Raw genomic sequence first — 115,343 nt, forward strand, 5'->3', positions numbered from 1 at the left:
GCGTACGGCTGGTCCGGTTGTATCGGCCAACCTTGCCGCTACCGTAGGTGGCGCTGAACTGCAGCGCAGCGAATAGCGAGGTCGAGTTGCCGGTGATCGCGCCGCCCTGAAACTCGCCGTGCGCCCCGATCGAACCGATGTTCCGGGCGTTCTGATAGATCGCAATGCCGCCTTCGTTTTCATCCCACATCGACGATGTGTAGATCACTCCTTCGGGTGCGACCCACATCGAGCGGGCCACGTTGCCCACTCGAGTAGTGCCCGTGCCATGGGTGTTGGCAACCCATCCGGTCGAGTATTGAGCATCACAGACCGACACAGCTGCTGCGCCAAGCATTGCTGCGACGAACGCGGTACAGAGTCTTTTGAGGAGCATGGGGTATGTATCGAGCGATCGCACGCCGTCCATCACAGGCGCGCATTGTGCGGTGTTGCCAACACTGGCAACCTTGTAGTCCGGACCCTGACGATTCGAAAGAGTGCCTCGCGCGGCGGGCGACGTGACACGTCGAATTGGTGTGGGATATCGTCCGGGTTAACGGCGGTGCGCGGCACGAGTTGAGCGAATTTTCAGCTGGATCGTCAGCATGGCTCCGACCACGCTGACGACTCGCATGAACTGTGCGGGCAACAAGCGGTTTAGCAAGACGGTTGTCAAAAGTCCGTGCTGTCCGGGTATTACGCCGAAGGCAGAGCAGCCTCCGCAGGTAATCCTAACTTCACGGACCGCGGACTGTCCGGCTGGCGAATTTTTAATGTGATCTGTGTGCAGGGCCGTCGGCAGATACGGACATGCTTTCAACGGCCATCGGCAGGCCAGACGAGCGCGCAGCCGATTCTTCCTCGCGCGACCCGGTTTCGTGAAGCTGGCAAAAATACAGGCGTACTTCAAACTGTGTCTGTAACTCCGCGCGGCGGTGAACGTCGCGCGGCGCCATCAAACATTCTCCGTCAGTTACCACCGCCATAGAGCGCGTTCAACCGATCCAATGTGCCGTCCTTTTGGGCACGCCATAATTCCTGATAGACCTCAGAGCGGGTCTTTCCGACGTGTGCACCGCTCTCACTGCCACCCGCGAAAACGCCGCCCACTGCGTCCGAAGTCATCGCCGCGTTGCTGTTGGTTGCCGCGCTGGACGTATCCGCGTTTTCATCCGAATAGGCGAGCGTGGCGCCAAACGTCAGGACGGCAACTGGAATGAGGGTAAGGATCTTCATCGTATTCTCCAGAGAGTACGTAGATATGCTTCGGCGCAGCCCAAAATGCGCGCGGCAGGCGCCGGGCTCGGTGCCGGGGCAAGAAAGAACGTCAGACGGTCCTGAGCGAACGGCACGCAAATGGATTACTGAATCGGGACGTTATTTATTCCCGTGCCGTCGTCCTGTTTGTGAGGTCATGGCCACCCGAGCAAGCGACCGCTGACGGTCAACTTATGTTTCAAACTGCTTACTATTTCGATTTGCTGTCGATGGTACGTTCCTCGGCACTAATGGAAACGAATGGCGCCCACGCACAGGGAATTATTAATGGGACCTGCACGCTTTACGAATCACATGCAGAAAAGTATTCAGAATCCTTCGCTTGCATTACCGGCCCTCGTTTTCACGCACGCATGAAAGGTCTGACTATCAGAGTCAAGCCTGCGGCACGTGGCGGCGATACGGCAGCGTAGAGTTAGTGGACAGGCTGTTGGCTTACCAAAGGAGCGCGAGTGAATCCCGGAATCACGGATTTTTAGAAGCCGGGTTATTCCCGGCTCGTCATCAGATGCTCTGAGATTGCGTGCGTCCGGATGGCGGCCAGGATAACGGGGGGAGGAAGCGCGATTGCCTCGCGTGCGCCGCAGGAAAAGTGAAGCCGGGCGAGTGACGCGCACCGGTTATCTGGGTGTCCGGGTCTCGCCGGTCTCGTCCGCCTCCCCGGCACGTGACCCCGACACATTTGTGGTCGTTAAAGTTGCCCGGACTCGCGAGGCGGCAGATAGTGCGATATCCGGCTGACCACAGGTGCCGTACGGGTACCCTGGCCCAGCATGGTGGGGATTTCATCGAGGCGCAGCAAGGTCAGATTGCCGCCGTACACAACACCCGTGTCCACGTTTATCACATTGTGGCTAATTTTCGGCTCAGCTGAAGGTGTATGTCCCACGATGACAGCCGCGACCCCTTCCACCCAGCCGCACGCGTCACCTCTTCCGGACTTAAGGCGCTTGAACACTCGGGCTGCCACGCGGCGCATCGAACCGAAGCCTTTCTCTTGTCGCAGATTCCAACGTGACCGATCCCAGATCAACTTGCGCCGGATTTTCCCGTCAATACCTTCCTGCATTAGCGCTTCGACGGTTCTGGACCACGATCGCATAGGGACGTTGGCATGTACGATGCCGACCAGACCAAAGTCTGTCTCGATTTCTATTGCGTAGGGAAGGGCCGCCATATAGGCAACTATGGCGTCTATTGCCTCTTCGTCTCCCGTCATGTCGAGCAACCATCCGCCGCCATTGGCCCGAACGAAGCCCTCGCCAGCGTCACAAAGACGCCAGCGCACGATCGAATCCTCATGATTGCCGCGCACCGACTGGATGTCGTACCGACGCACGACGTCCAGGACCGCTGGCGATTCGAACCCTCTGTCGACCAGGTCTCCGACGGCAAAGACCCTGTCGCGCGAGCGATCGAACTGACTAGCCTCGAGTTCCCTCCGTAGCCGCGTGAAACAACCGTGCAGGTCGCCAACGACAAAATCGCGACCTGACGTATTTTTTTTAAAGCGCCGAACAGGTACGAATGTCTGTTGCATGTTTTGCCGCCGTAATGAGGTCCACGTTGAACCCTCGTGGGAAGTGACCAGGGATCGAAATGTTCAACGCTAGTTGTGAGAACGACAGGTCGGGTGTTGTGTATGACTTCCTGCGCGAGGGAGAGGCCGACTTAAAAGTAGTGTCGGGTGCCAATTGGCCGCGAGCGGTATCTGTTTGTTACCAGATGTGTACTTTGAAGAATTGTGCTTTGAGGGTCGCTGGATTGATCGAAGGTGCTTCTGCGGGCAAGGACGGGCCAGGGAGAGTCGGATTGCCCGCCAACCTTCGTTTCCGCGGCTTTAATATTTACTGTCGGTTACAACGCCTGACAAAAAGAAAGGTGAAACACAGAGCGATGCAGAGAAGGCGCAGGCCTCTGCTTCTACTCGTCAGCCTGCGAGGCTGGAAGAAATGGCTCGCGGCCAGGCACACCGCCACAACTTCGGATAATCAATCGTTGGCTGGGATTCTCGAAGGCGCTGCGGATATCCCCACCGCGAGTTTTTGACCGCCGCAGCCGAGGGGAAACCCATGGGCTGACAGGCACAACGGTTGCGCGCCGATAAGAGCGTACATTTGGCGCATGTAGGGGACACACCTTGCCAGTTCTTGTTGGACTTTTTACCTCCTACCGGGACGCCGAGGAGGCACTTGGCGCGTTGGAAGCGCTCGGCTTAGACCCGGGTAATGGACACCTTTATCAGGGAAGCAGGCACCGCTCGCCGTTTGCCCGGACTTCAGAAACGTTAGACGAGACTTTCCGCGCGGAAGAGCGCGCCGAGTATGCCGCGCATGGTGAATACCTGAGCGTCTGCGGCGCATCAAACCGCTTCGACGCAGGCCCGGGCTACCTCCAGCCAACCGAGACCCTCCCGGCAAGTGCGGACGCATCCATGCGCACGCTCCTGATTGTCGATCTGGGCGAGCTAGGGTGTGCGACAGCGACCGATGTGCTGTACGACTATGGCGCCGTGGCCGTAAAGGACGCGTCAGGGCACTGGCGCTTTTCGCCCTACAGAAACGTTTGCCGCAGCCAGGAGTAGCGCAACGCTGCTCACAAACGACCCGGTCATAACACGCCTTGCAAACCATCCGGTTTGCAGGCGCACCCACGCGATCTTTCGGTTGACTCGGCAGGAAGCATTTGCCTGATTGCGCATTCAGAGAAAAGGCTCCCGTGTGCTACTCGTTAGATACAGCAAATTTATTATGTCTCGGTGAATGTATCGGACATTGCCGTGGTCGATGTCGTGATGCGCTTCATCGCGGGCAATGCGCGACCGCATCGGACTGTCGACCCATCGTTTCGGCCTGATGTGATGGCCACGGTTGTGCGTACTTTTCGCCGGCCGGTTTCTCCATCGCGTGAGTTGTTTCGAGAGTCTCGGGCGTCGTTGCTGGGATCGCCTCAACTCGGCGCAAGTCCGAATTGCCGAGAACGCTCGGACTGGTGACTTAAATCGACTCCTCGTTTTTCTGAGGTACGAGACTTGCTCGACCTCTTGGCATTCAAACAAAATTGGAGGTTGGAATGACCGAGTTCGAGCAACCCACCGCTGCCGCAGCGGTATCCCCACCGGTCGCATCTGACCGGTCCAGTTCCTCTGGCGCATCCCAGCAGGGCAACGACGAAGCGCCCACCCGGACGCTATCAGACCTGAAGGACAAGATTGCCTCTGCACAGGAGGTGGTCAAAACGAAGTACCGCGTCGTCTCTGAATCAACCGACGATTACGTTCATGCAGCGCCATGGAAAGCAGTCACGATGGCACTCATCGGCGGACTCATTATCGGAATGCTTGCACGCCGCTAACGCGGATTCGACCTCACTGGAGAAGGAATATGGACCCGGTTTCTCATGGAATTATTTTCTGGCTGATTATTGGTGGCATTGCCGGCGCTTTGGCGGGTCGCATCGTCGACGGCGGCGGCTTCGGGATTGTGGTCGATATCATCGTGGGAATTGTGGGCGCATTCATCGGGGGTTGGCTGGGTGGGGCACTAGGATTACACCTGGGTAGCGGCATAATCGGGTCACTGATTACAGCTCTTATTGGGGCCGTTATTCTGCTTGCCATCTTGCGCCTTTTCAGCGGGGGTAGAGGGCGCGCCCTCTGACAGTACGAACACGGGTATCAGTTGTTTCCGGCCTATCTGTGGTTTTATGACGATAGGCTTTTGCGGAAGCTTTGGTGCCGTAAAGCGTTCCGGGCGACCTGACCCGCACTCCGATCGACTGAATGTTTTCGCCTGACCTGTCAGTCATCCGGAACTGCCGGGCGGCGAGATTTTGCCTCGTCGATACGTGTGACTCGAGAAGGCGCTGACGCTCTATCAATTTACAGTCTTATCCGAGTACGCGATGCCGGTGAAATCACCCGAACCAATATACAACCGGAGCAAACCTGTATGAGCGACGCGCGTGGCGCTCCTCTTGAGGTTTGTTCAACGCCTGCCCACACGCGTCGTCGTAAGCTCACGCGCTAGCAGACAAGCGCAGGCGTCGAACAAACCCAAACGACAAGCGTCTGTCATCGCCGTTGTCATCTGCAAAGTGACGATGTAGCGGTATTCACACGCCTTCTTGGTACTGCAGGCAACTCGCACAAGCTCGGTGGCAACGGCACAGATTACGACCTGTGCGTGCCGTCATGTCAGCATCGAACGGATCCGAAGTGGCGACGCCCGATGCTGCTCGACGCCGCCAATCTGCAGGTCCAGATACCGATTAGCACGCCCGGCTTGCGAGCCACGCGCTCCCGTCGTCTTCACGACGAGCGACGTGGCTGTCTCCTGGAGGAAGCTATTTCCCGCTTACCAGTTCCTTTGTCCGCTGGGTGATGGCAGACAGGCCTTTTTCCACGATCTCCTGCCAGTCGCTGGAGACCACGACCTGCTTGGATTCGCTAACGCGAGTCTTGACGGTCTGAGCACCATGAAGAGCACCGATATCGCCTGACAGTTGCAGTTCTGACTTCTGATTCGTTGTAATGGACCAGAAGCCGGGCTGGAACCATGCCCAGAAATCGATTAATTGTGCTGTCACCGGAGCGGCGGCGGCAAAGTTGGGGTCACCCTGCTTCACGACAATGTAACCCGCCTCCTGAAAGCCCGTGGCCAATGCGCTTTCAACGAGGCCGGAGGCCGTCTTGCCTTCGGGAAGCACCACATCGCCGAGTGCTTTGCCATAACCGTTTCTTTTCCTGCCGATCGCGCGAGCTTTCGACGCATCGCTAGAATCTTCATCAGGATCCAGTGATGCCATGTCGGCGCTGGGGGGCTTGACCGTAAAAATGCGTTTGTCCTGAACGGAATCAATTCGCACGTACTTGCCCGTCGTGGGGTTCGTGCCTTGAGGCGCGGAAACATCGACAGTTGTCCGGCCGAGCGCGCATCCGGCGAGGATGGACGCGGCGAGGCTATAGATTGCGATTCGACCCAACATCTTATTGTTTTGCTCCTGGTGGATTATTCTGGTTGCCAAGTCCAACGTTTGACGATGCCCAGCCGCAAAATGCACGCGCTGGTAATCCTGCGAGATCGGACGCATCGCTGCCAGCGCCGAGACGCTAGTTCATTTTGGCCCGGTGTCTTTTGTTGGAAATTCGCAGAGTACGCGTTCAGACCACGTCATTTGGAATAACGGCTTGTCATTGGAAATCTGAAGGTCGATATCGGGAAGGGCAGTCAGCACAAGAACCGCGGTCACGGGCCTGGGCAAGGTTGAGGCTCCTCTCCCGTACCGGCACACGTCAACGGGACTGCTGTCCCCTAAGGGTCGGTTTGGACAGCCGGAGCACTAATAAGCTGCCGCTAAAGCGCCGGTAGCGCGACCGGTGGCTGCGGGTCGGCTTCTGCCTTTCGCATACGCGCCTTGAACCTCGAACCATCAGGGCGCGCGAGGGACCGGGCGCGAGCACGAAAAGTCATTCGCCTCCACCAGAAGTCGGCCGGTTGAATCCGCCTTCCGAATGCGGCCGTTTGATCGGCATGCTCGCGGCACACACACGCCGCCCGGAGCCTGAATCTCGTTCTGGCTCAGACGTTGGTCAAATGGTTGCTCGCCGTTGGAGCAATTTGGCGGTCTTCGTTTTTGCAGTGCCGCGGCGCCTTATATCAGCATGCAGCGCAAACCATAACCAACGATCCTGGGAAACATCTGTTGCTAAATCCCGCATTAATCTGAACGGCTTTGGGCCGTTAGCTAGGGAGTGACCTCGCGCACACCGTACCCTATTAGCTTGACGTGCATGCGTCGGCCCACATTCACACCTTCTATCGCCATGATCAGAAATTTAAGCATTCGTGCCCGCCTAGCGCTGGCGATGAGTTTTCTTGGAATGCTGCTAGTCACTGGTGGCATCATCGGTGTCGTTGGCGTGGCAATTGGCAACAACGATGTGAAGGAGCTGTATTCCAGCCGGCTGGCATCTTCAGAGGCTCTCGGTCAGGCAAACGTAGCACTCTCGAGAACCCGTCTGTGGCTGTATCGCGTCGCGCTCGACCCGGCCAGTCCAGATGTGCCCAAGGAAACTCAGACCGCCCGAGATCTGCTCACCGCATCGAAGAGGGCGTGGGATACGTATCGCACGCTGCCGTTTTCCAGCCCCGATGAAGCACACCGTGCGGCCGACGCGAATGCAAAGTTCGACGCATTCGTCGCAAACGGCCTCGAACCGATGTTCAGCGCCATTGCCACTCGTGATGCGGCGAAGATGCTCGAGGTCTGGCTGCATGTACCGCCGTCGTTGTTTATCGATGTGTCCGACGGCATGGATTCACTCGAACAGATTCAAGTCGCGGCTGCGAGGGCGACGTTTGATGCCGCGCAAGCACGCTTCCACCTGTTCGTTGGTATAGCAATCGCCGGTAGTGTCGTAGCGCTTGGTGCGGCGGCGCTCGCATGGTGGTCGCTGCAGCGGGCGATCGGCAGGCCGTTGACCCAGGCACTGTCCCACTTCGGGGCAATTGCCGACGGGGATCTGACCACACTGGTCGAGGTCCACTCGGGGGATGAAATGGGGCAACTGATGACTGGCCTGCAGGCGATGCAAAGCAAACTGGTTCAGACAATCAGAATCGTGCGAGAGGGATCGCGGTCGATCGACACCGCCGCACATGAAATTTCGGCCGGTAATATGAACCTGTCGCAACGTACCGAAGAACAGGCCGCGTCGCTAGAGGAGACCGCCTCGTCCATGGAAGAACTGACTTCGACGGTTCGCCAGAACGCCGACAACGCGAAGCAGGTAAACCAGGTGGTGAGCAGTACGGCAATGCTAACCGAGCAGGGCAATCAGGCGACGCAGGATGTCGTCCAGACGATGCGGGGTCTATCCGACTCTTCCGGCAAGATTGCCGAAATTACAGGCGTAATCGAAGGGATTGCCTTTCAGACCAATATCCTGTCTTTGAATGCGGCCGTGGAAGCGGCACGCGCAGGCGAGCAGGGGCGCGGGTTCGCGGTGGTCGCCAGCGAAGTGCGTTCATTGGCCCAACGCAGCGCCACGGCGTCAAGGGAGATCAAGGCGCTCATTACGGATTCGCTGAGCCGCGTTGAAACCGGTGCGCAGCAGGCGGATCGCGCAACCCGGACCATGGCAGAAATCCTGACTTCTGTGCGAAGAGTCAGCGACCTGATCGGCGAAATTGCCGCCGCGTCTGAAGAACAGTCAAAGGGTATCGAACAGGTCAATCGTGCGGTTGCGCAAATGGATCAGGTGACCCAGCAGAACGCGGCGCTGGTCGAGCAGGCATCAGCGGCGGCGCTATCGCTCAAAGAGCGGGCGGGACAGCTGGAGACTACTGTCTCAGTATTTCGTGTCGGTGCCGTCAAAGATCCCGAAGGTGGTTACGCCCCTAGAGTGAGCAGCTAGAAGTCGCCGGAAGCTGGGGGTCACAAGACAATATGTCGTACCGAATGGCCTTTGTACCGCGTCGTGTCGAAAAAGTCGGGGACGCGTTTTTTACTGCCGCAAAATCGAATATCGGTTAATCAAAATAGGGCTCCAATACCCTCTCGATCCAATTCATAAAAGCCCGGACGCGTTGCGACAGGTTACGCCGATGTGCCACGACGAGCGACGCGGCAAGAGACTCAGGACGTAGGTCCGGCAGAATCTCCACTAGCGCGCCACGTTCGATGTGATGCACAAGCGCCGAATATCCCGCCTGAATCAACCCGATGCCCGCAAGCCCTGCTGCATGATAAGTCTGCACGCTGTTGACCTGCATCGCGCCCGGCAACGTAAGCGTCGCGTATCCATCGCCGTCAGGATATTCCCATCCAGCAAGCTTGCCGCCGAGCGTGCGCGTGTAATGAACCATCTGGTGCCCCTGGTCGCGCAGATCGTCGAGCGTGTGCGGTATGCCGTACCGTGCCAGATAGCTCGGACTCGCCGCATTGATCATGCGCAGCTTGCCAAGCGGTCGGGCAATCAGCGTCTCGTCGACGATCGGACCCAGCCGCACCACGCAATCGAACCCTTCCTGAACGAGATCGACACGCCGATCGGTGCTGGACACTTCCAGTTCCAACTCTGGATGCGCCGCCATCAGTTGAGGGAGTGCGGGAATCACGACGCTTTGTGCCAACTCGGTTGGCATGTCGACGCGCAACTTTCCCCGTAGTGGTGCGCCGTTACTCGCGAACATTGACTGCAATTCTTCTACTTCGGCCAGCAGGTCGCGTGCGCGTGAATAAAAGGCGCGTCCATCTTCGGTGAGTTGCACACTTCGCGTGGTCCGATGCAGGAGGGTGACCCCCACATCCCGCTCAAGCGCACTGACCACCATAGAGACACGTCCTTTCTGGATACCGAGGCTTTCGGCTGCACGCGTGAAGCTCGCCATTTCAGCGACACGTGAAAAAATCAGAAGTGCATCCAGGTTTTGCATTGTTCACCTGAGGAGTAACGGAGCGTTATGTTTGACGTCATTTATAGCTCAATTGCGACTCAGTAGACTAGCTTCTCGTGTCGTCCACAGGACAACCTGAACGAATGGGAGCGACGGCGGCTGGATGATCGATCATCAGGACGCGAGCAGAATCCCCTCCATTTCAGGGTCGGCACGTCGAATTAGGACAGGCTACTGCATACCCACACCTTATACGTGGGCGATTGCCAGCACGCACCCAGCGTTGAATTGAATGCGCTTACCACACCAGAGAGATAAACATGCCAAAAGGTTATCTGATCGCACACGTCAGCATTTCGGATGCAACCGTTTACGCCGCCTATGCAAAAGCCGCAGGCGATGCAATGAAGAATTTCAGCCCGAAGGTCATTGCGTCCTCGGGACAGTATGAAATTCTCGAAGGCGAAGCACACGAGCGGCATGTGATCTTTGAGTTCGATTCGTTCGCCGACGCCAAGCGTTTCTACGAGAGCCCCGAGTACCAGGCGGCCAAAGCGCTCCGCGCCGGAGCAGCGGCCGGGACGTTTGTCATTCTCGAAGGGACTTCATAACTCTGAGCGCGAAGCGCTCGAACACCAGGCCCACCGCTTCGACCAGGCGGCAGGCATTCACACGAATCCCTGCCTCCGCTCTTTTGGGGCGACACAGTGTGCGAAAGCGGGAAATAAAGCTTGCCGACGCATTACATTAAGATGCCTAACTAATTCACTGAATCTAAATCCATTCAAGTTTCTCCCCGACGACCTTGACCCCTACCACCCACACCCCACGACGCCAGAATCGCGGGCATCGCCATCAGCGAATCGATCAAACCATCACACTCCAGCGCCGCCGACCCCGCCGGCCCGGCATAGCCATAGCTTACGATGAACACCGGCAGACCGGCCGCTCGCGCGGCACTCACATCGACCGGCGAATCACCAACCAATACGCTGTGCTCAGGTTCCACGTCTAGCAGCCGGCACGCGTGCCACAACGGTTCGGGATCGGGCTTCATTTTGTCGATAGAATCCCCGGCAACCAGCACATCGAGGTAGCGGGCGAGCCCCGTTGCGAGCAGCAGTGGCGCGGCGAGTTCTTTCGGCTTGTTGGTGACGCAGGCGAGCCGGTATCCAAGCCGTTGCAACTCGCCGAGCCCACTCCCCACATGAGGAAAAACACGGCCGAGGCGTCCATTGGTCTGCGCGTAGTGGCGATGGAACACATTCACCGCATGTTCGGCGTCGACGCGCCGAGCCAAACCGGCTGCTTCCAGCGAGCGTCGAACCAGATTGGGCACGCCCTTGCCGATAAAGCCGCTGACAGTCGCGAACGGCAAAGGCGCCGAACGGAACTCGTCGAGCATCTGGCTGACTGCTTCGACGATGTCCGGCGCGGTGTCGACCATCGTGCCGTCGAGATCGATCAGTACGGCTTTGGGTCGCATGCCTTTCACGAGAAGTTCCTGATGCATGCTCAGGCCGACTCGGTCAGCGCGTGGCGATGCCAATGACGCAAGGTGGCCAGATCGACCCAGCGAGCCTCTTCATTCTGGACCAACGAAGGAATCGGCGCGTGCGGCTCACCCAAGTCGGGCAGCACGGCCAACGCGCCGTCGAAGTCATCCTGCGACGTGTATGCGGTCGGTGTCACGATCGTAGGAACGCCGGCCGCGCGTGCCGCGCGCAGACCATTCGATGAGTCCTCGAAGGCAACGCAGTCCGAACCTTTGAGCCCGAGTTGCCGAAGCACGTTGAGGTAGACCTCGGGCGAGGGCTTCTTCTCGTGGGTCGTGCCGGCATCGCAGATTGCGGCGAAGCGGGTCCGCCACGCGGGTCCGAACGGTGTTTGCAGTAGTGCATCGAGATTTGCGGGGGTCGTGGTCGTGGCGATCGCCACTGGAATAGCGGCAGCATGCGCCTCCGCAATCAGACGCGCAATGCCTGGCCGCAGCGGCAAACCGCCATTGCGCACGCGCGCTGCGTAATGGCGCGTCTTGATCGCATGCACGGCGTCGATCACGTCGCTCACGCGCGTGCCGTCCGCTTCTTCCAGATCGGCGACGTGCCAGTAATGCAGCAGGCGCTCCTTACCGCCCGCCACCTTCAAAAGGCGCGTGTAAAGGGGCTCGTCCCAAAACCAGTCGAGACCCGCTTCGGCGAATGCGGCATTGAAGGCCTGCAGATGAGCGGTCTCGGTATCGGCAAGCGTGCCGTCGACGTCGAAGATCAAGGCTTGCATGGTCCGGTGCTCCTGGTTTCATGCAGCCACGATAGCGGAGCCGGATGCCGATTTGAATTCAGAGATTCTTTGGACTTCGTTAAGGCATCCTTTATGTGAACGTGGCATGCGCCGCGCGGCGGCGCGAACGCAAGACAGCGCAAGGCAGCGCAAGTGCGGTGGTCTTCACTTCTTCGCCCGGGGATCAGTCACGAAGCCGATTTTCGTCAGCCCTCCGGCCTGTGCAGCCGACATCACGTCGGCGACGCGCTCGTAGGGCACTTTGCGGTCGGCCCGTAAATGCAGTTCGGGTTGAGGTTTCGCGCGAGCAGCCTCGGCGATCCTCGCGCGTAAAACATCGTCCGCCACGGCATGGCCGTCCCAGAGAATCGAGCCATCCGCCTGCACGGCGACGTCGAGATGCGCGGGTTTGAGATTGTCCGGCTGGCTGCTCGCTTGCGGAAGATCGATTTTCACCGCGTGCTGCATGGCCGGAATGGTGACGAGAAAGATGATCAGCAGCACCAGCATCACGTCGACAAGCGGCGTCATGTTGATTTCGCTCATCAGGCCGCTTTCGTCGTCGTCGGAGAACGGGGTCATTGCCATTTGAGCGCTCCATCGCGTGTGTCGTCGCTCGTGCCGTCATTCGCTCCGCCCGCCACCAGGGGTGCACCGCGCGGCACGATGCGCATGTCAGGACCGGTACTCGACGGCAGTTGCGAACCGGTTACGAAATACGCGTGCAGTCCATGCGCGAAACGCTTGAGTCTCGTCACGATCGACTTGTTCGCGCGTGTCAGGCCGTTATATCCCAGCACCGCCGGTATCGCCACGAACAGGCCGAAGGCCGTCATGATCAGCGACTCGCCGACCGGTCCGGCGACATGATCGATCGACGTCTGTCCCGTCTCGCCAATCAGGATCAACGCGTGATAAATGCCCCAGACGGTCCCGAACAGCCCCACGAAGGGCGCGGTGCTGCCGATCGACGCCAACACCGCGAGGCCGCTTTGCATGCGTGCAATGGCGTCGTCCATCGTGTCCTGCAGGCGGCGCGTAATCCAGTCGGATACGTCGATGCGGTCGTGCAGATGCGATTGCGTCTGCTGATGGTGGGCAGCGGCTTCCTCGCCGGCGAGAGCGAGCGCGAGAAGCGGATTGTCGCGGGGAGTCGACCCCGATGCGTGCGCGCCGAGGCTGTGCAATCCGTCTTCGAAACGATCGGCTTTCCAGAATTGCGCTTCGGCCTGGCGCGTCACGCGCTTGATCCGCATGACGGTCCATAGCTTGATGAGGATCACCGTCCACGACAGGACGGACATGATCAGCAGCGCGCTCAGAATGCAGCGTGTGATGATATCGCCGTTTTCCCAGACATTCGCGAGGCCATAGTGTTGCATGGTGTTTTCCTTTGACTCGGAGACAGGCTACTCGGCCAATCCGAAGATGAACGATTCCGAATAAGCGGCACGCACCGCTTCGCCGTTTTCCCTGTAGGGTTGGCACGCTCCCGCATGGATCGCAGCGAGCGCCGCGTCGTCGAGCCGGGGATAGCCACTGCTCTTTTGAACTTGAGCGGTTTCGATGTGGCCGCTCAGGCCTACTACGAATCGGACGATCGCAGTGCCGCTTTCACCGCGGCGCTTCGATACCTCGGGATAGTCCGGCTTGGGAATAGCGCAGTCGACGTGCGACACGCTCCTTGGGGTACTCGATGCGGGCACGGTGCGCTCGGCAGCGGTTGCAGAAGCATTCGCCGCCGGTGCTGCGGGGGATGGCGCAGCGGCAATGGGCGCAGCCACCGGTGCAGGCGAGCGCGAGGAATCACCGGATGGCGACGGCACGCTCGGCGCAGGTGCTGCGCTGGTGCGCGGCGGCTTGGGATGAGGCTGCGGCAGGAGTTTGCTCCGTACTGCGGGCTGCGCGGCTTGCGGCGCGGCAACCGCAGTGGCCGCGGCGGGCACGGCAGGCTGAACAGGCGCGACAGGTTCGACAGGTGCAAGGACTTGCGGCTCATCCCTCAACAGCATCGCGACGATGGGCGTCGCTTCGACCGTTCGCTCGACTGTCCTGTCTCGCGTCGCCAACACCCACCCAAGCAAGCCCGCATGAGCGGCGATGACGGCGCCCAGCGCCATGACGATACGACGCCGCGATGCCGTATCGATCGCGGTATATCCAGCCGTCGCCATTGCACGTTCGAGCATTGCGGTCGAGGCCTCGCTTTGGCCACCTCCGCGCTCATTTTCCACCCCTACAGCGCGTTTTAGTACTGCCGCTGGTCTCACCGAGTCAATTCGGGAAAATCTCCCGCCCGATGTGCGTTGTCAAACGATCCTCCGATGAACTACTTTGCTTGAATGGCGCGAGCTTTCGCGGCGTAGCGATTTCACTACGGAGTACAACAATGCTGGAGACAAGCTTTCGTATCACAACACCAGGACGGTCCCTCGCTTTCGCTGTCACCACCCTGGCCACCGCCGTTGCGGCGCTTGCGCTCGCCGCGAGTACGGCCTACGCGGCGGCCCCAATAGCCTACGTGACCAGCGAGAAGGCCGGTGTCGGCGTGATCGATCTGGACCAGATGACGTTGACGAAGACGTTTCCGGTCGGCGCCGACGGCCCGCGCGGCCTGAGTCTGAATGCGGATGGCACACGGCTTCTCGTGGCGAACAAGAATACTGGTGACCTGGCGGTGATCGACACGGCTTCGGGTCAGGTCGTCCAGCGTGTGAAGATCGGCAAGAACCCGGAATTTGTGCGCGTGCACAACGGCTACGCATACGTGACCTACGAGCCCGGCGAAGACGGCGGCCCACCGGCCGCCAAAGGCAAGCCAGGTGCTGACGGCCCGCCCGCCGCCAACGGCAAGCCGGGCGCCGACGACGATGACGCCAACAAGCCGCCCGCTGAAATCGCGATCGTCGATATGAAGACCTGGCGCGTGATTCGTTCGGTCACGAGCGGCCATGAAACCGAGGGCATCGAATTTTCGCGCGACGGCAACACCATGCTTGTGACCAATGAGGGCGACGATACGGTCTCGGTCTATCACGTCCGCACGGGCGCGCCGGTCCGAACCGTGAAGCTCGCGGCAGGCGGCCGGCCGCGCGGCATCCGCCTGTCACCCGACGGCAAGGACTATGTCGTCACGCTCGAATCGCTGAGCAAGTTCGTGGTGATCGACGCGCGCACATTCCAGGTCGTGAAGACCGTCGATACGAAGCTCGGCCCTTACGGCGTAGCGTTCGGACCGGATGGCAAGCGTCTTTTCGTCGCCGCGGCGCGCGACAAGACGGTGCAGGTGTTCGACGGGCACAGCTACGAGCATGTCGCCGACGTGCCGGTGGGCCAGCGCTGCTGGCACTTCAGCTTTACGCCGGACGGCGCGAAACTGCTGGTGGCATGTGGCCGCTCCGATGCGGTCTATGTGCTCGATGCGCAGAATTATCAGCCGATCAAGCAGATCGGCGAACTGCCGTTGGCGTGGGGCATCGTCACGTATCCGCATAGCGACGGCTCGATCGAATCGCATTGAGCGCGTTGCCTGTGAGCCGATCGATGCGTCGGTCGGCTCACGCGCATTACGCGTTACTTCCACGCGTAGTGCAGCCCGACCCAGAAACCGCGCGGCGCGCCCGGCCCGACGAACTGCTCGTTGATCGGGTTGGCGCCGTCGAACGTATGGTTCGGGCCGTTGAAGAAGTTCTCGCCGAGCGCGCCGAAGCTCGCATAGCGTTTGTCCAGCAGGTTCGTGATGCTCGCGAAGACCTGAAGCTGTTTGGTCACCTGGTACGAGGTGTCCAGATCGATCAGCAGGTAGCCCGCGATCTTGCCGTTCACATCCTGGTTGTTCTCGTCACCCTGCGCATAGACGCTGCCGCGCCAGGTCAGGTTCGTGCCGATGTTCCACTTCGCGGTGGCCGCGTAGTCGAGTTGCAGCTTGACGGTGTTCGCCGGGATACTGGGAATATGATCACCCGACTTGACGGTGATGTTGCCGTTCTGATCCGCACTGGAATTGCTCGGACTGCTTTCGGTCCAGCTCGACCGGTAGGTCGCGTCGACGTAGCTGTAGCTGGCCGTAACGGCGAGCGGCCCGAGCTGGCTGTGTCCTGAGAGTTCGAGGCCTTGACGGCGCGTGCGGCCGACATTCTGAAAGAAGCCCTGGTTGCTGGTAGCGCCATTGGTGCTGATGAACTCGATATCGTTGTCGAGTGTCGTGCTGTAGACGGCGGCGCTCCAGGTCGTCGCCTGGCCTATACGCCCACGGGCGCCGATTTCAAAGGTCTTCGAGATCACCGGCTGGAGCGACGGATCCGACACGAAGTCGTTCGGCAGTGAGCAGGGCGCGGAAGGGTCCGCACAGGCCAGTTCGATGGCGGTCGGCGAACGCATGCCTTCGTTATAGGTGGCATAGGCCGTGAATGCGGAAGTCGGATTCCAGTTGATGCCGATCGCCGGATTGAAGCGGGAAAACGTATGGTGGCCGTCGAGCTGAGGCTGCGTGCCGCTCGAGTCGCCGATCGTGGCGTCTGCCCAGTTATAGCGTCCGGCGAGCGTCAGCGTCCATTGCTTCGTAAGCGACAAGGTATCCTGCAGATAGATGCCGTAGTTTCCGTTATGCGTTTTTGCCGCGGTTTCCTGCTCGAAATCGCCGATGCCGATGGTCGCGCGTGAAGCGGTGAACACCGCATTCTGGGAAGACTGGGTGTACCGGGAGTTGGCGATATCCGCGGACATACCCGCGACGAACTGGTTCTCCATCCCGCCGAGCTTGCCGAGCAGCGTGAGTTGCAGGCTCGCGCCATAGCTGTCGGTCGAGACGATCGATCTTTCGTTGGTCGCCTGGGTCGTATCGACGTTGCCGTCGTCGTCCACCGCGCCGAAATTCGGATTGGTGTTGCTGCTGACGTTGTCGTTGCGGAAGTGCCGGTAATAGACGTTGCCGCTCAGCTCGACATGATCGTTGAAGTAATGATCGCCCGACAGCGTCGCGTAGGCGGCGCTGTTCAGATTCTGGTCGGGATAGGTATAGGGCTGCTTTGGATTGCCGAGGAATGAGCGCGGAATGGTCTGCGTGCCGTGCAGATCGTTGTCCGCGCCGCCGCCCGAGAACGACAGCGTCGTATCAGCGTCGGTATAGCGAAGCTTGCCGAATGCCTGCCGCACGCGGCTGGAATTCTGCTCCGCCCAGCCGTTGTCGTTGGTCGCGTTGCCGGTCACGTAGTAATCGAGATTCTGACCGATGGTGCCGCCCTGTTCGATCTGGGCGGACTTGCGGCCCCAGGAGCCCACTTGCACCTCGGCCTCGCCGCCTGGGCTCGTCTTGCCGTTTTTCGTCGTGATCGCGATAGCGCCGCCCAGCGTGTTGAGACCGTAGGTCGGATTCGAACCGGGAATCAGCTGGATCGTATCGATCGCCTGTTGCGGCAGCAGGTCCCAGTTGACCACGTCGCCGAACGGCTCGTTCACGCGCACGCCGTCGACGAACACGGAAAGGCCTTGCGGCGTGCCGAGCAAAGGCGACGCGGTGAAGCCGCGATAATTGACGTTGACCTGATAAGAATTGCCCTGCGCATCGGCGATATCGACACTCGGCAGGTTCTTCGCGAAGTAATCGGTGAGCGTGCTGCGGTGCTGTTGTTCGAGATCCGGTGCGTGAACGGTCTGCACATTGGCGGGCACTTGCGAGAGCGGCGTGCCGATACCGAGAAGCGGCGTGGTGCCGACGATGACGATCGGCGCGAGCTTCACCGTATCAGCCTCCGGATTCGCGCCGGCCGGCGCGGCGGCCGACGCCGCTGAGGGCGTGGCCGCTTCCGTCTGGGCCCACGCCGAAACGGACAAACTCGCGAGGGCGCCGCCGAAGCAGAGCGTGAGGCCGGCCCGCCGGCGCAAACGTGGCAAGTCCGGTAAGCGAGATGCGCGGTGCGCGCTGGATGGCGTGTTCATCGTTCTGTCTCCGGCCGGATCGACGCTATCTTCATGAGCGCCACCGCGTTGCGGCGTGCGTAGCGCTTTCTTTCTGTGTGTGCAAAGCTTCGCATACGCCGGCGCGCGAAACCCGGGAGCTTTTCCCGATATCGCGGGGAAGCGTTCCCAAACGCGCTGCAACATACCGCTGTGTGTAATCGGCCTGAGTAGAATGCAAACGTGACGAATGCAAACGTGATGGCAAGCGACCCCTCGAACCCTTCTTCAGTGCGCTCCGTACCACCGCATTCGGCGGTGTGGCGCGACCTTGCGTGGGTGTTTGCGCTGTCGGTGCTCGCCGCCGTGCTGAGCGCGAGGTTCGATTTCAGCGAGCACGCTTACCGCTGGACGCGGGGCCTCGAGCGCTTCCAGCTCGACGAATTGCCGGGTACGCTGTGCGTGCTCTCTATCGGCCTCGCGTGGTTTGCATGGCGCCGTTACCGCGACGCGCGCCGCGAACTGAGCCGGCGCTGCGCACTGGAAGAGCAGGCTGAGCGCCTGCTCGCCGACAACCGGCGTCTCGCCAATCAGGCGCTGCAAGCAGAGGAACTGGAGCGCCGCCATCTGGCGCGCGAGCTGCACGATGAGCTAGGCCAGTACCTCAACGCAATCTCGCTCGACGCCGCGCGCATCCGCGATTTGTCCAGCACACGCGAGCCGGAGATACATCGCGTCGCGCTCGGCCTCATGCAGAGCGCGACCCACGTCTATCGGCAGATTGGCGGCATGATCCGGCGACTGCGGCCGATCGGCCTGGACGAGTTTGGTTTGCCGAGCGCGCTGGAGCATTGCGTCGACGGCTGGCGTGAGCGTCTGCCGGACGCGTCGTTCTCGCTGACGATCGAAGGGGACTTTGCCGGTCTGAGCGATGCGCTGACCATCACGCTTTACCGGCTCGTGCAGGAAGGGCTGACCAATGTGTCGAAGTTTGCCCGCACTGCACGCGTGGAAGTGTTCATGGTGCGTGCCCCGCGCGAGTCGCACGAAGGGCATGACGCCGGGCTCATCGATGAAATCGTCGTCACCATGGCCGACGACGGCCCCGGCGTCGACCTCGACAAGCCGCGCGGCGGGCTCGGCCTGATCGGCATGCGCGAGCGGGTCGAGGCGCTAGGCGGCGAGTTTCACGTGGCGAGCAAGCCGGAAGGCGGTTTCCTGTTCTGCGCGCGGGTGCCCGCTCACGCAGGGCTTGCCGAACCGGTGAACTGAAGCCCGAGGCGGCTTGCCATCTGGGCGAGCTGCACGCCGTTGTCGGCGCCGAATTTCTGCCGGATCACGGACTGATGATTGGCCACGGTCTTCTGGCTCAACCCCAGCTTCTCGGCAATGCTCGGCAGCGTATAACCTTGCACGAGCAGTCGCAGCACTTCGAACTCACGCGCCGACAACTGTCGTCCTGGCGGACCTTCGCTGAACGCGTTGCGCAGCGCGAGCGCCTGCGAGATATCCGGGCTCAGATAACCGGCGCGCCGGGCGATGGTGCGCACCGCCTCCACCAGCACGTCGGGGGCGCTGGCCTTGGTCACGTAGCCGAGAGCGCCCGCATCGAGCGCGCGGCGCACGAAAATCGCGTCCTCATGCACGCTGAAGATCAGCACGCGAGCGTCCGGCTCGCGCGCGAGCATACGGCGCATCGCTTCGATGCCGCTGGCGCCCGGCAACGACACGTCCATCACCACCACGTCCGGGCGCAGCGCGCAGAAACGCTGATAGGCCTGACTGGCGTCGGCGGCCTCGCCGCACACATGCACGTCGGCATTCTGTTCGAGCAGACGCCGGTAGCCCTCGCGCACCACCGCGTGATCGTCGACGAGCAAGACGGAAATGTCTCCCGCTGTCATGGTCAGCCTCCTGTGCCGCCGTGTTCGCCGGTCTTCCCGCATGCCGCAACGGACGCCAGCTTGCGCGAATTGGCGTCGTTGCGAAACAGGATCGGCTGCTCGCGCGGTTCAACTGCGGCGGCCGCGCGCCGCGCCACGTTCACCACCTTCAAGACCGTGTCATGCGACGGCGACTTGTCGCAGACGGGGTCGGCATTGGCCGCATCGCCGGTGAGTAGATACGCCTGGCAACGACAGCCGCCGAGGTCGCGTTCCTTTTCGTCGCAACTGCGGCACGGCTCTTTCATCCAGGCGAGGCCGCGAAAGCGGTTGAACGCGTCGCTCTCGTACCAGATTTCGCGCAGCGGCGTGTCTTTGACATTCGGCAGCACGAGTCCGGGCAGACTGCGTGCGGCGTGGCAGGGCAGCGCCGCGCCGTCCGGCGCGACGCCGAGAAACACCGCGCCCCAGCCGTTCATGCAGCGCTTCGGGCGTCGTTCGAAATAGTCCGGCACGACGAAGAAAATCTTGCAGCGCTCGCCCTGCGTGCGGCGGTAGCGTTCGACTACCGCTTCGGCTTCGTCGAGCTGTTCCTGAGTCGGCATCAACTGCGCTTCGTTCTGATGCGCCCAGCCGTAGTACTGCGTGTTGGCGAGCTCCAGGTATTCGGCGCCCATCGCGAGCGCCATCTCGATGATCTTGTCGACGTGCGGCAGGTTATAGCGATGCAGCACGCAGTTGAGCACCATCGGAAAGCCGTGCTGTTTGATCGATGCGGCGACGCGCTGTTTCAGATCGAAGGTGCGGGTGCTGCTCAGAAAGTCGTTCAGTTCCTGCGTCGAATCCTGGAACGATAACTGGATGTGGTCGAGGCCGGCCGCTTTCAGGTCGCCGAGCCGCTTATCGGTGAGACCGACGCCGGAGGTGATCAGATTCGTATAAAAGCCGAGCTTGCGCGCCTCGGCGACCAGCACTTCGAGATCATCCCGCACCAGCGGCTCGCCGCCTGAAAACCCCAGTTGCGCGGCGCCGAGCGCGCGTGCCTCGCGCAGCACGCCGATCCATTGTTCGGTGCTCAACTCGCGGCTGTGATCCGTATAGTCGACCGGGTTGTAGCAGAACGCGCAGTGCAGCGGGCAGCGGTAAGTCAGTTCCGCGAGCAGCCAGAGCGGCGGCGCCACACCGTCCGACGTCGCTTGAGGTTGCGCCGCGGCAGCAGGTTGTGAGAGATCGGTCATCGCGCTACTCCAGCCAGCCGCGCAACTGCGCGTCGGCAACGAACGCCCGCACGTCCGGACCCAGCCCGGTCGTGTTGAACGCCTGCTCCAGGTCGGCGATCAGAGCGTTCATATCGCGCGTGCCGTCGCAACGTTTGAGGATTTCCGCCGCGCTCTGATTGAGCTTCACCATCCCTTCCGGGTAGAGCAGAACGTGCGCGTTCTGCGCGGGCTCCCATTGCAGACGAAAGAGCTTGTTGATGGTCGGACGATCGGCGGTTTGCATGGCGCCGCCGGCGCGTGGCAGGTCGTTCATTGCGGAAAGGCCTTTTCGATCGAATCCAGCATGGTCCACAGGATATCGAGCTTGAATTGCAGGATCTCCAGCGCGCGTTCCTGTTGTTCGCGCCGTGTGAAATGATCGAGCGTGACCGCGAGCCCGTGCTCTACGTCGCGTTGCGCGAGCGAGATGCGCGAGCGGAAATACGCGAGGCCTGACGACTCGATCCACGGATAGTGTTCCGGCCAGGTCGCGAGCCGGTCGCGATGAACCTGCGGCGCGAACATTTCCGTGAGCGACGAGCAGACCGATTCCTGCCACGGCGCGCGGCGCGCGAAATTGACATAAGCGTCAACGGCGAAGCGCACGCCGGGCGTCACCTGTTTCAGCGACCACAGGTCGTCGCGCGAGAGGCCGACCGCGTCGCCCAGGCGCGCCCATGTTTCGATGCCGCCTTCCTGATCGCCATAGCCGTCGTGGTCGAGAATGCGCAGCACCCAGCGGCGGCGTGTCTCGCGATCGGGGCAATTCGACAACACGGCCGCATCTTTGAGCGGAATATTGATCTGATAATAGAAGCGGTTTGCGACCCAGCCGCGTATCTGTTCGCGGGAGCAGCCACCGCTATTCATCTTCACATTGAACGGATGATGGATATGGTAAGCGGTGCCTTTCGCCCGCAACTGTGCTTCGAATTCTTCGCGGGTCCAGGCGGGACTGTCGCCCCGTCCGTTCGTCTGCGTGTCGTGCGGCGGCGCCGTGCCCAAAGTGTCTTTCGCGTTCATGCCGTCTCCGTTTTCTGCTTCATGGCTATGCTTTTGAATTGACGCTTCATAACCTGACTTCTGCAGTCATGCTTAACGTCATATTTCGAACGTCATTCCGTCGTACGCTACCTCGATGCCGTGTTCGGTCAGCGTGCGCCGTTCTGGCCCATCCTCGACGAGAATCGGATTGGTGTTGTTGATGTGAATCAGCACCTTGCGGACATTGTGCGCGTCGAGCGAATCCAGTACCTCGATCATGCCGCCCGGCCCGGATTGTTGCAGATGGCCCATATCGGCAGCAGTCTTCTTCGAGAGACCCAGGCGGATCATTTCGTCGCCGGTCCACACCGTACCGTCGACTAGCAGCAGGTCAGCCTCACGCATCGCGGCGAGCACGTGCGCTTCGATCGCGCCGAGTCCGGGCGCGTAGAACACGCGCTTGCCGGTCTGCCGGTTCGTGATGACGAGCCCGATATTGTCGCCGCGCTCGGGTGCGTTGCGATGCGGCGAATAGGGCGGCGCCTTGCTCGACAGCGGCAGCGCGTCGATCTGTACGCCGTTGAGTGCGTCCACGGCGAGCGGCGCGCCGTCGAGTGCGATACGGCGATGTTCGACGCCGCAATAGTGCGAGAGGATCGGCGCGACCGGAAAACCGCTGCACAGGTCCTGCCAAACGGCATCGGTTGCGTAGAGCGGCAGTGGCGTGTCGCGCTCGCGCAGCATCAGCAGGCCGGTGACGTGGTCGATCTGCGCGTCGATGACGAGCACTGCGGCAATGCCGCTATCGCGCACGCGGCGGGCCGGCTGCAATTCCGGATTGGCGGCGATCTGCGCGAGCAGATCGGGCGACGCGTTGACGAGCAGCCAGTCCTCGCCATTCGCACTGACTGCGATCGACGATTGCGTGCGGCGCGTCGCCTTCAGCGTGCCGCGCCGCACGCCGTCGCAATTGTGGCAATTGCAATTCCATTGCGGGAAACCGCCGCCCGCCGACGAGCCGAGTACCTTGATTTTCATGCCGCGCGGCGCAGAACGCGCCCCTCGTGAGCGGTTGGAAGGAACATCGTTGCGAGTGCGTGGGCAACACGTTCGTGCAGCCTCGGGTCGCTTGCCAGATGGCCCGCGCGCACGCATTCGACGTGGGCCGCGGGAACGGCGCGCGCGAGGCGTCGCAGATTGCCCGGCGGGCAGACTGGATCGCGCGAGCCATGCACCGCGGCGAGCGGCACGCCGGCCGCGGCAGCGTGGCGCGCCAGCGCGAGCAGACGGGTTTCGCCGAGCCAGCAGCGATGCATCAGGTAGTGGGCCTGAATGCGGTATTTGCCGACCAGCTTGCGTACGTCTCGACGCGAAGTTCTTGCGGGCGAGTGTGAGCGGCGCGAGTCGGCGCTGGCGAGCACGGCATTTTCATAGCCGCGCCATGCGAGCGCGAGCGCATGCTGGGTCGCTTCCTTTGCATCGCCATCCCGTTGCAAGCGCTCATGGCAGCGGGCCAGCAACGCGGCGGGCCGGTCGCAATGCGCGGCCGTACAGAGCTGCGCCCATGCCCGTGGCGCGTGTTTGCGCGCCGTGACGAAGAGCCCGCGGACCTCGCGCAGCGAAGTGAGAAACAGTCCACGCATCACCACGCCCGTCACCGAGTGCGGATGCCGGCCGGCGTAAGCGAGCGCGAGCGCGGCGCCCCACGAGCCGCCGAGCACGCCCCAACGCTGCACGCCCAGGCGAACGCGGATCGCTTCAATGTCTTCGATCAGCCGATCCGTGCGGTTATGGCGCACGCTGCCGTGCGGCGTCGAGGCGCCGGTGCCGCGCTGATCGATCATCACGACCCTGAAGCGCGTCAGATCGAAAAGCCGCAGCGCGCCTGGCTGGCTGCCGCTGCCTGGACCACCGTGCAATACGACGACCGGCACGCCGTCAGCTGCACCCGCCACCGTGAACGACACACGATGCCCGTCGCGCGTGCGCAGCGTGTCGACCTTCAGCGGTGCAGGTGGCGACGCCTGCCGTGAAGCGCGCCGCGTCATGGCAACATCCTCGCAAGCAGATTGTCGCGATCGATCAACTGATGCTTGAGCGCACCCGCCACATGCAGCACGATCAATACGATCAGCGCATAGCCGATCGCCTGGTGAAGCCCGAAGAAAAGTTCGCGCAAGCTCGCGTCATCCCAGCCCCACTTTGGCAGCGCAATGCCCCAGAAGCGCGTGCCATAACGGTTGAACGACGAACCGAGATAGCCGCACACCGGCATCGCGACCATGGCTACATATAAAAGGCCCTGCGTAGTGCGCGCGGCGGCGCGTTGCCACGGTCGCATCGGCGGCAAGGGCGGCCCTTTGAAGGCCGCACGCGCCATGATGCGCAGAAGCACCAGCAGGAAAACCGTCAGTCCGACCGACTTGTGAAGGTTGAGCAGCGTCGCCTTGAGAGGCAGCCCCTTCGGCAGTCCGACCATATACAGTCCAAGCGCGAGCAGGCCGATAATGCCGACGGCAATCAGCCAGTGCAACGCGATCATCGCGCCGGCATAGCGCGGTGCGGGAGCGTGAGCACCCGAAGATAGGTGGGGAGAATGCGCCATCGTCATGCCTGTCTCCTTCGTTATCCGGTGTTTCTGCCGAACACCGTTTGCCTGGCCGCTTTGCGGGCCGACCGGTTCGGCGGCTAGCTCACGACCAGTATTTCGCCGCGTCCGTCGACTGCGAGATCACCCGTATGGCGCGCCGGCAAGCTCGCCGTGCGCCACTGCGAGAAGGGCGCGATTTCATCGGCGAGACTGCGCACGAGGAGCGCCCAGAACACGTCGAAACCGCGACCGCCGCCGGTAAACGTCGGCGGCAAGCGCGTGGGCCGCTGGGCAAGCACGAGCGTGCCGCGTCTCATACCATACGCATAATGCGCGCCCAGTTGCCCGGCGATACCAATGGTGCCGGCCACGAGCCGCGACGCGGCAAAATCGCCCGCATTGCCGCCGACCAGCACGAGGCCGCGGCGCATGCGATCAGCAAGCCGTGCGCCCGCGTTGCCATGAATCGTCAGCGTGCCGCCTATCATGCCTTCCATGTCGCCGGCGAGTGCGCCGGCGGCAAAATCGCCGCTATGGCCGGTCACGGTGAGGCGGCCGCCGCGCATTTCACATGCGGTGAAATGGCCGGCGTCGCCGTGAATCTGCAACGTGCCGCCCGCCATCTGGAAACCGCTAAAGTCGCCTGTCGAACCGTGAACGACGATATGCCCGTCCGCCATCCGCGCACCGATACGATCAAGCCAGGGTGCCGCGTTCTCGATCACCAGCATGGCGCCAGCGTGAGGCGCTGCGGGTTCGGTGGTGGGCTCATGGCGCGACACGTCGAATATATCGCCCACGATACACCTGTCATTGCCCGCGGGCAGGGCGAGGCACTCGATCTGCGCCACGCTCATCGCCGCGAGCGACGCCGGCTGCAGCGCGGAAGCGTCGACGCGGAAACCTGGGGCCGTTTTCACGCGCAGCGTGGTGTGTTGACTCATGCGCGGCTCCCGTCGAGGCCTGCGGCAAGGCTGTGGAGATGAAAGTGGTAAGGCCCCAGCTTGCCGCCGTAGTTGCCCGCCGAAATCCGCAGCAGGCCCGCCGCCTGCCCGAGTCCGGTGGCCGCGGCGATCCCCGCGCTCATCGCGGCGCCGACATCCGCATCCGTGAGTCCGTCGATCACGATTTCGAGCACGCAGCCGACTTCCGCGCTCAGTTCGCTGCGCGGCGAGAGACCCGTGAGGGTGGGACAGAACGCGTCGTTGGTGGAGGCGCTCGCGCCTTTGTATCTGGAGCCGACCTTCGAACCCGAGCGCACCACGCCGCCCGGGAACGGCATGATCACATTCCGCAGCTTGCGCATGGCGGCGACCGCCGCTTCCGAGGCGGCGAGCGCGGCGTCGATATCGCGCGCGAGCAGGATCAGGTTGCCGCCGCCCACGGCCTTGACGGTCAGCGCGGTGTCTTCGCAGACGAACTCGCCGTCCATGACCGGCACGCGCCAGTAACGCGTGTCGCCGAGCATCTTCGAGATTTGCCAGCCATCGCCGAAAAAACGCAGCCCGCTGCCGAGCGACGCCCGATCGGATAGCGGCGCGCCGCTCGTGTCAGGATCGATGCCGCCATACACGGCGGTGGTCGGACACGTGAGCACGCATTGTCCGACGCGCCGCCCGATCTGTTTGGCCAATTCCTTCGACGACACCGCGAACAGCAGCACCGTCACACCCGGCCGGCCATCGGGCGTTTCCGCGGGCGGCAGCATGCGCTCGACGCCGGCCTCGCAGCCGCAGCCGATCACCGAGGTCGCGAACCCCGTCAGCGAGTTGGCGGCATGCATCGCCCACGCCGGCGTATGGGCGGTGATGACGAGCCGGGTCGCCTTCATCGGAAAAGCTTCCGCGAAGGTGGCGTCGATCGTGGTGCCGTTGATCTGCAGGGTCGCCGGTTCGCTCATTGTGTGCGCTTCACTTTGTGCTCAGCCGTTCGCGAGACATTCGACCGGCAGCAATCTGCCGCCGCGGCAGCAATTGCAGATCTCGTCGTCGCTGATGGCCGCATGCGCGAAGTTGCTCGCGAGATTAGCGTCGCTGTAGGCGCGCAGCGTCTTCTCAATGCCGCGATCGAATTCGGGCGAGACGAAATGGATGCCGCCCGTGGGCGTGGCGACGAGCGTGCCGTCGCGCGCGACCAGTTCGCCGTCCTTGAACACATAAGCGGGCGACGTAAACATCCGCTCGCGGTCCGCGACATCGCGATAGACGGCAATATCCGCCGCGGCGCCCACGCCCAGATGGCCCCGGTCGCGCAGTCCGAGCAGGCGAGCCGGTCCGGCGCGCGTGATGATGGCGATCTCGTACAGCGAGAACTCGCGTTGCAACTGCGGCAACGCGCTCGCCACTTGCGCGTCGGCATTGAGCTTCGCGAGCTGCTCGTCGCGAAACGATTTGTCCATCAGCAGACGGATCAGATGCGGATAGCTCGTAAACGGGCCGCCGTTCGGATGATCGGTCGTCATCGCGACACGCCACGGGTCGTCGACCAGCAAAAAGATTTCAAGCCCGATGATCCACTGCAATGCATTCACATAGCTCTGCTCGCGATAGCGGAACGGCACCACGCCACAGCCCGCGTCGCATTCGATATCGCCGACCACCCATTTGTGCGGCCGCGCGAGCGGCGTGTTGCGGAACTGCATCATGGTGTCACCGGAGGCCGTGACGGTCTGTCCGAAGATGATCTGGCCGACGTCGATCGACACGTTCGGCCGCGCGTTCACCGCTTCCGCGATCTGCCGCGCGCCCGACGAAAATTTTTGCGGACCCTCGGTGCCATAGCTATGAAACTGGATATGCGTGAGATGGATCGGCAGCCCGTCGGCGGCATCCATGGTGGCGATCGTCGAGTCGATATTGCCGGGCACGCCGAGATTGCTCGCGTGCACATGCAGCGGATGCGGCACGCGCAGTTCGGTCAACGCGCGCGACAAAGTGTGCAGCACATCGCGCGGCGTGATGCCGTAGTGCACGTGCGGCTCGTCGACGTTGAGCGAGCGCTGGTTGAATTTGAATGCGGAGATGCCGCCCGGATTGACGACCTTCACGCCGAGCGCCTTGCTCGAGTGAATCGTCCAGCCGATGTAGTCGCGCAGACGCTCGAAGTCATTGCGTGCAGCGAGCATCTGCAGGAACAGTTCGTCGTTGCCGAGCATCACATACGCGCCGTGGTCGATGATCGGCGTATCGCCCATTTCGAGGTGCGTGTGGCGTGCGTTGGACGGCATCATGGCCGGTTCGAACGCGGCCGTGTAGCCCATCTCGGCGTAGCGGTAGCCGGTCGCGAGCGTGCCGGGCGTGCACACGCCGCACGACGGTAGCCGCAGGTAGCGGCCGTTCGCGTCCTGTACCGCTTCGTAGGCGGCGTCCCGCACAGGATCGTCGCGATGATCCTCGGGTAGCAGCAGGCGCGAAAGATTGGTCTTGCCGCCGCCGATATGCGAGTGCATGTCGATACCGCCTGCCATCACGATCATGCCGGTGGCATCGTATTCATGATCGGCCGGCGTGGTGGCGGGCAGGTCGACAACGCGGCCGTCGCGGAACGTCAGATCGCGGCGCTCGCCGTCGACGCCGTTCGCCGGGTCGTAGATCGTGCCGCCTTTGAGCCGGACGAGACTCATGACTGCACCTGTGCGGCGGGCTCGGCGACGAGTCGCGCGGCCAGTTGCGAGACGATCGCCGCCACCGAGGGCAGCGCCGCGCCTCGCGCAGGAGAGAGCGGCATGACGACCGAACCGTCGACACGAAACAGATGGCCGCCGCTATCGATGCCAGGCGTCGCGACCGGAATGAAGACCGTGGCGCCGCCGCGCGCTTTGGCGGCGTCGGCTAACGCGGGATGGCCGAGCACGATCGCCGGCACGCTCTCGTCGAGCGCTTGCGGCCATGCCGGCGGTGCGAAGCTGGCGACCCACAGCAGGGCATCAATTTCGCCCTCGGCGAGCAGTCTGGCCGTGCGATAGCGATACGGATCGTAGTCGAGCGGCGCCGCGCCGGCGATGCGTGCGGGCGTCGAGACACGCGTGCGGAGCGGCAGACCCGAGAGCCAGGTCACGGTCTGGTTGACGGACAATGCGCCGTCGTCGCCGCCCAGCGCGAGACAGCCGGCGCGTACCGTGCGGTTTGCCGCTTTGACGATCCGGTTCAAGGCTTCGATCAGCAATGCGGCGTGCGGGCCGGGCAGTGCGGCAGGCTCGTAGACGAGCACGGTGTAGTGCGCGGCGGCGATGCGCGCCTGCAGCGTGGCCAGTGCTTGTGCCGCACCCGTGCCGTCGTCTTGCAACGTGCCGGCTTCACGGCCTTCGGCTAGCGCGGACCAGAGCGCGAGCGTGTCGAAAGGATCGGCGTGCGGCAGGAGCGCTTCGATGCGCGTATTCGCCAGGCCGCTCGCAGCCGGGTCGGGCGTGCAACCGACGAACACCAGCTCGCGTTGCTGCGGCGTGCCTTCCAGCGTACGCGCGAAAAATCGCGGATAACGCTGCGACGGCTGACAGCCGAAAAACACCAGCAGATCCGCACGCGAACGCACTTCGGAAAGCGTCGTGAAAAACGAGCCGCGATCCTGCAATGACAGCGTGGCCGCGCTCATTGCATCGCCGTGCAGATGGTCGAGGATCGCGCCGCAGCCGGCGGCGAGCGTGTACAGCGCGCGGGTGCCCGCAACGTCCGTGGTCAGCGCACCGAACAACGGGCGGCGTGCCGACGACAGGATCCGCGCCGCGCTCGCCACTGCGGTATCGAGATCCGCGTCGTGTCCGTCGACGCTGTTGCGGCATGCTGCGTCCGCATTGCCGAAACACGCAAGCGCTTGCGCGAGCCGCGGGCATTCGGTATCCGGCACGGCGAGCGTGGCGTCTTCGCGCGACTCGACGACGAGGTCGTCGCACAGCAGTGGGCAGAACGGGCAGGTCCAATCGCGCGTCACCGTCGAGGCGGGCACGTTGGCCGCGGCCGACGGGTTCGGGGACGATGGATCATTGGGCGAGAGGTGCATGGCCGCATTTTTAGCAAGCTCCATGCCGATCTGAATACAAGCCGGTGGCGCGGGTGTGCGACGCGTCGCGCGTGGCTTATGTGGCCATGCGCTTAAAGCAATCGATACGGTCGCGGTTTTCGCTGCACTGCGCAGTCGTGGCGCTGATTCGGCGACGCGCCTGCCGGCTGCGCCGCACAGGTTGTGTGTCAACCTGGAGCAGAGTGTCACGAACTGCCACAACAGCTTGCCGTTCGTTTACATGCACACCCTCTCCGCCGATTGGCATGGAATTTGTATGGCTCGCTTAGGTGGACTCGGTGAGTGGCATGCCGATTCGGCGATCATGCAGCGCGGACGCCACGAGCCACGCAGAAGCGCCAGTGCGGGCTGCTGCCGCCATATCGTCGCGATCACGAATGCCGCCTGCTCCGATCACGGCGGTTTGCGCGGGTGCAGCGGCACGAATGCGTTCGACGGTGGCGAGATCGGGGCCGTCGTAGCTGCCCACCTGATCGAGTGTCATCGCGATCACTCTTCGAGGCCACCATATGGCGGTGCGTTCGAATGCGGTAGCGGTGAGCAGTTGGCCGGCGCGATGGTCGAGCGAAAGGATCGGCGAGAGTCCGGCAGCGTCGGCGGCGCAGAGCGCGTCGAGGTCGTGGAGCGACTCGGTGCCGAAGACAGGTACGAGAGTCGCAAGATCGTGCGCAGGAGGTGCGTTGTCGCGGTGGCTGTTGCGCTTGCCGGTGGCTTCGATGCGTTCGAACAGCGTATGCATCGACGAGTAGTCGGCATAGCCCGCGTCGAGCCAGATGTCAGTGCCGGGCAGGGCGGCACGCAATGCAGCGAGCGTCTCGACATGAGCGCCTTGCTGAAGGATCGCGCCGAGGTCGGCGATATAGAGCGTTCGTGCGCCGCTTGCGGCAAGCAGCGCACGGGCGATGTGAAGCGGCTCGCTGGTGGTGGCGAGCGACGAGCGGATCGGCCGATAGGCCGTGCGTTCGCCGCGCACCGCGCGCACCACGTGTCCGTCGAGCAGATCGAGAACCGGTATCACCTGCATAGGGGCGCGTTCCTTTGACCAAGATCTTTGTCTTCGAGTATCTCACCGGCGGCGGTATCGACCCGGCGCATGCCGGCGCGGCGAGTCTTGCCGACCTGAGCGCGCTGATCGTCGAAGGCCGGGTGATGCGCGACGCGCTCGTGAACGACTTGCGCGAACTCGACGGTGTGCGAGTAAGCTTCGCGAGTTCGCGCTTCGAAACCGTCGACCCGGCGCTCGCTCATTGTAGGGCCGCGCAAGGGGAGTCGATGACGGCTTTCGTCGCACGGGTGGCGCGTGAACACGATTACGCGTGGATCATCGCGCCGGAATGCGATGGGCTGCTGCTGCGTCTGTACGATGCGGTGGGCGCGGCGCGCTGGCTCGGCTGCGCGAAAGAAGCGATCCGCGTGGCGTCGAGCAAGAGCGCGACGGCGGCGTGCCTCGCGGCGCATGGCATCGCCACCACGCCTGCGATCGAACCCGGACAGATCGAACCCGGACAGGCCGAACCGGCACAGGCCGATGAGCGGCGCGGCGAGCGTTGGGTCGTGAAACCCGACGACGGCGCGGGCGGTCTCGATACCTTCGTGTTCGACAATTTCGTCGACGCCTGCGCCGAATACGAAGCCCGCGCGGCCGCCGCACGCAAACCCGTACTGCAGTCATGGGTCGAAGGCGAACCGCTCAGCCTTTCGCTCGTCTGCCGCGCCGAGGGCGTGGAACTCGTGAGCATCAACCGTCAGCAAATCAGCTTGAGCGCAGGCGACGCGGGGCAGCAACCGCGCATCGTCGAATTCGACGGCGTGACGGTCAACCAGATCGATCCGGCCGGCGACCAGGGCCGCATGCTCGACGTGCTCGCGCAACGCGTCGCGAAGGCGATGCCGGGCTTGCGCGGCTTTGTCGGCATCGACGTGGTGTGGCATCCGCAGCGCGGGCCGGTTGTGATCGAGGTCAATCCGCGGCTGACCGTCGCGTATGCCGGCCTTTCCGAGGCGCTGGGCGGCAATCTCGCACGCACGCTGCTCGCCGCGCACGGGGTGCGCATCGAACGATCCGGTCCGGCGGCGCGCAACCATGGCGCGCCGTGTGCCTGCGGAGCCCAGCCATGAGCGCCGCGCATGTCACGGTTAAGCATGCAACCCCCGCGACGGAACAACGCGCGCCCATATTCGGCTGGGATGTCGGCGGCGCGCACGTCAAGGTTTCGCTGACCGATGGCCACGGCGCCGTGCTCGACATCGCGCAATGGGCGTGTCCGCTGTGGCAGGGGCTCGACCATCTCGAGCGAACCATCGACCTCGTCTTCGAACGCTGGCCCGCCGCGCAGACAGCGGCCGCGCAACACGCGGTGACAATGACCGGCGAGATGGTCGACCTGTTCGAGGACCGCGCGCAAGGCGTGCGGGCGATCGCCGCCGCGCTGGCGCAGCGGCTCGGGCCGCGGCTGCGCTTCTACGCCGGCGACGCAGGCTGGCTTACGCCGCAGACCTGCGCGGCCGGCTGGCGCAGCGTCGCCTCGGCGAACTGGCTCGCGACCGCGCGCTGGGTGGCGGCACGCGTATCCGACGCGCTGCTCGTCGACATCGGCAGCACCACCACCGACATCATTCCGCTCGCGGGCGGCTGTGTCGTCGCGCGTGCCGCGACCGATGCCGGGCGGCTCGCCACGGGCGAACTCGTGTACCAGGGCGTGGTGCGGACGCCGTTGTGCGGTATCGCGCAGCGCATCGAATTCGCCGGGGCGGCCGTCAACGTGATGAACGAATGGTTTGCGACCACGGCGGACGTCTACCGGCTCACGGGTGAACTGGCGCCGCAGTACGACCTTTACCCGAGCGCCGACCAGGGACCGAAGACGCAGAGCGCAAGCCGCACACGGCTCGCGCGGATGATCGGCCGGGATGCCCATGAAGCGGACCCGGCCGAATGGCGCAGGTTCGCGCTCCGCTGGCGCGAGTTGCAGATGCGCGAAATCGGCGTGAATCTGGCGCGCGTGACGGCGGCGCACCCTGAACTCGCCGCCGCGCCGCTGGTGGGCGCCGGCTGCGGACGTTTTCTCGCGGCGGCGCTGGCGCGCGAAGAGGCGCGTGGCTACATCGATTTCGGCGCGCTGGCGGCGGTGCCGGCGAGCCGCCTGGACTGGGCCGCGACGTGCGCGCCGAGTGTGGCGGTGGCATTGCTGGCGGCGTTGCACCACAGCGAAGCCATCGACGAAAACCGCAGCGCGGCGCCGCGGGCGGCGTGAGGCGAACGACTTGAGGCGAACGACTCGGCGTGGCGCAGGTTTGCCGCGCGAGGCGGAAAAGCCGCTGCCAGACGCGGCGCAACAGGCAGACGTGTCACGCAGTTGAGCAAACAGCAGGCAAATGCAGTCAATCGGAAGCGAGGACAACGGTCATGTGGGTGGTCAAGATCGGGGGCAGCCTGAGTCACGAGCCGACGCTGCGCCACTGGCTCACCGAGCTCTGTGAAGTGGGGGGCGGGCGCGTCGTCATCGTGCCCGGTGGCGGCGATTTCGCGGACAAGGTGCGGCAATACCAGAGCGAGTGGCGCTTCGACGATCTCGCCGCCCATAACATGTGTCTGCTCGCCATGACGCAATACGCGATTCTCATGCAAGGGGTGTTGCCTGAACTCGTGCTCGCTTCGAGCGAGGCGAAGATCCGCCGAGCGCTGCGCGACGGCCATGTCGCCGTATGGGTGCCGACCGCGCTGATGCGCGACACGCCGGACGCGATGAGCAATTGGGACACCACCTCGGACAGCCTCGCCGCATGGCTCTCGACGATGCTCAACGCCGAGCGGCTGATCGTGGTGAAGTCATGCCCGATCTCCGAGGGCGAGCGGCTCGAGACGCTGGCCGCGAGCGGCGTGGTCGACCGGTGTTTCGTCGACTATGTGAACGAAGCCAACTACGTGGTCGAACTGCTCAACAAGGACAATGTCGCGTTGATGCGCGACCGGCTGCTGAATACGCCGGTGAGCTAGCGTTTCGCCGCGTTGCGTGTCGCCGTCCGTGCGGCGACATGCGACGAAATGCGACGACTTGCAACGACATGCAACGACATGCGCAAGCGGCAAGCGCGCCTTAGAAATGGGCCACGCCCGCGGCGCTCGCATCCGCTGCGGCAACGGCGCCGCTCACCTCGCCCGCAGGACGATGCAGCGCGGCGGCCCATTGCGCGACGCGTTGCGGATCGAGCCGCGAGCGCCGTCCATCGACACAGAGCGCCGTGCGAAAACCCGCCACATCCGGCGCGAGCGCACGAATCTGGTCGTACTGCGCCCAGCCGAGCGAACCGGCAATGCCGCTCATGGCGCCGCGCTCGCGTGTGATCCGCAGCCACTGCGCGAGCGTGTCGCTATCCACGTGGTCGAACAGCGTGCTGCCGTCTTTGCCGGACGTGTCGAACATCACGCCCACGAAGCCGAGCGTGGCCGCGTAAGCGACCAGCTCGCCGTCCATGCCGCCGTCGCACAGCAGCACGGGCACGACCGCCGCCGGCAGGCTGGCCAGTTGATCGAGGCAGCGCCGCGCGCCCGGTCCGGGCGTCACGCCCACTTTCACATAATCGACGCCCGCGCCGCTGACTTCGATGACGCGTGTGGCGATCTCGTCCAGTGCGGCCGACGGCACGTCGCCAATCGTCGCGCTGATCGGCTTGACCGGGTAATGGGCGCGCAGCCGGCGCGCGATCCGCGTGATGTCGCTAATCGACACACCGCCGAGCGCACCCGCGTTCGGCTCCTTCAGGTCGATCAGGTCGGCGCCGGCCTGGGCGGCGTCGAACGCCTCGTCGTCCGAGCGGACGCTCGCGAGCAATGCGGTCATCGAGATTCTCCGAAACACGGGAAAGGCTAGTGGGATACCAGTTCGGCGGCCGAACCGCCGGAAGCTGCGAGATTGTCGCGGTGCCGCGCGATCGCGGCCGTGAGCCAGCTCCAGGCGGTGAGTTCGACCTCGCCAGCGGTTTTGTCGATGGCGATCTGCAGGTAGGCCATTTCGCGGTCCACCTTGTCGGCGGGCAGCATGAAAAGCCGGCTGACGAGAATCGCGCCTTCCACCACCGCGGCCTGGGCGCGGTTAAAGCCGCCGAACGGCGCATGGTTTTCGCGGTGCACGCATTTCATGCGCAGCACCGGGCGCTCGTTGTCGTCGCGGAGTTCGTCGAGTTCGAGTTCCGTATGCGCGAGCGACTCGGCGAGCCTGACGCTGGCCACGCGGCTTGCCGCGAGTGTCGGCCAATCGGTGGCGCAATGCGTGACGCAGCCGGCGAAGATGCGCACGTCCGTGGTGAAGTTCAATACCGCGGCGCGCGATGCGACGATATTGTCGAGCGTCACCGAAGGACGAAAAGGGGAGAGGATGACGAAGTCGCCCTCATAACGGGCTCCCATCGGCGCGATATGAGGACGGCCATCGCACGCTGCCGTGGTGACGATCGTTTCGTGGATCATGGCTGGGAACGCGTGTCCTGGCAGCGCCGAAAGGCCGGCCGTCTAGCTAGGGATTAACCCACCAATCCGCAGAAGGGCCGCGTCTCGCGGCCCTTGCGGGCTTAACGCGTAGCGATATACATCGTGATTTCGAAACCAAAACGCATATCGGTGTAGCTCGGAGTCGTCCATTGCATATGTGCTTCCTCCATGTAGTGATACAGCGTTGCGCCGTCGGTCCGGCGTGATGCCGAACTGCATTGGCGTTCATTACCACGCAAGCTCCATGCCGGGTTTTCGACCACGCGGCGTGGACCGCGCACTGACGCGCCGCAATACAGCGTTTGCCGAATTGCACCGGCGCGGCGACCGGGCGGGCGGCACGAAACTGTGACGCCGCGCACTGTTCCGGGAATGCAGCAAAGTGTTCCATGACGGGCAGACGCTTGCTGTCCTCCTGTCACGCCATGCTTGCAGTTCCCATATGAACCATTGTCCACCGTTCCGAGCGCGGGTGTTGAAAATTCGCTTCGCGTTTCCGTGATGGATAACGGATCGGTTAAGTCTGCCAAATAAAATCGTGAATTCTCAATGACTGCGTTCATGCCTACAGTGCACACAAGCGCTTCGTTCTTCTGGCAGCGCGCCTGTTCACACTCGAGGATACGTCATGAACGATTTCAGTCAACCGGTGATCGATTCCATACACAAGCCGCGCGATGCGGCGAACCCTCGCGAACGGTACGCCGCGGGCGTGATGAAGTATCGCGAGATGGGCTACTGGCAGCCGGATTACACGCCGAAAGATACCGACGTGATCGCGCTCTTTCGCATTACGCCGCAACCCGGCGTGGATCCGGAGGAGGCGGCGGCGGCCGTGGCAGGCGAATCGTCCACGGCGACCTGGACCGTGGTGTGGACCGACCGGCTGACCGCATGCGACATGTACCGCGCGAAAGCCTATCGTGTCGATCCGGTGCCGGCCTCGAACGCCGGCGAACCGCAGTACTTCGCGTATATCGCCTATGAGCTCGATCTGTTCGAAGAAGGGTCGGTCGCGAACCTGACCGCGTCGATCATCGGCAATGTGTTCGGCTTCAAACCGCTCAAGGCGCTGCGTCTCGAAGACATGCGCATACCTGTTGCTTATCTGAAGACCTTCCAGGGGCCGCCGACCGGCATCGTCGTCGAACGTGAACGGCTCGACAAGTACGGACGGCCGCTCCTTGGGGCCACCGTCAAGCCGAAACTGGGACTGTCGGGCAAGAACTATGGTCGCGTGGTGTACGAAGGATTGAGTGGCGGGCTGGATTTTCTGAAGGACGACGAGAACATCAATTCGCAGGCGTTCATGCACTGGCGCGACCGTTTTCTGTTTGCGATGGAAGCGGTGAATCACGCGCAAGCGCAGACGGGTGAAGTGAAAGGGCATTACCTGAACGTGACGGCCGGCACGATGGAGGACATGTATGAGCGCGCCGAATTCGCGAAGGAACTGGGTTCATGCATCGTAATGATCGATCTGGTGATCGGCTGGACCGCGATTCAATCGATGGCGCGCTGGGCGCGCAGGAACGACATGATCCTGCACCTGCATCGCGCGGGACACAGCACCTATACGCGCCAGCGCAATCACGGCATTTCGTTTCGCGTGATCGCGAAGTGGCTGCGTATGGCGGGCGTCGATCACGCGCATGCGGGCACGGCGGTCGGCAAGCTCGAAGGCGATCCGCTGTCGGTGCAGGGCTATTACAACGTGTGCCGCGAGGCGCACAACGAGGTCGACCTGTCGCGCGGGATTTTCTTCGACCAGCCGTGGGCCGGCCTGCGCAAAGTGATGCCGGTGGCCTCGGGCGGTATTCATGCGGGACAGATGCATCAACTGCTCGATCTGTTTGGCGACGACGCGATCCTGCAGTTCGGCGGCGGCACGATCGGCCATCCGGCCGGGATTCAGGCGGGCGCGGTGGCCAATCGCGTCGCGCTCGAAGCCATGGTGAAGGCGCGCAACGAGGGCCGCGACATCGTTCACGAAGGGCCGGACATTCTCGAAGCCGCGGCGCGCTGGTGTACGCCGCTCAAGCAGGCGCTCGATACGTGGCGGGACGTGACCTTCAACTACGCGTCCACCGACACGCCGGATTTCGCCGCCACGCCGACCGCCGCTTGAGCGGCGGGCATTTGAAGATTCTCCGCGCAGGTCTGACCGCAATGCCGCCGCACTGCGCGGGAGACTGTCGGCGCCGTTCCGAACGCTGCATTCATCAACGAGGTACGTCATGCGTATTACACAGGGCACGTTTTCCTTCTTGCCGGAATTGACCGACGAGGAGATCAGCTTGCAGATCGACTATGCTCTGCGCCAAGGCTGGGCCTGTTCGGTCGAATTCACCGACGACCCGCATCCGCGCAACACCTATTGGGAAATGTGGGGCCTGCCGATGTTCGATCTGCACGATGCGGCCGGCGTGATGCAGGAAGTGAAGGCGTGCCGCGAGGCGCAGCCGCAGCACTACATCAAGATCAACGCATTCGACTCGGTGCGCGGCTTCGAGACGATGCGGCTGTCGTTCATCGTCAACCGTCCGGACGGGGAGCCAGGGTTCCGCCTGACGCGTCAGGACGGCCCGGGACGGGTGCAGCGTTACGGGTTGTCGGGCTACGCGGGCGACCGGCCGTCGGGTGAGCGATACGGGCCGGCGCGTTAGAGGATGGCCTCGCAATGCGAGGCTCGATGAACCGCCATGAGCAGAAGGAGTGGCCATGACCGAAGCTGCCGCCATCGACGCGAACGCGCCGGACACGAACGCGCCGGTTTCCGCAGAGCGGGACGCTGCCGCTGCCGCGCTGCACGACAGGCGCGCGCCAGCGCCGCAGGTCGATCTCGCCGCGCTCTATCGCGATTCCGGCATCGGCGACGTGCTCGCCGAACTCGACCGCGATCTGGTCGGGCTCGTTCCGGTGAAGACCCGCATTCGCGAGATCGCGGCGCATCTGCTGGTTGAGCGCGCGCGCGATTCGCTCGGTCTCGCGAGTGGCGCGCCCACCTTGCATATGTGCTTCTCGGGCAATCCCGGCACGGGCAAGACCACCGTCGCGCTGCGCATGGCCGAAGTGCTGCACCGGCTCGGCTACATTCGCCGCAATCATCTGGTTTCAGTTACGCGCGACGATCTGGTCGGCCAGTACATCGGCCATACCGCGCCGAAAACGCGCGATGTACTGAAACGCGCGATGGGCGGCGTGCTGTTCATCGACGAAGCGTATTACCTGTACCGCCCGGAAAACGAACGCGATTACGGTCAGGAGGCGATCGAAATCCTGCTTCAGACCATGGAGAACCAGCGCGACGATCTGGTGGTGGTTCTGGCCGGATACGCGGATCGCATGGAAGTATTCTTCGAGAGCAATCCGGGCTTTCGCTCGCGCATTGCGCATCACATCACGTTTCCCGACTACGACGGCGCGGAACTGCTTGACATCGCCGAGCGCATGCTCGCGACGATGCACTACCGTTTCGACGCCGATTCGCGGCGTGCTTTCGCGGACTATCTGGCCCTGCGCACCCGACAGGCGAATTTCGCCAACGCCCGCTCGGTGCGCAATGCACTCGATCGCTCACGGCTGCGCCAGGCCAATCGTCTCTTCGCCACGGCGATGCAAGGCGGCGCGCCGATCGACGCAGCCGCGCTCACCCTGATCGCCGCCGCCGACGTGCGTGCGAGCCGCGTGTTCACTGAACCGCTCGCCGCAAACGCCGGGGCGCCTGCGTCCTCTCATGCAACGCGCGCCGTGCCGGCGCCGCCAGGCTAAACGAAAACAATCCTCAGGAGATCGCTATGCAAGACGGACGTACGACGCTTTCGAAGTTTCTGATCGACACCCTCGACCGCCAGCCCAGTTCGGCGGGGACGGTACGTAACGCCGGCCTCTCGGCGCTCCTGATCGACGTCGCCGCCGCGATCAAGTCGATCTCCGCGATGCTCACCAAAGGCGCGCTCGGCGGCAACTACGGTTCCGCGCAAAGTCTCAACACGCACGGCGAAGAGCAGAAGAAACTCGATGTCGCGACCAACGAAATCTTCGTGCAGCAATGCGAATGGGACGGACTGCTGGCGGCGATGGCGTCCGAGGAAATGGAGAGCGTCTATTCGATTCCGCCTGGCTACCCGCGTGGCGACTATCTGCTCGCCTTCGATCCGCTCGATGGTTCGTCGAATATCGACATCAACGGTGTGGTGGGGTCGATCTTTTCGGTGCTGCGCAATGGCGACGGCAGCGTGGACAGCAGCGTGGACGGCAACGCGGGCGAGCCGCGCGGCACGATCGGCGAATCCGCGTTTTTGCGGCCGGGCCGCGAACAGGTGGCGGCGGGTTACGCCGTCTACGGCCCGTCGACCATGCTCGTGCTCTCGGTCGGCAACGGTACGCACGGCTTCACGCTGGAGCGCGACATCGGCAACTTCGTGCTCACGCATTCGAATATCCGCATTCCCGAAGACACCGTCGAGTTCGCGATCAACGCGTCCAACGAACGGTTCTGGGAACCGCCGGTGCGCCGCTATGTGCAGGAGTGCAAGGACGGGCGCAGCGGATGCCGCGCGAGCGACTTCAACATGCGCTGGATCGCCTCGATGGTCGCCGAGGTGCATCGCATCCTCATGCGCGGCGGCGTGTTCATGTACCCGCGCGACTCGAAGACGGCGGCTATGGAAGGGCGCTTGCGGCTTCTGTATGAAGCCAGCCCGATGAGTTTTCTCGTCGAACAGGCGGGCGGTCTGTCGATCACCGGGCGCGAGCGCATTCTCGACGTGGTGCCGCGCGCGCTGCATGGACGCGTGCCGGTGATTCTCGGCTCGAAGAACGAGGTGGAGCGCATCGGCCGCTATCACGGTGAATACGACCGCGGCGAGGATCAGCCCTTCAGCTCACCGCTTTTCAGCCGGCGCTCGCTGTTCCTGCCGGGTTTCACCGCCTAGCGGTCCGAATACCCAGGCTCGCGAAGCGCGGCCGAGCAGAACACTACTATCCGGAGACAAGCGCATGTCAGTCAAACACCCGATCATCGCGGTGACCGGTTCGAGCGGCGCCGGCACAACGACCGTGATGAAGAGCTTCACCCATATTTTCCGGCGCGAAAAGATCAACGCGCAGATCGTGGAAGGCGATGCTTTTCATCGTTATGACCGCAACGGCATGCGCGAGGCCATGAAAGAGCACGAGCGGGATGGCGCGCCGAATTTCAGCCATTTTGGACCGCAAGCGAATCTCCTCGAAGAACTCGAGTCCCTGTTCGCCAGTTACGGCGAGAACGGCACCGGAAGGTTGCGCCACTACGTGCATGACGAACCCGAAACGCGGCTCTACAAGCAGGATGCCGGAACTTTCACGCCGTGGGAGGACGTGACGCCCGACACGGACCTGATGTTCTATGAAGGGCTGCACGGCGCGGTGGTGACCGACGATATCGACATTGCGCGGCACGCGGATCTGCTGATCGGCGTCGTGCCGATCATCAACCTCGAATGGATCCAGAAACTGCATCGCGATCAGACCATGCGCGGTTACTCGCACGAGGCCGTGGTCGATACGATCCTGCGGCGCATGCCTGACTACGTGAACTACATTTGCCCGCAGTTCTCGCGCACGCATGTGAACTTCCAGCGCGTGCCGACGGTGGATACATCGAATCCGTTTATCGCGCGTGAAATTCCGCAACCGGACGAGAGCTTCGTCGTGATCCGTTTCGCTCGCTCGAAGGGGATCGACTTCCAGTATCTGCTGACCATGCTGCACGACTCGTTCATGTCGCGCCCGAATGTGATCGTCGTGCCGGGCGGCAAGATGGGTCTGGCGATGCAGCTGATTTTCACGCCGATGATTCTGCAACTGGTCGACCGTCGGGCGCGCGCCTGAGGCGCCGCGCAACACGGTCCGTCCATTTCGAGCAAGGAGACATTCGATGAGTGCCGTCGCAGAATCCGTCGCAACACCCGCAACCCGGCTGATGGCCGACGCGCTGCGCATGCTCGCGATCGATGCGGTCGAAGCCGCAAAGTCCGGTCATCCCGGCATGCCACTCGGCATGGCCGAGATTGCCGTCGCGCTGTGGGACCGGCATCTGAAACACAATCCGCGTCATCCGGCGTGGCCCGACCGCGACCGCTTCGTGTTGTCGAACGGGCACGGCTCCATGCTGTTGTATGGGTTGCTGCATCTCACCGGCTACGACCTGCCGATCGAGGAACTCAAGCGGTTCAGGCAATTGCACAGCAAAACGCCCGGGCATCCTGAAGTGGGCGTGACCCCCGGCGTCGAAACGACCACTGGCCCGCTCGGGCAGGGATTGGCGAACGCTGTCGGCATGGCGCTCGCCGAGGCGCTGCTCGCGCGCGAATTCAACCGGCCCGGCCATTCCATCGTCGATCATCGCACGTATGTATTTGCCGGCGACGGCTGCATGATGGAGGGCATTTCGCACGAGGCGGCCTCGCTCGCCGGCACCTTGAAGCTCGACAAGCTCACGGTGCTGTACGACGACAATGGCATCTCGATCGACGGCCACGTCGCGCAGTGGTTCGGCGACGACACCCCGGCGCGTTTCGCGGCGTACGGCTGGCATGTCGTGCGCGAAGTGGACGGACACGACGTGGACGCGGTCGACCAGGCCTTGGCGCGCGCACGCGCAACGGACCGGCCGACGCTGATTTGCTGCCGCACGGTGATCGGCAAGGGGTCGCCGTCAAAAGCGGGTACGCACGATGTACACGGCGCGCCGCTCGGCGCCGACGAAGTCGCGAACATGCGGCGGGTGCTCGGTTGGCCGCATGCGCCGTTCGCAATGCCCGCAGAGGTTCGCGCGCTGTGGGACGCGAGCGAGCGGGGCGCGAGCGCTGAAGGCGACTGGAACACGCGTTTCGCAGCCTATCGCAAGCACTATCCGCATGAAGCGGCCGAGTTCGAGCGCCGCACGCAAGGCACGCTGCCCGCGCAGTGGCGCGATGCGGTCCGCGCGATGGTGCGCGACGCGGACCACGCGGCCGAATCGATTGCAACCCGCAAGGCCTCGCAGCAGGCAATCACCGTGCTGGCTCGCGCATTGCCCGAACTGTTGGGCGGTTCGGCCGACCTGACCGGCTCGAACCTCACCAACTGGAAAACCTCGGTCGACGTGCACGCCGACGACAACGGACTGCGAGGCGGCAACTATCTGCACTACGGCGTGCGCGAATTCGGCATGAGCGCGGTGATGAACGGCATCGCGCTGCATCGCGGGCATATTCCGTTCGGCGGCACCTTCCTCACGTTCTCCGATTATTCGCGCAGCGCGTTACGCATGGCCGCGTTAATGAAGACCCGTTCGATCTTCGTGTTCACGCACGACTCGATCGGCCTCGGCGAAGACGGGCCGACGCATCAGTCGGTAGAGCACGCGGCGAGTTTGCGGCTGATTCCCGGACTCGATGTCTGGCGTCCGTGCGACACCGTCGAAACCGCTCGCGCGTGGGCGAGCGCGGTGGAACGCGACGGCCCGTCGTGCCTGCTGTTGAGCCGCCAGAATCTGCCGTTCGCCGCACGCAGCGGCGAACAGATCGACGCGATCGAGCGCGGCGGCTATGTGTTGCGCGACTGGCCGGCGCAAGCTGGGCAAGCGCGGGTCGTGCTGATCGCCACCGGCTCGGAAGTCTCACTTGCGCTCGATGCTGTCGTGCTGCTCGCCGAAGCGGGCATCGCCGCGCGGGTCGTGTCGATGCCGTCCACCAGCGTGTTCGACCGGCAGCCCGGCGCATGGCGCGACGCGGTCCTGCCGCCGGGTGTGCCGCGCGTCGCGGTCGAAGCGGGCGTGCGGGCGTTCTGGCGGCAATACGTGGGACTCGAAGGCGGCGTGGTGGGTATCGATACCTTCGGCGAATCCGCCCCCGCTGCCGCGCTGTTCGAGCATTTCGATCTGACCGCGCGGGCCGTGGTGGACGAAGCCCGCCGCGTCGCGCAACGCGCGCGATAACGCCGCCATGCGGCACGCCGCGACCCAATACGTTCAGATCCGATTCGACTTCGAGGAGTTTGCGATGCCCTTCATAGCACTGCGACAACTATTGGACCACGCGGCCGAGCACGGCTACGGCGTGCCCGCCTTCAACGTGAATAACATGGAGCAGATCCACGCGATCATGCAGGCCGCCGAAGCGACCGCCAGTCCGGTGATCCTGCAGGCGTCGGCGGGCGCGCGCAAGTACGCGGGCGAACCGTACCTGCGCCATCTCGTGCTGGCCGCGCTGGAGGCGCATCCGGATATCCCGCTCGTGCTGCACCAGGATCACGGCGCGAGCCCGGCGGTGTGTCAGCAGGCAATCCGCTCGGGCTTCACGTCGGTGATGATGGACGGCTCCTTGCTGCCCGACCAGAAGACGCCCGCAGCCTACGAGTACAACGTCGACGTGAGTCGCCGGGTCGTGGAGGCGGCGCATGCGGTGGGCGTTTCCGTCGAAGGCGAACTCGGTTGTCTTGGCTCGCTCGAAACCGGCACGGCGGGTGACGAGGACGGTGTGGGCGCCGAAGGCCAGCTCTCGCGCGACGAGTTGCTCACCGATCCGCGCGAGGCGCAGATTTTCGTGGAGGCGACCGGCGTGGACGCGTTGGCGATTGCGATCGGCACGTCGCATGGCGCATACAAATTCAGCCGCCAGCCGACCGGCGATATTCTCGCGATCGACCGGATCGTCGAAATTCATGAACGGATTCCGAACACGCATCTCGTCATGCACGGTTCCTCGTCGGTGCCGCAGGAGTGGCTCGCGGTGATCCGCGAATACGGCGGCGAGATTCCCACCACATATGGCGTGCCCGTCGAGGAAATCCAGCGCGGCATTGCGCATGGCGTGCGCAAGGTCAATATCGACACCGACATCCGGCTCGCGATGAGCGGTGCGATGCGCAAGTCGATGGCGAATGCGCGCGCCGAATTCGACCCGCGCGCCGCGTTGAAGGCGGCGACGGCAGCGGCGAGCGCGATCTGCGTCGAACGTTTCGAGGCGTTCGGCTGCGCGGGTCAGGCGTCGCGCATCAAGCCCTTGCCGCTCGATGCGATGGCGCGCCGCTACCACTAAACCACTGACCTGTTTCCAAGGAGACGCCCATGCGTGATTTCCTGATCGCCCCATCGCTGCTGTCGGCGGATTTCGCCCGGCTGGCCGACGAGATTCGCGACGTGACCGCGGCCGGCGCGGACTGGATTCATCTGGACGTGATGGACAACCATTACGTGCCGAACCTCACGGTCGGGCCGCTCGTGTGCTCGGCCATTCGCCCGCATACGTCCGTGCCGATCGACGTGCATCTGATGACGATGCCCGTCGATTCGCTCGTGACCAGCTTTGCCGAAGCGGGCGCGAATACCATCAGCTTTCATCCGGAAGCGTCGCTGCACGTACACCGGACCATCGAGCTCATCAAGACGAGTGGCGCGCGCGCGGGACTGGCGCTCAACCCGGCCACGCCGCTCACGGTGCTCGACCACGTGATCGAGCGGCTCGACGTGGTGCTCGTGATGTCGGTGAATCCGGGTTTCGGCGGGCAGGCGTTCATTCCGCAAACGCTGGATAAACTGCGGGCGTTGCGCGAACGGGTCGATGCGACGATGCAGCGGACCGGACGGCGCTTGCTGATCGAGGTGGACGGCGGGGTGAAGGCGGCCAATATCGCGCAGATCGCGGCGGCGGGCGCGGATGTATTCGTGGCGGGTTCCGCGGTGTTCGGCGCCGGCGACTACGCGCGGGCGATCGCCGCGATGCGCGACGAACTGGAGCAGGTAAACGAAGACAGCGAAGGCGCTGGCGCATTGGCGATGGCGCAATGAATGGACGCTCGGGCGCCGGCCTTCAGCGCTTTTTCATCGTCTCGCCCGGCGCGTGCCACGCCGTGAGGTCCTGCTCGGGACGCTCGACCGCGCAGCCCCAGTCGAGCGGCTGGTCCTGATCGAAACGCTTGCCGAGCCGCCATGCGATCTCCGCGCGCGCGAGCTGGACGCCCATATAGAATGCGTGGCCGCCGTCGGCTTCGAGATGCAGGTCAGGGTAGAGCGCGAATGGGTCGCCTGCCTGGCGATGGCCGTCGCGGTTGTAGACATGAATGCCGTCGGCGCTGACCTGGACACGGAAGTTGGGGTCGCGCACGTCGCGGGCAAACTCGTCGATTTCGGCGGCGCTGTACGGAAACGGGCGTTTGGCATGAACGGTCGCGAGATCGCTGTTGATGCCTTTGGGCAGCACCTGCGCCTCGCGGGCGGCGTGCATCACCCGGCGGGCTACGTCGGCTTCGCGCACCGCGCGCCGCGCATGCAGGCTGACTGACGTGGTGAGCACCGCGCTCACGCGAAGCTCCGCGGCCATGCCGAGCAGGACGGCGTTGATGCCGCTGGTGTCGGCCTCGGTCAACTCGGTGACATTGCCGATGCCCATCATGATGGCAATATCCGGGTAACGCTCGCGCAGCCGGACATAACGCGCAATCGACGCGGCAAGGCCGAATGGAATCGGATCGAGAATCGGGTCGGCGAGAAACGCGCGTCCGCGTGCGGCGAGCAGCTCGATCGCGGCGTCGAGCGAGGCCGGATCGCCCGGTTCGCGGGCGACGAGGATCGGCGTGGACGGCACCTCGTCGGCGATCCATAGCGTATCGAGGTTCAGGCTCATCAGATAGTCGGCGCCGGCGCGGCCGCCGCGCAGCAGTTCTTCGCTACGCATCGAATCGACGCTCACACGATACCCCTGGTCTTTCAGCAGGCGCACCGCGTCTTCCAGATGCGGAAACGGCGTTTCGGGCAGGCAACCAATGTCGATCACGTCTGCGCCCTGCGCGGCGTACTCGCGCGCCCGCGCGGCGATGCCGTCCAGGTCGAGCCGAGGCGCATCGACGATCTCGGCAAAAATATCGGTCTCGTAGCGCGTCAGGTCGAAAGGCTGCGCCTCGCGGCCGAAGAATTGCGGCAGATCCTTGACCTCCTCCGGGCCGCGCTCGAACGGCACGCCGTAGTGTTCGGCCAGCGCGGCGAGATCGCCACGGCAGCGACCCGGCACGATCACGCGCTGTGCCGCGAGCGGAAGAGGCACTCGGCGGCGGATCATGTCGGCCGTCATGAGTGCCGCGACCTGCAGGCCGATTTCGCGAATCTCCCAACTGAACGGCGTCGGCGCCATGCTTTCGAGCACGCGGATCAGGCTCTTTTCGGCGAGCCGGCCAGTCAGGAAGACAATGTGGTCCATGTCAGTACGGGTCGGTCCGCGCAAGGCGTATTGATTCCCACTCGGCGAGCCGCGACCGCAAGGCGCGTGGGGGCTGTTTCATGCGAGATTTATGCGAGATCGAGAGTCGACAAGCGTTCAGCGAGCGCCGCTTTCAGTTCATCCAGCGAGCAGACGAGCGTCGTGTATTCGAAGCGCGACAGGCGCTCAACGTTGTCGAGTTCGATCGCCCGCGGACGCAGTTCGACCCATTCGTTCGGGCTTTGCGTGACCACGGTCGGTTCCGTGTCGCATGCAAAGACAATGCCCGGAATGCATTGCTTGCCCGCCTGCGCGTACATATTGGTCGGCAGCGTATCGGAGATGCCGAACGCGCATTTGGCCACCGTATTGCTGGTGGCCGGCGCGATCACGACAGTGTGATACATGCCGTGATAGAGCATGCCGACCGGCACGCCGCTCGCGCTATTGTCGCGAAACACGCGAAAGTGCTTGCGCAAGGTCGGCAGCGGCCAGCCGTAAAGCGGCAGCACTTCTTCCGCGGCTGCGGAAAGGAAGAGGTCGACGCGCGGCAACTCGAGCGCGAGCGCAATCGACTCGTCGAGCAAGTGGCCGGAGCCGGTTACGCACCATGCGAAGCGCGCATCGGGCTTGAAGTCCGCGAGATTGCGAGCGGGCGCCTGGGTCATGCGTTACAGGGCGGCGATTCTTCGGAGGGCGAATCGTCGGGTGACAGTCCGTCGGGCGGCGCGCCGTCGAGCGCCGAGCCGTCGTGCGACAGACGGATGTGCAGCCGGCGCATCTTCCGGTACAGCGTGTTGCGGCTGATGCCGAGCGCCTTGGCGACGTTGCTGACATTCCAGCGATGCTCGTCGAGCAGCGTGAGAACGGTTCCGCGTTCGTTCAACTGGATCGCATTGAGCGCGGAAAGATCCGCTTCGTCGGCGAGATGCGGTTCGGGGTCCACTACCGCCGTGCGGGAAGCCGCCACCAGTACGGTTTCCGGCCCACGTTGCGTGACTTCGGCAGGCAGGTCTTCGCAGCGGATCGGCTGCCCGTCGCACAGCGCGATGGCCATCTGCAACACGTGACGCAACTGGCGGATATTGCCGGGCCACGCATAGGTCAGTAACGCGTGTTCGGCTTCCGGGGTCAACTCGGGTGGCTCATCGTCGGATTCGTTTTCGAGCAGATGATGAATGAGCGCGAGCTTGTCGATCCGTTCCGCGAGCGGCGGCAGATTCAGTTCGACGCCTTTGAGCCGGTAATACAGATCCTCGCGGAATTGCCCGCTATGCACGAGTTCGAGCAGATTGCGGTGACTCGCGCTAATGAGCTGAAAATCGACCTTGATGGTCGTCTCGGCACCGAGCGGCGTGACCTCGTGTTCCTCGATCACGCGCAGAAGCCGCGCCTGCAACGAGAGCGGCATGTCGCCGATTTCGTCGAGAAAGAGCGTGCCGCCGTTGGCCTGCACGATCTTGCCGCGCCGTCCTTCGCGCTGCGCGCCGGTGAACGCGCCGGCACGATAGCCGAACAGTTCGCTTTCGATCAGGTTTTCGGGCAGCGACGCGCAGTTCACCGGCACGAATGGGCCCGCCGCGTGCGGGCTGATGCTGTGCAGCGCCTGCGCGAAAACTTCCTTGCCCGTGCCCGTTTGCCCGCGGATGATCACCGGGATTTTGCGCTGGACCACGCGCGCCGCAAGCTGGATTTGCGAAGCCATGCGCGGGTCGCCGAATTCGAGGTGCGCGATTTCGTCGAGCCGGGCCGGCGCCGGCCGTTTGTCGACGGCGCTGGCGCGCGCGGCCGGCGCTGTCACCGCCACCCTGGTGCCGCGCCCCGCGCTGCTCTGCGGCGTTTGCGCGACGAGAAAGAAGCGGTTGGTCGCGTTCGCGCTATATACGGTGACAGGATGAAACGACCCGCGAATGCTGCGCGCGATCATGTCTTCGAGCGATGCATTGAAGGCTTCCTCGATGCGCCGGCCACGCAATTCGCCGAGTGTGCGGAAACCGAGCTGAAAGAGGGCGCTGCGATTCGCGGCGAGCACCGTGCTGTCGTCCGCGACCGCCAGTTTGCCGCCGTGCAGCGTACCGACGAATTCCGGGCGGCTGTGGAAGTGGATCATGTTCGCGTGCCGGTAACGCGCATCCAGCAGGCGGTTTTCGATCATTTGCCGCGACATGCCCACGAGCACCAGAGAATGCTGCTGGAGCAGCTTCGAGCGGCTCGTCACGTCCAGCACGGCGGCAATCTCGCCGCGGTCGTCGAAAATCGGCGCGGCGGAGCAGGTGAGCGACGTATAGCGCGGATAGAAATGTTCGTGCTGGCACACGGCGATGCAGTCGCGTTCTGCCAGACACGTGCCCATGCCGTTCGTGCCGGCTTCGCGCTCGCTCCACAAGGCGCCGACGCGAAAGCCGTCTGCCGCCACGGCTTCAGCGAAAGGCACCGACGAAACCTGATGGACGATCATCCCACCCGCATCGACCAGCACGACCGCCAGTTCGGGATCGGCCAGTTGCTGATAAAGCGTGGTCATTTCGAGCTTCGAGCACGCGATCAGATCGCCCATGGCATCGCGGCGCGAGCTTAGTTCGTAGTCCGTCAGGACCGGGGGCGTGACAAAACGGGAAGGGTCGAGCTGGAATTCGTTCATGCAGCGCGCCCACGATTGAGCGACGGGTTCGCTCGTCGGTCGCGTTGCCAACTGATGGTTGACGACGTTCAGAACTTCACGGACGTGCAGCGTGCTGTCAGCAAGCAACGACATAGGGCCTGTCTCCGTTGCGTCAGTTCGTGCGCGCCGGTCCGCATTGCGTTGCATGAATTCTGCTTCGCGATGTGCGCCACGAGTGCCGCTTTATCGATACTGTCTTCCCCTTGCGCCGCGGCTTCTGCGGTCCGTATGCGCACCGAGTGATTCGCCGTTATGTCAGGCGTCGGCTTAAAACTGTACGCCGGATGTCGCTCCCGTTCAACAAGAAGTCGCCATAACCCTACATGGCGTGCCCGATTTTTGCTTTTCCCGAAGCCATGCCGAGAAGAGCGTTTCCAGCTCGCCGGCAGCAGGGAGAGTGTTGCAGGTTCGGCGCAGAGTGCTGCGCGTGCTGTCACCTGACCTGCTTTATGTTTACCCGTTTGCGTTTACCCGAATCCCGTCGTCTAACTCGTCTTGCTCAATTTTTTGCCGCACTGCGGCGGAGTACACCATGGACCGTATCGATGCCGTTCGCCTTGCCAGTTTCTCCGCTGCCGGCGCGCCGGGCGCCGCTGTCCCATCCGATTCGCCCGCTACCGGCACGCGGTCCGGGCGGATGGACATCGTTTTTATCGAGGAATTCATCGGTCAGACGATTATCGGTATCGACAGCAGCGAGCAACATATGCTGCAGCCGGTGAGGATGAACCTCGCGATCGGGGTTCCCGCGATCCGTGCATGCACGACGGATCGTATCGAGGACACGATCAACTATGCGGCGGTACGCAATGCGCTGCATGCGCTGCTCGCCGCGCACGGCGTGCGCCTGCTCGAAGCGCTTGCCGAAGCGGTGGCGCGACTGCTGATCAACGACTTCGGCGCTCATTGGGTGCGTGTGGCGCTCGCCAAACCTGCCAAGTTCGATGACGTGGCGGCCGTCGGCGTGCAGATCGAGCGGCAGCGCAGCGATATGGCCCAACCGGCCACGAGTCTCGTGGGGTATGCGTCGCTTGGAGCAGGGTTGATTCCGAACTGAGCGCGACAGAGCGGCGCGGCGCCGTTGCCGGCTCCGCGCGCCAAGGCCCTCACACGCGTCACACGCATCACACGCTCGGCTATTTCGCCGACGCCGTTTTGTCGGAGCCTATTCCGCAACTGTGATAGGCGTCCGTCTGCAACGTGCGGAATTTCTTCGTCTGCGCTTTAGCGTGGTCGACCCGAAATTCCGAGCCGCCTTCGCCGCCCAAGGTTGCGTACTTCGAGAACGTCGACTGAGCGACGAAGTCATCGTAGGACAGCTTGGCGGCCATCTTGTCGATCACGCACGAGCATTTATAGACGTTCACGAAATCGTGCCCGTTGTCGTCCATGCAACTCAACACGTATTCGACGCGGCCCTGCGTCGGGTAGTTGTAGCCCCCCGCCGGGGCAGGCGCCGTGGGCGTGTCGCCGTCCGCCCAGGCGAGCGGTACCGCGAGCGCGATGCAGGCGAAGGCCGCCAGCGCACGACATCGTATGGTCATCTCATGCCTCTATCAAAGAGTTCGCGCTTCAGCCCGGGGCCCGCGTAACGGCGGGCGCCCGTCGCATTCACGCGAACTCGCGCACACTCAGTTCGGGGCAAACGGGTGCGCGACGCTGCCCTTCTTCGCCACGACTTCCGCGGCAGTCGGTTCACCGGCAACCGCGCGCTGGATCGCCTCACGCGTTGCCTTGTAGTTGAACTCCTGAATCTTCTTGTCGTCTTCCGCCTGCCAGTGAATGAAGACGCCGACGCACAGGAACAGATCGTCCGCCTCGTCCTTCGGGATCGTGCCGTCCTCGACGCTGTCTGCGACAGCGAGCGCAACGGCGTGCTGCGCGGGGCCGAACATCTGCACGGCCTGTTTGGCGCCCTTGATGGTCACCTTGTTGAACAGAATCGTGTTCGGCTTGGTGAGGAGGTTTGGTGCGATGACGGCAAGTAGCGATGTAAAGCCATCCTTATTATTGGTGAGCGCATTGCAGAATGCGGTTTCCGCAGCCGAACCCCGCGGTCCGATCAGCAAGTCGATGTGTGCGACCTCGTTGCCGTCGCCGACGAGCGACTCTCCTATCAGCACGCGATTGATCTTGGCCATTCTGTTCCTCCGATGAGTGGAATACGGACTTGCTGACTGACATGCCGCCGGTGGCGATCGTATTGCCCGATCGCCGGGCGGCTGGTTGATGCACGGTGGCACTAACTAACAGGATCCGTGCCAGTGCGCGGTTCGCTCCGCTCGCGTGGCGATGCGCCGGCGTTGCAGGCGCAGGCGAGGCAGCCGGCGACGAACAGCGTCGCCACGGTCAGGTCCGCGCTGGTGCCCGGGTTGATCGCGCTCGCCTTCAGTTCGGCATCCCATGCATCGAGCGGTTGAGCCGCCGCGTCAGGGTGCTTTTGCGCGAGCGCGAGGCGCCATTGCGCGTGCCGCTCGCGTGCCGCAAGCGTGACACTCTGCGCCACGGCGCGACCTTGCTTACGCACAATGTGAGAGTCGGGCCAGTGGCCGAGAAAGGTCAGAAACACATTGAGGGTCGCGACGTGTGGCTGATCGGCGGGCATCTCGCGATATGCGGCGAGCCCGGTTTCGAAGATGTCGCGAAAGCCCTCCGCGTATTGACGGGCGATGCTGTCGCGTCCGGCGGCGAGCGTCATCGCCTCGCGCAGGTTGACGGTCGGCGGCTCGTGGACCGATTGCTCGGGGGCTTCGCCGAGACCGCCGGGGTTGGCGAGCGCAATTGCGCGGTACGTGAGGCGCGCGTCGTCGATATCGAGCCGCGCGAGCACGCGTGTGGTCGCCGTGCGCCAGGCGTTGGCCGACAGCGGGCGCACGGTGTCCTCCAGCGCCGCGGCGAGCGGGGCGACGAGCAGCAGGATGCCGAGGTTCGTGTTGCAGCCGACCGCGTCGCGCGTGCGGGTCAGCGCATCGAGCACGCGCTGGCCGACCGGCGCGCCGCGGTTGAGCAGCGCATCGGCGGCGGCCTGCGCGCTAGTGATGAACTGGGCTGCGCGCATGCCGTGGCCGGCGCTTTGCACGCTGACGTTGCCGGGCTTGGGCGTTTCCACATCGAGCCGGCAGGCCGCGAGGAAAGCGGCGTGAACCTCGTCGACTGCGACGGAACAGGGAGGCTCAGCCATGACGTCCATGCAACGCCACGACGGCGGCCTCGCCGGTTTGCGCGGGCTCACTGACGGCGCGGCGCTGCGCGGGCAGCTTGCGCTGCAGCAGGTCGTCGGCGAGCGCCGCGGCGAGATCGACCGGCGTGACCGACTGCAGGCCGCGCCATGCCGCCACGCCGTTCACTTCCAGCACGAGCGGCCGGGCAGCGTCTTGGGGATCGGGAATCAGGTCGACGCCCGCATAGTCGAGTCCGAGTGCCTCGGTGGCGCGCACCGCGGTTTGCGCGAGCGGCAGATCGAGTTCGGCCGCCTCGCATGTCGCGCCTTGCGCGAAGTTATGAATCCAGCCCTTGCCGCCGACCCGCCGCATCGCCGCCACGGCGCGGCCGCCGATCACCAGCACGCGCCAGTCGAAACCCGGGCGGCCGCCATCGATATAGCGCTGTAGATATGCAACCTGCTGATACGGTTTGAGCGAGGGCAGAGGGGCCAGCGCGCCAGCATGGGGGCCGCCCGCGCCGAGCCGTTTGAGTCCGTGGCCTTGCGAGCCGAACAGCGGCTTGAGCACGACCTGGCGTCCGGCCGCCGCTTCGCGCATCAGCACGCGCTGCGCGAATGCCGCCGATTCGCCGGCCCATGTCGCGGGCGTCGGTACGCCGTTGCGGTGCAGCAGAAAACTCGTCATCGATTTATCGACGCTGCGCTCGATCGCGCGCGCGTCGTTGTAGACCGGCACGCCGGACTCGCGCAGCGCATGCAGGATGCCCAGCCGCAGCGTGACCTGCTCGAAGGTGCCACCGGCAATGCCGCGCACGAAAACCGCGTCCGGCAGCGTGTGACCGAAGCCCGGCAGCACCAGGCCATACGGCTCCCACGTCGTGTCGATCCGGCAATCCGCCAGATCGATGCAGCGTGCTTCCGCGCCGCGCGCGCGGAAGGCTTTTTTAAGGCGTCCGGTATGCCAGCCCGTTTCGTCGGTCATGATCGCGATGCGCAGAGTCGCTCGCGGGGTGACGGAGTCGGCGTGAGGCTCGGGGACGCTCATGGCTTGCCGCCCCATTGGTCGTGCAGCAATGCCGCGTCGACGCGCCCGCCGTGATACGTCGCGCCGCTCTCAAGACTGCTCACCCACACTTCGGCGGGCGCGAACAGCGCGGGATCGATCTGATAGAAGTCGTAATTGAACGACGTGAAGATGTCCGCGAAAGGGCGGCCGTAATCGCGTGAAGTAGATGCGGGCAATTCCTCGGCGAGCTGTCTGGCCACGGCATCGTGCTTCACGGTGAGATGCACGCGGCCGCCGTACAGGATCGCGTCGTTGGTTCGCCCCATTGCCTGAATGCCGTCCGGCGCGGGTGGCGGCAGCGGCGCCGAGCCGCCGCCTTCCACCACCTCGTCCAGCGCGACGCCGAGCACATGCGTTTTGTGCAACGCAACCTCGACGACACGCGCCACCACCTGTACCGTTCCCGCGACAGAGTGTGTCGGCGTGGTAATGAGCGTCAACCGCTCAGGTGCGAGGCCGCAGTCGTGCAGCACCTTGTCGATCACGACCTGCGGCGGCAGGCGATCGACCTCGAGCACCAGCGCGCCGCGCTCGTGCCGGTCGCGGTAGCCGAGTTCGGCGAACAGCGGCTCCTTCACCGCCAGCGCGCGCGCCGGACCCGAACCGAGCGAGAAAAACTTCTTGCCGCCGGTCTGTTCCTTCGTCGCCGACAGGCTCCAGCCGGCGTACTGGCTGCCGAGGCAGGCGAGCACCGGCCACGAGGTGCGCACTTCGATCATGCTGGGCCACAGCGGCTGCGCGTCCAGGCTTTCGCGCACCGTGACGTGGCCGAGGCCGCCCATGCAGATGCGCGCAATCAGCACGCCGGCCGCGACGCTGCCGGGCGCCGTGACGCCCGCGTCGACCAGCACGGTGCCGTGTTCCGTGTGGGTGATGGCCGCGCCGAAGCGCACGGCGTCCTCGACCAGACGGCTGACGAGACGCTCGCTCAGCGCGTTGACGCTTAGCGCGGCAGCACCGGCGAGCGGCGGCTGCGGAGGTTGCGGCGCGTCAGGAGTGGCATTGGATGAAGGCATAGTCGGGTTCATGACAGGTTTCGATTCGTTGCAGAACGAGCGCATGCTGCGCGGCGAGCGCGTACCGCACGGCGTCCACCGAAGTTGCGCGCACGAGCAGCGTGCAGACCGGGTCGCCGGCGTCGATCCGCATGCCGGGCATGGGCACGTCGCGGCAGAGCGGGTCGCGCAGGCAGGCGTCGCTGAAGGACGGGGAGACGGCGAACGGACGCGGCGCGAACAGCACCTGTTGACCCGCGCGCCACGGCGACGCAGTGGGCGCTGGCGGCAGACGGCCGTGGCGGCAGGCTTCGATATGACAGGCGAGCAGGCCGCGCGGCCACGCGTGCGGCGACGCGGTCTCGTAGAGCGTCATCGTCGACGAGGGGCGGGTGTTGATTTCGAGCAGTTCGAACGCGTCGCCGTCGAGCAGAAAGTCGCAGCTATTGATGCCGGTGAGGCCGGTCTGCGCGCTAAGCGCGGCGATGGCCGCGTGCACGCGTGCCACCACGCTCGGCGGCAGATCGATCGGACCGATCGATCCGGTATGAACGAAAGGCAGATGCCCCATTGCGCAGGTGAGTTGCTCCGCGAAGCCAAGCACGCGCGCACTGCCGCGAGCGGCAATGAATAGTGCCGATAGCGAGCGCCCGTCACGTCGGCGCTGGAAATAGGCTTGCGCGGGCACGCGCGCATCGCCGAACGCCGAGGCCGGCTCGATATGGGTGCCGCCGCAACCGTCCGCGCGTTTGACCAGCCATCCTTGCGTGGTAGCGGGCGGCGCGAAGGCGACCGGCGGATGCGGAATATCCAGCGCGTCCAGCAGCGCGAAAAACCGCTGCGGTTCGCGCACCGCGGCGCTCGCTTCCACAGGATTGCCAATGAAGCGGGGCAGGCCGGGTATCGCGCACAAGTGCGCGACGAACGGCTCGAGCCCGCTGCCGTCGATCCAGCCGATGAGGCCCGGCAAACGCGCGGTGCGTTCGAGCGCTGCGGCGAGTTGCTGCCCGTCGATCGCCAATGGCCCGCCGCCAATGTCGAACCACAACTCGGACGCCTCACGGGTATCGCGGTCGCCGAACACATCGAGCGCGGCGACGCGCAGGCCGGCGCGCGCGGCGGACTGCGCGAGCATGCGGGCGGACAGTCCCGCCACGACGACGAACGGCGCGTGCGGGAGCAATGGGCGCGGCTTCATGGCGACTCGGGTCGTGGTAACGCGCGGGTGCGACGCAGCGCGCTCAACCGAGGCCGGCCGCGACGGCGCGGGCCTCGTCGAAGGCTTGCGGGAAACCCAGGTAGACCGGCTTGCCGCCGGTGCGCATGCGGATGAAGAGACGATGCTCCACCTGGTATTTGACATTGCCGATCGCCAGCGCGCCGATGCCAATGGCGCCGCCCGCCGTCGGCACGCCTCCGATCGGTTTGCCGTCGTTCATCACGTTGACGCCCGCGATGCCTTCCGGCGGCACGGCGTTCACATCCGCGGCAATCAGCAGATGCCTGGCATGCGCGAGATCCTCGGTGCCGACCACCTGCACGCCGGCGATGGCCGTGGCGAGCACGATTTCGGCCTCGCCCAACGCGGCGCGCAGTTCTGCCGGGGTTGCCGTGCCCACGCCCTTGGTGACGATGCCAAAGCGCTGATTGATGTCGTCGCTGACATGCATCGCGCGCGCCGGGTCGCTGTGGCTTGCAATCGACACGTCGGCGCCGAGCGAGGCCGCCATGGCCGCGGCCACACGTCCCACCGCGCCGGTGCCGCCAAGAATCAGCACGCGCTTGCCGCCCAGTTCCATGCCGAAGGCCTTGGCGAGATGCCGCTCCACCAACGCGACGAGCGCGGCGGCGGTCGTGTACGAGCCGCTCGGATCGGCGAACACGGAGACTTCGAACGGCGGCACCATGGCTTTGCGCGCGCTGTCGAGCATGTCGGCCGCGAGCATGACGTCACGCCCGCCGATGAAGATGCCGGTGCGCGACACACCCTTCGGACCACGCGAGAAAATCGCGTCCTGAGTGAGGTTCGCGACCATCCCCGCATCGACGCCGCAGTACGGCACGATGATCTGGTAGCCGGCGTCGGCGGCCATGTTCACGTCGAATGGACTCATCTGCGGCGTGGCCGTGAACATGTGCAGGATATAAGGTCTTTCAGCGGGCTTTTCAGTGGTGTCGGACATGGCGGGCGGCTCGTTTCAGTGACATTTCTCATGCAGGGCGCAGGGGAGGGATCGTGGCGGCGCGGGGTTGTCCGCGGCTGGCGGATCGGCGGGCCGGAGCGCGGGACCGAGGCGCATCATGCGGCGTCGATGTGCTGCTGCTGCCGTGCTTCGGCGGAGCGCACCGTCGCGCCGCGATTGCGTCCGGTGACGATCGTGCATTCGATGTGCGGCAGTCCGCGCGTGGCCTCGCGTGCCGTGGCGAGCGCAGCTTCGGCTTCGCGCGCGTCGGCGACGATCGCAAAGCCCGTCGGTCCCCACGAGGTCTGGCCGATGCCCGCGGTCCGCTCGGCGGCCACGGCGCGCAGCGCGCGCTCGACATCGGGGCTCGCGAACACGCCGCCTTGCACGGGCGCGAAGTATTCGCCGATGGTTTGCTGCATCTGCGTCAGACCCTGCGCAAAGGGCACGATGTTGCGCTCCGCGGCGCCCGGCAGAATCTTCATCAGCACGAGGTGGCACAAATGCGCGGCGAGTTGTTGCGGAAACGGCGCGAGCGCGGCGAGGCCGCGGCGCTCTTCAGCACCGTGCAGGCCCTCGCGGGCGTTGTCGCTGACAAGCAGCACGCGCCAGCTATCGGGAAACGGCTGGCGCGCGAGCAGAGGCGGCACGCCCGCATGCAGATCGCCGGACGGTCCGCCGTCCACCAGCAGGCCGCCGGAATCGAAACCGAGTACGCCGATGCCCGAACGGGCGCCGCGTCCGAGCAGACTGGCAAGCTCGGCTGTGGTCGCCACGTGGCCGAGCAGACGAACGAAGGCGCTGCCCACGGCGAGCGAGAGTTGCGTGCCCGATCCCATGCCGCTGTGCGCGCGCGGCGTGCGGACCACCTCGATCGCGACGGGCGTCGGGTCGTAGGCCGCGTGCAGCCGTTCCAGACAGATCGCAATGCGCTCGCGTTCCGCATCGGTCACCACACCGTCGATCCGGTCGCGCTCGGCGAGCCGCGCTTCGACGCGGGTGCCCGCGCCGTCGATGACCAGCCCGAGACTGCCGAACGCGCGTCCGAGCGAGGCGTTCGGATCGAGAAACCCCAGATGCAGCCGCGCGGGCGCGTCGACCGACACGGTGGCTTGAGGCGGAAGGCGGCGAACGTGAAGCTGCATCGCGAGTGTCCTTGTTCGTGCTTGAGTGGCCGCGCATGACTTGCAGTGCATGAGTTGCCGTGCATGAGCGGGCATACCCGAAGAGGCCGCCGCGGCGACCGCGCGTGCCGCGGCGCGGCGGCCCGGCGGGGGACTTCAAGCGAAAGCCGTACCAGGCCCGCAGCACGCGGCGGCGCGCTTCAATCGCTCGGGGTGGTTTTCGGCTTGTCGTACTTGATATAGCGGAAGCGTTGATCGTCCGTCGGCGTGCCTTCGAGGGGGCCGCCTTCAGTGCCCGGCTGCCACTGAATGAACGACTCGATCTTGCTGGCGAGCGCGAAGTCCTTGTCCGTGATGCCTTTTGCGGAATGCGTCTTGAGCTTCACGGTGACGAATGCGTAGGAGACCGTGAGATCAGGGTGATGCCAGGCCGCTTCCGCGAGATGGCCCACCGCGTTCACGACCATCAAAGTCCCTTTCCAGCCTTCGGTGCGGTATTTGCGCCGCAGCCAGCCGTCTTCCAGATACCAGTGCTGTAGCGGGCCGACGAGGCGTTGCTGGATCTCCTCGTCGGAGTAGACCTGTTCTGCGTTTGCCATGACCGTTGCTCCACACGTGTTGGAACCACCCTTAACCACATGATGCGCTGCAAATGACGAGCCAGTGAACGGGTCGCGCCCTGGGTGCGCGCGTTTTGTTGCTGCCTGCTTCGCGACGGACACGCTTCGTACCGGCGCGTGACACAGTATGTCCCACCCGGGGCGGCGCAGCCGTTGCGGCCACGCTGCCGATGCGCGGCACGCTTCGCCGCGCGGCGCGCCCGGACGAGCTTCTGGCGGCGAAGGATGCGCACGGTGGTTCGATTCCGGCATGGAATATGCGTTGGCCGTCATGCGCCATAAAGCCCGGCAACGATCGGGAAGCGGCGCTGATCGTTACCCGCATTCGAGGAGGCGCGCCCGATGCGACGAGGTAGCGTGGGTCATTCGTGAGTTGAACAGCAAGACCATTCTGGAGGAGACATGAACTTACGCACCACGGTTCTTGGGCTCGCGATCCTCGCGTCGGCAGCCTTGAGTTCTTTCGTTGCACAGGCCGACTCGCAGCTCGACGGGCTCATGAAGAATCCGTCCAACTGGGCGGCGCAGGCGGGTGATTATGCCAACCGTCGCTATAGCCCACTCAAGCAGATCAACGAAAACAACGTCGGGAAACTACAGGTCGCCTGGACCATGTCGACCGGCGTGCTGCGCGGCCACGAAGGCTCGCCGCTCGTGATCGGCGACACCATGTATATCCACTCGCCGTTCCCTAACAAGGTCATTGCCATCAACCTGAAGGATCAAACGTTCATCTGGCAGTACCTGCCGAAGCAGGACGAGTCGGTGGTCTCCGTGATGTGCTGCGATACCGTCAACCGCGGGCTCGCCTATGGCGACGGCAAGATCTTCCTGCAGCAGGCGGATACCAAACTCGTCGCGTTGAACGCGAAAACCGGCGATGTGGTCTGGACCGCGCAAAACGGCAATCCCAAGGCAGGTGAAACCAACACCAACGCGCCGCACGTGTTCGGCGACAAGGTGCTGACCGGCATCTCCGGCGGCGAGTTCGGCGTGCGCGGGCGTCTCATTGCGTATGACATCAAGACCGGCAAGCCGGCCTGGACGGCCTACAGTACGGGTCCGGACAAGGACATGCTGATCGATCCCGACAAGACGACGACCTATGCCGACGGCAAGATGGTGCCGGTGGGCGCGGACTCGTCGCTGAAGTCGTGGAAGGGGGATCAGTGGAAACTGGGCGGCGGCACCACTTGGGGCTGGTACGCGTGGGATCCGAAACTCAACCTTGTCTACTACGGCACTGGCAATCCGGGTACATGGAACCCGACGCAACGTCCGGGCGACAACAAATGGTCGATGTCGATCTTCGCGCGTGATCTGAACACCGGTCAGGCCAAGTGGGTCTACCAGATGACGCCGCACGACGAGTGGGACTATGACGGCGTGAATGAAATGATCCTGTCGGACCTGTCGATCGACGGCAAGAAGGTTCCGGCTATCGTTCACTTCGATCGTAACGGTTTCGGCTACACGTTGAATCGCGAAACCGGACAACTGCTGGTTGCGCAGAAGTTCGATCCGGCGGTGAACTGGGCTGATCACGTCGATATGAAGAGCGGCAAGCCGATTCGCAACGCGGCCTATTCGACGCAGGCAGCCGGCTCGGATCACAACGTGAAGGGCATCTGTCCGGCGGCGCTCGGCTCGAAGGACCAGCAGCCGGCAGCGTTCGACCCGGGCTCGAGCTTGTTCCTCGTGCCGACCAACCACGTCTGCATGGACTATGAGCCGTTCGATGTCGACTACGTGTCGGGCCAGCCGTATGTGGGCGCCACGCTGTCGATGTATCCGGGCCCGAACGACAACAACTCGATGGGTAACTTCATTGCCTGGGATGCTTCGAAGGGCAAGATCGTCTGGTCCAAGCCGGAGCGGTTCTCGGTATGGTCGGGCGTGCTCGCGACCGCGGGCGGCGTGGCCTTCTACGGCACGCTGGAAGGCTACATCAAGGCCGTGCGCATCAAGGACGGCAAGGAACTGTGGCGCTTCAAGACACCGTCGGGAATCATCGGCAACGTGTTTACCTACGAGTATCAGGGCAAGCAGTTCATCGGCGTCTATTCGGGTATTGGCGGCTGGGCCGGTATCGGCATGGCGGCGGGCCTCGAGAAGTCGAATGAAGGCCTCGGCGCGGTGGGCGGTTATCGCGAGCTTGCGAAGTACACGGCACTCGGCGGCACGCTGTTTGTGTTCGCCATTCCCGGCGGCAACAGCTGAACGGCCGGGTCAGGTTGAAACGCGCGGCCGGTTTGCCCTGTGAAGAGTCGGGCAGCCGGCAGCGCCTTCGATCACACGAGTCGTCTACGAGTTATCCGGGCCGCGCCTTTTCGTCTACGCGTCGATGAAACGCGCGAGGCGCGGCCCCACTTTGAAGGAGACATGTGCATATGAACGGCCGATCAATCTTGTTGCGGGCGGCTCTGCCCGCCTTTTTCATCGTACTGCCCGCTGCGTTCGCCCAGACCAATCCCGCGATTGCCCAGGTGGCGTACAAGGTGGTCGATGGCAGCAAGGTCGACAGCAATACGCTGCAAGGATGGAAGACCTGGCGCGCGCTGGCTTGCGAACGCTGTCACGGCGCGCAACAGCAGGGCATGGTCGGACCGTCGCTGGTCGAAGCGTTCAAGACGCTGGACAAAACGGAGTTTCACCGCACCGTATTCGGCGGCCGGGTCGACAAGGGCATGCCCGACTTCAGTTCGAGCCAGATGATGCAGAAGAACTGGGAGAACCTTTACGCCTATCTGAAAGGGCGCTCCGACGGCCAGATCAAGCCCGGCGATCTGCAGGCCATCGACGCGAAATAGCGCCCGCGTCTCTACTTCAGGAGGTTATCGATGCGTCATGGCAAACGAATGCCCACGCACGTCGCGCTCGTCGCCGCCGCGCTGTGCTACGCGGTGATTGCAGGCGGCGCGGTGCGTGCCGAAGGCGAGGCAATGCCGAATAACGATGGCGCCGACGGCGTGCTGCGAGTCTGTGCGGACCCGAACAACATGCCTTTGTCCAACAACAAAGGCGAAGGTTACGAGAACCGGATTGCAAGCCAGATGGCGAGCGATTTCGGCTACAAGCTCGAGTACACCTATTTTCCGCAGCGCATGGGCTTCGTGCGTCACACGTTGCGCGAGAAGGTGCCTGAGACGGAGCGCTACAAGTGCGACCTGATCATCGGCGTGCCGAAAGGCTACGACATGACCTCCACGACGCAGCCCTACCTGCGTTCCACGTATGCGATGGTGTTTACCAAGCGGCCTGAACTCGCCGGCATCAACACGCCTGATGATCTGCTCAAGCTGCCGCCGGATCAGTTGCACAAACTGCGCTTCGGCATTTTTTCGCAGACGCCCGCGGTCGACTGGCTGCTCAGTCATGACCTGATTGATCAGGCGGTTTCGTATCAGGTGCAAAGCGGCGATCCGCAAGAATATCCCGGCCAGATGATCGAAAAGGATCTGCAGGCGGGCAATGTCGATGTGGTGTTCCTGTGGGGGCCGATTGCGGGTTACTTCGCCAAGCGTTCCGGCGATACGGTCAAGCTCGTGCCATTCCCCGCCACGCCGGGGATCCGCTTCGACTATACGATCTCGATGGGCGTGCGCTACGGCGAGAAAGCGTGGAAGGACAAGGTCGATCAATGGATCGGCGCGAACCACGACAAGATCGACAGCATCCTCACGAGCTATGAAGTACCGCTTCTGAAGCCCGTCGATACGCCGGCCGGCAAGCCCGCGGACGGGTCGCCATGAAGGGTGCGCGAATGCGGTTGCGCCGCGCGTGGCGGCATGTACTTACTGTGGGTGTCGCGTGCGTGGCGTGTGGGATGCATGCCGCGGCGTTTGCCGCGAACGCCGATGAAATCTCGGCCGCCGAGCGGCTCATCTTCACGACGGATCATTTGCAGGGCGTGCAGCAGCAAACCGAGCTCGACTACACGTTCCTCAGCTCGAATCAACCGGCGCACAGCACGGACGTCGTCAAGGTGCTGGTGCTCAGCGCGGACAATGCCAAAGGCGATGCCCAGGTGTCCGATCACAGCGGAGCCGTGCCCTTGCCGAATGCCGGGTTGCAGTGCAATCCGGTGATCATCTATTTCCTCGAACGCGATATCACGGAGATGCAGAACCTGACCGGCGGGCAACGGCGCTACTTCCAGCAGCGTCTGCGGCTCGCGCTCGCCGCTGGGCCGAAGATCGAGACGGTGACCAGTCAGATCGGCGGCAAGACGGTCAAGGCTCGGCAGATCGTCGTGCAGCCGTATCTGGGAGACCCCAATGCTGAACGCTTCGCGCAATACACCGGCAAGCGCTATACGTTCCTGATCGCGGATTCGCTGCCCGGCCGGGTCGCGCTGATCCGCACCGACGTGCCCGGCGCGAACAACGATTTTGCACATCCGGTGCAGACCGAGACGCTCAGCTTCCAGGCGGCGTTGCAAAAACTGCCGTCGCCGCCGCACGCGCCGCATGCGCCGGTGAAGCCTTCCGACGCGCCTCGTGCGAGCCGTTAGCGAGGCCGCGCCAAGGTGAATTTCATCCGCTCGCTGACCTTGCGTCAGTTGCAGATCTTTGTGGTGGCGAGCCGGTACACGAGCTTCGCACGGGCCGCGGAGGAACTGCATCTGACTCAGCCGGCGGTGTCGATGCAGATTCATCAGCTCGAAGAGGCGGTGGGTCTGCGGCTGTTCGAACGCATTGCGCGCAAGCTCACGTTGACCGAAGCGGGTGAAATGCTCAGCCACCACGCGAGCCGCATTCTAGGCGAGATCAAGGATGCCGAAGACGCGATGACCTCGCTGAAGCAGGCCGATAGCGGCTCGATCGCGGTGGGTATAGTCAGTTCCGCGACGTACTTCGCGCCGAAGCTGCTCGCCATGTATTCGCACCTGTATCCCAAGGTCGATGTGCACTTTTCCGTCGGCAATCGCGACGCGCTGCTACGCCTCTTGCAGGACAATGCGATCGACCTCGCCATCATGGGGCGGCCACCGCCGGAACTCGACACCACGACCGAGCCGCTCGCGTGGCATCCGCAAGTGGTGATCGCGCCGCTCGACCATCCGTTATGCGGCGCGCGGCGCTTTGATCTGCAGGAACTGCGCGGCGATACGTTCCTGCTGCGCGAGCCCGGTTCGGGTACGCGCATGGCGGCCGAAGAAATGTTCAGGCAGCATCTCTTCACGCCCGCGAAGGTCGTCACGCTCGGCAGCAACGAAACGATCAAACAGGCGGTCATGGCCGGCATGGGGGTGAGTCTGATTTCCCTGCATACGCTGCTGCTGGAACTGCGTACCAAGGAAATTGCGTTGCTCGACGTGAACGGCACGCCGATCGAACGGACGTGGCAAGTCGTGCATTTGCGGGCCAAACAACTGTCGCCGACCTGCACGGTGTTCCGGCAGTTCCTGCTGGAGCAGGCCGCCGTTTATCTGGAGCGCGAGTATGCGCCATACACCACGTTGCCCGCGAAATCAGGAGTGGTGAGATGAGCATGACAGGACGTGGGGCGTTTGTGCGATACGTGCAGTACGTGCGATACGTGCGGACCCTCGGCGTGATCTGCGTGGCGCTCGCGTGCCCGCAGGCGTTCGGCGCGCCGACCTCGATCGCGGTCATGGATTGCGTGCTGATCGACGATAACGCGGCCTATAACGATGCCGCGACCAACCGCATCCAGCAAGCGCGCATCGAAATGGTCAGCGAGTCGCTGCGCGAGCAGTTGCGCGACACCCAGCGCTATCGTGTCGCCGACAATGCGCCCGCCACTGGTCTGATCGCCGAACTCGGCGCGTCGCAAGATCTGAACGCGTGCGCTGACTGTGCCCGGCAAGTGGGACGCAAACTCGGCGTCGAACAGGTCGGCCGGTGCTGGGTCCAGAAAGTCAGCAACCTGATTCTGAATATCAACCTGCATATCGAAGATGTCGCGAGCGGCGCAACCGTCTTCCAGCGTTCGGTCGATATCCGCGGCAATACCGACGTATCCTGGCGCCGCGGCGCAGCGGCGCTGGCCGGACTGCTTGCCGGCAGTGCGGCGGCGGGTTCGGCAGCGAGCAGCATTTCACCGTGAGAGGGTCCGGGATTCTTCAGCGGCGGCACACTGTGTACTCGAATACGTGACACGTTGACATCGTTCCTCGCGCGGGCGCGCCTGCTGCGCCCGGCAGCGTACTGGCACAGAGTATGCGGCGACGTCCGCGCATAGCCATGAGAAGCACATTCATTTGGTGGGTTCGTGACGAGCTCGCGCCTGAATTGTCTGCTATAGGGGATTGCATCGATGGGTGCTGGCGAATTGCTTCAGGACTGGCGCGTGCATGCGCTGCAGATCGAAGATGAAGTCTCGCGCGTCGTGATCGGCCAGCCGCAGATCATCCGTCTCATCACCGTCGCCCTGTTTGCCCGCGGTCATGTGCTCCTCGAAGGCGGAGTCGGTGTCGGCAAGACAACCGTATTGCGCGCGTTTGCGCGGGTGGTGGGCGGGGAGTTCGAACGCGTGGAAGGCACCATCGATCTGATGCCGGGCGATCTCGTCTATCACACGTACGTCGACGCCGAGGGCAGGCCGCGCATCGACCCCGGTCCGCTGCTTCGACACGGCGAGGGGCTGACCACGTTCTTTTTCAACGAGATCAATCGCGCGCGCCCGCAGGTTCAGTCGCTTCTGTTGCGCGCGATGGCGGAGCGTTCGGTGTGGGCGTTCGATCGCGAATTCCGCTTTCCGCATATGACGGTCTTCGCCGACCGCAACAAGGTCGAGAAGGAAGAGACCTTCGAGCTTGCATCGGCCGCGCGCGATCGCTTCCTGTTCGAGTTGGGCATGCCCACGCCGACCGAGCCCGACGTGCGGCGGGCGCTGGTATTCGATCCGACGTTCCATGACGTCGACATGCTGCTTGCGCGACTGCCGCCCGCGATCGTTCCTTGGGAACAGTTGAACCAGGTCGGCGCGGTCATTCAGGAGAGTGTGCAGTCGAGCGAGACGATCGAGCGCTACGTTCTGGATATCTGGCAGGCAACGGAAACGCCACAGCGTTTCGGCATTGCGCTCGACGGCGTCGATATGGATCGCCTCATTCTGGCGGGCGCGAGCCCTCGCGGCATGAGCGCGCTGCTGCGCGCCGCGCGCGTGGTGGCGTGGCTGGCCGGCCGTACGCATCTGGTGCCGGAGGATATTCATGCGGTGCTGATGCCGGCGCTCGGGCATCGCGTGTTCTTCACGCCGATCTACGAACTGCGCCGCCAGGAGCTCGCCGAAGCGCTGACGGCGCAAATTATGAACAGGCTGGCCGTACCCTGAGCCATGAACGCGACCCCCGAATTTCACTACCGTTTGCCGATGCGCGCAGGCGGTTCTCGTCCCGGCTCGCATCCGGGATCGAGCTTCGGCGCCGGCCAGGAATTCGCGATGCACGGCCGCCTTTTCGACTACCCGGATCCGCGCCGCCTGGATTTGCGCGCCAGCGTGCGCGCCGCACGCTCCGAATGGCTGGTGCGGGTTCACCTGCAGCGCGCTGCGGTGCCGGTGCAGGTGATCGTCGATGTTTCCGCTTCCATGCACTTCGGCACGCGCCAGACGAAATTGCAGGTTGCCGCCGACTTTGTCGAGGCGTTGGGATATAGCGCGTTTCGCGTCGGCGATCAGCTGGGCATGCTCGCCTTCGATAACGCCGCGCGTGACGATCTATTCATGCCGGCGCGATACGGGCGGGGCGTCGGCAACCTGCTCGCGACGATGTTGCGTGACAGCACGAGCGACACAGCCGGAAGCGGCGGCATTGCCGGGCTGCAACGCGCCGCTTCGACGCTGGCCGGGCGGCGCGCGCTGATCTTCCTTGTTTCGGATTTTCACTGGCCGCTCGCGGAATTGCCCGCCGTACTCGACCTGCTGGTTCATGCCTGTGTGGTGCCGATGGTGGTCTGGGATACCGCTGAGATCGCACCACCGCACGGCGCTCCGCTGCTTGCGGTCCGTGACGCCGAGTCCGCCCGGCAGCGCACGCTATGGCTGCGTGGCAGCGTGCGCGCGCGTTGGCGCGAGGCTGTCGCGCGGCGGCGTGCTGAACTCGCGACGATGTTCGGCAAGCGTGGCATGCAGCCGTTTTACATCGAGAGTGCTTTTGATCCAGAGGCGATGTCGCGCTATTTTCTGGAGACGATCGCATGAGACTCGATGGGCGCTGCGCTGGCAGATCATATAGTTCGCTGCGCGGGACATCTGTCGCGAAGAGGTTTGTCTCTTCGCTAGCGTGGTTGTTGGTGGTGGTGTTGGCACCGATGCCGTTAATGAGCGTCGCCGCAGGGCCGGCCGTTGTGTCTCAGCCAACGGTTCAACAGCCGCGCGCATTCGGCCACCTGCTCGGCGATATCCTCACGCAACGCATTCTGCTGTCCGCCGGCGATCACGATGCGGGTTCGATGGCGCCGCCTTCCGTCGGCCGCACTGACGAGTGGCTGGAACGGCGGCCCGCCCGGTTCGAAACCGATGCCGACGGTCGTCGCTGGATGGTAATCGACTACCAGATCGTCAACGTCGCGCCCACGCTCACCAGGATTGCTCTGCCGGCGTTGACATTGACCTCGGCGTCCGGCGCGACGCTGCAGGTCGCGGAGTGGCCGCTCAGCATCGGCCCGATGACACAGGTCGATGCCTTCGATGCCGGTGACCTGCAATTGATGCGGCCTGACCGGCAGGCTCCTGCGCTACCGACCGCGCCGCTGCGGCGGCAGGCGAGTTTCGCGCTTGGCCTGCTGCTGCTGACGCTGCTGTCGTGGGCAGGCTGGTGGCGGTGGCGCAACTGGCACGAGTCGGCGCGGTTGCCGTTTGCGCGCGCGTGGCGGCAGATGCGGCGACTGGACCCGCCGAACGCGGACACGTCTGCCGATGCATGGCTCTGCCTGCACCGCGCACTGAATGAAACAGCGGGCCATGTCGTTCACGCGGGTTCTTTGCCCAGCCTGTTCGCGCGAGCGCCGTATTTGCAGCCTCTACGCACGCAACTCGAACAGTTCTATCAGCAATCGACCGAGCGCTTCTTCACGCCTGCACCGGCGCTCGCCCCTTATCCGCTACGAGGGCTGTGCCGCGCACTGTATCGCGCAGAGCAGCGCCATCAGCGATGAACACCGCATTCGATTTCGCCTATCCGTGGCTGCTTGTTCTCGTGCCGTTAGCCGCGCTGCCGTTGTTGCCACGACGCGGCGACACGCTGGCCTTCTCCTGGGTCGCATGGCTTCCGGAGGATCGCGTCGGGCAATGGCTCGGCTTCGTCGTGCGGGGCAGTGCCGTGCTGGCGATAGCGGCGATTGTGGTTGGCCTCGCCGGTCCGGGACGCTCGCAACGGCAAGTGCTGCGTACCGGCAGCGGAGCCCAGATCCTGATCCTGATGGACCGCAGTGCGAGCATGGACGAAACGATGAATAGCAAAGGGGTGGAGTCGCCGGCGGGTGAATCGAAAAACAAGGTGGCGCGCGCTTCGTTGACGAACTTCGTGGCTCAACGGCCCAACGACCGGCTTGCGTTCATGATGTTCGGCACGAGTTCGGTGCTGGCGATGCCGTTTACCTACGACTCCCGTGTGATCGAAGTCGCGATTGCGGGCACGGCGGTGGGTCGCGGCATGCCGGACACGCAACTCGACCATGGGTTGCTGGCGGCGATCGGCGAGTTCAATGGCTGGGCATCGTCGGGGCGCCGGGCGATCGTGCTCGTCTCGGACGGTGGTGCGAGACTCGACGCGGAAGTACGGCGTCTCATTCAGGATGGACTGACGCGCAACAAGATCGCGCTTTACTTTATCTACTTGCGCAGCGGCACCTACAGTCCCGATCTGAACGCTGCGGTTCCCGCGAGTGAGTCTTCGGCCGAAGCCGAGTTGCATCGTTTCTTCCTCTCGCTGAAGACACCGTATCGCCTCTTTCAGGCCGGCGATGCGCGAGCGATGAAGGACGCCATGGCCGAGATCAACCGCCAGCAAAACGCGCGGACTTCGTTTGTCGAGCATTTGCCACGGCAGGATCTCAGCCCGTATTGTTTCGCGCTCGCGCTGGCCGGTTGTGCGCTGTTGCTGGCTTTGCGGCTGCTTCAGGTGCGGGCCTGGTCATGAAGCGCGCGTCGATTCATCTCATCTTCGCGGCCGTCGCGCTATGTTGCGCCGGTGTCGCGGCGTATGACGGGGTTCGCCTGCGGCACGCGCAGCACGTCAATCAGGCGGTCGCGGCAGTCGCGGCTGAAACAGCCAAAGCAGCCGGCAAAGCGGCCGCGACAGGCGCTCTGCGCGACGAACAGGGCCAACGCGAGGACGGCCAGGTTCGACTCGCGCGCGCCATCGCGTTGTCGAACGTGGGTGCCTACGACAGGGCAGGCCCGCTCTTCGAGGACCTGATCCGTGAGGGGCAATCTGGCGAGGTAGGGCGCGCGGCGCTGTTCGATCTTGGCAACATGTACCTGCGTGAGAGCATGGGCGACAGCCGCTCCGGCACGGTCCGGTCGGCCGCCATGATCGAGGAGGCCAAGGCGCGCTACCGGACTTTGCTGCGTGCCGCGCCGGACGATTGGGATGCGCGCTATAACCTCGAACGGGCGCTGTGGCTCGCGCCTGAAACGCACTCCACGGCGGAATCGCCGGAGGTCAAGTCGCAGCACAACGTCAAGGTGAGCGATCCGCAGAGCAAGGATCTGCCATGAGATTCGGCGCGCCGCAGCGTGGGCTTTCCGGCCGGCGGCACTGGACGACGCCCGTGGCGCTCGTGTTGTTGATCGCAGCGGTCGCCATGCCTCGCGTGGTACTGCCGCGCAATACGTTCAGCTACATCGTCACCTTCGACATTACGCAGAGCATGGATGTCGAGGACATCGCACTGAATGGCGCACCGGTGAGCCGCCTGGCGTTCGCGCGGGCTGCGGCGCGCGACGCGCTGGGGCGATTGCCATGCGGGTCGAAGCTTGGGTGGAGTGTGTTCACCGGTCAGCGGACGTTGCTGTTGCTGCCGCCCGTCGAAGTCTGCAGCAACTACGATGCGTTACTGTCCTCGCTCGACAGGATCGACTGGCGAATGCGCTGGACCAACTGGAGCCGCATTGCCGAGGGCGGCGTCTATTCCGCGGTTCGCGTGGCGCAGGATATCGGTCATGGCGCGGCCGTCGTGTTCGCTACCGATGGACAGGAGGCGCCGCCAATCCTGCCTTCGGATGCGCCGGCGCGGGACATCAACCCCGCTCAGGTCAAGGGCTGGCTGATCGGCGTTGGTGGCGATCAGGCCGCGCCCATTCCGCGTACCGATTCCGACGGCCGGCGTGACGGCTACTGGCAGGCAGAGGACGTGATTCAGGTACCCACGCGGCCGGGATCCGAAACGCGGGCGGAAAGCCACGAGGAGCTGTCCGAATTGCACGGGCATTACCTTGCCGCCGTGGCCGAACAGATCGGCTTCGGATATCGCCGCCTGTCGAGCACTGCGTCCTTGAGCGAGGCCCTGCTCGATGCGCGATTCGCTCACCGCGAACCGGTGCCGACGGATTTGCGCTGGTGTCCCGCGCTGCTGGCGCTGCTGTTGCTCGCCTGGCGATTCGCACCGGAGTTTCACTCGGCCACGCGTCGCGTGAGCGCCGGACGTGCGAACTCGTCATACGGGTAAATCCGCTCTGCTCAATACCTGTCGAGGGTCTGGAAAATTTGGAGCGTATCGCCTACGCTTAAGCGAGCCGGCCTTTTGGGGCGAGGGCATGACCTTCGCCCGTCTGTGCGCAGCCGACCCATTCTGACAAAGCAATCAACGGTTCTAAATCGTACGCTTTTGTTGTTTGAGAGGGTTGTGCCATCCTGCTTTTCTACGCCATTGCTGGCGTGGATGAATGCCGCACTCCAGCGCTGAAATTCTTGAACAATAAAAAGCCAAGGAGACGCTCATGCCATTCGTTCGCATTCCAGATGCTATTGGTCTTTCCCTGCTCGCCATTGCAATCGGCCTACCTTCTGCTTTTGCCGCCGACGAAGTTCAGAACACTTCGACTACGACGAGCTCACCCGTGCCGTCGACGCTGCAGCCCGTGAGTCAGGATCAACTCGACAAGGCGGCCACCACGTCGAACGACTGGTTGCTTTCGAACGGTTCCTACGCGCAGACGCGCTACTACCGCGGCGCACAAATCAACAAGACGAACGTGGCGAAACTCAGACCGGCTTTCATCTTCCAGACAGCCGTCAACGAGTCGATGGAAACGGCGCCGATCGTATCGAATGGTGTGATGTTCATTACCACCTCGTTTAACCACGTGTATGCGGTCGACGCGGTCACGGGCAAGGAGTTCTGGCATTACAAGCACAAGATGGGCTCGGTCACGACGTTTTGTTGCGGGCCCAACAATCGCGGCGTGGCCATAGCCGGCGACCGGCTCTTCATGGGCACGCTCGATGCGAAACTCGTCGCGCTCGACGCGAAAACCGGCAACGTGCTGTGGCAAACGCAAATTGCCGATCCCGATCAGGGCTACTCGGAAACGATGGCGCCGACGGTCGTCGACGGCAAGGTGCTGATTGGCACGAACGGCGGCGAATATGGCATTCGCGGGTTCCTCAAAGCGTTCGATGCAAACTCCGGTCAATTGCTGTGGACGTTCTATACGATTCCGGAAACCGGCCAGGAAGGCGTGTGGGCCACGAAGGACGCGACTGGCCGCGACGAGAAACGCGATATCGATGCCGAGAAAAAACAGCTCGCCGCGAAGGGGGGTGATTTCTACAAGACGCTCGGCGGCGGTGTGTGGATGGCGCCCGCCGTCGATCGGCAAACGCATACGGTGTTCTTCGTGGTGGGCAATCCCTCGCCGGACCTGTATGGCGCGATCCGCCCGGGAGACAACCTCTATACCGATTCGCTCGTCGCGATCGATCTGGACAGCGGCAAATACAAATGGCACTACCAGTACGTGCCGCATGACGTGTGGGATCTCGACGCCGTGAGCCCGCCGATGCTGATCGACGTGCGCGACACCAACGGCAAGATGATTCCGGGCGTGGTGCACGGCGGCAAGACCGGCCACGTGTACGTTCACGATCGCGCCACCGGGCGGCTGATCCGCTATTCGCAGGCGATGATTCCCCAGGAGAACATGTGGACGTTGCCAACAGCCGCGGGCGCGCGGATGCTGCCCGGCGCGAACGGCGGAGTCGAGTGGTCGCCAATGGCGTTCGATCCGCAAACGCGCCTCGTGTATGCGGCCAATCTGCATCAACCGATGACGTATCAGGTCGAGGACGCGGCCTATCCGGGTGGCAGCAAGCTTTGGCTGGGCGGCGCGTTCAAGACGATCGCGGCCGAACAGCAATGGGGCAAGCTCTCCGCGGTCAACGTCGATACGGGTAAGGTGGCGTGGGACTTCAAGACCGAACAACCGCTGATAGGCGGCGTGCTGGCGACGGCGGGCGGTCTCGTATTCAACGGCGAAGGCAACGGCCTGTTCCGCGCATTCGATTCCGCCACCGGCAAGAAGCTCTGGGAGTTCCAGTGCGGCGCCGGCGTTAATGCGCCCGCGGTGTCGTACATGGTGCACGGTAAGCAATACGTCGCGGTCGCGGCGGGCGGCAATACCCAGCTCGACTTCAAGCGCGGCAACACCGTGGTGGTTTTTGCGCTGCCATGACGATGCGCATGCTGATGCTACGGGGAACCCGGGGAGCGGCGAGCCGCTCATGGACGGCATGGCTGTGCGGCTGGTTCGCCGCCGCATGGCTGCCGTTGAACGCGCACGCCGACGCCGAGGCGGGCAAGGCGAAAGCGCAGGTGTGCGTGGCCTGTCATGGGCCGATGGGCAATTCGACGAATCCGGACTATCCGATTCTCGCGGGTCAGAGCGCGCGCTATCTCTATCTGCAACTCAAGGACTTCAAGGAAGGGCGGCGCAGCGATCCGCGCATGTCGCCGATGGCGGCGAACCTTTCGCGCGACGACATGCAGGATCTGGCCGACTACTTCGCCGCGCAAAAGCTGGTGTCCGTTCCATTCAAGGCGGATAGCGCCAGCATCGAAGCCGGAAAGAATAAAGCTGCCGAGGTGTTATGCACGATGTGCCACCTGGGCGGCTTTTCTGGTCAGAACGAGATTCCACGCGTCTCGGGTCAACTGTATCCGTACATCGTCAAGCAAATGCAGGACTTCCGTTCGCATACGCGGACCAACGACGCCGGCAACATGGCCAGTGTGACCCGCAATCTGACAGACGACGACATTCGCAATCTCGCCGCATACATCAACAATCTCCAATAGCAGGGAGGCGATGCCGTGAAACAAACTCTCATCCGTACCACTGCTGTTGTCGTGTTGCTTGCGGGCGCATTCGGCGCATGCATGTCCGCGCAGGCGCAAGGCGACGGAGAAACAAACAGGCAACTGCTTGCGGCCGCGAAAGACGGAGACGAGCCGTCGGCTCTCGCGGCGCTTCAACGCGGGGCCGCAGTGGATGCCATGAACCGCATCGGCGACACCGCGCTAATTACCGCGTGCAAAAAAGGCGATGTGGGAACGGCGCGGATGCTGATCGAACATGGCGCGAACGTTCAGCACGCCAGCGCGCCGGGCGTCACACCGTTGATGGCCGCGGCGTACGGCGGCTTTGATGAAATCGTCGCGCTGCTGCTGGCGCACGGCGCCGATCCTTTTGCCACGGATCGCATCGGCAAGACTGCGATGGAGTATGCGGCCGGCCAGGGACAATCGAAGGTGGTGAGTCAACTGCTCGATGCCGGGGTCGACGTGAATCGTCCTTATAAGAACGACCTCACTGCGCTGATGTGGGCTGCGGGATACGATCGCGCGGATACTGTCCGGCTGCTGATCGCACGCGGAGCGAATCGGTCGCTCAAGGATAATCGGGGATTGACGGCGAAGGATATCGCGGTGCAGACGAAGTCGGACCAGGTGGCTCGTCTGTTATCTGCCGGATAGTGCGGGAATGAGTCCGGCATGCGCGGACGCACATGCGTTGAGAAGAGTGAGCGCCTTGACGCTAAAGTTAGGCGGCGCTCATCGTTCGAACGAAGCGCTCGTTCACCGAATACGGAGCTTGAATTCAAGCACGGCCAACGAAGCGTCGGGCTGACCTTGCCGTTGCAGATCCTCCGCAAGAAGCTTTTGAAACAAGGCTAATTCTCGATCTCCATATAGTTCGACGAATTCGGCGAATACTTCGGTAATGGCATTGCTGCGTGTCGCCGGCGTCAGCGTACTGCCAATGTATGAGCGCCCTCTTGCAAGCTCGAGCGCATACGCAGAGCGAGCATTCCCGACGGCCGCGCTAATTTTTCCCCTTGCCATCTAATCTCTCTTTTTTTGTGGGCCGACCGCAGGCCTTCTTGAGTCCGTTCGTACGAAGCTGGAAAACGGTCTGCCTCGAATTTAAGGGGAAATGCTGAAGGAAATCTTAAGGGAGCGGAATAGAGCAGACATGCCGTGCCTCGTTTTAAAGCGGAGGCCAGAAACCAGGGTGCAGGTTTTTCTTCGTCAGCGAATTCGCTCGCGAAGGATTTACCGATCGGATATCGGCGTCAGTATCAACCCTTATAGCGTGGCATAAAAGGCCCACGTTGAATCCGACGCTTTGTGCCCGATTCAAGTTTGCGCCGGAGAGGCCGATAAGAAGCTGGATGAATGCATCAGTTCCTGCGCTACGTTAGTAAGTATTACTCCCATGTCCGATTTGCGTAACTTTGCGCGCGGTGTTAAGTGCACGTTGCGCCTCACATTACTTGCCGCAGCGTCTGCTGTTATCCCGGCGCACAACGTTCGAGCGGCCGCGCAGGCGAACCCGGAGCTATCCTCGAGCGAGCATGCGCCGGGCGATCTGACCGCGCTACCGCTGGAGGCGTTGATGCAGGTCACGGTGAGTAGCGCCAGCCGGCTTGCCCAGCCGATATCCGACGCACCGGCCGCGGTCTTCATTCTGACGGCCGCCGATATCCGCGATTTCGGATGGAAGACCCTCGCGGATGCGCTCGCGTCGCTTCCCGGACTCTACACAACCTACGACCGGACCTATTCGTATCTCGGCGCACGGGGCTTTCAGCGCCCGGGCGACTACAACAGCCGGTTTTTGCTGCTGATCGACGGAGTACGAACCAACGACTCGGTATTCGACCAGGCTGCCATTGGCACGGATTTTCCGGTGGACCTGGATCTCGTCGAGCGTATTGAGTATGCGCCCGGTCCAGGATCGGCTGTGTATGGTTCGAACGCGCTATTTGGCGTCGTGAACGTGATTACAAAGACCGGCGAAAGTCTCCGCGGCGCTCAGGTCGCAGTTGCAGCGGGGAGTTTTGGCGAGAAGCAGGCACGCGCAACTTACGGTTGGCATGGCACGAATGGCGCGGATGTACTGCTGTCGGCGAGTTCTTTTGTCAGCAACGGGCAGAGCCTGTTTTACCCGGAGTTCGATACGCCCGATCAGAATAAAGGCGTAGCACAAGGGCTCGACTACGACCGAAGTCAGAAGTTGCTCGCCAAGTTCACGTACGGCGAGTTCGGCCTTAGCATGGGCTATGGAAACCGGACGAAGGGCGTCCCCACCGCGCCGTATGGCGCGATATTCAACGCGCCGTTCAGCACGACCGATACGCATAGTTTTATCGACGGCACTTTTGAGCACACGATCGCGGAAGGCATCCAACTGGCGTCGAGCGCGTACTGGGGACGTTACGACTATCGCAGTCCGAGTCTTTATGCGCCAGGGCCGGTGGAGAACGTCGATGGCGACCACGCGCTCTGGTACGGCGCCGACGTTCACACCACGTTCACGTCCCTTCCGAAAAATAGAGTCGTGCTGGGTTTCGACTATACGCGCGACGCTCATCGCGATCAGTACAACTTCAATGTCGAACCCTACGAGAGTTTTCTCGACGACCGGCGCTCCGGTAACCGCACTGGAATCTACGGCGAAGACGAATTGCAATTGCCCGCGAATTTTTCGCTCAATGTCGGACTTCGTTACGACGTGGAGACAGCGGCAGGCGGCAACGTGAGTCCACGCGTGGCGCTCGCCTACAAGCCGACCAGCAGCGACACGGTGAAACTGGTGTACGGTCGCGCCTATCGCGCGCCGAACGCCTATGAACTCTATTACGCTGTACCGGGGGTGGGTGGACAGTCTGCGAATCCTTCACTGAAGGCCGAGCACATCACGACCACCGAACTGATATACCAGAGACAGTTTGGCGCGACGGGTCGCGCGACACTTTCTCTGTTCCATTACGACATTCGCGACCTGATCTCGGAAACGACCTCGCCGGCCGGGCTGTACGTTTTTGAGAACCTCGACCGGGCGAAAGCGAACGGCGCTGAAATAAGCTATGAGCAACGATTCGGTGAAACCCGAGTCCGGGCCAGCTATTCGTGGCAGATCGCCCGAGACGGCGCCACCGGAGACATTCTGCAAAATTCACCGCGGCATCTCGCGAAACTCAATCTGGTACTGCCGCTCTTTGGCAATGCGGCGCGGCTCGCCACCGAACTGCGCTGTGTATCAAGCCGACTCGCCGAAAGTGGCCACGCAGCAGGGTACTGCCTGGGCAACCTGTCGGTCGGCTCGACGCGCCTGATCCAGCACGCCGACGTGTCGTTCTCGGTGTACAACGTAGCCAACACACAGTATGCGGATCCGGCGGGCCCCGGCTATACGCAGGAGGTCATTGCCCAGCAAAGCCGCACCTTCCTCGTCAAAATGGTGTACGGATTCTAGTATGCGGTTCAATCGCACACTCCGCTCATTCACCGTGTTGGGCTCGTTAGTCCTCGCGGTAATTGCCAGGCCGTCGAACGCACAGGTTGACGAAGCGATGCTGAGCGCAGCATACATCTACAACTTTACCCAGTTCACCACCTGGCCGACAGGAGGGCTCGCCGATTCGAAGCTGGTCGTCTGCGCGAACGGCGAGAGCGCTCTGGGGATAGCACTTGCCAGTCTCAACGGAAAGATCGTGAGCGGACGCGCGTGGACTTTCGGCTCGCTGAGCCACGGTGATGGTCCGTCAGGATGCAACGTCGTTCTCGTCGAAGAAGGTAAGCCATTGTCGAAGCAAACGAGAGAAGTGCTCAACTCCGACAGGCCCGTACTCGTCATCAGCAATTCCACGCTGGATACACAGGACACGGTGATTCGCCTGGTCACGGACGGAAACCATTTGCGTTTCGATATCAACAACCGCGAGGCGGCTCGGCGACATCTTTCGCTCAGCTCGAAGCTGCTTCAACTGGCAAGGACTGTCCTATGAGCTTGATCGAACGGAACAAGCCAAGTTTGTCGCGCGCGTTGGGACGGGTCAACATCATCGGAGTGGCGGTCGCTCTGGTGATTTCGAGCGTTGTCCTGCTCGTCTACGAGGCGGTTTCGCTTCGAGGCGCGCTTGCGGACAACGCCCGGCTTCAGGCCGCAATGGTCGCGGAAAATATGTCGGCGCCACTGATCTTCCGCGACAGCGAGGTGGCGAGCGAAGTGTTGGCGCACCTCGGCAAGCTCCCCTATATCGAAAGCGTTGCAGTCTTCGATGCGAAGGGCGGTCGCTTTGCCCGCTTCGTTCAGCGAGGGCTATCGGAATTTGAACAGAACGAAGGCACGGAGGCCGCGGCGCAGACACAAGTGCGCCTTTCTTTCAAGGACGTGATCGTCGCCGCACCCGTGGTTCAGGGTGGCGTGCGGGTCGGCACGGTGGTCCTCGTTGCGACGACCGACGGAATGAAGGCGGAATTCACGCGCTATGCCTGCTTCCTGTTTCTAGCGTCGGCGTGTGCGCTGTGGATAGCGTCGTTCGTCATGTCGCGTACCAGAGCGCGCGTCATCGAGGCGGAACGACAATTGGAATACTTCGCTCTGACCGACCCGCTGACTGATCTGCCCAACCGTCGCGCTTTCTATGACGAACTGGCTGGCTGTCTGCGTCCGGCTGCGGGTGTTTCCCCGCAGGTGACACTTGTCCTGATCGATCTCGACGATTTCAAAAAGATCAACGATACGCTCGGACACGGTGCCGGGGACGAACTACTGCGCGCGGTAGCGCACACCCTGCGGGGCACCGTTCAGCAACGAGATGTCGTGAGCCGTATCGGCGGCGACGAATTCGCGGTGTTGGCAACTTCGGATACCGACCGGATCCAAAGCCGAAGGACCGCGGAGAAGATCGTGCGCAGCCTTGGGCGGTCGTTCGAACTTGAAGGGACGATGGTGCCCGTCACCGTGAGCGTGGGCTTTTCGCGGTATCCGGATGACGCCGGCGATATTGCGTCCCTCGTGAGTAGCGCGGATATTGCGCTCTATGCGGCCAAAGGCGGTGGTAAAAATCTTGCGGTCGAGTTCCGGCCGAAAATGACGGCAGAGGCGCAGCGGCGTGCGTCGCTGGAGCGCGATCTGCGCGAAGCGGTCGAGCGCGATGGGCTGGACATTGCCTATCAGCCGCAATTCGATTGTCGCACCGGGCGGTTAGTCGGCGTGGAAGCGCTTGCTCGTTGGGATCACCCTTCACAAGGGGCTATTTCTCCCGCCGAATTCGTGCAGATTGCGGAGAGTAGCGACTTGATTCTGTCACTCGGCCGATGGATTCTGACCCGAGCCTGTCAGGATGCCGTGCGGTGGAATAGCGATGCAGCGACTTCTGTTAGCGTCTCGGTGAATGTATCGGCGCGACAACTCCGGCATCACACTTTCGGTGCCGACGTGCTTGCAACACTGCAGGAGACCGGTTTGCGACCGGAGTTGCTTGAACTTGAACTGACCGAGAGCCTGTTGATGGAGAATGTCACGGTGGCGGCGGAGGTCATGAGAACGCTGCGTGCACGAGGTGTGCGCCTGTCGATCGACGACTTTGGCACGGGCTATTCGTCCCTGTCGTACCTGCAGTCGTTTCCGCTCAATCAACTGAAAATCGATCGCAGCTTTGTGAAGGCGTTACCGTATTCGGGGCAGCCAATTGTTACAGCCATCATTTCGATGGCGCACAGTTTTGGTCTCACTGTCGTCGCGGAAGGGGTTGAATATCCGGCGCAACTGGCGTGGCTATGCGATAGCGGGTGCGACTTCGTTCAGGGTTATCTCACGGGCCGGCCAATGACATTTACCGCATTGATGGAGGCATTGGAGGAAGAGCGCGAGCATTTCCTCGCCGCCGAGCGCACTGAGTCGGCTGGACCCGTCGCGTAGAAACATGTAACTTCACGTTGCGACTCTCAGGCTTAGTCCTGACGCAGCTTCAGTATCATCCATGTGCAGGAGATGGAGTTAGGGCTTGCAAAACGATTCGATACGAATTGGCGTTGATCGCGTCAAAGTACCGAATCGCGCTGCTTGCGATCTTGAATAGTGGCCGCTAACGACGCGGCCGACACGCGGCGCGAGCGTCGCAGAATCGGGGGTGAGATGAAAAGCTTTTTCGTTGGCGCAGCGCTGGTGAGTATGGGCATCACCGCTTCGGGATTTGCGCATGCGACGGATATTGGCGTGGGCATTAACATCGGTACGCCACCTGTCGTGGTCGCGCCGGCCCCGGTCGTTGTCGTGTCGCCTGGATGGCACGGCGATCGCTATTGGGACGGCCACCGCTATTGGGATCGCGACGAATGGGAGGAACACCACCATCATCACGGACATAAGGACGGTCACTGCCCGCCCGGACACGCAAAGAAGGGCGAATGCTGAACCGCGCAACCATCCATGTCTCTGGCGTTCCGCCAGAGACATGGATGTGCATGAACAAAGTGTAGATTCGCTCGCGTCGCGTCTACCATTATCGGCGGCAGGCACCGTACGTTGGCGTACGGCCTGCCGTCGTGCTTTTTGGTTCGTCACGGGTTGCATGCACGCGCGCGCCTTCGAATGGCGCGTGAATGGATGAGCGGCTAGAGAGCAGGGCCCGAAAAGACCGGAATTCCCGGCTTTACCTTCCGTACTTGAAACGCAAGCGTACGGTTCGTTCTAGATACAGAGAAGACTTTCCCCGGTCGCCCTGAGAAGCACAGGACGCGGCGGGACAATTGAGTGGAAGGCACCCGTCACGCCGAGCTGCTGACGTGTGATGGAAACGATACGCAATGGTCTCTTTGCTTCAGCCCCCTCGACTATTTCAGGAGAGTCGTGATGCCCTATCATGCGAACCGTCTGCGGCCGTTGACCCGTGCGGAACTGGAAGTCCTCAGCCCTCTCAAGGCGACCAGAGAGAACCTGCGTGTTACCGCGAGATCCATCTGGTCTACTACCTACGTAACTGTGCCACCAGGCGTGGAGCTAGCGCCAAAAGTGAAAAGCGAGCGAATGGATGTGCGCCCCGATGGTCAGAGCCTATGGAAAATCGGCATCGAGATGAGCGCCGGTTCGACGCCCGGACTGCCCATGGGCTGTACGGTCCAGAGGCACGAAAAAACCGATACGATGGGACAGATCTCCGGCCACCCGTCGTTCCGGCCAGAATGGATGGACGTTCGATTCATTCCCAAAACGGGCATCCGCCGCCCGCAGCCGCAGATGCGAGACGGAAAAGGGCGCAAGGTCAAACCACTCACGGTCTTTCCCGGCGATGCACGCCAGGTTCTGTTCGATACAAGCTGGCCGTGGTTGCTGACGGGAAAGATCGTTACGAGCGACGGCACCTCCGGTTCGGGCGTGCTGATCGGCGACCGCCTCGTTCTGACAGCACGCCACGTCATGCCTTGGAATAGCATCGGAACCGGCAACTGGTGGATGAAATTCACGCCGTACTATTTTGACGGTACGGAGCCGTTCGGGTCGTCTTACGTCAGCGACGCCCGCCACTATGGGACCGACGACACGGACTTCAACCTGTCGCACGACTATGCGGTATTACGGCTATATGAGCCCTTGGGCAACCGGTTAGGCTATATCGGCACGACGAGTTTCGACGACGGCTGGAGAGGGCTGAACGTATGGGAGAACGTGGGTTACCCATTCGATGTCGCAGGCGGGGAGCGACCCGCGGTGCAAAGCTGGCAATCCTTCGAAGACGACTACGAAGACGATGACGGACAGACATTGGAAACGGAGGCGAGCCTGAACCACGGCAACTCCGGTGGCCCGTTCTTCGCATGGTTCGAAAACGGCAGTCAGGTTCGCGCGTGCGGCGTAGTGTCGAGCGAAGTGAGTTTCGACGGCGACGCGGACAATTCGGTCAGCGGCGGAGACAATCTGGTCAACCTGGTCGACTGGGCGCGAGCGAATTGGCCGTTGTAGGGCGCTAATCGCGCGAGGCAATCCGGATCCGGGTGGCTCGGGGCAGTATGACGAGCAGCCACCCGTTTTCCATAGGTCCGTATCAGCTGTCTAGAAACACGAGAATAGTATTTCAGCAGCAGTCCCAGCATCTGGCCATCGGCGTCGAATTGCTGGCCGCCCGAATCAAAATACCCTCGTTTGAAATCCCATCATACAAAGGTGTGACCCCCACCTCCCTTTCTCTGATCCGCCGATCCCAACGCATAACTATTCCGGCGATCCCATCCGGCCTATTCTGCTGAACACAACGAGCCGCAGCGAAGTCGTGGCCCGAAATGCTTCGAGTGGAGAGTATCCGACATGACCGTACCGCTTTCTCGCCCCGCCATTCCCGTTCTCGAAGCCGGCATGCCGGCGCCGGATTTCACGTTGCAAGCCACACCCGACCAGAATATCACCCTGTCCGAGTTACGCGGCGCGCCGGTGGTGATCGCGTTCTACCCGGCCGACTGGAGCCCTGTGTGTGGCGACGAACTCGGTCTTTTCAACGCCGCGCTCGCTGAATTGCGCCGGTTGGGGGCGCAACTGATCGCCATTTCGGTGGATAGCGCGTGGTCGCACACGGCATATGCAACACAACGCAAGCTTCATTTTCCGCTGCTCTCGGACTTCGAGCCGAAGGGCGAAGTCGCACGAAGCTATGGTGTGTACCGCGCGAAGGAAGGTGTTTGCGAGCGCGCGTTATTCGTTCTCGATGGGAACGGCATTGTGCGGTGGGCCTATGTTTCTCCCATCACCGTGAACCCGGGCGTCGACGGAATACTCGGCGCACTCGAACAAATGAACAATTCCACGCAACAGGACACCCCATGAGCCATCTCTCCGCGCCGGTCGGATCTCTGGACCATATCGAGGGTGCGTTCGGCGCGCCCGTCACGTTGATCGAATACGGCGATTTCGAATGCCCCTATTGCGGGGCGATGTACGGTGTGATCAAAGCGGTGCAGCAAGCCATGGGACCACAACTGCGATTCGTCTTCCGGCACTTCCCGTTGACGGATATGCATGCCCACGCGCTGCACGCCGCGCAGTTTTCGGAAGCTGCGGCGACTCAAGGCAAATTCTGGGAAGCGCATGACATCCTGTATGAAAATCAGACGGCACTGAGCGATACGGATTTGGCGCGGTATGCGGCGCAACTCGGCCTGCACGCGCGCGATCTGGCCGCGGCGTTCGAAGGCACTTACGACGGGCGTATCCAGCATGACTTCGACAGTGGCTTGCGCAGCGGCGTGAACGGCACGCCTACTTTGTTCATCAACGGCCAGCGTTATGACGGCGAGCGCGACGCCGAAACTCTGCTCGAAGCGCTGCGCGCCGTCGCCCGTCACGTGTGAGTGTGCGGATAGAAGAAAAGGGCGGCAAGGTCAACCTTGCCGCCCTTTTTCACGAGCACGCGAAAGCGTCGGAAACAAAAGTCATCCGCACGCTCGGCGCGATGCGGATGGCGGATTCCCCAACCCGTTAAACGTCGATCAAACCTCGATCAAACGTCGATCAGTTTGCGCAGGCTTTCGCCGGCAAGCGGCATGTCGCGCAGGCGCTTGCCGGTGGCATCGAATAGCGCATTGCCGAGCGCGCCCGCGGTCGGTCCCATCGACGCTTCCGCCGCGCCGAGAAACGGTGCGCCCGGCCGGTCGATCAAATGCACATTGACGCTGCGCGGCACCGCGGAGAAGCGCAGGATCGGATAACTGCTCCAGTCGAAGCTGCGAATCCGCTTCGTATCGAACTGCAATTGTTCATACAGCGTCCAGCTTGCCGACTGAATCACGCCGCCCTCGATCTGATTGCGGATGCCGTCGGGATTGACGATCTGTCCGGAATCCACCGCGACTTCAGCGTGTTCGAGAATCACCTGACCGGTTTCGGGCACGACGGATACCTCGACGGCAATCGCGACATAGGCCATCAGGTTCTTATACTTCGCGAACGCAAAGCCGACGCCGTGATTGCGCTTGCGCGGCGCACGCGGCCAGCCGAATTTCGCGGCGGCGAGTTTGATCACGTCGCGGGCGCGTGGGTCCTGCATGTGCTTCAGCCGGAACGCCACGGGGTCGCTGCCGGCAGCGGCGGCCAGCTCGTCCATGAACGTCTCGATCGTGAAGATGTTCATGTGCGCGCCGAGCGAGCGCATGGCCGACGTATGCAGCGGCATGGTCGGCGAGAAGTTGTTCATCACGTGCATGTTCGGCAACGCGTACAGCGGGATCGCGTTACGATCGCCGCCGCCTTCGGGCTGCACCATCGGCACCGAGGGCGCGGGCGCGAATGGCTGCTCCAGCAACTGCGCCGGAATGAGCCGGCCGGCGTTGACAATGCGCTCGTTGTGCGAACTGCTCCACAGCGCGTAGTTCCAGTCGACGATGCTGCCGCTCGCGTCGAGCGAGGCGCTGACTTCGGTCACCATCGCGGGCGTGTAGTGGTCCCACGTGTTCTCCTGTTCACGCATCCATTGCACGCGCACCGGCTGGCCGTCCATTTCGCGCGCGATCAACGCGGCGTGCGCGGCCACGTCGTCCGCGCCGTTGTGGCCGTAGCAACCCGATCCTTCCACATGAACGCAGCGGATCTTGTCTTTCGGCATGGCGAGCATTTCGGCAAGCCCGTCACGCAGCGGGTAGACCCCTTGCGAATGGGTCCAGACGGTCAGCGCACCGTCCTTGAAGAGCGCAACCGAGCAGGACGGCCCGATCGAGCCATGCATCATGTAACGCTTGGTGTATTTCGCGCCGAGCGTTTTCACGGCAGTGCCGGTGATGCTGTGCGTGTTGGCGATTTCGATGTGTTCGGTGGAGATCGTCTTCAGATCGCGATGTACGGTAGCGGGGTCGGGCAGTGCGCGCCCGGCCGTCCATTGGCTTCCCGCGGCGAGCGCGCGTTGCGCCTGCACGGCTTGCCACTCGCCTTTGGCGACCACGGCGAGCATGCTGCCGTTTCTGATGACCTTAAGGACGCCCGGCATCTTCAGAATCGCGGGCGTGTTCGTTTGCACAAGCCGCGCCTCGTAGACGGGTGGCATCACCACACGGGCGTGCACCATGCCCGGCATCATCATGTCCTGCACATAACTCACGCCGCCCGTCACCTTGCGGGGAATGTCCACGCGCGGCAACGAGGTGCCGATCATGTCGAACGTCGCGGGGTTCTTCAACGGCGAGACGGGCGAGGCCATGCGATGCAGGTCGACGAGTCCCACCGCTTCGCCATAGGTCATGCTGCGGCCATCCGGCGCCTTGATCACCGCATTGCGCGCGCTCAGCACTGAGCTGGCGACGCCGAAGTGCTGGGCGGCGGCATCGATCAGCAGCCCGCGCACCTGAGCCGAAGCGTTCAGCAGCGCGCTGCCGCTGTCGGCGATCGTGTGACTGCCCGCCGTGAGACCTTCATCGGGCGACGCGCCCGTGTCGGCGGTCAGAAACGTGATCAACGAGGGCGCCATGTCCAGCTCTTCCGCTGCGATCTGCAACAGCGCGGTGCGCACGCCGGTGCCCAGTTCCACCTTGCCGGTGTAGACGGTCACGTTGCCCGCCCGATCGATTCTGATCCACGAATCGAGGTACGGGTTGGTCTTCAGGCTGCCGGCGAGCGTCTGGGTCGCCTTGCCGATATGCACGGCGGCGCCTTCGTCCGCGATCACTTCCTGCGCCATCGCGCTCACGCCCGGAACCATGCTGAAGCTCACGACGAGCGCGCCGGACAGCAGAAACCGGCGGCGTCCTTCGTTGATATCCTCTTCCTTGACGGTCATTGCGCGCCTCCGTGGCTTGCCGCGCCTTGGGGTTTCGCCGCCGTCGCGTCACTTGCTGGCAGATGCGCGACTTCGCGAATCGCCGCGAGAATGCGAGTGTGCGTACCGCAGCGGCACAGGTTCGGTTCCATATGATCGAGCAGTTCGCGCTCGGTAGGCCGCGGATTGCGATCGAGCAACGCCTGCGCGCGCATGATCATGCCGGCGATGCAGTAACCGCACTGCGCCGCCTGGTGATCGATGAACGCCTTTTGCAGCGCACCGGGGTGTTCGATCGTGCCGAGACTTTCGATCGTGCGCACGGGCCGCTTGCCGATCGAGGAAACCGGAACCAGGCACGAGAACACCGCTTCGCCATCCACGATCACGGTGCAGGCGCCGCATTGACCGAGGCCGCAGCCGAACTTCGCGCCGTGCAGTTGCAGGTCGTTGCGCAGTGCGTAGAGCAGTGGCGTGGAAGGATCGATATCGAGCGCGTGCTGCACGCCATTCACGGTTAGATTGATCATCGCGCGTTGTTCTCCTTTCTGACCTTGGCTGCCATCGCCTCGACGTCCTGCCACGGGCCGCGCTGCGAATAGGTCGCGCGAACGTAGGCAGCGAGATCGGCGATCTGCTGGTCGTCGTAGATCTGGCTGAAGGCGGGCATGTAGTTCTCGCTGTCTTCGCCATGCCAGCCGTTGCCGCTCAATATCATCTGGACCGCGTTGCGCGGCGTCGCGGCATTGACGGCGGTGCTGAACGCAAGCGTGGGGCGCTCGCCGATCGACTGCATCGGCGCAGCGGGTCCGTGGCATTGCGCGCATGAGGCGGCGAACAGGGTCGCGCCGCGTTGCGCCTCGGCGGACTGGACACCCTGGTTGGCAGTGGACACGCTCGCCGGGAGCGGCTGCGGTTTCTGGATCGACAGCAGATAGGTGGCAATCGCCTGCACGTCCTCAACGGGCACGGTGGCGAGATCGCGCGTGACGGGCAGCATCGGTCCGGCCGCCGCGCCGTGTTCGCTGGCCCGGCCCGAACGTAGGTACGTGACCAACTGGTCTTGGGTCCACGGCTTGGGCGCCGCGCCGAGCGCATTGAGCGCGGGCGCTTCCCAGCCGTCGACCACGCCGCCGTCGAATGCGTGTCCCGACTTCTCGCCGCCGATCGGATTGAGCGGCGAATGACACGACGCGCAGTGGCCGAGGCCATCCACCAGCAATTTGCCGCGGTTCCACTCGGCGTCCTTCGACGCCTCCGGCTGCTGCGCGCCGGGATGCAGAAACAGCACGTTCCAGAAGGCCAGCAGCGGCCGGAAGTTCAGCGGGAAAATCAGTTCGTTGGCGGGCGCGACCGCGTTGACCGGTTCACGTGTCATCAGATACGCGTAGGCGGCCGAGATGTCGGTATCGGACATGCGCGTGAAGTGAATATACGGAAACGCCGGATACAGCAGATGCCCGTCGCGCGCGACGCCATGACGAAGCGCGCGCGTGAAGGCTTCGAGCGACCAGTTGCCGATGCCCGTTTCGGCGTCCGGCGTGATGTTGGTCGCGTAGATCGTGCCGAACGGCGTGGCGAGCGGCAGTCCGCCGGCGAATGGCTTGCCGCCCTTCGCGGTATGACACACGATGCAGTCGCCGAGAGCGACGACACGCGCACCCGCGAGCCTCGTCTGCGCGTCGAACGAGGTCGGCGCGGGCGGGCTGACCGGCGCGATGGCGGGCTTCCACATCAGCAGGAAGGCGACGGCCAGCGCGGCCACGACAACCACGCCGCCTCCCGCCAGCAGTCTAGACTTGCGAGTCATTCACGCACCTCTCACCAAAGTCCTGGAACGAACCGGCCGCGTGATTCGCGCCGGACGTTTGCCGCATCGATCGCGTCATGCTCGTGCCGCGCCTGGTTCTACGCCCTGGCCGGCGCTGCCGTGGAACGGATAGTCGATATAGCCGGCCGCGTCGCCTGCATACCAGCCAGTCGGCTTCGGGGCCGCGAGCGGCGCGTGGGCCGCAATGCGTTCGACCAGATCGGGATTCGCGATATACGCGCGAGCGAACGCCACGAGGTCGGCCTGGCCTTCGCGAATCAAGGTCTCGGCATGCTCGACGGAAATGCCGCCGTTGACCATCAACGTGCCCGAGAACGCGCGGCGCATGCGCTCGATAATGCGCGGCAAATCCGGCTGGCCGCTCCAGCCGTTCGTATCCGCCGCATGCACGTAGGCGACGCCGAACTCGTCGAGCATCTTGCCGACGTAGTCGTAGGTCGTGTCCGGGTCCGCGTCGCGTACGTTGTTGTAGTGCGCGTACGGCGAGATACGTACGCCGACCTGGTCGAGCGGGACCACCGAGCCGATCTCCGTGAGAATGTCGCGCAGGAAATTCGCGCGGTTCGCCACCGAGCCGCCGTAGCGGTCATCGCGCGTGTTGGTGGTCGACGAGAGGAACTGATGCGGCAGATAGCCGTTCGCCGCGTGCACTTCCACGCCGTCGAAACCGGCGGCGATCGCGTTGGCCGCGCCCTGGCGGAACGCGTCGACGGCGAGCTTCACTTCGTCGAGCGACATGGCGCGCGACGGCGTGGCGTGAATCTTGGTGTACTGGCCGTTGTGCAGTTGCGCCCACACCTGCAACTGTTCGAGGTCGTCGTTCACGCCCGAAGGGGAGAGCGGTGCTGCGCCGCCGAGCAGCGCGAACGAACTGACGCGCCCGCCATGCCACAACTGCATGAAGATGCGGCCGCCCGCGGCATGCACCTGGCTCGTGATGTGACGCCAGCCGTCGATCTGCTCTGCCGTGATGATGCCGGGCGTCAGGTCGAACGCCGCCGAGGCCGGACTGACATTCGTGGCCTCCGTGATGATCAAGCCGGCCGACGCGCGCTGCACATAGTACTCGGCCATCATCTCGGTCGGCCGGCCGCGCAACGGCGCGCGCGAGCGGGTCATGGGCGCCATCGCGACGCGGTTCGGCAAGCTCAATCCCGACAGGTCGTAGCCGTCGAGCAGGGGCGAAATGGAGGACATGGTGATTCCTTGATGAGCAATCGAGCGTCGTTCAGGTGAATGACTCTGCTGGTCAGCGTATCGCCGAGCCCGCGAAATTTCCTGAAGCCACGCTGAAATGTTGTTAATCCGGACAGCGAGCCGCCCGGTTGCGAAGCAATGCGTGTATCAGGCGTGGCGGGCGGCGTACGGACGGCCGATCACCAGGTAGTGCGCCAGCGCGACGATCGGAAAGGCCGTGGCGACCGCGGCGACGAGCGGCCAGCCGCCGTGTTCGTAAAGCGGGCTGGCGAGCGCCGAGCCGAACGCGCCGCCCACGAAGATGCTCGTCATATACAGCGCGTTCAGGCGGTTGCGGCTCGCCGCGTGCAACGCATAGATCTCGCGTTGACCCAGCACCATGTTCATCTGCACGGCGAAGTCGAGCACGATGCCGGTCGCGACAAGCCCGAGCACGCCCCACGCGGGATGGATCAGCGTGGGCGCATAGGCGAACGCGCCCACCACCAGCGCAATCAGCGTCGCGCGCACCGTATGGCCCGCATCGGCGAGACGGCCCGCCACCGGCGCCGAGGTCGCGCCGATCGCGCCGACCAGCGCGAAGATGCCGATCTCGGTTTGCGAGAGCCCGAACTGGCGGGTCAGCTCGACGGGAATCGCGGTCCAGAACAGGCTGAACGAAGCGAACATCAGCGCCTGGTAAAACGAACGGTGACGCAGCACCGGCATCGTGCGAACCAGGTGGCCGAGCGAGCCGATCAGTTCGAAGTACGTGGCCTGGTGATCGGGCTGGCGGCGCGGAATGGTCAGCGCGAGCACGCTGGTGACGATCGCCATCAGCACGGCGGCGGAACCGAATACCGCGCGCCAGCCGAAGTGCCCGGCCACCACGCTGGAGATCGGCCGCGACAGCAGGATGCCGAGCAGCAGGCCGCTCATGATGGTGCCGACCACCTTGCCGCGCGATTCGTCCGGCGCGAGATGCGCGGCGAGCGGAATCAGGATCTGCACGGCAACCGAACTGAAGCCGACCAGCAGCGAGATGCCGAGGAACACGGCCGGTTGCTGCGCGAACGCCGCGGCGGCGAGGCTGGCGATCGACACCAGCGCGGTGGTGATCATCAGCTTGCGGTTTTCCAGCAGGTCGCCGAGCGGCACCAGAAAGAACAGGCCGAATGCATAGCCGATCTGCGTGAGCGAGACGATCAGGCTGGCGGTGCCGCCGGACATGTGGATGGCCGGTGCGATCAGTTCGGTGATCGGCTGCGCGTAGTACAGGTTCGCGACGATGGCGCCGCAGCAGAACGCGAACAACGCGATCAGTCCGCGTGTCAGCTTGACGGGGCTGTTGGCGGCCGCCGTGGTGGATGCCTGGGTTGACATGACAACTCCTTGAAGAAAAGAAACGGAATACGTGGACTCAGCGCGCGAGGTTCATCACGCGGTCGCCGAGTGAAATACCCAGATCGGTCATCAGCCTGCCGCGTTGCAACTGTTGGTTCTCCCAACGTTTCAGGGCTGAATCGATCGTCGCGCCGCTTTGCCAGGTCGAGGACAACGCGAGCGCAAGCGCATGGGCATTGGCGGCCGCTTTCGCCGTGCTGCCCGCCGTGTGAGGGCGCGGCACCGAAGCGGCGTCGCCGAGCAGCACCGCGCGGCCGAACACCATCTTCGGCGAGCGCAGATCGACGATCGGCTGCATGAAGGGCGCGTCGGTGGCATCGACCAGTGCGCGGAACGTCGGCCCTAACGACGCCTGCGCGTCTTCGCGGAGCTGTGCGATGTCGGCGCCCTTGGTCGAGCCGGGCGGCAGCGAGAACGCGCGCCGGATGCCGTGACGATCGACCAGCAACTCTTCGAGCCTTGCCGCGCTGTACTTGCGATACCACACCCAGTTGAAGCGCCGCTCGCCGGCCACGGTCGAATCGTTCTCGCCCGGAATCAGATAGGAGAGCCCCGAATGCCCGTCGCCTTGCTGAAACGCGAAGCGCCCGCGCAGCATGTCCGCTGCGTGCAACGGCAGATCGGCTTCCTCGACGAGGCCGCGCCATGCGACATAGCCCGCATACTGCGGCGCGACTTCGGGCAGCAGGCGCCGCCTGAGCGTCGAGCGGATACCGTCGGCGCCGATCAACAGATCGGCCTGTTCGCTGCGACCGCTCTCGAACTGCGCGACGATCCGCTCGCCTTCCATGTGGAAGTCGGTAAAGGTTTCGCCGGCATGCAGGTAAGACGCGGGCAGCGCGTTCTTCATGGCGCGGTAGAGCAGGCTCCACGAGGTCTGCATCTGCGGCATGTGGAGTTGTTCGACCACCCGGTCCTCGCGGTCCAGGTAGATACGATCGCCCGAGGCCACACCAGGCGGGTCCGGCAGTTCGACGCCGGCGAAGGCGAGCGCGTCCAGCACGTCCGGCTGAAGCACCACGCCGCCGCCGCGGCTTTCGAGCTGGTTCGGCGAGGTCTCGAACACGTCGACGTCCCAGCCGGCCGAGCGCAACGTATTGGCCGTCAGCAAGCCGCCGAGCGATCCGCCAATCACGACGGCACGCGGTCTTTCGAGCGATCTCATGCTGCTTTCCTTTGCCCTGCCGAACGCAGCGCGTTGATGAAGACCACGGGCGGTTGCGCGCCGCTGATCACATCGCCGTCTATGCGGATGGTCGGCACGGCCTGAACGCCCAGACTGTCGGCCCGCGCGCGCGCCGCGTCGATGTCCTGATTGCCGGCGGCGCTCAGCAAATACGCGCGCGCCTCGTCCGCGTCGAATGCATGTTCCGCGGCAAGCGCGACCAGCGTGTCGAGCGAGCCGATGTCGCGGCCTTCGGAGAAGTAAGCGGCGTAGATCGCCTGATACAACGCGGCCGTCGCGCGCGGGTCATTGCGCTGCTGCGCGAACTGCATCAGACGATGCGCAAGACGCGTATTCGGCGTGCGCAGCACCTTGTCGTACTGGAAGCGCGCGCCGGCCGCCAGTCCGGCGGCGGTGACCTGCGCATCCATAATCTGCGAGCGCGCCCAACTGCCGAATTTCCCGCTGCGGTACGCGCGCCGGTCCATCCCTTCGGCCGGCATGGCCGGATTCAATTCGAACGGCACATAGCGGATCGAAACAACCGTGTCCGCGCCGGCCGCCGTCAGCGCCGACGCGAGGTTCCGTTGGCCGATCCAGCACCACGGACAAATGAAGTCGTAATTGACTTCGACCTGAATGGCTTGCATGTCGCTTCCCTCACTAGGTAACGCATGCAGCTTATCCGTTGCGTTATCGTTGTTGAATATGGATAAAATGCAAGCTGACGTTGCGTTTTTTGCAACCAAACCGTCAATCAGGCCGAACATGGACAAATTCCTCGCCGTCAAAACCTTGCTTGAAGTGGCGGACGCCGGTGGCTTTTCGAAGGCCGCGCAACGTCTCGGGGTGGCGACCTCGTCAGTCACGCGCCTGATGGACTCGCTGGAGGCCTCGCTCGGCACCGCGCTGCTGACCCGCACGCCGCGAAAGGTCAGTCTCACGGACGCCGGCATCGCTTACGTCGAACAGGTCGCCAAGGTGCTCGACGATCTGGCCGAGGCGGACGAGAGCGTGTTCGACAGCGGTGCGTCGCCGGTCGGCGCGCTGCGAATTTCGGTTCCGTCCACCTACAGCCGCCTGCGCCTCGCGCCGCATCTCGCCGCCTTTCTCTCCGACAATCCGCGGGTGTTCCTCGACGTCGTGGTCGCCGATCACTTCGCCGATCTCGCGCTCGACCGGATCGACCTCGCGATCCGGATTGGTCTCGCCGATCGCGACGCCAACCTGATCGTCAAAAAACTGGCGGACAATCCGCGCTACGTGGTGGCGAGCCACGACTACCTCGAACGCAGCGGCACGCCGCAAACACCCCAGGAGCTCACTGACCACGAGTGCCTGCGTTTCGCCTATGGCGGCGGCTACCGCACTCGCCAGGCCTGGACCTTCCAGCGCGAGGGCGTGGAGCAACGCGTCGACGTGCACGGCCATCTGCTGTCGAACAATCTCGACATCCTGCTCGAAGCGGTGATGGCCGGGCGCGGCATCGCATTGCTACCCGAATGGCAGGTGGCGGCCGAAATTCGCGCGGGCCGCCTGCTGCGCCTCTTCGAACACTTCGACGCGAGTCCTCATGCGGGCGACGCCGTCGTCTACGCCGCGTATCTACCCAACCGCCGCCAGTCCAGCAAAGTGCGCGCGCTGGTTCAGTTTCTCGAGACGCGGCTTCGCGTATCGCTCGAAGGTTGAACGGTTGCGCGCGCCGCGCTCACTCGGTGCGTTTTTCAGCGCGCATTCCACCGGTCTGACTGATCGAAGTCGCGAAAGGGTGATTCAACGCTGACTGCAGTGTAGGAATGCCGCGCCCATAAAGTCCTGCAGAAAACATGAAATGTTCTGAGCGGGTGCCGGCGTTCGGCCACGCCAGTGTGAACGCGCCGCGGGCGTGCGCGCCGGAACGCGCCTGGCCGACCATATTGTTTAAGAACTATTAAGGTCGTTCGCCAAGGACTCGGCAAAAACCCGTGGCTAGAATGGGCTCCAGCTTTTCTCGCACTTCAAGCGAGTGCGGCCTGTCCTCCCATGTTCACCAAACCTTTAGGAAGTACAACGCCATGGCAAATCCGAAACTGGAAGTCCTCACGCCTGCAAACTCGCAGATCATCTTTATCGACCAACAGCCGCAAATGGCTTTTGGCGTCCAGTCCATAGACCGTCAGGTACTCAAGAACAACGTAGTAGGACTCGCGAAGGCAGCGCGGGTGTTCAACATCCCTACCACTATCACGACCGTGGAATCCGAAAGTTTCTCTGGTTATACGTACCCGGAGTTGCTGGACGTATTTCCGGAGCACAAGGTGCTCGAACGCTCGTCCATGAACTCGTGGGACGACCAGAAGGTTCGTGACTCGCTTGCTGCGAATGGCCGAAAAAAGGTAGTGGTGGCAGGTCTGTGGACCGAGGTTTGCAACAACACGTTTGCGCTGTGCGCGATGGCCGAAGGTGACTACGAAATCTATATGGTCGCCGACGCGTCGGGCGGCACCTCGAAGGACGCGCATGACTACGCGATGCAGCGGATGATTCAGGCCGGCGTGGTTCCGATGACCTGGCAACAGGTGCTGCTCGAATGGCAACGCGATTGGGCACACAAGGAGACTTACAACGAAGTCATGGCGATTGCCAAAGAGCATTCGGGCGCGTACGGGATGGGCGTGGACTATGCCTACACCATGGTGCACAAGGCTGCCCAGCGCGCGGCGGGGACGCATGAGGTTCTGGCGCCGGTGCCTGCAAAGAAGTAAGCAGCGACGAGCGCCCGCTTCCGATGAATAGCTCCGCGCTTGAAAGCGGAGCGCTCCCTATGAGGATCGCCATGAATTCCAGTACTTCCGAATCGACGCCGGCCGAGGTCGTGTTCTTCAACGGCAAGATCGCCACGCAGGACGACAAGCGTTCATTCGCCGATTCGCTCGCCGTCGCGAACGGCCGTGTCCTCGCTGCGGGCTCGCGTGAGGCCGTGATGCGTCACGCGAACGACGCCACGCGCCATGTCGACCTCAAAGGGCGCACGGTCATTCCCGGACTCAACGACTCGCATCTGCACATCATTCGCGGGGGCCTGAACTTCAATATGGAGTTGCGTTGGGACGGCGTACCATCGCTTGCCGACGCGCTCGACATGCTGCGCAAACAGGTGGCCCGCACGCCGGCGCCGCAATGGGTGCGGGTGGTGGGCGGCTGGAACGAATTCCAGTTCGCCGAGCGGCGCGGCCCGACGCTCGAAGAAATCAATGCGATCGCACCGGACACGCCGGTGTTCATCCTGCATCTGTACGACAGCGCGCTGCTCAATGCCGCGGCGCTGCGCGCGGTCGGCTACACCAAAGACACGCCGAACCCGCCGGGCGGCGAGATCCAGCGCGACAAGCGCGGCAACCCGACCGGCATGCTGATCGCCCGTCCCAACGCCGGCTTGTTGTACGCCACGCTCGCAAAGGGGCCGAAGCTCGGTCTGGAAGACCAGCGCAACTCCACACGCCATTTCATGCGTGAGCTGAACCGCCTCGGCGTGACGAGCGCAATCGACGCGGGCGGCGGCTATCAGGCCTATCCGGACGACTACGCGGTCATCATGGAAATGGCGAAGCACAGCGAACTGACCGTGCGCATTGCCTACAACCTGTTCACGCAGAACGCGAAGAAGGAAATCGAGGATTTCGCCAAATGGGTGAAGATGACCAAGCCCGGCGAAGGCGACGATTTCCTGCGCGTGAACGGTGCTGGTGAGATGCTGGTGTTCTCCGCCGCGGACTTCGAAGACTTTCTCGAACCGCGCCCGGATTTGCCCGAGTCGCTGGAGACCGAACTGGAAGCGGTCGTCAGGCTGCTGGTGGCGAACCGCTGGCCGTTCCGGCTGCACGCCACTTACAACGAATCGATCGAGCGCTTCCTGAACGTGTTCGAACGCGTGAACGCCGACATTCCGTTTAACGGTCTGCGCTGGTTCTTTGACCACTGCGAGACCATCACGCAGAAGAACATCGATCGGGTAAAGGCGCTCGGCGGCGGCATTGCGATCCAGCACCGGATGGCGTATCAGGGCGAGTACTTCATTCATCAATACGGCGAAGAGGCGGTGAAGCGCACGCCGCCGATCCGCCACATGCTCGACGCCGGCCTGCCGGTCGGCGCGGGCACGGACGCTACGCGCGTCGCGAGTTTCAACCCGTTCGTGTCGCTGTACTGGATGGTGTCGGGCAAAACGGTCGGCGGCACCGCGATGTATGGTAGCGAGAACAAACTCGATCGCATGGAGGCCTTGCGCCGCTATACGGTGGGCAGCGCGTGGTTCTCGAACGAAGAGGACAAGAAGGGCGCATTGGTGCCGGGCCAGTTCGCGGACTTCGCGGTGTTGAGCGAAGACTTTTTCACCGTCGACGAGAGCCGCATCAAATTCCTGACCTCGAACATGACGGTGGTGGGCGGCAAGGTCGTCTACGCGGACGACGAGTTCGCGCCGCTCGCGCCGCCGGATCTGCCGGTCAGCCCGTCATGGTCGCCGGTGGCGGAATTCGGCGGCTATAGCCGCTACAAGCCGACGGCGGTGGCGTGCGTGGACGGCTGCGTGAATCTGTGCGGCGTGCATGCGCATGCGCACGGTTGGGCGTGGCGCAAGAACGTGCCGGTCAGCGATTCGAACGGTTTCTGGGGCGCGTTGGGATGTAGCTGCTTCGCGTTCTGATCACGCCCGTTTCGTAGCACCACGCGAGCGAGGACCTTTATGCCGACCCTGACCGACGGCGTGCTGTTTGGAATGGTCATTCTGGTCCTCGATTTTCTCGCGTGGCGTTTCATGAGCCGCAAGAGCGACCAGACCCGGCTCGCGTTTCGCGCGCTGATGTTCGCTTCGTCGAGCTACGTGCTGTTCAGCTATGGCATGAATCCGCTGCGCGCGGCGCCGTGGCCGGACGAGCCGCTGCGTCATCTGCTCGCGCAGGTGCTGGAGATCGTGTGGTGGCTCCAAGGGGCGCGGCTTGTCACGATTCTCCTCGATCGCGTGGTGTTGCCTGAGGCATGGCACAAGGAGCGATTGTTTCAGGACGTGTTCGGCGCGCTGGTGTTTCTCGCCGCCGCGGTCGGCGCGATTGCCTTCGTGTTGCAGTTGCCGGTGCGCGGCCTGCTTGCCACTTCGGGCGCACTCGCGGTCGTGCTGGGCCTCGCGATCCAGAGCACGCTCAACGACGTGTTCTCCGGCGTCGTGCTGAATGCGACCGAGCCATTTCGCCTAGGCGACTGGGTGACGATCGGCGACGTGGAAGGCAAGGTGGTAGAGAGCAACTGGCGCGCAACGAGCCTGCTCAACGGGCAGGGCAACATCGTCGTGATTCCGAACAGCGTGGCGGCGCGCGCCCATATCGTCAACGCCAACGAACCGTCGCATACGCACGGCATTAGCGTGGTGCTGCCCATCAAGCCGTCGATCCGGCCGGCACTCGTGCTGGAGGCGCTTGCGAGCGCCGCCGAAAGTTCGCGCGATGTGCTGGACGATCCGAAGCCGGTGGTGAGCGTGCGGCGCGCCACCAACGACGCGATCGAGTACGAGATCGTCTGTTTCGTCAGCGAGCTGGCCAAGAAAATCACCGTGCGCAACGACCTGTTCGATCTTGCGCACCGCCATCTGCTTTCGCGCGGCGTGGTGTTGCGGCCGTTGTCGGTGCCCGAACCCGTGACGGGCGGCACCGCCGACGAGAAGCTACGGCTCTTGCGCAACGTGCTGATCTTCCAGACGCTGGCGCGCGACGAACTCGCCGAATTGGCCACGAAACTGACCCAGCACGAGTTCGACGCCGGCGACACGATCTACACCGCGGCGGATGAAAGCGGTCACGAGCTGCACATTCTGGCGCAGGGCGTGGCCAAAGTGGTCGTACAGAAAGACGGTGGCGAGATCGAACTGCGCAGGCTCGCGCCGGGCGACTCGATCGGTCAGTCGGGGATTCTTGCGGGTGTCAGGACTGCGGTGGTGGTGCGGGCGCTAACGCGCGCCACGGTCTTCCGGCTCGACAAGAGCGCGTTGACGCCCGTTCTCACACAGCGGCCGGAAGTGGTCAAGGAGATGTGCCGGCTGCTGTCGGAACACCATGCCACGGAGGAAATGCTGCTGGCCTCGCCGTCGAATCTGGATGAGAGCGGCGGCGGCCTGCTGCAATGGATTCGCGATGGCGTGCGGCGCTTCCACGAACTGACGCTGTGAGCAGATTCGCATAAGTAGCGTAGCGATTAAGGGTTTTTAAGAATCCGCCAAAGTCTTTATAGATTTATTTCGCTACGCTGCGGTGGATAGTCCCTGGACTCTCATCGATTCGCCACGCGGGCGGGTCGCGGCGTCCGGTCGGCATGCGTGAAGACGCGTCGGGAAAGGGGCTGACACGGAGGAGTTGACATGAAGAAGCGCATTGCCGGTGTTGACATCCCAGACGGTGTCATGGCCCAGGCGGCAACTGACCTGATCCGCGGCACGGAGTCGGAACTGATGTTTCATCACGCGCTGCGGGCTTTCCTGTTCGCCGCGCTGATTGGACACCGCGAGAGCCTGACTTTCGACGCGGAACTGCTGTATGTCGGCGCGATGTTTCACAACGTGGGCCTGAATGCGAAGTACGAGCGCTCGCCATACCGCTTCGAAGTGGACGGCGCGAATGCCGCGCGCGATTTTCTGCGGCAGTACCGCGTGGCCGAGCGCGAGATCGAAGAAGTGTGGGTGGGGATCGCCTTGCACACCACGCCGGGCATTCCGGAGCATCTGTCGGCGCTGGTTGCGCTCATCAGCGCCGGCGTGCAGATGGACGTGCGGGGCGCGCGATACGACGAATTCACCGCGCATCAGCGCGACGAAATCGTCCAGGCGTATCCGCGCGAATCCGGCTTCAAGAAGAAGCTGATCGACGCATACGCGCACGGCATGGCGCATCGGCCCGAGACGACCTTCGGGACCGTGAATGCCGACGTGCTGGACCGGTGGGATCCGAACTATCGCCGCCTGAATTTCTGCGGACTGGTGCTGGGATCCGACTGGCCGAATTGATGAATGGTTGACAGAAAGGAAGATAGGCATGGGCTACATCATTTCACTCGGAGTCGGCTTCGGCATCGGGCTCCTCTACTGGCTGCTCAAGGTTCAGTCACCGGCCCCGCCGCTGATCGCGTTGGCGGGCCTGCTCGGCATGGTGCTGGGCGAGCACGCGATTCCGGTCGTCAAAGCGCAGCTCTTCACGCAGACGGCCACGGCGCAGGTCGCCGAACCGCTCAAGGGCGCCGCCGTGCAAAAGCCTGACGCGAGCAAGGAAGGCGGTTGATACGCAAGGCGCGCGCAGTTCGCCGGACGGAATGCCGTTCGCGGGCCGTCATTCAAATTTTGCCCACTCAAACGGATAGTCAAATGTTCAAGTCGCTTCATAGGTACCGCTCCATCGCGCTCGTGTGCGCCGCGCTGCTGGTCGGGTTCACGCCGGTTTCGTCAGCCCTCGCCGATGCGGGGCCGCCGGAAGTGCCGGGCAGCAAGGTCGCGCTGGTGAAACACCCGGACGTGTCGGTCGGTCCGCAGTACGACACCACGCATGTGTACGTCGCCTCGGCCGACCTCGACGCGTTCGTCAACAGCTTCCTCGCGACCTTCGGCGGCAAGGCCTCGCCGCGCGCGGTTTTCACCGTGACGCCGACGCCGAGCAAGACGGCCTCGCAATACGTGCAGACGCCGGTCGGCATGCTGTCGGTGTTCGGCTTCGAGACGCCGGTTCCCTATCCGTTCGGCAATGAGCGCACCGGCTACCTCGTCACGGATATCGACCAGGGCGTGAAAGCGGCGCGCGCGGCCGGAGCCGACGTGCTGGTCGAGCCGTTCGACGATCCGATCGGCAAGGACGCGATCATTCAATGGCCGGGCGGTCTGACGATGCAGCTCTACTGGCACACCAAGGCGCCGAATTACGCGCCGTTGCAGAGCGTGCCCGACAACCGCGTGTACGTGTCGCGTTATGAAGCGAACAACTTCGTGCGCCGCTGGCTGCACTTCTCGCACGGCAAGGTGGTGTCGGACAACCCGCGCGCGGATGCCGGCGTGATCGGCCGCCCGGGCGAGACGGTGCGCGAGATCCGTATCACGTCGGGCTTCGGCCGCATGATCGTGTTCGTGACGGACGGCAAGCTGCCGTTCCCGTTCGGACGTGAAACCACCGGCTACGGCGTCGACGACGTGGCGCAGACGCTGGAGCGCGCGCAAACGGCCGGCGCGAAGGTGGTGTACCCGGCGTATGCGAGCGGATCGGGCAAGACCGCGATGCTCGAATTCCCGGGTGGGTACATTGCCGAAGTGCACGATGGCAAGTGAGGCAAACGTCGTGGCGCCGTTCAGAGTGCGGCGCATGCGCCGCGCCATCCGCGCGTTGCTGATCAGCACGGGGCTGGCGGCGGCGCTGCCGGCTGTGGCCGCGGACACCGCGCTCGGCGGCGCGGACGATACGTCCACGACCGGCAGCACGGCGGCCGCGGCGGCGCCGTCGTGCGCGCGGCCCGCGATCATGTTCAATCGCTGGCAGGAAAACTGGTCGGCGCTGGCCAACCCCTGCGTGCCGAAAAAGCCCTTCGATTCGCTGAAGTACATTCCGCTGTTCGGCAATCCGGACGCGTATATTTCGCTCGGCATGGTGCTGCGCGAACGGCTCGAAATCAACGACGCACCGCTGTTCGGCCTCGGCGCGGCGCACGACGACACCTACCTGCTGCAGCGGCTCGAAGTTCACGCGGACGTGCGCCTCGGCCCCCATGTGCAGATCTTCACGCAATTCGAAGACGCGCGGCCTTACGGCAAGGATGTCGTTACGCCGGTCGACAAGAACCCGCTGGATCTGCGCCAGGCGTTCGTGGCGATTACCGAACCGCTCGGGCCCGGTACGGTGAAGTTTCGCGTCGGCCGCCAGGAAATGGCGTTCGACTTGCAGCGTTTCGTTTCCGTGCGCGACGGCCCGAACGTGCGCCAGGCGTTCGACGCGATCTGGGCCGACTATGAAACCGGCCCGTGGCGCTGGATCGCCTACGCAACGCAGCCGGTCCAATACCGCGACAACTCGGATTTCGACGACGTCTCCAATCGCGATCTGACTTTCAGCGGCGTGCGCGTGGAGCGCAAGAACGTCGGGCCGGGCGATCTGTCCGCGTATTACTCGCGCTACAACCGCAATAACGCGAAGTTCCTCGACGCGAGCGGCGACGAACACCGCGACGTGTTCGACGCGCGCTACGCCTGCAATGTCGCGCCGATCGACTGGGACGTCGAGGCGATGTATCAGTCCGGACATGTCGGCAGCAAGACCATCGGTGCTTGGGCGGTCGGCTCGCTGGCCGGCTACACGCTGACCTCGTTGCCGTGGACGCCGCGCCTCGGCATTCAGGTGGACGCCGCTTCGGGCGACAGTCATCCGAAAGACGGGCGCATCGGCACCTTCAATCCGCTCTTTCCGAACGGCTACTACTTCGCGCTGGCCGGCTACACCGGCTACACGAACCTGGTGCACGTCAAGCCGACGCTCATCCTCAAGCCGAGCAGCAAGCTCACGCTGCTGGCCGGCGTCGGCCTGCAATGGCGTCAGACCACCGCGGACGCCGTGTACGGCCAGGGGTCGTCGGTCGTGCCGGGGACGGCGGGGCATGGCACCCCGTGGACCGGTTTCTATACGCAACTGCGCGCCGACTATGCGGTTGCCGCCAATCTTGCGGCGGCGCTGGAAGCCGTGCATTTTCAGGTCGGTCCGTCACTGCGCGATCTGGGCGCGCGCAATGCCGACTACGTGGGCGCCGAACTCAAGTTCGGCTGGTAGAGGTATAGAACAGCAGCAAGAGTGTATTGAACAGCAAGCGGTAGCGTACGCGCTACCGGCAAACCGTCGTTACGGCGACGGGCCAGATGAGGTCAAGCCATGAGCACTCCGGACATATCCGTCGACGCAACCACGCCCTCGGAACTCGAGTTTCCGTATTCCTCGCTGGAATATCGCAGGCATCAGATGTTCCCCCGTCTTTCCGCCGCCGAGATCGCGAGCCTGCGCCGCTTCGCGCGGCCGATGTCGTTCAGGGCCGGCGAACTGATCTTCGAAACCGGGCAGGTGGCGCTCGGCCTGTTCGTGCTGCTGCATGGCCGCGTGCGGATCGAGTCGCGCGACAGCTTCGGACGCTCGACCGTCGTCACCGAACACGACGACGGCCACTTCATGGCGGAGATGGCGCAGCTCTCCGGCAAGCCGGCGTTGATCGACGGCATCGCGCTGACGGACGTCGAGACGCTCGTGATCGAGCCGGAGCGCTTGCGCGCGCTGATCGTCGCCGACGCGCAACTCGGCGAGCACATCATGCGCGCGCTGATTCTGCGGCGGCTCGGGTTGATCGAGCAGGGGCTCGGACCGGTGATCGTCGGCAATGGCGACGACGCGCGGCTGATCCGGCTGCAAGGTTTCCTGCGTCGCAATGCTTATCCGGCGATGGTGATCGACGCCCGCACCGATCCCGAAGCCATGAAGCTGCTGGGCGGCATGACGACCGGTCCGGGCGATTTCCCGCTGGTGTTCTGTCCGAACGGCTACGTGCTACGCGCGCCGGACGAGGCGCAGCTCGCGTCGTGCCTCGGCCTCGTGCCGACCTTCGAGCAATCGCGCGTGTATGACGTGGCGATCGTCGGCGCCGGACCGGCGGGACTGGCCGCCTCCGTGTATGCGGCCACCGAAGGTCTGTCGGTCGCCGTGTTTGACCAGCGCGCGCCGGGCGGCCAGGCCGGCGCGAGTTCCCGCATCGAGAACTATCTGGGCTTTCCCACCGGCATTTCGGGCCAGGCGCTCGCAGCCCGCGCGTTCCAGCAGGCCTTGAAGTTCGGTGCGCATCTGGCGATTCCCGGCAAGGTCATGGACGTGAGCCGTCATGACGGCATCTTCATGCTCACGCTGGAGGACGAGCAGCGCATCAGCGCGCGCACCGTCGTCGTGGCGAGCGGCGCGGCGTACCGCAAGCCGACGGTGCCCGGGTTCGACCGTTTCGAAGGGCGCGGCACGTTCTACTGGGCATCGACAATCGAGGCCAAGCTCGTGAAAGGGCAAGACATCGTGCTGATGGGCGGCGGCAATTCCGCGGGCCAGGCGGTCGTGTTTCTGGCGAACTTCGCGCGCAGCATTCGCGTGCTGATACGCGGCGCGGATCTCAACGCGAGCATGTCCAGATACCTGATCGACCGGATCGGGTCCTTGCCGAACGTGACGCTTTGCACGCGCTGCGTGCTACGCGAACTCGGCGGCGACGAAAGCGGACTGACCGAGGTACGTATCCGCCATGAGGACGAGGGCGCGGACGAAGTGATTTCCACGCGCCACCTGTTTCTTTTCATCGGCGCGGACCCGAAAACGGATTGGCTCGGTTCGAGCGGCGTGGAGCTCGACAACCGCGGCTTCGTCGTGACCGGCTTCGCGCGCAGCGAGCACGGCTTCTCCGAGTCGAGCGCGCGCTATCCGCTCGAAACCAGTGTGCCGGGCATGTTCGCTGTTGGCGACGTGCGCTCGGAGTCCGCGAAACGGGTCGCGGCGGCGGTGGGCGACGGGGCTGCCGTGGTGAGTCAGATTCACGCGTATCTGAGCCAGCTCACGAAGGCGGCGGCTTGAGGAAAACGGTTCAGGTCGAAGGGTTCGCGAGCGCGATGCCAGCCAGCATGCGGACGACGGAACAGCCGATGCAGGACCTGGCCGGGAGCGCCGGCGTGCATCACGGCGTCATACCTAAGTGTGATAGTGCGAAGCGCCGGCCGGCCCCTAACATGCAAAGGAATGGGATCGTGCCTCTGCTCGTGCGTCGCGTGCAAGCGCGGCGCAAGGTCAGCATGACGCCGGGCGGGGCGCGCCTGAAACATTGAAGGTCGCGCCAGAATCGAGTGGCGGCATGACATTGGCGCAATGTGGGTATCCGCAGCTATGAGCTTTATTTGCATCGTCGACGACGACGCGTCGTTACGCAGCGCTCTCGGCAACCTTCTCAAGTCGGTGGGCTACACGACGATGACGTTTGCGTCGGGCGAGGCATTTCTCGCCTCGCCGGTGGTCGACGACGCGTTGTGCGTGTTGCTCGATCTTAGAATGCAGGGCATGCAGGGTCTCGACTTGCAACGTCGACTGCAAGAGGATCATAGGCAAATTCCCGTCGTGCTCATGTCGGCGCATGGCGACGACGAAACCGTTCGGCGTGCGATGCAACGCGGCGCCGTCGGGTTCGTGCGCAAACCTTTTGCGGATGACACGCTGCTAGAGCTGATCCAGCTGGCCATTAGAAGGAAGGGGAAATGAATTGAGCACCGAGGCGTTTGCCGACGGATTGCGCGCAGTGTCGCCTGATGCCGGCGCGACGGCGCATTTCGATCAGGTCTGGTTCGATCAGCTCATGCTCGAGGCGCTGCTGGTCGACGGCAACATCGTGCGCTATCGCGCGAGGAAGCGCGACGGCGCGCAGTCGTGGCTGGTCGCGGTGCCGGCCGATGTGCCCTCCGAGGCCGTCTTCCGGCGTCTTGCGCAGGAGTTCGCGCCGGCCGACAAACTCGACTCGGCGTGGGGCGTTCGACCACTCGCGCTCGTCCAGCTCGCGCGCGGCCCGATACTCGTGTACGAAGACAATGGCGGCGCGCTGCTTCTGCCGCCTGCCGACGGCACGATCGCGCTCGGCCGTTTCCTGCGCATCGCGGTCGGTGCGGCGCGTGCTCTGCGGCTCGCGCATAGGCGCGGCGTTTTGCATCGCGACCTCAAGCCGTCCAATCTGCTGGAAGGCACTGACGGTACGGTTCGTTTGCTGGGATTTCGCGATGCCTTCCATCTCGCGGCGGATCCCTGCGCCGAGTCGCCGGATATCCTGTACGGCACGCTCGCCTATATGTCGCCGGAGCAGGCGAGGCGCGCCGAAGGCCAGGCCGACGAGCGAAGCGATCTCTATTCACTCGGCGTGACGTTGTACGAACTCTTGACGGGCCGTCTGCCTTTCGAAGCAGCGGACGCGCTCGAATGGGTCTACAACCACGTCGCCCGTCAGCCCGCCGATCCGCGGCAGTATCGTCCGTCGCTGCCCACGGTGCTGAGTTCGATCGTCCTCAAGCTGCTGGCGAAAAGCCCGGCGGATCGCTATCAAAGCGCGTCGGGTCTCGAAGCCGATTTGCGGCGTTGTCTGGCCGACTGGAACGAGATGCAGCACATCGCGCCGTTCGAGCCGGCCGCGGAAGACAACGTCAGGAACCTTGCTGTCACGCATCGCCTGTTCGGCCGTGCGCACGAATACAACGCGCTGCTCGAAGCCTTCGAGCGCAATGCGCAGCAGGGCGCGGCGCAGCTCATCTTCGTGTCCGGCTACTCGGGTGCGGGCAAGTCTGAACTCGTGCGCAGCGTGCACCGCGCGACCGCGCAAACGCCTACGCTGTTCGCCTCGGGCAAGCTCGAGCAGTACGGGCAGAACGCGCCCTACGCGCCCTTGATGCAGGCGATACGCTCGCTGTTCCAGCGCATTCTGGGCGAGAGCGACAGCGAACTCGCGCGCTGGCGCGACGTGTTGCGCGAAGCGGTAGGCGCGCAGGGCAAACTGATCGCGAGCTTCATTCCGGAACTGGAACTGGTGATCGGCGAGCAGCCGGAGGTGCCGGATCTGCCGCCGGTCGAAGCGCAACTGCGTTTCCAGGCGCTGATCACGCGCCTGTTGTCCGTGTTCGCGACGCAGGCGCATCCGCTGGTCCTGTTCTTCGACGACGTGCACTGGTTCGACGACGCCACGTTGAAGTTCATTGCGCAATTCGTGGCGACCGTGGAGATCCGCCATGTGCTGCTGATTTGCGCCTATCGTGATAACGAGGTGGACCGGTCGCCGAAGTTCAAGGCATTTCTCAACTCGCTGCCGAGCGCCGCTGCGCAAGTCGCCACGCTTGCCGTCGGCCCGCTCGATATTGCGAATGTCATGGCGCTGCTCGCCGACGCGCTGCATTGCGACGCCGCGCAGGTTTATCCGTTGGCGGCGATCGTCCACGAGAAGACCGGGGGCAATCCGTTTTTTATCAAGCAACTGCTGCTTGCGCTGGCTGACCACCAACTGATCGCTTATGACGGCATGGCCGGGCGCTGGACCTACGATATCGACCGGATCAGCGAGTACGAATCGTCCGATAACGTGGTCGATCTGATGGTGGCGCGGCTGTCGCGCCTGCCGCGCGAGGCGCAGGCCGTGCTCAGGCTGCTGGCGTTCATGGGCCGCCGGCTCGACCGCTCGACGCTGATGCGGATCGATCATGCCGGTGGAGCGGAACTGGAGCGGCGGCTGCAACCGGCGATAGAGGCCGGCCTGGTGGTATCCGACCGGACGGGTTTCGCTTTCGCCCACGACCGGGTTCAGGAAGCTGCATACGCGCTGACCCCCGCTAACGGGCGCGGTATCGAACATGCCCGCATCGCCGCCATTCTGACGGAAGATTTCGACGCGCGCGCGATGAGCCAGTCGGCCTTCGACATCGCGCATCATATCGAACGGGCTCAGGCGGCCGGCGCGCTGCGCGGTCTCAGTCCGGACGAAACGGCTCTGTTCGCGAAGATCTGTTTGCAGGCGGCGCGCCACGCAAAAGAAGCGATCGCCATCCAGTCAGCACTGAGCTATCTCGACGTCGCGCAGACACTGCTCGACGCGAGCGTGGTGGACTACGCGCAGTCGTTCGGCTACGAGATCGGGGTGCTGCGGGTGCAGTGCCACATCCTGAATGCGAACTTCGATGCCGCCGGCGCGGAGATCGCGAGGCTGCTGCGGCAGGACCTGTCGGTTGTCGCTCGCGTGTCGGTCTACAAGCTGAAGGTCGACATGCAGCAGCATCTGTCGGACTATGAAGCCGCGGTCGACACCACGCTCGAAGGCGTCAAGCTCTTCGGCACGTATCTGCCGCGCTATCCGGAAGCCGCCGATGTCGAAGCCGCATACAGCCGGCTCAACGAATCGCTCAAGACGCGAAGCATCGCCTCGCTCGCGGATTTGCCGATGTTGCGCGACGAGAAAATCGAATCGGAAATGAATCTGCTGGCGAGCGTCTATGCGCCTGCATCGTTCGTGAACGAACGTCTGGGCTTCCTGCATCTGTGCCGGATGGTGCAGCTCACCGTCGATCACGGCATCACCGCGGCTTCGGCGCATTGTCTATCGTGGTTCGGTGTGTACGTGGCGGAATTTTTCGGCCGCTACGAGGAAGGCTTCGAGTTCTCGCGGCTCGCGCGCACGCTGGTGAAGGAGCGCGGTTTCAACACCGTCGCCACGAGCGTGCTGGTCGCGCTCGACACGGTCGCCGTCTGGACGCAGCCGCTGCCCTACGTGCTGGACTGCGCGCGCGATGCCTTCGAATCGGCGCGCCCGAGCGGCGATCTGACCATGAGCTGCTACTCGTGCAACCACATCGTGTCGGATCTGCTGACGATCGGCGCGCCGCTGGAACAGGTCGACAGGGAAATCGATCTCGGCCTGTCATTCGCGAGGCGCGTGCGTTTCAAGGACGTGGAAGACATTCTGGAACTGCAGAAGCGCTACGTTCACAGCTTGACGGGCGGCCCCGGACTGCCGGGCAACTTCGGCGTCGTGGTGGACGGCCGCATGACGTTCGACGCCGATCTGCTCGACACCCAGATGACGACGCTGCGTTTCTGGATCTGGCTGTTCAAGGGCATCTCCTGCTATTTCCACGGTGACTACGCGAACGCGCGTCATTGCCTTGCCGAAGCCGGCGAGCTGAAGTGGTCGACCCCCGCACATATCCATCTGCTGGACTATCACTTCTATACGGCGCTCAATCTCGCCAAGGTCTACTCGGGCGATGCCGATGCAGCCGGCGCCGTCGCACGCATCGAACCGCATCTCGCGAAACTGAAAACCTGGGCGCGACTCAATCCCGCGACCTTTCAGGACAAGCTGCTGCTGATCGAGGCCGAGGTGGCGCGTCTGAACGGCGCGCCGCTCGCTGCCATGGCGCTCTACGAACAGGCCGCCGCGGCGGCTTCGGAAAGCGGCTTCAATCACGGCAACGCGCTCGCCCACGAACTGGCATCCATATGCTGCGAGGCGAACGGTCTGTTCAGCGCGGCGCGTCACCACCGCCGGCGCGCGATCGAAAGCTACACGCGTTGGGGCGCGCTCGCCAAGGTCGAGCAACTCGAACGCGGCGACCGTCCGGTGCGCCTCCCGGTCGAACAGCCGGTGGCGTCGCGCCCCTCGATTGAAATCGCCGATGCCCAGCATCAGTTCGACCTCGTGGCTGTGTTGAAGTCGTCGCAGGCGTTGTCCGAGGAGATCGTGCTCGAGAAACTCATCCGCACGCTCGTGACACTGGCCATTGTTCACGCCGGCGCGCAGAACGGCATGCTGATCCTGTCGAAGGGCAACGTGCCGGTCATCGAGGCGAGCGGGCGGGATACGGCGGACGGCGTTCAGGTGACGTTGGGCGGCGACAGGCTCACGCGCGAGGATCTGCCGGCCTCGGTGTACTACACGGCGTTGCGCACGCGCAAGCCGGTCGTGGTGGAAGACGCGCAACGCGATGCGCGCTTTTCGTTCGACGTGGCCTTTTCGAAGCGACTGGTTCGTTCCGTATGCTGTCTGCCGCTCGTCAAACAGGGCAAGGCCATTGGCGCGCTGTATCTGGAGAACAACCTGAGCGCGGGCGTGTTCACGGAGTCCCGCACGTCGGTGCTCGAAATGCTGGCTTCGCAAGCGGCCATTTCGCTCGAAACGGCGCGCCTCTATGCCGAGTTGGTGGAGGAAAACCGGCGCCGCCAGGAAACCGAAATGGCTCTGCGCATGAGCGAAGAGGCGCTCGCGCTCGGACAAAGGATCAGCCGCTCGGGCAGCTACATCTGGAACGGTCTGACGGGCGAACGGTACTGGTCCAAAGAGCTTTACAACGTGTTCGGCCTGCCGCAGGAAGACGTGGGGCCTGGCACCCAGGCGATCCTCGAGCGGATTCATCCGGAAGACGTCGCCTTCTATCAGCAGACCGTCGAGCAGGCCGCGCGCGATCGCACGCCGTTCCGGCAGAAGTTCCGCGTCGTCGTGCCGGACGGTACGGTCAAATATCTCGAAGTGCTCGGCGAGCCCTCGGGCGTGAGCAGCTTTGTCGGCGTGGTCACGGATTTCACCGACCGGCATACCACCGAACTGGCGTTGCAGAACGCCAAGCTCGAGTTGGCGAAAGCCTCGCGCGCCACCACGATGGGCGAACTCGCCGCCTCGATCGCTCACGAGATCAATCAGCCGCTTGCTTCGATCGTGTCGAACGCGAGCGCGGGTGTGCGCTGGCTCAACCGGCCGGTGCCGGACATTCCGGAAGCATTGGGCGGCCTGCGCGATATCGTGAAAGACGGCAAGCGCGCGGGTGAAATCATCCGCGCGTTGCAGTCGCTTGCGAAGGAGGCCAAGCCGAGCTTCGTGACGACCTATGTCGACAATGTCGTGCGCGAAGTGTTCGAACTGGCGGCGGCTGAAATCGAACAGCGCAGCCTGGTGGTCAGGCTCGATCTGGCCGCCAACCGTTCGGTGCTGGCCGACCGGGTGCAATTGCAGCAGGTGCTGTTCAATCTCGTCATGAACGCCGCGGATGCGATGAGCCATCTCGACGCGCGCCAGCGCCTGCTTACCGTCACGTCTTCCGTCGACGATCGGGGCGCGGTGATCGTGTCCGTGCAGGATAACGGCAGCGGGATCAGCGAGGAGATCGCACCGCGCATTTTCGATGCGTTCTTCACAACGAAGTCGACCGGCATGGGCATGGGGCTCGCCATCTGCCGATCGATTGTCGAAGCGCACGGCGGCACGTTGTCGGCCGCGCCGGGTGAGCCGCGCGGGACAGTGTTCGTTTTCAGTTTGCCGGTCGCAAGCTAGCATGGGCTCACGCTCCGCATCACCGAAAGGAGTGAGCGACAAGCCGCACGACCGGCCGTGCGAATCTGAAAAATGTGGGCAATCAGAAAGAGGCGAAAACTGAAGGTCAGCAATACTCAGTTGACGCATCGGAAGCCGGCACACGCCGGTCAATCATCTCGAATGGAGCAACAGCGATGGCTTATATCACCACCAAAGACGGCACGCAGATCTATTACAAGGACTGGGGTACGGGCCAGCCGATCACGTTCTCCCACGGCTGGCCGCTCGATGCGGACGCATGGGATGCGCAGATGCTGTTCCTCGCGGAACAGGGCTATCGCGTGATTGCGCATGACCGTCGCGGCCATGGCCGTTCGTCGCAGCCGTGGAACGGCAACGAAATGGACACCTATGCGGACGATCTCGCCGAACTGATCGAAGCACTCGATCTGACCAATATCGTGATGGTCGGCCATTCGACCGGCGGTGGCGAAGTGGTTCGCTATATCGGCCGTCATGGCACGAAGCGTGTGGCCAAAGCGGTGCTGATCGCAGCCGTGCCGCCGATCATGCTGAAGACGGAAGCGAATCCGGGCGGCCTGCCGATGTCGGTGTTCGACGGCATTCGCGAGGGTGTGCAGAATAACCGTTCGCAGTTCTTCAAGGATCTGGCCGTGCCGTTCTACGGCTTCAACCGCCCGGACGCGAAAGTCTCGCAAGGCACGATCGACTCGTTCTGGCAGATCGGCATGCTGGGTTCGATCAAAGGCCTGTACGACTGCGTGAAGGCGTTCTCGGAAACCGACTTCAATGAAGACCTGAAGAAGGTAACGGTGCCCGCGCTCGTGTTGCAAGGCGATGCCGATCAGATCGTGCCGCTCGACGATTCCGGCAAGCTGTCGGCGAAGATCATGCCGAACGCGAAGCTGAAGGTGTACGAAGGTGCTCCGCATGGTATGTGCACGACGCATGCGGACCGCGTGAATGCGGACCTGCTGGAGTTTATCAAGTCGTAATGGAGCAGGCCGGCGGCCCGTGCGGCACCGGCTTTTTCGCCGCCTGTGCCGCGCGCGCGGGTTTCGCGGGCACTGGCGGCGGCTCGCGAACAGCCCGCGAAGCCGAGGCCAGCGCGGCGCGCAGGCGTTTCTCGCTGGCGGCGCTCACCGTTCCCGATGGTAGCCTGGCCAATGCATCGACGGCTTGTGCGGCGCGTGCGCAGCACTCTTCGAACAGTCGGGCGTCAAGCAGTGCATCGACCAGATTCGACGCCAGCTCGATCCCGGTGCGCGGGTCGCCGTCGGCGGAAAACGCCCAGTCGAAAGCGACGCGCGCATCCTCGAACATTTGCTGACGATCCGGCGAAGTAGCGGACTCGTTTTCGATATTTCGCATCCCACCGAGCAACTTGGCCTGACAGCGGCGCGACACGTGGTACGCGTTGCGCGCAATGATCTCCCGCAGCTCGCCCTCGGCCTTGAGCTGCTCCAGCGCGTAGGCCCGGGTCGATTCCGAGAGCCGGTATTTCGCCGTGGCCCCGGCGAACTCGACGCTCACGAGCGACTTCGCCACCAGTTCGGTGATGCCGCCAATCGCATTCGCCGTTGTGTGTTCCTCGTCGCACACCACTGCGCACATCGATTCGAAAGAAAACGTGCCGCTAAATAGCGCGAGACGGCGGAACACGGCCCGCGTGACCGGGTCGAGCAGCGCGAAGCTCCAGTCGAACGTGGCGCGCAAGGTTTGATGGCGCGGCAGCGCGGTGCGATAACCGCCCGCCAGAATCGCCATGCGGTCGTCCAGCCGGCGGCACACGCCTTCCACGCCGAGCGCGACGACGCGTGCGGCGGCCAGTTCGATTGCGAGCGGAATGCCGTCCAGGCGGCGGCAGATTTCGCCGACGAGCCGTAGCTCCGCGCTATCGGTGGCCACGGTCTTCTGCAGGGAATTGGCGCGCAGAACGAACAGGTTGACCGCGGCGCATCGCAGGATGTCCGCGTCGCCGGCATGCGGCGGCGGCACATCGAGCGGCTCGACCCGGAATACCGTCTCGGCCATGATGCGCAGCGGCTCCCGGCTCGTGACGAGCACACGCAGGTCCGGGTTGCCGGCTACCAGCGCGTCGGCGATTTGCGCCACGGCGCCCACCACGTGTTCCGCGTTGTCGAGCAGAAGAAGCCTGGGCTTGCCGGCAAGTGCCGCGGCCACGCGCCTCACGTCGATCTGCGCACCGGGGAGAGCCAGCCCGCAGCTTTCGGCAACGGCGCAGAGCACGGCTTCCTGCGTGGTCAACGCAGCGAGTTCGACAAAGCAGACCGGGTCGGCAAACTCCGCCGCGCTATGGCGAGCCGCTTCGATCGCAAGATGGGTCTTGCCGATGCCGCCCGCGCCGACCAGCGTCAATACATGCGCCCGGCGCAGCATCGAGCGGATCAGTTCGACCTCGGCGTCGCGCCCCAGCAAGCCGGACTTGGGCGGGGGAAGGCGGCGCCCACGGGCGGCCGGCGAACGGGCTTCATCGAGCAGCGCGCTTTTCTTGCGCGGCAACAACTGATAGCCGCGGCCGGGCACGGTGAGGATCAGGTCGCGCTCCGTCCCGAGCACCTTGCGCAGTGCCGATAGATGGACCTGAATGTTGTTTTCTTCGACGATGGTGTCGGGCCAGACAGCATTCATCAACTCGTCTTTCGTAACGAGACGGCCGCCCGCCGATGCGACCACGACAAGAATGTCGAACGCGCGCGATCCGAGACGCACGACTTCGCCGTTCCGCCGCAAAGTGCGCATTTCCAGATCGATCTGAAAGCTGCCTATTTCCATCATGGCGTTGACCGGTTGAGGATATCGAGCGAGGTACGGAGGCGACGTCGATGGGCCGGCGGAGATAGGGGGGAGGGGGTGCTTGCGCCGGGGCTGGTAGGAGGGAAGTTACCGCGCCCCTGGCCCGCGTGTCTTGCATGTTAGTGCGATGGTTTGTAGGAAAGTCTATTGGTGAGGCTGAGGGTGTGGTTGCGGCAGTGACTGAGGCTAAGGCCGTGCCCGGGGTCGTGGCTGTACCCCCGCCCGATGACCACCCGGCTCAGTCGTCCCTTGCGCGAATCGGGCGCCCCGCGATCCACTCAGTTGCCGGCGCGTCGGCGCCAGCTTCCCGGCGGCGTGCCGACCAGTTGCGTGAAGGTGCGTGTGAAGTGGCTCTGATCGGCGAAGCCGCATGCGATGGCAATCTCCGACAGTGACGAATCGGAACCGCGAAGCAGCTGGCGAGCGCGTTCGATACGCTGCTCCAGCAGCCACTGATGCGGCGTGCGATGCGTCGTCTCGCGAAACGCACGGATGAAATAGCTGCGCGACAGGTTGCAGGCGTTCGCGATCTCTTCGAGCGAAACACTGCCTTGGGTCTTCGCGAGCAACATGTCTTTGGCTCGCGCCTCGTGCAGGCTCGAGAGTCGCCGGCCCGACCTGACCGATTGCGCCGGCGCGCTGCCGTAACGATCGACCAGATGCGTTCCGATGGCGACGCCGAGTTGCTCGATGAACAACGGGCTTGCCTCGCTCGTACGATCCAGCGCGAGCGCGAGCACCTGCGCGAGGTGGCCGAAGATAGGGTCCTTGAGGCCCGGCCGCGCCGAGAAGCCGGTCATGTTCGTGCCGCTTCGTTCGTAGCCGGTGTTCGCGATGAACGCGCGCGAAAACTCCACCAGCACGAAATCGAAAGCGCCGTGCAGGTCGGCACGGTAGTCCTCTTCGAAATTGCGAATGTAGACCGAGTCGCGGTCGAACTCGTGCATGGCCGAGCGGCTGCCCGAGATAATGCGCCGGCGATGGCCGGTGCCGAGCGACACGCCAATCAGGACGCCGCGGTCGGATGCGGGCGTGACCACTTCGCTGGTCTTTTCCTGACGACGGCACTTGCGATAAAACGTGAAGTCGCCGGCTTCGAGTTCGAGGTCCTTGTGCAGTTGGTTCGAAAGACAGCCCAGCGAATCCTTCTTGCGAGCTGCCGTAGGGGAGGCAATTTCAGTCTGGTTCAACATGATCCGTCACCTCTGGTCGTCGCGGTCCATGCGCCCGTTCGCGTTGCCAAAATCAAGAGATGTCAATAACCGGCGGAGTGGCGCGATTATCTCGGAAATTATTTTCGTTGAATATTAATTTTCGTTTAGGTTTGAGCGTTGCAAGCGAAAAATTAACCAGATGACTGACCAAGGGCCGTGCCGGTCAAGCTCGATGCGCCGCTTTGGGCCGTTCTGATGGGATTGCCGGTGGGTCGGTCAACGCCAGATTCGCAATACGCAAATCGAGTTTCTGTTTCAGTGCCACTATGAGGAATTCAACGAACGTTCTTATTTTTGCATCGACAAAGCGACGCGAGGGATAAACCACGAACACGTTGGTCGTTTGCAGGGGGTAGTCTGGAAACAGCGCAACGAGCTTGCCTTCCCGGAGTTCGTCCGCGACCGAATAGGTCGGCACGGCGCCCACGCCGGCACCCGCCAGCAATGCGACTCTGAGCGCCTGCATGGTGTTGACGACGAAATGGCCGGACTGCTCCGGATTGCCCGCGACCCGGCCCACCAGTTCGGACGGCGGGTCGAACGACGAACTGGTCTGCATGAGCGTGTGGTTCGGCAGGTCGTCCACGCTGCGCACGGGATGCCGCGAGAGATAGTCCGGCGTGGCGACCAGAATGCGCTCGCAACGGCCGATGAGCCTGCTCACATTGCGGGAGTCCGGCAACGACGAGGCGGATACGATCGATACGTCGAACTCGTCTTCGATCAGATTCGCCATGTGCGGCAGCAGCTTCAGGTCGACGGAGACCGCGGGATACGCGTGCCGGTATTCGACAATGGTGGACGTCAGCTGTTTCAGTCCGATGTCGGGCACGGCGTGAACCCTCAACTTGCCGCGTGGCAGCGTGTGCGCGTCGCTGGCTTCAGCGTCGGCTTCGTCGATATCGGCGAGGATTTGCTTGCAGCGCCGGTAGTACCGCTCGCCGCACTCGGTGAGCGACACGCTGCGCGTGGTGCGCTGGAGCAACCGCGTGTGCAGATGTTCTTCGAGCGACACCACCGCTCGCGAGATATTGCCGGCGCTGCGTTCCATATGTTTGGCAACTTCACTGAAGTTGCCGGTTTCCGCCACTCGCGAAAACACGCGCATGCTGAAGATTCTGTCCATAGCCGCTGTGACCTCTTGATCCGGTTGAATCCGGCAAAACGGTTTGCCTGATGTGGAAACAATACGACCCGCGGCAGGCTCGCGCTATCCCTACATACGGGTGGCGCGTTCATCCATGCATTCACGCCTCTAATCCGCTCGTATGAGCGCATGCGATGCCTGTGGACATGTGGACATGCAGGGCGCGGCCCTGAGCACCGTCCACTCAGGACAATTAATAAAAATTAGCAACGGTTTCGAACGCGCCGTCGTATGCTTTTTTCATGATCGCAACTGGCACGGGAAACGGAATGTTGGCACTGATTCGGCGCATATCGCTCACGCACTTTGGCTGGTGGTGCGCACTCATCCTGAGCGTTTGCGCGGCGATAGGGCCGCACGCCGCGTTGGCCGCCGCGCCGCAGGTCAAGACGCAGGGGCCGGGCTTTTACCGGATCATGGTCGGCGACTTCGAAGTGACCGCATTGCTCGACGGCACGCATCCCTTTCCGATCGATACCGTCGTTCAAGGCGTACCGAAGTCCGACATCGCGCACGACCTGTCGCGCGACTTTCTACAGGCACCGGTGCAGGGATCGATCAACGCGTTCCTGATCAACACCGGTTCGAAGCTGGTTCTGATCGACTCTGGCGCGGGCGTGCTCTATGGCGACTGTTGTGGCCGGCTGACCGGCAACTTGCGCGCCGCGGGCTACCAGCCCGAACAGGTCGACGAAATTCTGCTCACCCATTTGCATAAGGACCATGTCGGCGGTGTCATCGTGAACGGGGCGATGGTGTTTCCCAACGCGGTCGTGCGGGTGAGCCAGGCCGAAGCGGATTACTGGCTGAATCCGGCAAACAAATCCACGGCGCCCGCTTTCCTCAGTTCATTTTTCGACGCCGCGAACGCTAGCGTCGCGCCGTATGTCGCGGCCGGCCGCTTCAAGCCGTTCAGCGGCGACGTCGAACTCGATCCGGGCATTCGCGCCGTCGCGCTCCCCGGTCATACGCCGGGCCATACTGCGTATCTCGTGCAGAGCGATTCGAAGGATCTGCTGGTGTGGGGCGACGTCATCCATGTCGCGGCGATCCAGTTGCAAAACCCCACGGCATCCGTCGAATACGACACCGACGCCGCCGCGGCGCAACGCTCGCGGCGCTATGCACTCAAGCTCGCAGCGGACAAACGCTATCTCGTGGGCGCCGCGCATATTGCTTTTCCAGGCTTGGGGCATGTCAGGAAAAACGGTAACGCGTACGACTGGGTGCCGGTCAACTACGAAGCCGAGCCGGGGCATTGAAGCCGGCTCGCGGTGCCCACGGTCAGTTGATGGGAGCAAGCGATGGGAGCAAGCATGATGCATAGCGAAACCCACTTGAAGCGACGCGTCGAGGCGAGCCGCGAAGCATGTTGCGCACCGCCCGAGCAGACCTGCACAAGCCAGGACGGGCCCGCGTCCGTGTGGGACCACGTGATCCACGGGCTGTTGCCGAGCTATCGCAGCGCGGGCAGCGACGCGTCGCGCGCGCGGCGGACGTCCCGCATGGCCGCTTGCGTGCCGTCGCCGCATGTGCAGGTGGAAGTCATCGAGCGTCTGTCCGATACGTCGGTCGCGGTGCTCTGGCAGGATGCAACCCGCTGCCGCTACGACGACCAGGTGTGGATCGTTTGCCGCGCCCGTCTGAAGGGTTACTGTGCGCTAAGCGGAACAGTGATCCGTCGTGACGATCTGATCTATAAGCCGAGAGTGCGGGCGAGCATACCGGCCAACGCCACCGCGATGATCCTCGCCTCGGTGGTCGAGCAAATGCCCGCTATGGTGACAGCGGGCGATTTGCTTTAGATCTTCAGCAACTGCGCGGCGTTGCCGCCGAGAATCAGATTTCTTTGCTCGGGCGGCAGCGTAAGGCGATCCAGGAACGTGACCGGCTGCTCGTAGCCCATGTCGAAGCAGTAGTCGCTGCCGAGCACCAGCCGGTCGATGCCGATGTTCTGGATCAGAAAGTCCAGCACCGGGCCGGAATGCGAGACCGTGTCGTAGTTGAAACGGCGCAGGTAGCTGCTCGGTTTCTGCGCCAGCCGCCGCGTTTCGGGGCGCACGGTCCAGCCTGCGTCGATGCGGCCCATCAGGATCGGCAACGCGCCACCGGCGTGCGGCAGCGTGATGTTCAGTTTCGGATGCCGGTCCATCACGCCGCCGAGGATCAGATGCGACCCGGCAATCGCGGTGTCGAAGGGATTGCCGAGCAGATTGCTCAGATAGAAGTCGCCCAGCCGCGCACCGCCGACCGTCTGTTGCGGATGGAGAAACACCGGCAGATCCAGCTGTTCGATCCGCGCGAAGACCGGTTCGAACAGGGGATCGTCGAGGTCACGGTTGTTGATGTTGGTCCCCATGTACACGCCGCGCACGCCGGGCAATTCGGACGCGCGTTCGAGTTCGTCGATCGCGTCGTGCGGATTGAGCATCGGCAGTGTCGCGAGCACGACGAAGCGGTCCGGATGCTTGACATGGACAGCGGAGGCCGCCGTGTTCCACGTTTTCGCCAGCTTCGCGTTGAAGTCGCGGTCGGCCCAGTAGGCCATCGGCACGCTCAACGACAAGGCCTGCATGTCCACGCCGGACGCGTTCATGTCGGCGAGCCGT

General features: G+C 63.5%; 104 protein-coding genes and 1 pseudogene (1 of these 105 running past the window's edge). 55 read left to right on the forward strand and 50 right to left on the reverse strand.

Annotated features, from left to right (window positions below; all coding sequences use genetic code 11):
• The 3 genes and pseudogenes from P0D71_RS23180 to P0D71_RS23190 all read right to left on the reverse strand — a co-directional run.
• Positions 1-376 (reverse strand): annotated as a pseudogene (locus tag P0D71_RS23180) (SMP-30/gluconolaconase/LRE-like region family protein); the annotation flags it as partial.
• Positions 377-951: 575 nt separating this feature from the next.
• Positions 952-1,218, reverse strand: coding sequence for a DUF4148 domain-containing protein (locus tag P0D71_RS23185; RefSeq protein WP_408184176.1), 267 nt, complete (start codon positions 1,216-1,218; stop codon positions 952-954).
• A gap of 733 nt (positions 1,219-1,951) precedes the next feature.
• Entirely contained in the window at positions 1,952-2,800 is an 849-nt protein-coding gene (locus P0D71_RS23190; RefSeq protein WP_408482301.1) for a metallophosphoesterase, read from the reverse strand.
• 600 nt (positions 2,801-3,400) lie between these two features.
• Here P0D71_RS23190 and P0D71_RS23195 point away from each other — a divergent pair.
• The 3 genes from P0D71_RS23195 (at position 3,401) to P0D71_RS23205 (ending at position 4,919) form a co-directional block, all read left to right on the forward strand.
• The gene (locus tag P0D71_RS23195; protein WP_408482303.1) at positions 3,401-3,844 is read left to right on the forward strand and encodes a hypothetical protein; all 444 of its coding nucleotides are present in this window, start codon (positions 3,401-3,403) and stop codon (positions 3,842-3,844) included.
• 488 nt (positions 3,845-4,332) lie between these two features.
• Positions 4,333-4,614 (forward strand): ElaB/YgaM/YqjD family protein, encoded by a 282-nt coding sequence (locus P0D71_RS23200; RefSeq protein WP_408184179.1) that lies wholly within the window; start codon positions 4,333-4,335, stop codon positions 4,612-4,614.
• Between the two features lie 29 nt (positions 4,615-4,643).
• Positions 4,644-4,919, forward strand: a complete 276-nt coding sequence (locus P0D71_RS23205; protein WP_408184180.1) for a GlsB/YeaQ/YmgE family stress response membrane protein — start codon at positions 4,644-4,646, stop codon at positions 4,917-4,919.
• Between the two features lie 685 nt (positions 4,920-5,604).
• On the opposite strand, the gene P0D71_RS23210 is transcribed toward P0D71_RS23205, so the two are convergent.
• Positions 5,605-6,246 carry a YajG family lipoprotein gene (locus P0D71_RS23210; protein ID WP_408184257.1) on the reverse strand — a complete coding sequence of 214 codons (642 nt, stop codon included), beginning with the start codon at positions 6,244-6,246 and terminating at the stop codon, positions 5,605-5,607.
• A gap of 838 nt (positions 6,247-7,084) precedes the next feature.
• On the opposite strand from P0D71_RS23210, the gene P0D71_RS23215 reads away from it, so the two are divergent.
• Entirely contained in the window at positions 7,085-8,677 is a 1,593-nt protein-coding gene (locus P0D71_RS23215; RefSeq protein ID WP_408482304.1) for a methyl-accepting chemotaxis protein, read from the forward strand.
• 115 nt (positions 8,678-8,792) lie between these two features.
• On the opposite strand, the gene P0D71_RS23220 is transcribed toward P0D71_RS23215, so the two are convergent.
• Positions 8,793-9,698: a LysR family transcriptional regulator gene (locus P0D71_RS23220; protein ID WP_408184182.1), complete on the reverse strand. Its 906-nt coding sequence runs from the start codon at positions 9,696-9,698 to the stop codon at positions 8,793-8,795.
• Positions 9,699-9,979: 281 nt separating this feature from the next.
• On the opposite strand from P0D71_RS23220, the gene P0D71_RS23225 reads away from it, so the two are divergent.
• Positions 9,980-10,270, forward strand: coding sequence for a DUF1330 domain-containing protein (locus P0D71_RS23225; protein ID WP_408302565.1), 291 nt, complete (start codon positions 9,980-9,982; stop codon positions 10,268-10,270).
• 173 nt (positions 10,271-10,443) lie between these two features.
• On the opposite strand, the gene gph is transcribed toward P0D71_RS23225, so the two are convergent.
• From gph to P0D71_RS23250, 5 genes are all read right to left on the reverse strand, one after another.
• Positions 10,444-11,172: a phosphoglycolate phosphatase gene (gene gph, locus P0D71_RS23230; RefSeq protein WP_408482306.1), complete on the reverse strand. Its 729-nt coding sequence runs from the start codon at positions 11,170-11,172 to the stop codon at positions 10,444-10,446.
• A gap of 2 nt (positions 11,173-11,174) precedes the next feature.
• Positions 11,175-11,939, reverse strand: coding sequence for an HAD family hydrolase (locus P0D71_RS23235; protein WP_408482308.1), 765 nt, complete (start codon positions 11,937-11,939; stop codon positions 11,175-11,177).
• Positions 11,940-12,104: 165 nt separating this feature from the next.
• Positions 12,105-12,527, reverse strand: coding sequence for an ExbD/TolR family protein (locus tag P0D71_RS23240; RefSeq protein ID WP_408184186.1), 423 nt, complete (start codon positions 12,525-12,527; stop codon positions 12,105-12,107).
• Complete coding sequence (locus P0D71_RS23245; protein ID WP_408184187.1) at positions 12,518-13,321, reverse strand: MotA/TolQ/ExbB proton channel family protein; 804 nt, start codon at positions 13,319-13,321, stop codon at positions 12,518-12,520. Before P0D71_RS23245 ends, P0D71_RS23240 begins: the two co-directional genes overlap by 10 nt.
• Positions 13,322-13,348: 27 nt before the next feature.
• Positions 13,349-14,128, reverse strand: coding sequence for an energy transducer TonB (locus P0D71_RS23250; RefSeq protein ID WP_408482309.1), 780 nt, complete (start codon positions 14,126-14,128; stop codon positions 13,349-13,351).
• A 200-nt stretch (positions 14,129-14,328) separates the two neighbouring features.
• Here P0D71_RS23250 and P0D71_RS23255 point away from each other — a divergent pair, with 200 nt between their 5' ends.
• On the forward strand, positions 14,329-15,459 hold the full coding sequence (locus P0D71_RS23255) for a YVTN family beta-propeller repeat protein (RefSeq protein ID WP_408184189.1): 1,131 nt from the start codon (positions 14,329-14,331) through the stop codon (positions 15,457-15,459).
• 53 nt (positions 15,460-15,512) lie between these two features.
• Here the strand turns inward: P0D71_RS23255 and P0D71_RS23260 are convergent, their stop codons facing one another.
• A complete protein-coding gene (locus tag P0D71_RS23260; protein ID WP_408482310.1) occupies positions 15,513-17,876 on the reverse strand; it encodes a TonB-dependent receptor in 2,364 nt (787 codons plus the stop codon).
• A gap of 219 nt (positions 17,877-18,095) precedes the next feature.
• On the opposite strand from P0D71_RS23260, the gene P0D71_RS23265 reads away from it, so the two are divergent.
• Complete coding sequence (locus P0D71_RS23265) at positions 18,096-19,106, forward strand: histidine kinase (RefSeq protein ID WP_408184191.1); 1,011 nt, start codon at positions 18,096-18,098, stop codon at positions 19,104-19,106.
• Here P0D71_RS23265 and P0D71_RS23270 read toward each other — a convergent pair.
• The 12 genes from P0D71_RS23270 to P0D71_RS23325 all read right to left on the reverse strand — a co-directional run bounded on the left by P0D71_RS23270 (position 19,076) and on the right by P0D71_RS23325 (position 30,590).
• A complete protein-coding gene (locus P0D71_RS23270) occupies positions 19,076-19,738 on the reverse strand; it encodes a response regulator (RefSeq protein ID WP_091803612.1) in 663 nt (220 codons plus the stop codon). The genes P0D71_RS23265 and P0D71_RS23270 overlap by 31 nt on opposite strands.
• Before the next feature lie 2 nt (positions 19,739-19,740).
• Positions 19,741-20,955, reverse strand: coding sequence for a pyrroloquinoline quinone biosynthesis protein PqqE (pqqE, locus tag P0D71_RS23275; protein WP_408482311.1), 1,215 nt, complete (start codon positions 20,953-20,955; stop codon positions 19,741-19,743).
• 4 nt (positions 20,956-20,959) lie between these two features.
• Entirely contained in the window at positions 20,960-21,250 is a 291-nt protein-coding gene (pqqD, locus tag P0D71_RS23280; RefSeq protein WP_408302580.1) for a pyrroloquinoline quinone biosynthesis peptide chaperone PqqD, read from the reverse strand.
• Positions 21,247-21,999: a pyrroloquinoline-quinone synthase PqqC gene (gene pqqC, locus P0D71_RS23285; RefSeq protein WP_408184194.1), complete on the reverse strand. Its 753-nt coding sequence runs from the start codon at positions 21,997-21,999 to the stop codon at positions 21,247-21,249. The genes pqqD and pqqC overlap by 4 nt, the downstream gene beginning before the upstream one ends.
• Positions 22,000-22,077: 78 nt before the next feature.
• Positions 22,078-22,998 carry a pyrroloquinoline quinone biosynthesis protein PqqB gene (pqqB, locus tag P0D71_RS23290; protein ID WP_408302582.1) on the reverse strand — a complete coding sequence of 307 codons (921 nt, stop codon included), beginning with the start codon at positions 22,996-22,998 and terminating at the stop codon, positions 22,078-22,080.
• Positions 22,995-24,008, reverse strand: coding sequence for an alpha/beta fold hydrolase (locus P0D71_RS23295; RefSeq protein ID WP_408482313.1), 1,014 nt, complete (start codon positions 24,006-24,008; stop codon positions 22,995-22,997). Before P0D71_RS23295 ends, pqqB begins: the two co-directional genes overlap by 4 nt.
• Positions 24,005-24,571: a cytochrome b gene (locus tag P0D71_RS23300; RefSeq protein WP_408482316.1), complete on the reverse strand. Its 567-nt coding sequence runs from the start codon at positions 24,569-24,571 to the stop codon at positions 24,005-24,007. Before P0D71_RS23300 ends, P0D71_RS23295 begins: the two co-directional genes overlap by 4 nt.
• Before the next feature lie 77 nt (positions 24,572-24,648).
• Positions 24,649-25,494: a formylmethanofuran dehydrogenase subunit C gene (locus P0D71_RS23305; RefSeq protein WP_408482317.1), complete on the reverse strand. Its 846-nt coding sequence runs from the start codon at positions 25,492-25,494 to the stop codon at positions 24,649-24,651.
• A complete protein-coding gene (gene fhcD / locus P0D71_RS23310; RefSeq protein WP_091803591.1) occupies positions 25,491-26,450 on the reverse strand; it encodes a formylmethanofuran--tetrahydromethanopterin N-formyltransferase in 960 nt (319 codons plus the stop codon). Before fhcD ends, P0D71_RS23305 begins: the two co-directional genes overlap by 4 nt.
• 21 nt (positions 26,451-26,471) lie before the next feature.
• On the reverse strand, positions 26,472-28,172 hold the full coding sequence (locus P0D71_RS23315) for a formylmethanofuran dehydrogenase subunit A (protein WP_408184199.1): 1,701 nt from the start codon (positions 28,170-28,172) through the stop codon (positions 26,472-26,474).
• Positions 28,169-29,545, reverse strand: coding sequence for a molybdopterin-binding domain-containing protein (locus P0D71_RS23320; RefSeq protein WP_408482403.1), 1,377 nt, complete (start codon positions 29,543-29,545; stop codon positions 28,169-28,171). The genes P0D71_RS23315 and P0D71_RS23320 overlap by 4 nt, the downstream gene beginning before the upstream one ends.
• Before the next feature lie 286 nt (positions 29,546-29,831).
• On the reverse strand, positions 29,832-30,590 hold the full coding sequence (locus P0D71_RS23325) for a HisA/HisF-related TIM barrel protein (protein ID WP_408482319.1): 759 nt from the start codon (positions 30,588-30,590) through the stop codon (positions 29,832-29,834).
• A 14-nt stretch (positions 30,591-30,604) separates the two neighbouring features.
• Here P0D71_RS23325 and P0D71_RS23330 point away from each other — a divergent pair, with 14 nt between their 5' ends.
• The 3 genes from P0D71_RS23330 (at position 30,605) to P0D71_RS23340 (ending at position 33,563) form a co-directional block, all read left to right on the forward strand.
• On the forward strand, positions 30,605-31,684 hold the full coding sequence (locus P0D71_RS23330) for an ATP-grasp domain-containing protein (protein ID WP_408482321.1): 1,080 nt from the start codon (positions 30,605-30,607) through the stop codon (positions 31,682-31,684).
• Entirely contained in the window at positions 31,681-32,820 is a 1,140-nt protein-coding gene (locus P0D71_RS23335; protein WP_408482323.1) for a hydantoinase/oxoprolinase family protein, read from the forward strand. The genes P0D71_RS23330 and P0D71_RS23335 overlap by 4 nt, the downstream gene beginning before the upstream one ends.
• A 152-nt stretch (positions 32,821-32,972) precedes the next feature.
• Entirely contained in the window at positions 32,973-33,563 is a 591-nt protein-coding gene (locus tag P0D71_RS23340; protein ID WP_091803572.1) for an amino acid kinase family protein, read from the forward strand.
• Between the two features lie 100 nt (positions 33,564-33,663).
• Here P0D71_RS23340 and P0D71_RS23345 read toward each other — a convergent pair whose 3' ends face one another.
• The 3 genes from P0D71_RS23345 to pqqA form a co-directional block, all read right to left on the reverse strand.
• On the reverse strand, positions 33,664-34,407 hold the full coding sequence (locus tag P0D71_RS23345; protein WP_408482325.1) for a (5-formylfuran-3-yl)methyl phosphate synthase: 744 nt from the start codon (positions 34,405-34,407) through the stop codon (positions 33,664-33,666).
• A 26-nt stretch (positions 34,408-34,433) separates the two neighbouring features.
• Positions 34,434-35,033: a DUF447 domain-containing protein gene (locus P0D71_RS23350; RefSeq protein WP_408482326.1), complete on the reverse strand. Its 600-nt coding sequence runs from the start codon at positions 35,031-35,033 to the stop codon at positions 34,434-34,436.
• A gap of 101 nt (positions 35,034-35,134) precedes the next feature.
• Complete coding sequence (pqqA, locus tag P0D71_RS23355) at positions 35,135-35,209, reverse strand: pyrroloquinoline quinone precursor peptide PqqA (RefSeq protein ID WP_013342881.1); 75 nt, start codon at positions 35,207-35,209, stop codon at positions 35,135-35,137.
• Between the two features lie 473 nt (positions 35,210-35,682).
• On the opposite strand from pqqA, the gene P0D71_RS23360 reads away from it, so the two are divergent.
• The 8 genes from P0D71_RS23360 (at position 35,683) to rpe (ending at position 44,868) form a co-directional block, all read left to right on the forward strand.
• Complete coding sequence (locus tag P0D71_RS23360; RefSeq protein ID WP_408302600.1) at positions 35,683-37,182, forward strand: form I ribulose bisphosphate carboxylase large subunit; 1,500 nt, start codon at positions 35,683-35,685, stop codon at positions 37,180-37,182.
• A gap of 109 nt (positions 37,183-37,291) precedes the next feature.
• The gene (locus P0D71_RS23365) at positions 37,292-37,720 is read left to right on the forward strand and encodes a ribulose bisphosphate carboxylase small subunit (RefSeq protein ID WP_408302602.1); all 429 of its coding nucleotides are present in this window, start codon (positions 37,292-37,294) and stop codon (positions 37,718-37,720) included.
• Between the two features lie 55 nt (positions 37,721-37,775).
• On the forward strand, positions 37,776-38,825 hold the full coding sequence (cbbX, locus tag P0D71_RS23370) for a CbbX protein (protein WP_408482328.1): 1,050 nt from the start codon (positions 37,776-37,778) through the stop codon (positions 38,823-38,825).
• A 26-nt stretch (positions 38,826-38,851) separates the two neighbouring features.
• Complete coding sequence (locus P0D71_RS23375) at positions 38,852-39,991, forward strand: class 1 fructose-bisphosphatase (protein WP_408302606.1); 1,140 nt, start codon at positions 38,852-38,854, stop codon at positions 39,989-39,991.
• A gap of 64 nt (positions 39,992-40,055) precedes the next feature.
• Entirely contained in the window at positions 40,056-40,928 is an 873-nt protein-coding gene (locus P0D71_RS23380; RefSeq protein ID WP_091803556.1) for a phosphoribulokinase, read from the forward strand.
• A 46-nt stretch (positions 40,929-40,974) separates the two neighbouring features.
• Entirely contained in the window at positions 40,975-43,017 is a 2,043-nt protein-coding gene (gene tkt, locus P0D71_RS23385) for a transketolase (protein ID WP_408482330.1), read from the forward strand.
• Between the two features lie 64 nt (positions 43,018-43,081).
• Positions 43,082-44,119, forward strand: a complete 1,038-nt coding sequence (gene fba, locus P0D71_RS23390; RefSeq protein WP_091808884.1) for a class II fructose-bisphosphate aldolase — start codon at positions 43,082-43,084, stop codon at positions 44,117-44,119.
• Positions 44,120-44,148: 29 nt separating this feature from the next.
• A complete protein-coding gene (gene rpe / locus P0D71_RS23395; protein ID WP_408353529.1) occupies positions 44,149-44,868 on the forward strand; it encodes a ribulose-phosphate 3-epimerase in 720 nt (239 codons plus the stop codon).
• A gap of 22 nt (positions 44,869-44,890) precedes the next feature.
• Here rpe and P0D71_RS23400 read toward each other — a convergent pair whose 3' ends face one another.
• The 3 genes from P0D71_RS23400 to P0D71_RS23410 all read right to left on the reverse strand — a co-directional run bounded on the left by P0D71_RS23400 (position 44,891) and on the right by P0D71_RS23410 (position 49,028).
• Positions 44,891-46,273: a DUF6513 domain-containing protein gene (locus P0D71_RS23400; protein WP_408482332.1), complete on the reverse strand. Its 1,383-nt coding sequence runs from the start codon at positions 46,271-46,273 to the stop codon at positions 44,891-44,893.
• Positions 46,274-46,362: 89 nt separating this feature from the next.
• Positions 46,363-46,941 (reverse strand): flavoprotein, encoded by a 579-nt coding sequence (locus tag P0D71_RS23405; RefSeq protein WP_408482334.1) that lies wholly within the window; start codon positions 46,939-46,941, stop codon positions 46,363-46,365.
• Positions 46,938-49,028 (reverse strand): sigma-54-dependent Fis family transcriptional regulator, encoded by a 2,091-nt coding sequence (locus P0D71_RS23410; protein ID WP_408482335.1) that lies wholly within the window; start codon positions 49,026-49,028, stop codon positions 46,938-46,940. The genes P0D71_RS23405 and P0D71_RS23410 overlap by 4 nt, the downstream gene beginning before the upstream one ends.
• A gap of 439 nt (positions 49,029-49,467) precedes the next feature.
• Between P0D71_RS23410 and P0D71_RS23415 the strand changes: the two genes are divergently transcribed.
• Complete coding sequence (locus P0D71_RS23415; RefSeq protein ID WP_408482337.1) at positions 49,468-49,992, forward strand: dihydroneopterin aldolase; 525 nt, start codon at positions 49,468-49,470, stop codon at positions 49,990-49,992.
• A 79-nt stretch (positions 49,993-50,071) separates the two neighbouring features.
• Here the strand turns inward: P0D71_RS23415 and P0D71_RS23420 are convergent, their stop codons facing one another.
• The 9 genes from P0D71_RS23420 to P0D71_RS23460 all read right to left on the reverse strand — a co-directional run bounded on the left by P0D71_RS23420 (position 50,072) and on the right by P0D71_RS23460 (position 58,065).
• The gene (locus P0D71_RS23420; protein WP_408482339.1) at positions 50,072-50,479 is read right to left on the reverse strand and encodes a hypothetical protein; all 408 of its coding nucleotides are present in this window, start codon (positions 50,477-50,479) and stop codon (positions 50,072-50,074) included.
• Positions 50,480-50,566: 87 nt separating this feature from the next.
• Positions 50,567-51,076, reverse strand: a complete 510-nt coding sequence (gene fae / locus P0D71_RS23425; protein WP_091803533.1) for a formaldehyde-activating enzyme — start codon at positions 51,074-51,076, stop codon at positions 50,567-50,569.
• Between the two features lie 101 nt (positions 51,077-51,177).
• Entirely contained in the window at positions 51,178-52,116 is a 939-nt protein-coding gene (locus P0D71_RS23430) for a triphosphoribosyl-dephospho-CoA synthase (RefSeq protein ID WP_408482341.1), read from the reverse strand.
• The gene (locus P0D71_RS23435; RefSeq protein ID WP_408482343.1) at positions 52,109-53,143 is read right to left on the reverse strand and encodes an ATP-grasp domain-containing protein; all 1,035 of its coding nucleotides are present in this window, start codon (positions 53,141-53,143) and stop codon (positions 52,109-52,111) included. Before P0D71_RS23435 ends, P0D71_RS23430 begins: the two co-directional genes overlap by 8 nt.
• Positions 53,140-54,180 (reverse strand): methenyltetrahydromethanopterin cyclohydrolase, encoded by a 1,041-nt coding sequence (gene mch / locus P0D71_RS23440; RefSeq protein WP_408482405.1) that lies wholly within the window; start codon positions 54,178-54,180, stop codon positions 53,140-53,142. The genes P0D71_RS23435 and mch overlap by 4 nt, the downstream gene beginning before the upstream one ends.
• The gene (locus P0D71_RS23445; protein WP_408482344.1) at positions 54,155-55,357 is read right to left on the reverse strand and encodes an ATP-grasp domain-containing protein; all 1,203 of its coding nucleotides are present in this window, start codon (positions 55,355-55,357) and stop codon (positions 54,155-54,157) included. Before P0D71_RS23445 ends, mch begins: the two co-directional genes overlap by 26 nt.
• A 43-nt stretch (positions 55,358-55,400) precedes the next feature.
• Positions 55,401-56,342 carry an NAD(P)-dependent methylenetetrahydromethanopterin dehydrogenase gene (locus P0D71_RS23450; RefSeq protein ID WP_408184218.1) on the reverse strand — a complete coding sequence of 314 codons (942 nt, stop codon included), beginning with the start codon at positions 56,340-56,342 and terminating at the stop codon, positions 55,401-55,403.
• Between the two features lie 116 nt (positions 56,343-56,458).
• Positions 56,459-57,487 (reverse strand): beta-ribofuranosylaminobenzene 5'-phosphate synthase family protein, encoded by a 1,029-nt coding sequence (locus P0D71_RS23455; protein ID WP_408482346.1) that lies wholly within the window; start codon positions 57,485-57,487, stop codon positions 56,459-56,461.
• 179 nt (positions 57,488-57,666) lie between these two features.
• On the reverse strand, positions 57,667-58,065 hold the full coding sequence (locus P0D71_RS23460) for a 4a-hydroxytetrahydrobiopterin dehydratase (protein ID WP_091803514.1): 399 nt from the start codon (positions 58,063-58,065) through the stop codon (positions 57,667-57,669).
• A gap of 423 nt (positions 58,066-58,488) precedes the next feature.
• Between P0D71_RS23460 and P0D71_RS23465 the strand changes: the two genes are divergently transcribed.
• From P0D71_RS23465 to P0D71_RS23535, 15 genes are all read left to right on the forward strand, one after another.
• Positions 58,489-60,306 (forward strand): methanol/ethanol family PQQ-dependent dehydrogenase, encoded by a 1,818-nt coding sequence (locus P0D71_RS23465; RefSeq protein ID WP_091803508.1) that lies wholly within the window; start codon positions 58,489-58,491, stop codon positions 60,304-60,306.
• Between the two features lie 170 nt (positions 60,307-60,476).
• Positions 60,477-60,896 carry a c-type cytochrome gene (locus P0D71_RS23470; protein ID WP_408482348.1) on the forward strand — a complete coding sequence of 140 codons (420 nt, stop codon included), beginning with the start codon at positions 60,477-60,479 and terminating at the stop codon, positions 60,894-60,896.
• Between the two features lie 30 nt (positions 60,897-60,926).
• Entirely contained in the window at positions 60,927-61,838 is a 912-nt protein-coding gene (locus tag P0D71_RS23475; protein ID WP_091803502.1) for a substrate-binding domain-containing protein, read from the forward strand.
• Between the two features lie 11 nt (positions 61,839-61,849).
• Positions 61,850-62,599, forward strand: a complete 750-nt coding sequence (locus P0D71_RS23480; protein ID WP_408482406.1) for a hypothetical protein — start codon at positions 61,850-61,852, stop codon at positions 62,597-62,599.
• A gap of 15 nt (positions 62,600-62,614) precedes the next feature.
• The gene (locus P0D71_RS23485; protein ID WP_091803496.1) at positions 62,615-63,577 is read left to right on the forward strand and encodes a LysR family transcriptional regulator; all 963 of its coding nucleotides are present in this window, start codon (positions 62,615-62,617) and stop codon (positions 63,575-63,577) included.
• Positions 63,574-64,158, forward strand: coding sequence for a DUF3280 domain-containing protein (locus tag P0D71_RS23490; protein WP_408482350.1), 585 nt, complete (start codon positions 63,574-63,576; stop codon positions 64,156-64,158). The genes P0D71_RS23485 and P0D71_RS23490 overlap by 4 nt, the downstream gene beginning before the upstream one ends.
• A 210-nt stretch (positions 64,159-64,368) precedes the next feature.
• Positions 64,369-65,388, forward strand: coding sequence for an AAA family ATPase (locus P0D71_RS23495; RefSeq protein WP_408482352.1), 1,020 nt, complete (start codon positions 64,369-64,371; stop codon positions 65,386-65,388).
• Positions 65,389-65,391: 3 nt separating this feature from the next.
• Positions 65,392-66,255: a DUF58 domain-containing protein gene (locus P0D71_RS23500; RefSeq protein ID WP_408353560.1), complete on the forward strand. Its 864-nt coding sequence runs from the start codon at positions 65,392-65,394 to the stop codon at positions 66,253-66,255.
• 119 nt (positions 66,256-66,374) lie between these two features.
• Positions 66,375-67,211, forward strand: a complete 837-nt coding sequence (locus P0D71_RS23505; protein ID WP_408482354.1) for a calcium incorporation protein MxaA — start codon at positions 66,375-66,377, stop codon at positions 67,209-67,211.
• Entirely contained in the window at positions 67,208-68,194 is a 987-nt protein-coding gene (locus P0D71_RS23510; protein WP_408482355.1) for a vWA domain-containing protein, read from the forward strand. The genes P0D71_RS23505 and P0D71_RS23510 overlap by 4 nt, the downstream gene beginning before the upstream one ends.
• Complete coding sequence (locus P0D71_RS23515; protein WP_408482357.1) at positions 68,191-68,775, forward strand: tetratricopeptide repeat protein; 585 nt, start codon at positions 68,191-68,193, stop codon at positions 68,773-68,775. Before P0D71_RS23510 ends, P0D71_RS23515 begins: the two co-directional genes overlap by 4 nt.
• Complete coding sequence (locus P0D71_RS23520) at positions 68,772-69,725, forward strand: vWA domain-containing protein (RefSeq protein WP_408482358.1); 954 nt, start codon at positions 68,772-68,774, stop codon at positions 69,723-69,725. The genes P0D71_RS23515 and P0D71_RS23520 overlap by 4 nt, the downstream gene beginning before the upstream one ends.
• A 271-nt stretch (positions 69,726-69,996) precedes the next feature.
• Positions 69,997-71,730, forward strand: a complete 1,734-nt coding sequence (locus P0D71_RS23525) for a pyrroloquinoline quinone-dependent dehydrogenase (protein WP_408482360.1) — start codon at positions 69,997-69,999, stop codon at positions 71,728-71,730.
• Between the two features lie 2 nt (positions 71,731-71,732).
• A complete protein-coding gene (locus tag P0D71_RS23530) occupies positions 71,733-72,353 on the forward strand; it encodes a c-type cytochrome (protein ID WP_408482407.1) in 621 nt (206 codons plus the stop codon).
• Positions 72,354-72,368: 15 nt separating this feature from the next.
• Positions 72,369-73,031, forward strand: a complete 663-nt coding sequence (locus tag P0D71_RS23535) for an ankyrin repeat domain-containing protein (protein WP_408482361.1) — start codon at positions 72,369-72,371, stop codon at positions 73,029-73,031.
• A gap of 102 nt (positions 73,032-73,133) precedes the next feature.
• Here P0D71_RS23535 and P0D71_RS23540 read toward each other — a convergent pair whose 3' ends face one another.
• Positions 73,134-73,400, reverse strand: a complete 267-nt coding sequence (locus P0D71_RS23540) for a hypothetical protein (protein ID WP_091803471.1) — start codon at positions 73,398-73,400, stop codon at positions 73,134-73,136.
• A gap of 373 nt (positions 73,401-73,773) precedes the next feature.
• Between P0D71_RS23540 and P0D71_RS23545 the strand changes: the two genes are divergently transcribed.
• The 7 genes from P0D71_RS23545 (at position 73,774) to P0D71_RS23575 (ending at position 81,686) form a co-directional block, all read left to right on the forward strand.
• Positions 73,774-75,816 (forward strand): TonB-dependent receptor plug domain-containing protein, encoded by a 2,043-nt coding sequence (locus tag P0D71_RS23545; RefSeq protein ID WP_408482363.1) that lies wholly within the window; start codon positions 73,774-73,776, stop codon positions 75,814-75,816.
• A gap of 1 nt (position 75,817) precedes the next feature.
• On the forward strand, positions 75,818-76,348 hold the full coding sequence (locus P0D71_RS23550; protein WP_408482364.1) for a YfiR family protein: 531 nt from the start codon (positions 75,818-75,820) through the stop codon (positions 76,346-76,348).
• Positions 76,345-78,267, forward strand: a complete 1,923-nt coding sequence (locus P0D71_RS23555) for a putative bifunctional diguanylate cyclase/phosphodiesterase (RefSeq protein WP_408482366.1) — start codon at positions 76,345-76,347, stop codon at positions 78,265-78,267. The genes P0D71_RS23550 and P0D71_RS23555 overlap by 4 nt, the downstream gene beginning before the upstream one ends.
• A gap of 216 nt (positions 78,268-78,483) precedes the next feature.
• Positions 78,484-78,762: a hypothetical protein gene (locus tag P0D71_RS23560; protein ID WP_091808875.1), complete on the forward strand. Its 279-nt coding sequence runs from the start codon at positions 78,484-78,486 to the stop codon at positions 78,760-78,762.
• 339 nt (positions 78,763-79,101) lie between these two features.
• Entirely contained in the window at positions 79,102-80,307 is a 1,206-nt protein-coding gene (locus P0D71_RS23565; protein WP_408482368.1) for a trypsin-like serine peptidase, read from the forward strand.
• Between the two features lie 342 nt (positions 80,308-80,649).
• Positions 80,650-81,162, forward strand: coding sequence for a redoxin domain-containing protein (locus P0D71_RS23570; RefSeq protein WP_408482370.1), 513 nt, complete (start codon positions 80,650-80,652; stop codon positions 81,160-81,162).
• A complete protein-coding gene (locus P0D71_RS23575) occupies positions 81,159-81,686 on the forward strand; it encodes a DsbA family protein (protein ID WP_408184237.1) in 528 nt (175 codons plus the stop codon). The genes P0D71_RS23570 and P0D71_RS23575 overlap by 4 nt, the downstream gene beginning before the upstream one ends.
• A 149-nt stretch (positions 81,687-81,835) precedes the next feature.
• Here P0D71_RS23575 and P0D71_RS23580 read toward each other — a convergent pair whose 3' ends face one another.
• The 7 genes from P0D71_RS23580 to P0D71_RS23610 form a co-directional block, all read right to left on the reverse strand.
• The gene (locus P0D71_RS23580) at positions 81,836-84,100 is read right to left on the reverse strand and encodes a xanthine dehydrogenase family protein molybdopterin-binding subunit (protein ID WP_408482372.1); all 2,265 of its coding nucleotides are present in this window, start codon (positions 84,098-84,100) and stop codon (positions 81,836-81,838) included.
• Positions 84,097-84,609, reverse strand: coding sequence for a (2Fe-2S)-binding protein (locus P0D71_RS23585; protein WP_091803447.1), 513 nt, complete (start codon positions 84,607-84,609; stop codon positions 84,097-84,099). The genes P0D71_RS23580 and P0D71_RS23585 overlap by 4 nt, the downstream gene beginning before the upstream one ends.
• The gene (locus P0D71_RS23590; protein ID WP_408482374.1) at positions 84,606-85,889 is read right to left on the reverse strand and encodes a c-type cytochrome; all 1,284 of its coding nucleotides are present in this window, start codon (positions 85,887-85,889) and stop codon (positions 84,606-84,608) included. The genes P0D71_RS23585 and P0D71_RS23590 overlap by 4 nt, the downstream gene beginning before the upstream one ends.
• Before the next feature lie 75 nt (positions 85,890-85,964).
• Entirely contained in the window at positions 85,965-87,098 is a 1,134-nt protein-coding gene (locus P0D71_RS23595; RefSeq protein WP_091808873.1) for an alkene reductase, read from the reverse strand.
• A gap of 156 nt (positions 87,099-87,254) precedes the next feature.
• Positions 87,255-88,469, reverse strand: coding sequence for an MFS transporter (locus P0D71_RS23600; protein WP_091803441.1), 1,215 nt, complete (start codon positions 88,467-88,469; stop codon positions 87,255-87,257).
• 37 nt (positions 88,470-88,506) lie between these two features.
• The gene (locus P0D71_RS23605) at positions 88,507-89,655 is read right to left on the reverse strand and encodes an FAD binding domain-containing protein (RefSeq protein WP_408482375.1); all 1,149 of its coding nucleotides are present in this window, start codon (positions 89,653-89,655) and stop codon (positions 88,507-88,509) included.
• The gene (locus tag P0D71_RS23610; protein ID WP_408482376.1) at positions 89,652-90,305 is read right to left on the reverse strand and encodes a DsbA family oxidoreductase; all 654 of its coding nucleotides are present in this window, start codon (positions 90,303-90,305) and stop codon (positions 89,652-89,654) included. The genes P0D71_RS23605 and P0D71_RS23610 overlap by 4 nt, the downstream gene beginning before the upstream one ends.
• A 118-nt stretch (positions 90,306-90,423) precedes the next feature.
• On the opposite strand from P0D71_RS23610, the gene P0D71_RS23615 reads away from it, so the two are divergent.
• The 12 genes from P0D71_RS23615 (at position 90,424) to P0D71_RS23670 (ending at position 108,551) form a co-directional block, all read left to right on the forward strand.
• Positions 90,424-91,344 (forward strand): LysR family transcriptional regulator, encoded by a 921-nt coding sequence (locus tag P0D71_RS23615; protein ID WP_408482378.1) that lies wholly within the window; start codon positions 90,424-90,426, stop codon positions 91,342-91,344.
• A 365-nt stretch (positions 91,345-91,709) separates the two neighbouring features.
• Positions 91,710-92,399, forward strand: coding sequence for a hydrolase (locus tag P0D71_RS23620; protein ID WP_091803430.1), 690 nt, complete (start codon positions 91,710-91,712; stop codon positions 92,397-92,399).
• A 71-nt stretch (positions 92,400-92,470) separates the two neighbouring features.
• Positions 92,471-94,339, forward strand: a complete 1,869-nt coding sequence (locus P0D71_RS23625) for an amidohydrolase (RefSeq protein WP_091803427.1) — start codon at positions 92,471-92,473, stop codon at positions 94,337-94,339.
• Positions 94,340-94,378: 39 nt separating this feature from the next.
• The gene (locus tag P0D71_RS23630) at positions 94,379-95,851 is read left to right on the forward strand and encodes a mechanosensitive ion channel domain-containing protein (protein ID WP_408482380.1); all 1,473 of its coding nucleotides are present in this window, start codon (positions 94,379-94,381) and stop codon (positions 95,849-95,851) included.
• A 189-nt stretch (positions 95,852-96,040) separates the two neighbouring features.
• On the forward strand, positions 96,041-96,682 hold the full coding sequence (locus tag P0D71_RS23635) for an HD domain-containing protein (RefSeq protein WP_091803421.1): 642 nt from the start codon (positions 96,041-96,043) through the stop codon (positions 96,680-96,682).
• Positions 96,683-96,710: 28 nt separating this feature from the next.
• Positions 96,711-96,953 (forward strand): DUF1427 family protein, encoded by a 243-nt coding sequence (locus tag P0D71_RS23640; protein ID WP_091803418.1) that lies wholly within the window; start codon positions 96,711-96,713, stop codon positions 96,951-96,953.
• A gap of 83 nt (positions 96,954-97,036) precedes the next feature.
• The gene (locus P0D71_RS23645) at positions 97,037-97,984 is read left to right on the forward strand and encodes a VOC family protein (protein ID WP_091803415.1); all 948 of its coding nucleotides are present in this window, start codon (positions 97,037-97,039) and stop codon (positions 97,982-97,984) included.
• Complete coding sequence (locus tag P0D71_RS23650) at positions 97,974-99,470, forward strand: alginate export family protein (protein WP_408482382.1); 1,497 nt, start codon at positions 97,974-97,976, stop codon at positions 99,468-99,470. Before P0D71_RS23645 ends, P0D71_RS23650 begins: the two co-directional genes overlap by 11 nt.
• 99 nt (positions 99,471-99,569) lie before the next feature.
• Positions 99,570-101,291: an FAD-dependent oxidoreductase gene (locus P0D71_RS23655; RefSeq protein WP_408482383.1), complete on the forward strand. Its 1,722-nt coding sequence runs from the start codon at positions 99,570-99,572 to the stop codon at positions 101,289-101,291.
• A gap of 288 nt (positions 101,292-101,579) precedes the next feature.
• Entirely contained in the window at positions 101,580-101,966 is a 387-nt protein-coding gene (locus P0D71_RS23660; protein WP_286162101.1) for a response regulator transcription factor, read from the forward strand.
• A gap of 1 nt (position 101,967) precedes the next feature.
• Entirely contained in the window at positions 101,968-107,553 is a 5,586-nt protein-coding gene (locus P0D71_RS23665; protein ID WP_408482385.1) for an ATP-binding sensor histidine kinase, read from the forward strand.
• A gap of 176 nt (positions 107,554-107,729) precedes the next feature.
• Positions 107,730-108,551 carry an alpha/beta fold hydrolase gene (locus tag P0D71_RS23670; RefSeq protein WP_091803400.1) on the forward strand — a complete coding sequence of 274 codons (822 nt, stop codon included), beginning with the start codon at positions 107,730-107,732 and terminating at the stop codon, positions 108,549-108,551.
• Here P0D71_RS23670 and P0D71_RS23675 read toward each other — a convergent pair.
• The 3 genes from P0D71_RS23675 to P0D71_RS23685 all read right to left on the reverse strand — a co-directional run bounded on the left by P0D71_RS23675 (position 108,541) and on the right by P0D71_RS23685 (position 112,713).
• Positions 108,541-110,355: an ATP-binding protein gene (locus P0D71_RS23675; RefSeq protein WP_408482386.1), complete on the reverse strand. Its 1,815-nt coding sequence runs from the start codon at positions 110,353-110,355 to the stop codon at positions 108,541-108,543. The two genes, P0D71_RS23670 and P0D71_RS23675, sit on opposite strands and share 11 nt — an antisense overlap.
• A gap of 296 nt (positions 110,356-110,651) precedes the next feature.
• On the reverse strand, positions 110,652-111,566 hold the full coding sequence (locus tag P0D71_RS23680; RefSeq protein ID WP_091803393.1) for a helix-turn-helix domain-containing protein: 915 nt from the start codon (positions 111,564-111,566) through the stop codon (positions 110,652-110,654).
• Positions 111,567-111,750: 184 nt separating this feature from the next.
• The gene (locus P0D71_RS23685) at positions 111,751-112,713 is read right to left on the reverse strand and encodes a LysR family transcriptional regulator (protein ID WP_408482387.1); all 963 of its coding nucleotides are present in this window, start codon (positions 112,711-112,713) and stop codon (positions 111,751-111,753) included.
• Between the two features lie 290 nt (positions 112,714-113,003).
• On the opposite strand from P0D71_RS23685, the gene P0D71_RS23690 reads away from it, so the two are divergent.
• The gene (locus P0D71_RS23690) at positions 113,004-113,996 is read left to right on the forward strand and encodes an MBL fold metallo-hydrolase (RefSeq protein ID WP_408482389.1); all 993 of its coding nucleotides are present in this window, start codon (positions 113,004-113,006) and stop codon (positions 113,994-113,996) included.
• Between the two features lie 54 nt (positions 113,997-114,050).
• On the forward strand, positions 114,051-114,539 hold the full coding sequence (locus P0D71_RS23695; protein WP_408302692.1) for a DUF3331 domain-containing protein: 489 nt from the start codon (positions 114,051-114,053) through the stop codon (positions 114,537-114,539).
• Here P0D71_RS23695 and P0D71_RS23700 read toward each other — a convergent pair.
• Positions 114,536-115,343, reverse strand: partial view of an amidohydrolase family protein gene (locus P0D71_RS23700; protein ID WP_408482391.1) — the 3' portion only. It continues 326 nt past the right edge of the window; only the last 808 of its 1,134 coding nucleotides appear in the window; its start codon lies beyond the right edge, outside the window; the stop codon is at positions 114,536-114,538. The two genes, P0D71_RS23695 and P0D71_RS23700, sit on opposite strands and share 4 nt — an antisense overlap.

It is taken from the genome of Paraburkholderia sp. RL17-383-BIF-A, from assembly GCF_046028015.1.
GTDB lineage: Bacteria > Pseudomonadota > Gammaproteobacteria > Burkholderiales > Burkholderiaceae > Paraburkholderia.

Bases quoted from the DNA above. Each gene is read 5' to 3' on its own strand.
- gph (WP_408482306.1), bottom strand. From the start codon at position 11,172: ATGCATCAGGAACTTCTCGTGAAAGGCATGCGACCCAAAGCCGTACTG.
- P0D71_RS23475 (WP_091803502.1), top strand. From the start codon at position 60,927: ATGCGTCATGGCAAACGAATGCCCACGCACGTCGCGCTCGTCGCCGCC.
- P0D71_RS23545 (WP_408482363.1), top strand. From the start codon at position 73,774: ATGTCCGATTTGCGTAACTTTGCGCGCGGTGTTAAGTGCACGTTGCGC.
- P0D71_RS23200 (WP_408184179.1), top strand. From the start codon at position 4,333: ATGACCGAGTTCGAGCAACCCACCGCTGCCGCAGCGGTATCCCCACCG.
- P0D71_RS23430 (WP_408482341.1), bottom strand. From the start codon at position 52,116: ATGGCTGAGCCTCCCTGTTCCGTCGCAGTCGACGAGGTTCACGCCGCT.
- P0D71_RS23690 (WP_408482389.1), top strand. From the start codon at position 113,004: ATGTTGGCACTGATTCGGCGCATATCGCTCACGCACTTTGGCTGGTGG.
- P0D71_RS23510 (WP_408482355.1), top strand. From the start codon at position 67,208: ATGAACACCGCATTCGATTTCGCCTATCCGTGGCTGCTTGTTCTCGTG.
- P0D71_RS23685 (WP_408482387.1), bottom strand. From the start codon at position 112,713: ATGGACAGAATCTTCAGCATGCGCGTGTTTTCGCGAGTGGCGGAAACC.
- rpe (WP_408353529.1), top strand. From the start codon at position 44,149: ATGCGTGATTTCCTGATCGCCCCATCGCTGCTGTCGGCGGATTTCGCC.
- P0D71_RS23295 (WP_408482313.1), bottom strand. From the start codon at position 24,008: ATGACGCGGCGCGCTTCACGGCAGGCGTCGCCACCTGCACCGCTGAAG.
- P0D71_RS23625 (WP_091803427.1), top strand. From the start codon at position 92,471: ATGAATTCCAGTACTTCCGAATCGACGCCGGCCGAGGTCGTGTTCTTC.
- tkt (WP_408482330.1), top strand. From the start codon at position 40,975: ATGAGTGCCGTCGCAGAATCCGTCGCAACACCCGCAACCCGGCTGATG.
- P0D71_RS23695 (WP_408302692.1), top strand. From the start codon at position 114,051: ATGATGCATAGCGAAACCCACTTGAAGCGACGCGTCGAGGCGAGCCGC.
- pqqC (WP_408184194.1), bottom strand. From the start codon at position 21,999: ATGAACGCGAAAGACACTTTGGGCACGGCGCCGCCGCACGACACGCAG.
- fba (WP_091808884.1), top strand. From the start codon at position 43,082: ATGCCCTTCATAGCACTGCGACAACTATTGGACCACGCGGCCGAGCAC.
- P0D71_RS23630 (WP_408482380.1), top strand. From the start codon at position 94,379: ATGCCGACCCTGACCGACGGCGTGCTGTTTGGAATGGTCATTCTGGTC.
- P0D71_RS23605 (WP_408482375.1), bottom strand. From the start codon at position 89,655: ATGAGATCGCTCGAAAGACCGCGTGCCGTCGTGATTGGCGGATCGCTC.
- P0D71_RS23375 (WP_408302606.1), top strand. From the start codon at position 38,852: ATGCAAGACGGACGTACGACGCTTTCGAAGTTTCTGATCGACACCCTC.
- fhcD (WP_091803591.1), bottom strand. From the start codon at position 26,450: ATGAGCGAACCGGCGACCCTGCAGATCAACGGCACCACGATCGACGCC.
- P0D71_RS23540 (WP_091803471.1), bottom strand. From the start codon at position 73,400: ATGGCAAGGGGAAAAATTAGCGCGGCCGTCGGGAATGCTCGCTCTGCG.
- P0D71_RS23615 (WP_408482378.1), top strand. From the start codon at position 90,424: ATGGACAAATTCCTCGCCGTCAAAACCTTGCTTGAAGTGGCGGACGCC.
- P0D71_RS23320 (WP_408482403.1), bottom strand. From the start codon at position 29,545: ATGCACCTCTCGCCCAATGATCCATCGTCCCCGAACCCGTCGGCCGCG.
- P0D71_RS23600 (WP_091803441.1), bottom strand. From the start codon at position 88,469: ATGTCAACCCAGGCATCCACCACGGCGGCCGCCAACAGCCCCGTCAAG.
- P0D71_RS23400 (WP_408482332.1), bottom strand. From the start codon at position 46,273: ATGGACCACATTGTCTTCCTGACTGGCCGGCTCGCCGAAAAGAGCCTG.
- P0D71_RS23450 (WP_408184218.1), bottom strand. From the start codon at position 56,342: ATGTCCGACACCACTGAAAAGCCCGCTGAAAGACCTTATATCCTGCAC.
- pqqE (WP_408482311.1), bottom strand. From the start codon at position 20,955: ATGACCGATCTCTCACAACCTGCTGCCGCGGCGCAACCTCAAGCGACG.
- P0D71_RS23470 (WP_408482348.1), top strand. From the start codon at position 60,477: ATGAACGGCCGATCAATCTTGTTGCGGGCGGCTCTGCCCGCCTTTTTC.
- P0D71_RS23620 (WP_091803430.1), top strand. From the start codon at position 91,710: ATGGCAAATCCGAAACTGGAAGTCCTCACGCCTGCAAACTCGCAGATC.
- P0D71_RS23490 (WP_408482350.1), top strand. From the start codon at position 63,574: ATGAGCATGACAGGACGTGGGGCGTTTGTGCGATACGTGCAGTACGTG.
- P0D71_RS23525 (WP_408482360.1), top strand. From the start codon at position 69,997: ATGCCATTCGTTCGCATTCCAGATGCTATTGGTCTTTCCCTGCTCGCC.
- P0D71_RS23585 (WP_091803447.1), bottom strand. From the start codon at position 84,609: ATGATCAATCTAACCGTGAATGGCGTGCAGCACGCGCTCGATATCGAT.
- P0D71_RS23645 (WP_091803415.1), top strand. From the start codon at position 97,037: ATGTTCAAGTCGCTTCATAGGTACCGCTCCATCGCGCTCGTGTGCGCC.
- pqqB (WP_408302582.1), bottom strand. From the start codon at position 22,998: ATGAAAATCAAGGTACTCGGCTCGTCGGCGGGCGGCGGTTTCCCGCAA.
- P0D71_RS23520 (WP_408482358.1), top strand. From the start codon at position 68,772: ATGAGATTCGGCGCGCCGCAGCGTGGGCTTTCCGGCCGGCGGCACTGG.
- P0D71_RS23210 (WP_408184257.1), bottom strand. From the start codon at position 6,246: ATGTTGGGTCGAATCGCAATCTATAGCCTCGCCGCGTCCATCCTCGCC.
- P0D71_RS23300 (WP_408482316.1), bottom strand. From the start codon at position 24,571: ATGACGATGGCGCATTCTCCCCACCTATCTTCGGGTGCTCACGCTCCC.
- P0D71_RS23405 (WP_408482334.1), bottom strand. From the start codon at position 46,941: ATGACCCAGGCGCCCGCTCGCAATCTCGCGGACTTCAAGCCCGATGCG.
- mch (WP_408482405.1), bottom strand. From the start codon at position 54,180: ATGCCTTCATCCAATGCCACTCCTGACGCGCCGCAACCTCCGCAGCCG.
- P0D71_RS23335 (WP_408482323.1), top strand. From the start codon at position 31,681: ATGAGCGCCGCGCATGTCACGGTTAAGCATGCAACCCCCGCGACGGAA.
- P0D71_RS23675 (WP_408482386.1), bottom strand. From the start codon at position 110,355: ATGATGGAAATAGGCAGCTTTCAGATCGATCTGGAAATGCGCACTTTG.
- P0D71_RS23610 (WP_408482376.1), bottom strand. From the start codon at position 90,305: ATGCAAGCCATTCAGGTCGAAGTCAATTACGACTTCATTTGTCCGTGG.
- P0D71_RS23505 (WP_408482354.1), top strand. From the start codon at position 66,375: ATGAGCGTCGCCGCAGGGCCGGCCGTTGTGTCTCAGCCAACGGTTCAA.
- P0D71_RS23220 (WP_408184182.1), bottom strand. From the start codon at position 9,698: ATGCAAAACCTGGATGCACTTCTGATTTTTTCACGTGTCGCTGAAATG.
- P0D71_RS23650 (WP_408482382.1), top strand. From the start codon at position 97,974: ATGGCAAGTGAGGCAAACGTCGTGGCGCCGTTCAGAGTGCGGCGCATG.
- P0D71_RS23305 (WP_408482317.1), bottom strand. From the start codon at position 25,494: ATGAGTCAACACACCACGCTGCGCGTGAAAACGGCCCCAGGTTTCCGC.
- P0D71_RS23215 (WP_408482304.1), top strand. From the start codon at position 7,085: ATGATCAGAAATTTAAGCATTCGTGCCCGCCTAGCGCTGGCGATGAGT.
- P0D71_RS23460 (WP_091803514.1), bottom strand. From the start codon at position 58,065: ATGGCAAACGCAGAACAGGTCTACTCCGACGAGGAGATCCAGCAACGC.
- P0D71_RS23670 (WP_091803400.1), top strand. From the start codon at position 107,730: ATGGCTTATATCACCACCAAAGACGGCACGCAGATCTATTACAAGGAC.
- P0D71_RS23455 (WP_408482346.1), bottom strand. From the start codon at position 57,487: ATGCAGCTTCACGTTCGCCGCCTTCCGCCTCAAGCCACCGTGTCGGTC.
- P0D71_RS23315 (WP_408184199.1), bottom strand. From the start codon at position 28,172: ATGAGTCTCGTCCGGCTCAAAGGCGGCACGATCTACGACCCGGCGAAC.
- P0D71_RS23350 (WP_408482326.1), bottom strand. From the start codon at position 35,033: ATGATCCACGAAACGATCGTCACCACGGCAGCGTGCGATGGCCGTCCT.
- P0D71_RS23515 (WP_408482357.1), top strand. From the start codon at position 68,191: ATGAAGCGCGCGTCGATTCATCTCATCTTCGCGGCCGTCGCGCTATGT.
- P0D71_RS23240 (WP_408184186.1), bottom strand. From the start codon at position 12,527: ATGGCAATGACCCCGTTCTCCGACGACGACGAAAGCGGCCTGATGAGC.
- P0D71_RS23495 (WP_408482352.1), top strand. From the start codon at position 64,369: ATGGGTGCTGGCGAATTGCTTCAGGACTGGCGCGTGCATGCGCTGCAG.
- P0D71_RS23265 (WP_408184191.1), top strand. From the start codon at position 18,096: ATGGCAAGCGACCCCTCGAACCCTTCTTCAGTGCGCTCCGTACCACCG.
- P0D71_RS23255 (WP_408184189.1), top strand. From the start codon at position 14,329: ATGCTGGAGACAAGCTTTCGTATCACAACACCAGGACGGTCCCTCGCT.
- P0D71_RS23480 (WP_408482406.1), top strand. From the start codon at position 61,850: ATGCGGTTGCGCCGCGCGTGGCGGCATGTACTTACTGTGGGTGTCGCG.
- P0D71_RS23555 (WP_408482366.1), top strand. From the start codon at position 76,345: ATGAGCTTGATCGAACGGAACAAGCCAAGTTTGTCGCGCGCGTTGGGA.
- P0D71_RS23640 (WP_091803418.1), top strand. From the start codon at position 96,711: ATGGGCTACATCATTTCACTCGGAGTCGGCTTCGGCATCGGGCTCCTC.
- P0D71_RS23380 (WP_091803556.1), top strand. From the start codon at position 40,056: ATGTCAGTCAAACACCCGATCATCGCGGTGACCGGTTCGAGCGGCGCC.
- P0D71_RS23550 (WP_408482364.1), top strand. From the start codon at position 75,818: ATGCGGTTCAATCGCACACTCCGCTCATTCACCGTGTTGGGCTCGTTA.
- P0D71_RS23500 (WP_408353560.1), top strand. From the start codon at position 65,392: ATGAACGCGACCCCCGAATTTCACTACCGTTTGCCGATGCGCGCAGGC.
- P0D71_RS23420 (WP_408482339.1), bottom strand. From the start codon at position 50,479: ATGACCATACGATGTCGTGCGCTGGCGGCCTTCGCCTGCATCGCGCTC.
- P0D71_RS23590 (WP_408482374.1), bottom strand. From the start codon at position 85,889: ATGACTCGCAAGTCTAGACTGCTGGCGGGAGGCGGCGTGGTTGTCGTG.
- P0D71_RS23250 (WP_408482309.1), bottom strand. From the start codon at position 14,128: ATGCTCGAACGTGCAATGGCGACGGCTGGATATACCGCGATCGATACG.
- P0D71_RS23575 (WP_408184237.1), top strand. From the start codon at position 81,159: ATGAGCCATCTCTCCGCGCCGGTCGGATCTCTGGACCATATCGAGGGT.
- P0D71_RS23410 (WP_408482335.1), bottom strand. From the start codon at position 49,028: ATGTCGTTGCTTGCTGACAGCACGCTGCACGTCCGTGAAGTTCTGAAC.
- cbbX (WP_408482328.1), top strand. From the start codon at position 37,776: ATGACCGAAGCTGCCGCCATCGACGCGAACGCGCCGGACACGAACGCG.
- P0D71_RS23655 (WP_408482383.1), top strand. From the start codon at position 99,570: ATGAGCACTCCGGACATATCCGTCGACGCAACCACGCCCTCGGAACTC.
- P0D71_RS23560 (WP_091808875.1), top strand. From the start codon at position 78,484: ATGAAAAGCTTTTTCGTTGGCGCAGCGCTGGTGAGTATGGGCATCACC.
- P0D71_RS23185 (WP_408184176.1), bottom strand. From the start codon at position 1,218: ATGAAGATCCTTACCCTCATTCCAGTTGCCGTCCTGACGTTTGGCGCC.
- P0D71_RS23235 (WP_408482308.1), bottom strand. From the start codon at position 11,939: ATGCAAGCCTTGATCTTCGACGTCGACGGCACGCTTGCCGATACCGAG.
- P0D71_RS23340 (WP_091803572.1), top strand. From the start codon at position 32,973: ATGTGGGTGGTCAAGATCGGGGGCAGCCTGAGTCACGAGCCGACGCTG.
- P0D71_RS23570 (WP_408482370.1), top strand. From the start codon at position 80,650: ATGACCGTACCGCTTTCTCGCCCCGCCATTCCCGTTCTCGAAGCCGGC.
- P0D71_RS23680 (WP_091803393.1), bottom strand. From the start codon at position 111,566: ATGTTGAACCAGACTGAAATTGCCTCCCCTACGGCAGCTCGCAAGAAG.
- P0D71_RS23465 (WP_091803508.1), top strand. From the start codon at position 58,489: ATGAACTTACGCACCACGGTTCTTGGGCTCGCGATCCTCGCGTCGGCA.
- P0D71_RS23635 (WP_091803421.1), top strand. From the start codon at position 96,041: ATGAAGAAGCGCATTGCCGGTGTTGACATCCCAGACGGTGTCATGGCC.
- P0D71_RS23245 (WP_408184187.1), bottom strand. From the start codon at position 13,321: ATGCAACACTATGGCCTCGCGAATGTCTGGGAAAACGGCGATATCATC.
- P0D71_RS23190 (WP_408482301.1), bottom strand. From the start codon at position 2,800: ATGCAACAGACATTCGTACCTGTTCGGCGCTTTAAAAAAAATACGTCA.
- P0D71_RS23435 (WP_408482343.1), bottom strand. From the start codon at position 53,143: ATGAGCGTCCCCGAGCCTCACGCCGACTCCGTCACCCCGCGAGCGACT.
- P0D71_RS23445 (WP_408482344.1), bottom strand. From the start codon at position 55,357: ATGAAGCCGCGCCCATTGCTCCCGCACGCGCCGTTCGTCGTCGTGGCG.
- pqqD (WP_408302580.1), bottom strand. From the start codon at position 21,250: ATGAACGACCTGCCACGCGCCGGCGGCGCCATGCAAACCGCCGATCGT.
- P0D71_RS23345 (WP_408482325.1), bottom strand. From the start codon at position 34,407: ATGACCGCATTGCTCGCGAGCGTCCGCTCGGACGACGAGGCGTTCGAC.
- P0D71_RS23225 (WP_408302565.1), top strand. From the start codon at position 9,980: ATGCCAAAAGGTTATCTGATCGCACACGTCAGCATTTCGGATGCAACC.
- P0D71_RS23415 (WP_408482337.1), top strand. From the start codon at position 49,468: ATGGACCGTATCGATGCCGTTCGCCTTGCCAGTTTCTCCGCTGCCGGC.
- P0D71_RS23360 (WP_408302600.1), top strand. From the start codon at position 35,683: ATGAACGATTTCAGTCAACCGGTGATCGATTCCATACACAAGCCGCGC.
- P0D71_RS23260 (WP_408482310.1), bottom strand. From the start codon at position 17,876: ATGAACACGCCATCCAGCGCGCACCGCGCATCTCGCTTACCGGACTTG.
- P0D71_RS23325 (WP_408482319.1), bottom strand. From the start codon at position 30,590: ATGCAGGTGATACCGGTTCTCGATCTGCTCGACGGACACGTGGTGCGC.
- P0D71_RS23580 (WP_408482372.1), bottom strand. From the start codon at position 84,100: ATGACCGTCAAGGAAGAGGATATCAACGAAGGACGCCGCCGGTTTCTG.
- P0D71_RS23270 (WP_091803612.1), bottom strand. From the start codon at position 19,738: ATGACAGCGGGAGACATTTCCGTCTTGCTCGTCGACGATCACGCGGTG.
- P0D71_RS23205 (WP_408184180.1), top strand. From the start codon at position 4,644: ATGGACCCGGTTTCTCATGGAATTATTTTCTGGCTGATTATTGGTGGC.
- P0D71_RS23530 (WP_408482407.1), top strand. From the start codon at position 71,733: ATGCGCATGCTGATGCTACGGGGAACCCGGGGAGCGGCGAGCCGCTCA.
- fae (WP_091803533.1), bottom strand. From the start codon at position 51,076: ATGGCCAAGATCAATCGCGTGCTGATAGGAGAGTCGCTCGTCGGCGAC.
- P0D71_RS23660 (WP_286162101.1), top strand. From the start codon at position 101,580: ATGTGGGTATCCGCAGCTATGAGCTTTATTTGCATCGTCGACGACGAC.
- P0D71_RS23365 (WP_408302602.1), top strand. From the start codon at position 37,292: ATGCGTATTACACAGGGCACGTTTTCCTTCTTGCCGGAATTGACCGAC.